Here is a 115,343-nt window from a genome sequence, read left to right on the forward strand (position 1 = left end):
AGGTATCGGAAGTGCGAATGCAGACATGAGTAGCGATAAAGAGGGTGAGATGCCCTCTCGCCGAAAGACCAAGGGTTCCTGCGCAAGGCTAATCCGCGCAGGGTGAGCCGGCCCCTAAGACGAGCCCGAAGGGGGTAGTCGATGGGAACCACGTTAATATTCGTGGGCCTGGTGGTGTGTGACGGATCTCGTGTGTTGTACGTCCTTATCGGATTGGACGTGCCTCGAAGAGGTCCCGGGAAATAGCCCCACCGTATAGACCGTACCCGAAACCGACACAGGTGGTCAGGTAGAGTATACCAAGGCGCTTGAGAGAAGTGTCCTGAAGGAACTCGGCAAATTGCCTCCGTACCTTCGGAAGAAGGAGGCCCCATGTAAGCGCAAGCTCTCATGGGGGGCACAGGCCAGGGGGTAGCGACTGTTTAGCAAAAACACAGGGCTCTGCTAAGTCGGCTTCAAGACGACGTATAGGGCCTGACGCCTGCCCGGTGCCTGAAGGTTAAGTGGAGGAGTGCAAGCTCTGAAATGAAGCCCAGGTAAACGGCGGCCGTAACTATAACGGTCCTAAGGTAGCGAAATTCCTTGTCGGGTAAGTTCCGACCTGCACGAATGGCGTAACGACTTCCCCACTGTCTCCAGGACATGCTCAGCGAAATTGAATTCTCCGTGAAGATGCGGAGTACCCGCGGTTAGACGGAAAGACCCCGTGCACCTTTACTGCAGCTTCAGAGTGGCATTGGACAAGAACTGTGTAGCATAGGTGGGAGGCTTTGAAGCATTGGCGCCAGCCGATGTGGAGCCATAGGTGAAATACCACCCTGTTGTTGTTTAATGTCTAACCTCGTACCGTGAAACCGGTACAGGGACCCTCTGTGGCGGGTAGTTTGACTGGGGCGGTCGCCTCCTAAAGAGTAACGGAGGCGCGCGAAGGTTGGCTCAGGCCGGTTGGAAACCGGCTGTTAGAGTGCAATGGCATAAGCCAGCCTGACTGCGAGACTGACAAGTCGAGCAGAGACGAAAGTCGGTCATAGTGATCCGGTGGTCCCTCGTGGAAGGGCCATCGCTCAACGGATAAAAGGTACGCCGGGGATAACAGGCTGATAACCCCCAAGAGCTCATATCGACGGGGTTGTTTGGCACCTCGATGTCGGCTCATCACATCCTGGGGCTGGAGCAGGTCCCAAGGGTTTGGCTGTTCGCCAATTAAAGTGGTACGTGAGCTGGGTTCAGAACGTCGCGAGACAGTTTGGTCCCTATCTGCCGTGGGCGTCGAAATTTGAGAGGAGTTGACCCTAGTACGAGAGGACCGGGTTGAACGTACCTCTGGTGTACCTGTCGTCGTGCCAACGGCGCAGCAGGGTAGCTATGTACGGACGGGATAACCGCTGAAAGCATCTAAGCGGGAAGCCTCCCTCAAGATAAGATTTCTCAGGACGGTCGAAGACCACGACCTTGATAGATCGGATGTGGAAGTGCGGTAACGCATGGAGCTAACCGATACTAATTGTCCTATTCGCGCTTGAGAGCTCCACACCCCCACCATCAGCCCTGGGCTAGATGGCAGGGTGCGGTCATTACCAAGCCAGGTGCATCGATTTTATACCCAATCCCCCGAAGCGAGGTCTCCTCCCCTCGGGGCCCCCATCAAGTACCACTTGATGGGGATTGTTATTCGCGGACTCTATTGCCTGGTGGCCATAGCGTCGGTGTCCCACCCGATCCCATCCCGAACTCGGCCGTGAAACCCGACTGCGCCAATGGTACTACTGCTCAAGCAGTGGAAGAGTAGGGCGTCGCCAGGCATTACAGCCCGCGAATACAAAAACCCATTCACTCGTCCTTGCCCCTATACCCAGTGTCGCGGGGTGGAGCAGCCCGGTAGCTCGTCAGGCTCATAACCTGAAGGCCGCAGGTTCAAATCCTGCCCCCGCAACCACCGCTATAGAACTCGATACGCCGCCCTCACGGGCGGCGTTGTCGTTTAGGGCATACGCCACCAATGACGCCACGCTGGCCACCACCTCCGCTGCAGGACCAGCCGGTTCATCCGGATAGATCGTCACGCTCTCGATAAGCCGCGACATGATCGATGCAGCCTGCCCGCGTACCGCAGGATCTGCCAGCGTGATGCGCAGGTCGGCGATCCGCGCCTGAAACTGGGCTTGCAGAGCGGATGGCGTTGGAAGCGTGCGATGCGAGACCACGCCTTTGTCGACGATAGCGTTTCGCGAGATGAGACGGGCCTTCTCCGTCTCCCGTTCGTCGATCATCTGACGCAGGGCAGGGCTGGCGATACCCGCCAGCAGATTTTCATACAGATTGCCAAGTTCGCGCTCGAGTTGCTGCAGCCGGATCCTGGCCGTGTCAGCCTCGTGGCTGTCGATCCGCGCAAGTCGCGTGGCTTCGCGCTCATATTCCGCAATGAACAGGCGGACATGGTCTTCGGTGAGCAGGTGGTGCTGGATAGCCGTCAGGCTTGCCTCTTCCAGGGGCCCCTTGCGGACCGATAGCCTGTTGTCACAGGTGCCACGTTCCTTCTGACTGGCGCAGCGATAATAGTCCTTGCCGCTGATCGTGTAGTTGGACCCGCAGCAACTGCATCGGATCAGGCCGGATAGCAGATGCCTGTTGCGATTACCCTGGGCCAGTGGCGGCGACGTGGTGGTGCGCTTCCGGGCGTTCAATTCCGCCTGCACCGCCTCGAAGTCACTATCATCGACGATGCGGAGGTCCGGGACCGCCACTTCGATCCACTCGCTGGGGTCTCGAAGCTGATAGCGCCGTTCGCGCTTCTCCGAGTCCGGATCGCGGCGCCAGTGTCGACGTTTCCAGACAAGCCGTCCCGTATAGAGGGGGTTGTTAAGGATGCCGACCAGCTTCTTTGGGTCGCCCCGGATGGTCGAGGCATTCCATGGGCCGCCACGGGGCCCGGGAACGCCGTCAGCGTTCAGGCGGGTGGCAATCTGGATGGACGACAGGCCGCCAGCGAACCATCGATAAATTTGGCGAACCATGTCTGCCTTTGCCTCGTCGATCGCGAGCAGCCCACGGACGAGTTCGCCTTTCGCATCGAGCTGGATGACGCGCTTGTAGCCATAAGCGCGTCCTCCGGCGAAACGCCCTGCCAGGACCGCCGCCTCCATGCCACGCAAAGTCTTGTCGACAAGGTGTTTGAGGAAGATCGCGCCCATCAGGCCCGCGACGGCGAACTTGATCTCGTCGACCCGGCCTTCGCTGATCGTATGCAGATGGACGCGGTGATAGGGCAGTTTCTTGCCCAGCCAGGCTACGTCCTCCGCGTCACGCGCCAGCCGGTCCAGTGACTCGCATACAATGAGGTCGACCTCACCCGCCTCGACGGCTGCAAGCAACCCTTTCAGCCCGGGGCGGTCGCGCCGATAGCCTGAAATCTCTGGATCGAGCCAGGTTGCCACGACCCTGCCACCGAGTGAATTGACGAGCGGCGCACACGCCGCAACCTGATCGTCGGACGACGTGGCCGTTTGCAGGGTGGTCGAATGTCTGCCGTACAGTGCGATGCGACGTTGGCCGGAAATGGTCATGGGGTTGGAGCCTTTTCTGTTGGGGGCCGTGCAGAGGACGCGGTGTGGCGGTGTTCCGCCGCCAGCTGCCGGGCGAGCAGCTGCACGAGTTCGGCCAACGCCTTCTCGCTTTCTGCATTTTTCACCCACGAGATCCGCGCAATGGCCATGGGGCGGTGATAGGAAGACAGAATTTGGGCGTGCATCAACGATACACAATCGTTAGATCCTATTTCGATGGCCCACCGAAAGCCCGCCCGGATGCGCCTTCCGCCTGGCTATGCCAGGCTCAAGGACAACCTTGGTCAGATCATCCGGGCGCACCGGCTGGCCGGCGCTGGCACCGATGAGCCCCTGCCGCCCAAGGTCTTTGCACACCGCGTCGGCATAAGCCGGGTAGCGCTGTCGCGGATTGAGCATGACCGTGCCTGGCCACGATCGGAGACGCTGGTGGCGATCATGGACATTTTCATGATTGACTGGCCTGATGTTGCCGACCCCGGTGTGACGCGCTCACCACCTAGGCAAGAACCTGACACGCTGCAGGATTTGCAGCGCGACAATCTTTGCCGAGCATTGAGGGGGGGGGGCGCATCGCATTGGGATGGCGCCTGTCGGACCTGTCGCGTTACAGCGGCATATCCGCGTCGCAGCTATCGAGGATCGAACGCGGGCAGGGAGGTAAATCTGCGGTCTTTGGCTGGCACCCGGATTATCTGGCGATAGAGATACAGGACCGGGTGATCGTCTTCACCCACCCCGTCCTGGCAAATGTCGCCGGGGGCGGGGTTCGACCAATCCATCCCAGTTATCAGAAATGAACGACGCATCGCCCTATGAGGTAGTTTGACCACCGACCTCATGATGTCGGTAGGACTGCTCAAAACTGGTGGATAGCGGAATGGCCGCTTTCGGGCATTGATCGCGGAGAAGCGGACGTTCATTCAGGCAGCAGGGCAGGGGGCTTGAACGCCTGCCGATGGTGGTTTGCGGAATGACCGTTTTCCGGCTGGGTGGTTTAAGGGGCCCTTCGTTCATCCGTCGCTGGACGGTGGCAAAGCGCTTTAAAGGTGGCTGATAGCCGGTCGCCAGCTAATACTAAGTGCGACCCGTTTCTTCGTCTCTGGCACTGATGCTGTCAGAGTACGACTAGTCAAGCTGGACTGAGCACCCCGCCTGTGGAGCAGGCAGAGCTATGGGCCACGTTGGTAGATCGCAATTGGTGGAAAATGCCCTTCTCAAACCTCTGTATCAAACCGAGCGACGCAATGCCGGAAGAAGGAGGCTAACCGGCGAACGTCCAACGGGACACTGGACGAACGCATGGCACGGTTCCACGAAATGGAGCTGAGGCGATGTGTCGCCATGCGCGTGTCCAATACGGAGACTGACCTTCTGGCTTCAGATGTCAGTTTGCCAAGCGGCATGAATGAACGCCAGATGGCTGATGCCGCCCATATGACTCGACCCGATCTGAAAGTCCTGTTCATCACCTGCTATGCGTCAAACGCTACGGTGGGCAGCGGGCAGCTCGAACCAGGTATGCCTGTCATGACCGAGCCCTTTGCCATGGAAGCCATGGCGACGCGGATCAAGGCACTGATCGAAGGGGGTTAGCTCGCCTCCCATGCCCGGCGCAGCGCGTCGATGAGGGGGCGACTGTAGATATGGTGCGTCGCCGTTTCCCGATGAACACCGGCGCCGGATGGCGCGATGCCCAGCGACGCGGCGAGCGTGAAGGTGAGTTCTCCGAAATAGATGCCGTCGCGGCCATCGTACAGGTCAACGCGGACAAACTCGAACGGCGCCAACAGCGCTCGGGCAGTGGCGGTCATCATGTCCAGCCGGTCGCGCGTCGCCATGGCGAAACCGTTTGACGCGGTCAGGCCACCGCTTTCATCCATCGCATCGAACTGCGGCACGCGGAACAAGCGGCTCCAAGGCTGTTCGAACCGCCCATGGTCGATCTGGCACAATAGCGGCTCGCCATGGATGCAATGGAACTTGTAATCGTCGGGCGGTCCCGAGCGATGCGCCGGTATCAGCATTTCGACGATGATCTTTCGCGGCAGTCGCCAATATTGCATTTCGCGCAGGATCGCGGCGTAATCGATCGAAGCCAGGTCGTATAGTTCACGCAAAGGCGCAGGATCGACGAGATCGCGCAGGAAGACGACGCCGCCACTGGCATGGGTCGGCTTCGCGACGGCATACGTACCGGCATACGGACGAAGCCGGTCGAAGAGTTGCTCGGGCGACGTCAATGTCTCGACCGGCATGACAGCCAGCGTCTTCGGGATGCGGAGGGTAAGGAAACGTCGCTGTGCCTCGGCTTTTGCCGTTTCCTTGTCGACGAAGGTCCGCTGCAAGGCCGACCAATTCGGATCGATCATCCGGTCGTGGATGACGTCGTTGATCAGCGCATTGGGATGGTGCGGCGGGAGCGGTGCACGGCCGAACTTGCGCGCAAATGGCAGGGATGCCACCCGATGACTGGTAGCCCACGTCATGGGCCGCTCCAACCGTCGGTTTTGCCCCTATTTGCTTCATTATTCGAAGGTGACGACGTGGTGCCCATGCTTATGCGTTCCCGTTGAGGGCGGACGGATCCAAGGTGGCGAGCAGGGCATGTGCCGGTCGCGATGGGCATCGATATGGCCAGGCGATGCTATTGGCGTCGCCTGGCCAATGCGCTGATCACGACAAGACCGCCGAGCGCGGCACTGACGCCCATGATGCGGGCCTTTCGTCGCCCTTCGGGGTGGCGCCGACCGCCGTCGACTCCGCTGGGTGTTGCGGTTGGCTTGAACAGCGCGCCGCTACTGTCTCCACCACTATTGGCCTTGCGGGTCCAGCTATCCATGAAGCCGTTCATGATCCCGGCCGCCAGATTGGGGATCAGCAACTGGTTCAGCTTCAGGACCATCGCGGGGGCACCGATCGCGGTCGTATTGCGGGGGTGGTCGGCAAGGCGGACGACCGCCTTCGCCACGGTTTCCGGCGCCAGCGAACCGGGTGGCAGCGACAGCTTCGCGCCGGTATAATTTCTGGCATGGTCGATGCCGGGCGTATCGACGAAGGTCGGATAGACATCGCAGATATGGATGCGCGGGTTCTTTGACAGTTCGCCGCGTAACGCCTCGCTAAACCCACGCAGCCCGAACTTGCTGGCCGAATAGGCGGCCGCATAGGGTGTCGCGACAAAGCCGCCGACCGAGATCATGTTGATGAAAATGCCATGATCCTGCGCCAGGAAGATCGGCAGTACCGCATGGACGTCGTTCATATGGCCGACCAGATTGGAGGCCACGACCTGTGCATGATCGGAGATCGGCACGTCCTCATACCGTCCGACGACTCCGACGCCGACATTGCTGAACCAGACATCGATTCCTGCAAGCGTCTCGGCGGCCTCGGCGGCGAATTCGGCCACGGCGGGCGCGTCGGTTACGTCGAGGACCCGGACATGGGCCTGTCCGCCAGCGGCACGGCACTTCGCGGCGATATCATCGAGGCCCGCTTGCCCTCGTGCTGCCAGCATCAGCTGCGCGCCGTCCTTGGCGAACGCAATGGCCGTCGCCGCGCCGATGCCACTGGACGCGCCGGTGATGACGACGCGTTTTCCTGTTCGATCTTCTGTCATCCCGGTCACCTCGACTCGAAGATAGAAAATATGACGATTTCAGATGGTTATTATTCCCGCCGAAGCTGTTTTGATGAGGGCACGTCCCCAAAATGCCGTGGCCGCAAAGCACAACGCAGAACTCGCATGCAGGACATAAGGAAGGTCGAGGCTGCGATCTGACAGGATCAGCAACGCCATGTCACCTATCGGTATAACGATCGTCCCGGCGGTAAGGATCGTCAACGCCCGCAGCGACCCTGCATACGCCAACCCGATCAGATAGGCTGACAAGGCCAGATCGCGAATGCCGACGGCACGGGCATAGAGCAGCATGCCCCGACCATCACCCGCGATGCCATATACCGTCGCACCGGCCTTAGGTATGACGACGAAGACCAGGCCAAGCAGCAGGAAAATTCCGCCCAGGGCGCTGCAAAACCATAGGAAAGGGCCTTTTCGGGTCACGAGAAGATGGGTCTCAAGTCAGGGTCTCGCCACGGAGCAGGCCGCCGGTTTACGCGCGACCTTCAGCCAGCTGGGCTGGCGCGCGTCGGAAAAGGCGGTCCTTGCGCTGGCGCATTGGACATGATGCCCCGGGGTGACCATAGGAACCGCGGCTGTGGGCCATGAGCGAGTAGATCGTAACACGATCGCCGACCTCTAACCGGCATATCAAGTCGCCCAATGCCTCGACCATGCCGACGCCTTATGGCCACGGATCATGCCGACCCGCATCCACGCAAATGTGCCACGCACCGAATGCAGATCGGTGCCGGAAATCGCCGATTTGGTCAGGCGAACTACGGCGTCGATAGGTTCCTGAACACGGGGTTCGGGCGCCGCGTCAATTCGGATATCACCAATTCCGTGCCAAGCGACTGCTTTCATCACGCGCTCCTCGCTTCGTAAAGGAATAACGGAGGCAGAAGGAGGGCGTTCCGACTTCACGTCCGCCAAACAGGTTGTTGCGCATCAACAATTTGGATTTCTAATCGTTGGCCGGTGGCGACTATAATTCTTGCGCATGATAAAAAGATATGGAGGCATAAGTCGATCATTTATCTATATTAGCAATAGAGGTGATGTATTGACATGGATCATCGAACGCTTCGCGTTTTTTGATTAAAGCTGTTCTTCTTATTGTTGGAGCGCGGTGTGGAGGAGAGGCAAAGCCAGGGTAATGATGCCAGTCTAATCCGGCACGAATCGAGCCATGTCCGCCGCTGATATGCGACGAACACCGTCCGCCATCCTCGCTATGCTGCTTTGCGGATGTAGCAACGAAGCGAGAGAGATCGGCCCGACGGTGCCGCAAACCGCCCCCGTGGGAGAGCGTGATCCGCGCATCGCTTATTATCAGGACAATTTTGGCCAGATCGCGCAGGGTGGCCGGTATTTCCTCTATTATGGTTGCACCGGATGCCATGGCGACGGCGCGCCGGGTGCGCGCAACCTGACCGATGGGCGATGGAAGCGGGGCGGGGGCTTTGCGGCGGTCTTCACGTCGATCGCGCATGGTCACGGCGACCGGGCCTATGCGACGCGGATTCCCGTCGAGCCGCTCTGGCAGTTGACCGCCTATATTCGCGACTTGGAACGCCACACGCCTGAGAAGCGACGGCGACACGCGCTCGACCAGCAGGCCGAGCCCCGGGGGGCGGCATGGTCGGGTCCGCAATGATGCGGATCATCGTGGCGGGCGCGCTGCTGTCATTGGCCAGCTGTCGGGGCATTCAGTCGCCGCTGGTACCGGGGGGTGATCAGGCGGCGGCGTTGCATAGCCTGTTCCTCCTGATGATGGCCGTATGTAGCGTCATCTATGTACTGGTTCTGGGCGGGTTGGGCTGGAGCCTGTGGCGCGTCCGTTCCGCGAGCGAGGCGGCGGTGGTGCCCGAGCGGGGCCTGTGGGCGGCGGCCATCGTCATCGTCGTCGGTCTCACCGTCCTCATCATCGGCAGCTTCGTCGCGGACCGCGCGGTGTTCGCCTCGCGGGCGCAAAGCGCGATGATCGTGCGCGTGACCGGACACCAATGGTGGTGGCGGATCGAATATCGCGATCCTGCAACCGGTCGATGGATCGAGACCGCCAATGAGCTTCACCTGCCGCGCGACCGGACGACGCGGCTTGCGCTGGGCTCGGCGGATGTGATCCACAGCTTCTGGGTGCCCAATGTCGCGGGCAAGCTCGACATGATCCCCGGGCGCCGCAATATCCTGGACCTGACGCCGCGCCGGATCGGTTGGTTTCGCGGCCAGTGCGCCGAATTCTGTGGAACCCAGCACGCACATATGGCGCTCGACGTGAAGGTGGAGAGCGCAGCCGCGTTCGACGCCTGGCTGGCGACGCAGGCGCGACCGGCCGCCGCCATCGCGTCGCGCGGGGCGGCGGTCTTCGCGGGGCCGTGTGCCGCCTGTCATACCATACGCGGAACAGGCGCGTCGGGGCGGGCGGGGCCGGACCTGACCCATGTTGCGGCGCGCCGTTCGATCGCGGCGGGCACGCTGACCATGACGCGGGGTAATCTTCAGGGTTGGATCGCGCAGCCCCAGGCCTTGAAGCCCGGCACCGCAATGCCGAGCGTGCCGTTGTCGGGGCCCGATGCCGATGCGCTCGCCACCTATCTGGAGCGCCTGCGATGAGGCCCGAACAGACGCGGCTGGACCGGCTGTCGCTGACTTGGCGCGACCCGCCGGGGTTGTGGGGGTTCCTGACCACCGTCGATCACAAGCGGATTGCGGCGCGCTATATCGTCACCGCGCTGCTCCTGATGTTCCTGGCGGGCATGTTGGCGCTCGACATGCGCTGGCAGCTGTCGACACCCGAAAATGTCCGCATGGGGCCGCAGCTCTATAATGAGAGCTTCTCGCTGCACGGGTCGACGATGCTGTTCCTCGTCTCGGTGCCAGTCATGGAGGCTATGGCCTTCTGGCTGGTTCCCTTGATGTTGGGACAGCGCAACATGGCGTTTCCCCGACTGGGGGCGTTCAGCTATTGGCTGTATCTCGGTGGTGTGCTGACGCTGTGGATCAGCCATGCTTTGGACGTCACCCCCGATCTGGGCTGGTTCGAATATCCCCCGCTGAGCGGCCCTGCCTATGCCCCCGGCCACCGCGCCGATATCTGGGCGCAGATGATCACCTTTACCGAGGTCGCGGCTCTCGCCGCCTCGGTCAATGTCGCGGCGACGATCCTGAAGATGCGACCGCCCGGTATGACCCTGGCGCGGATGCCGGTCTTTTTGTGGGCGATGCTCGTTGCGTCGATCATGACGATCCTGTCGATGCCCGCGATCATGCTGGTGACGTCGATGCTGATCGCCGACCGACTGGTCTCGACCCATTTCTTCTCGCCCGCCGGGGGCGGGGACGTGCTGCTGTTCCAGCACCTCTTCTGGTTCTTCGGCCATCCGGAGGTGTACATCATCTTCGTGCCCGCAACCGGATTCGTCTCGGCGATCGTCGAGACGTTTTCGCGCCGCGCGCTCTTTGGTCATTCGGTGATCGTGTTGGCGATCCTGTCGATCGGCGCGCTCGCTTTCGGTCTGTGGGTCCACCACATGTTCGCGGTCGGGCTCCCGCGTCTCGGCAACAATTTCTACACTGCCGCCAGCATGGCGATCGCGCTGCCCGCCGGGCTGCAGATCTTTTGCTGGATCGCCACGATGTGGAGCGGACGGCCCTGGCTGACAACGCCGATGCTATGGGTGGTCGGCTTCGTCACGACCTTCGTGATCGGTGGGCTGTCGGGGGTGATGACCGCGTCGGCGGCGCTCGACCTGCAACTGACCGACAGCTACTTCATCGTGGCGCATTTCCATTATGTGCTGGTCGGCGGCGCGATGTTCCCGCTCTTCGGGGCGTTCTGTTACTGGTATCCCAAGGCAACCGGGCGGATGATGTCGGAGCGCTGGGGGCGGATCGCCTTTGCGCTGATCGTCGGCGGGTTCAATCTGGGCTTCTTCCCGATGCACCTGCTCGGCCTGCTGGGCATGCCGCGGCGGGTCTATACCTATCCGGCGGGCATGGGGTGGGAAGGACTGAACCAAGTCGCCACCCTGGGCAGCGTGATTGCGGTGGCGGGCGGTCTGGTGTTCGTCGCCAATGCGCTGGTCTGCTACTGGCGGGGTGCGCCGTCCGGGCCGGACCCATGGGGCGGCTCGACGCTGGAATGGGCGGGCGAAGCGCCCGCACCGTCCTGGAACCTCGCCTATACCCCCATGGTCGACAGCCTGACGCCGATGTGGAACGGCGACGCCCCGTTGCGCGTCGCGGACGGAGTCGCGATCGAGCGGCGCGAGGTGCTCATCACCTCCGTCACCGATGCCGATCCGCTCTATCGCCAAAAAAGCGCATCGCCCTCGATCTGGCCGCTTCTGTCCGCGCTGGCGGTCAGCGTGATGTTCATCGCCAGCATCTTCACGCCCTGGGCGATCGTGGTCGGAGCGGTGCCGATCGGCGCGGCCCTGACCGGCTGGTTCTGGCCGCAGCGCCCGCGAAGGAACCGCGGATGACCACCTCGCCCCCACGCCCGTTCGAGGTCGTCTCCGACCTGTCGAGCCTGCCGTCCGGTGCGATCGGCGCGCGGCACCTGGTCTGGTGGGGCAATGTCGGTTTCATGGTCATCGAAGGGACGGGCTTCGCGCTGGCGGCGGCGGCCTATCTTTATCTGATGACGCAGAGCCCCGTCTGGCCACCAGTCGGAGATACGCTGCCCGGACTGTTGTGGAGCGGGGTCTTCACCGCCGCGCTGGTGCTCAGCACCGTGCCGAACCTCTGGGTGCTGCGTTGCGCCCGTGCCAAAAAGGCGGCGGCGGTGCGCTGGGGCATGGCAGGGTTGGTCCTGATCGGCCTGATCCTGATGGCCCTGCGCGGGGCGGAGTTCGCCCATCTGGGGGTGCGGTGGGACCGGGACGGCTATGGCTCGGTCCTGTGGTTACTGCTGGTGCTCCACACGACGCATATCGTGACCGAATGGGCCGAATGCGCGGTCCAGGCGGTCTGGCTGTTCATCCATGAGATCGGCGACGACCAGTTCTCCGACGTGGAGGACAATGCCAATTACTGGTCCTTCGTCGTCCTGACCTGGCTGCCGCTCTATGCGCTGATCTATTGGGCGCCGAGGGCGCTATGAGGATCCGTGCCCGCGCCTGGGCCGCGCTCGTCGTGCCGCCGATCATCTGGTTCGCGTTCGAGCAGGGGCTGTCGGCGGTGCTGCACGGCGATTGCGCACGGTCGGGCCTGGGGATCGGCTGGGGGGGCATCAGCCTTGCCCTGTGCCTTGGCGCCCTGTGGTTCGGTTGGCCGTATCGGGCGCGGCGGAGCCCGCTTTCGGACGTCTGGCTGGCACGGTCCGCCATGCTGGTGGCCGGTTTCTTCGCGCTTGCGATCCTGTTCCAGACGCTCGCCCTTCTCTGGATTCCACCATGCGTCGCGTGAAAGCCATGGCCGCGCTGGCGTTCCTAGCCGCCCCCGCCTGGGCGCACGACACCGGGCAGCCCCATGACGAGCCGCCCGGCTGGACCCTCGATCCCTGGATCGTCGTACCGCTGCTGTTCGCGATGCTGCTGTTCGCGGTCGGATGGCGGCGGCTAGCGGGGCGTTCGGGCCGGGGCAGGGCGCCACGGGGGCGGCGGAAATGGCTCTTCGCGACGGGGTGGTTGATCCTCGGCATCGCGCTCGTCTCGCCACTCCATGAAGCGGGCGAGCGATCCTTCGCCGCGCATATGTTCGAACATGAGCTGATCATGCTGGTCGCCGCGCCGTTGCTGGTGCTGGCCGAGCCTCTGCCCGCGATGCTCTGGGCTTTCCCGACGGCGGCAAGGCGTGCTATCGGTTCGCTGGTGGTGGCGCCCGTCATCGCGGTGCCGTGGCGCATGGTTTCGGCACCCGTAACGGCGACGCTAGTCCAGGCGACGGCCTTGTGGTTATGGCATGCGCCTGTCCTGTTCGACCTCGCGCTCGCCCATGAAGGCTGGCACGCGGCGCAGCACCTGTCGTTCCTCGTCAGTGCGCTGTTCTTCTGGAATGCGATGCTCGGCCGCCACGTCGCGGCCGGAACCGCCGCCCTGTGCCTGGTCGCGACCTCGATCGTCTCGGGCGCGCTGGGAGCATTGATGGCCTTTGCGACGAGCCCTTGGTATGTGGGTTATGCCCGGCTGGGCCTTGCGCCTTTCGGCCTGACACCCGCCGAGGATCAGCAACTGGCAGGCCTGCTGATGTGGGTGCCCGGCGGTGTCGTCCATGCGGCGGCCGCGTTGATCGTCATGCGGCGCCTGCTGAGGACTGCCGATGTATAGACGCCCGGTGCCTGTGACACTGATGTGGCTTGCCGCCTTGTTCGGACTCGCGATGCTCGCGGCGGTCATCGCAGGGATCACTCTCTACGCCGAGACCCGCGCAAAGACGCGAACCCATGCCGAGGCGATCACCGGCGGCCGGGTCGATAGTGGGCGTGCGGCTATCGTGCAGCGCGGCTGCGGCGGCTGTCATGATATTCCCGGAATCACAGGCGCGTCCGGCAGGGTAGGGCCATCTTTGTCCAGGATCGTCACCCGTGCGCATATTGCGGGCGCTTTCCCCAACGATCCCGACACGATCACGCGCTGGCTGATGCATCCCCAGAGGATGCGTCCCGGCACGGGTATGCCGGACCAGGGGTTGAGCGAAGCGGAAGCGCGCGCGATCGCGGCCTATCTCTATACCCTGGATTGACCGCCGATCGTCGAAAGCCTGTTCGCACCGGTCATGCGGTCGAACGATCGTCCATCCCCGGTTCCAGGATCGCGTCGCCGTCGCTAGTCACTGTCACAGGGATCGACTTGGCGGCGGGCGTCTTGCTGCCTACCGCATAATGCCACACCGGCATCAGGACGTTGCACTCGGGATAATAGCCGCCGATGCACCCGACCGGAATGTCATAGGCGACGACGATCATCCCCGACAGATGCCGGTCGACGCCGTCATCAGCGACGGTGCGCAGCGTCACCGCCTGGCCGACCTTCAGCCCCCGGCGTTCAATGTCGGACCGGTTCATCAGCACGACGTTGCGGATGCCGTCGATCCCCCGGAAGCGATCGTTATAGCCATAGACGGTGGTGTTGAACTGGTCGTTGCTGCGCAGGGTCATCAGCCGCAGCACGTCGTGTCCGACATCCGGCATGTCGAGGTCTTCGTCCAGGCCCTTGGGCGTGACGAAATTGGCACGGCCGGTATCGGTTTGCCATTCGCGCCTTTTGGCTGGCAGGTCGCGCTGGAAACCGCCGGGCTCCCACATACGCGTTTCATAGTCGTGGAAATTGTCGGGCAGGGTATGGGCGATCTCGCGCCGGATCTCGGCATAATCGGTCATGTAATCGTCCCACCGCACCTTCGGATTGGGCTCGAACAGCTGCTTGGCGAGTTCGCAGAGCAGGCGGATCTCGCTGATGAGATGTGGAGAGGCCGGCGTACGAACCCCGCGATTGCCGTGTACGCAGCCTGAGGTGTCCTCCATCGACAGTGCCTGTTGCCCGGCGGCCGTCTCGTCGATCTCCAGCCGCCCGATGACGGGCAATATATAGCTGATCTCACCGGGGAGCAGCGCGGTGCGGTTGAGCTTGGTCAGGACGTTGACGGTCAGCCGCATCCGGCGCCAAGCGGGTTCCATCCGGCCCTGGTCTGGAATGGCGCGGGCGAAATTGCCGCCCAGCATGAAGAACGCCTTCACCTGGCCTTCGAGGATCGCCTCGCACGCCTCGACCGTGTTGTATCCCGCCTCGCGCGGTGGCTCGAAGCCGAATTGCTCGCCCAGCCGGTTGAGCGGGAAAAGCTCGGGCTTCTCGGTGATCCCGACCGTCCGCTGGCCCTGGACATTGCTATGGCCGCGCACGGGACAGATGCCTGCGCCGGGCCGGCCGATATTGCCGCGCATCAGGAGCAGGTTGACCAGCATCTGCACCGTTTCGACGCCCGCACGGTGCTGCGTCAGGCCCATGCCGTAAATGCCGATGGTCGACGGCGCACGGGCATAGATGAGCGCCGTCGCTTCGAGATCGGCACGGTGCAGCCCCGAACGTCGCTCCAACTCGTCCCAGTCCTGCCCCCGTAACCAGTTGGCAAAGCGCTCGAAAGCATGGGTGTGCGCGTCGATAAAGGCGAGGTCGAGGATGGGCGGATCGCCCGCCGCCAAGGCGTCGTCGTGCAGCGTCAACACCGCCTTGCAGATGCCCGCGATCGCGGCCAGATCGCCGCCATTCTTGACCTGATGATAGTCCGAGCTGATCCGCGTATCCTTGCCGGTCAGCATCTCGGTTGGCGATTGCGGGTTCAGGAACCGCTCCAACCCCCGTTCGCGCAGCGGATTGAAGGTGATGATCGGCACCCCGCGCTGGCTCGCCTCCTGAAGCGGGTGCAACATGCGCGGCGAGTTGCTTCCCGGATTCTGACCGAAGAACATCAGGCAGTCGGCCTTGGCAAAGTCCCCCAGATCGACCGTGCCGACACCCTGGCCGATGCTGGCGGGCAAAGCGACTGAGGTCGTTTCGTGACACATGTTCGAACTGTCGGGTAGGTTGTTGTTGCCATAAAGCCGGGCGAACAATTGAAAGAGATAGCTGCCTTCGTTCGACAGCCGGCCGGAGCTGTAGAAGACGGTGCCGTGCTGCTTGTCCTCGACGGCGCGAAGTTCGCGGGCGATCTCCGCGGTGGCATGGCCCCAGGATACGGGCACATATTTGTCGGTTGCGGCGTCATAGCGCAGCGGATGGGTCAGGCGGCCGGGCTGTTCTAGATGAAAGTCGTCCCACTCGAGCAACTCGCTGACCGTGTGTTCGGCGAAGAAGGCGGGCGTGCAGCGATGCGCGGTCAACTCCCACGCCACCGCCTTCACCCCGTTCTCGCAGAATTCGAAGGGAAGCGGCGTGGCGGGTTTGACCCAAGCGCAGCTGTTGCATTGATAGCCATCGACTTTGTTATGCCGCGACAGCGCGACGCTAGCGCTGCCCAGCACACCCTCGCGGCGCAGGATATTGCCGACCGATCGGGCCGATCCCCATCCGCCTGAGGGGAGGCGATACGGCTTGTACGTGGCTTTCATCGGGTATCTCCGGCCGGGGCGGCGGGCGTTTCCTTGCGAAACATTCGCCGGGTCCTGTCGTTAACCCTGTGGCGGCGGTGGCTATCCCGAATCTGATTTAAGATACGGATTTAAAAAGGAGAAATGCCATGACAGTCGGTCGCGACTATATGCTGAAAAAGACGACGGGCCCTTCGGCCCCCAAATTCTTCATCGACACGCAGCTTGTGCCGCGACTGGTCAACGCCATCGGGCGGGGAGAGGTGCTGCTCGACCGTTCGGCGGTCCGTCTTGGCGTTCGCCCCTCGGTCCTTGCCGCCGGGGCAGCGTGTGTCATGGCGGTGCTGCTTTTGGGCATACCGCGGGGACAGCGAGGGGCGAGGGATCACGCGTAACCCATTGAATCAATTTGACGATCCATATTGAAACCGGGAGCCCCGGTTGCCCCCCTGATATTGAGGGAGAATTTATGCTCGGTTGTTTCGGGGGGCTGGCAACCGTCTGTCAGAGTCAATTCGCTCAGATGAACGAGCGGCAGAAACCGAGCAGTCACTCTAGTCACTCTATCGCATGAACGACCGGATATGGGTCCGCTCCGCCCGTTACGTGTGAGAATGATCGCAGCTGCCTCCGCAATTGACTCATCTCGATCATCAGTGTCCACCTCAGGCCCGTTCACAAAAGCAAAGCTCCCAACGCGCACTTCCCGCGGACGGTGACAATGCCCAGCGAACGGCAGGCAGGGAGCGGCGGGAGCGTTCCACGGTGAAACTGCAGTCAATCTAGCGCCAATTCCGCTCGCCAGCGGGCGCCGCCCCTGACACATTGCGGCACGTAGCAGGCGGGGCAAGGCAAAGTGATCGAGCACCTACGGGTCGGATGGGCGGCCTACTTCTTCCAGCGGCGACGTCGCATAGGGTCAGGACCCATTGATGTGAGCGTCGCGATCTGATTCAGGCTCCGCAAGGAGACCGAGATGAGTGACCTGTTTTGGCTGACGGACGAGCAGATGGAGCGGCTGCGGCCCTTCTTTCCCAAGAGCCATGGCAAGCCGAGGGTGGACGACCGGCGGGTGCTGAGCGGCATCGTATTCGTCAATCGCAACGGGCTTCGCTGGCGAGATGCGCCTAGCGAGTATGGCCCCCACAAGACGCTGTACAATCGGTGGAAGCGTTGGGGCGAGGCCGGCGTGTTCACGCGAATGATGGAAGGTCTGGCTGCAGCTGGCGCCGAGCCGCAGACGGTCATGATCGACGCAACCTATCTGAAGGCGCACCGCACGGCATCAAGCCTGCGGGTAAAAAAGGGGATCTTGGCCGCCTGATCGGCCGCACCAAAGGCGGTATGAATACCAAGCTACATGCCGTCGCCGATGCAAACGGGCGCCCCTTAAGCTTTTTCATGACCGCGGGCCAGGTCAGCGACTACACCGGCGCGGCAGCGCTGCTGGATGACATGCCGAAGGCGCAGTGGCTGCTCGGCGACCGCGGCTACGACGCCGACTGGTTCAGGGACGCCCTCCAGGCCAAAGGCATCCAGCCCTGCATCCCGGGCCGGCGATCACGCAACGAGCCGGTCAAATACGACAAGCGCCGCTACCGGCGCCGCAGCCGCATCGAGATCATGTTCGGCCGCCTCAAAGACTGGCGTCGGGTCGCTACCCGCTACGATCGCTGCCCCACTGCCTTCTTTGCCGCCGTCACCCTCGCTGCCACCGTCATCTTCTGGCTGTGATCAACGAGTCCTGACCCTAATACCCGTACAAGTCGAGTGGGGCCGGTGCCGACCGGCCCCCATCGATTACTTCTTCTTTTTGTCGGGGCGCTGAGACAATGCAGATCCAGCGGCTGTCTTCGAGTCCTTGCCGGTTCGACCGTCCTTCAGGACCTTAGAAGCTGCCTTGCCGGCTTTCTCGCTCGTATGCTCGTTCTTCGCCATCGTTTGGCTCCAAGCGGACACCATCTAGTGGTGCATAGTCCTAAACCATCTATTAGTTGATTGGTTCCTAACTTGTTCTCGCGAGGCCAAGGTCTTGCACCGCTTTATGAACGACCGTCTGCTTATGGGTAGCGTTATTGGCGCCCTGAGCGTCCGGAACTGGGTCAGGCTGATCCAGAACCGATGGGTGCGATGCTCATCGTTTCAGGTCTAACGGCCTGCCAGTCAACCGCGCCCCCAGCCGTCACGCTCAGCGAATAGCTTCTGCATTACGACCATATTGTCGGTGCCCCATTGGCATAGCGGCTCAAGCGCCCGGGCGAGGCTCTGGCCAAGTGCGGTCAGCGTGTAGTCGACCCGCGGCGGCACCTCCTTGTAGTCATTCCGGCGCAGGACGCCGTCCGCTTCTAGTTCTTTGAGTTGCTGGATCAGCACCTTGTCACTGACGTCGCGGATGGCGCGCTTCAGTTCCCCATAGCGGGTGGGTCCGCGCAGCAGAAAGTACAGGATCAGCGGCTTCCACTTTCCCGAGATGACCTTGAGCGTGACGTCAAGCCCGCAGGTGAAGGCAGGCGCGATGGGGGCAACGGCGTGATCGTCGGCCAGTGGCATTTCAGACATTATAGGTACTTACCAAAAGGTGCATACTTGTCCTTAGGTAGGTCGAAAGCCAACTGCGTGCAACCAATGAATGGAGGCACTTATGACCAGACTGAACAGGAAGATCGCTGTCATAACCGGGGGTGGTACGGGGATTGGCCTGGCCTCGGCGAAGCGGTTCATCGCCGAAGGGGCGTTCGTGTACCTGTTCGGACGCAGGGCGGAGAAGCTGGAAGCTGCTCTGGCGGCGCTCGGCGGCAATGCACGGGCGGTCCCGGGATCGGTTACCGATGCTGGAGATCTCGACCGGCTGTACGACACGGTGGAGCAGGAGCACGGCAAGCTCGACATCCTGTTCGCCAATGCCGGCACGGGGGCATTGTCGCCCTTGTCCGAGATCACGCCCGACCATGTCGACGCGACGTTCGACGTCAATGTGAAGGGCACGATCTTCACGGTTCAAAAAGGCCTAAAGCTGATGGAGGCCGGCGGTTCGGTCATCCTCACCGGCTCGACCACAGGCGTCATGGGTACCCCGGCATTCAGCGTCTACAGCGCCTCAAAGGCGGCAGTCCGCAACTTGGCGCGCAGCTGGGCGCAGGATCTGCGGGGCACGGGTATCCGGGTCAATGTCCTGTCACCGGGGCCGACTTTGACCGAGCTTGCCGCCGAGGTCGTTGGCCGTGATGCCATGATCGAGATGGGGGCAACGACGCCGATCGGACATGTCGGCGAGCCGTCAGAAGTTGCGGCCGCTGCTGCCTTCCTGGCATCATCAGACAGCAGCTTCATGACGGGCAGCGAGCTGTTTACCGACGGCGGCCTGGCGCAGATTTGACGAAGTGCTCCAGCCGGCTTGAGGTCGGCTGGCACCATCAAATAAGCCCGCGGAGTGCCACACCAATAGCAGCTGCGACCTTCCGGCCACCGCGCCACGCGATGACGGTGCTGAAAGGCCGACATGAACGAATGGCAGCAATCGGGAACGTCAAAACCGGCCGTGGATCACCGCAACTGGGTCATCGTGGCGAAGGGGAGGGCGGCAGCTCTCGCCCAACGCAGACATTCGACATCGCACCTGCAAGCCACCATTCGGACGCCCATTCATTTTCAGCGCCTTAACCTGACGCAGTGGGCTTAAGCCTCTGTACAGGTTACGAAAAGCATCCAACAGCGGGCGCGTCGTGATGCCGAAAAACAACGAACAGTGGCTTAAACGTCAGCAAGCGCTGGCTGACTTTGGCGATTTGGCGATCCGCTCTCAGGACTTGGATGAAGTCCTGATGGAAGCGTGTCGCTTGGTGAGCGAGGCACTCGGAACGGATTGCGCCAAGGTCCTTGAGATTCAGGAAAATCGTCACGAGTTGCTGGTGCGTGCAGGGGTTGGCTGGGCAGTCGGCGTTGTCGGCGCCGTGCGCCTTCAGATGAACGATCGGTCATCCGAGACATATGCGATCGAGGCTGCGGCGCCGGTCACCATGCAGGACATCGCGATAGAGACGCGGTTCGACATCCCCGAGTTTATGAAAAAGGCCGGCGTGGTAGCGCTGGTCAACGTGCCGATCTTCGTGCCCGGCAAACAGCCCTACGGCATCCTACAGGTCGATGACACAAAGCCTCGCGATTTTGGCGACGACGAGATACAGTTCCTGCGCACCTATGCAATGATCCTCGGGCCGGTCATCGACCGCCTGCACTTGCTTGAGGAACGCGCAGAGATTCAGCGGAGCCTGCGATCCAGTGAGGCGAGGCACCGGTTGCTGATCGAGCGGTGGGCGCAATCGGTCTGGGAAACAAGCGCTGAAGGTGTCGTCGTCAAAGATAGCTCGAGTTGGCGCGCCTACACCGGACAGACCAAGGAAGAATGGCTCGGCTATGGCTGGCTCGACGCGATCCATTCTGACGACCGCGCTTATGCCGAGCGGCAATGGCGCGAGGCTGTGGCGGTAGAAGGAGTGGTGGATGCGGAGTTCCGGCTCCGCGCGCCAGATGGCCGGTGGCAATGGACCAACGTTCGCGCAGTTCCTGTCCGTGATGGAACAGGCAGAGTTGAATTGTGGGCGGGAATGAACATCAACATCGACGCGCGCAAGCGCGCCGAGGCTGCGCTGCGCGAGAGCGAAGCACGGCTGCGCGCAATCTTAGAGAGCGCGCTCGACTACGCCATTTTCACCACCGACCCGGATGGGATCATCGAAACCTGGTCACCTGGCGCTGAAGCGGTGTTTGGTTGGACAGCTGAGGAAGCGGTCGGCAAGCACTCTGCTATCACGTTCATTCCGGAGGATCGTGACCGCGGTGTTCCGCAAGGAGAGTTGGCAGAGGCAGCCGAAAAAGGCTTCGCCCCGAATGTTCGCTGGCACCAGCATAAGGATGGCCACCGCGTCTTCATCGAGGGTACTACGCGCCCCATGGCCGCCGTCGCTGGCACCCCGCAAGGCTTCCTTAAGGTCGGCCGGGATTTGACCGATCGCAAACGCTGGGAGGAACGCCTTCAACAAAGCGAAGAACGCCTTCGCAGCGCAGTAGAAGTCGGGCGGCTCGGCCTATGGGACTGGAACGTCGTCACTGGTGAGATCCACTGGTCAGACGAGCATTTCCGCATGGAGGGGTATGCTGTCGGTGAGGTGACACCCAGTTACGAAACTTGGGCAAGCCGCCTTCACCCTGATGACCGGTTGGGCGCTGAGACCGCGCTTCAACACGCGATGAATGCGCATGAGGAGTTCGCCCACGAGTTCCGCGTCGTCCATTCCGACGGGTCCGTGCACTGGCTCTCCGGCCGCGGTAAGTTCTTTTATGACGATGAGGGACGACCGGTACGGATGGTCGGGGCGATGGTGGAGACCACACCCGCTCGCGAGTGGGAAGAGCGTCAGCTTGTACTAATTGGCGAACTTCAGCACCGGACACGGAACCTGATCGGTCTTGTGCGCTCAATATCGGACAAGACAGCGCGTGCGAGCGTCAGTCTGTCAGACTTCCGCGAGCGGTTTCGCGATCGGCTTGAAGCGCTAGCGCGGGTCCAGGGTTTGCTGTCGCGGCTGAACGATCATGACCGCATCTCCTTCGACGAGCTGATCGAAACAGAGTTCGCAGCGCTTGGTAGCAAGTCAGATCGAGTTAGTCTGAATGGGCCCAAAAATGTGCGCCTGCGCTCATCGACTGTTCAGACGATCGCGATGGCACTCCACGAACTTGCCACTAACGCGGTGAAATACGGGGCGCTCGGGCAAGCAGATGCCCAGCTTGCGGTAACGTGGCAGCTGCAGCCTCCGGACGAGAAAGGACGGCCTTGGCTTCACATCGACTGGCGCGAACGCAACGTGAAAATGCAGCCGTCTGGCGCGAAGCCCGGTGGGAGGGGCCAAGGACGCGATTTGATAGAGAAGGCTCTCCCATATCAGCTAAGCGCCAAGACCAGCTACGAACTCGGCCCTGACGAAGTCCATTGCACAATCTTGATGCCCGTATCGACCTCCATCAGTCGAGGAGCCATCGATGTCTGATAGAACACTTGCTGAATGCCGGGTGCTGATCGTCGAAGACGAGTATATGCTGGCAGATGACCTAAAGATGGAACTTGAGGAGGCCGGGGCTGTGATACTCGGCCCTATAGGCACGCTCGAAGATGCCATCGCCGCGATCGAGAACGAAGAGGTCATTGATGGTGCGATCCTCGACGTGAATCTACGCGGAGAGATGGTTTTTCCTGTTGCAGACTTGCTGCTGGAGCGTGATGTGCCATTCATATTCACGACGGGCTATGACGCATCCGCCATCCCACCCCGTTTCTCGCAAATCACCAGATGTGAGAAGCCGGTCAACATACGCCTCGTCACCCAAGCGCTTGGACGATTGATCCACGAGTAAGGAGACCGGAGCAGCGGCACCAACCAACGTCCAGAGTAGGTGCTGCCACAAGCGCCGTGATCTCGCTCATGCCCCGCGAGTGGCCAAGCCCTTTTCCGCGCATCCGGACGCCCGCGATTTCGGCCAGCTTGTCCCGTGCCATGTCCTCAAGGTAGGGCCCGTTTGCCAAAGCACCAACAAGTTCTTTGTATCCGATGCGTCAGCTGACGAAAAGCGCGTAGCAAGCGCCGGGACCCATTCTGAACGAGTGTCCGGTTTATAAGCGACCAATGAAGGCGGTGAACGTCCGGTTCTGGGTCTCAGCATCGGACATGCTGTTTGGAAACAGCCCGATTTGTCGATCCGACGAACTCCGCGAGATGCTGTCCCGACAGCCAGGCAGCTTCGATCCGCGGTCCGAGAAGCCAGTCGCCGCAGGCGCCTAGCCGGATATCAGCGTTCCAGATCGCGCCGTGGTTCAACGCGTCGACCCTCGCATACCGCCAGCGATGAACGCTGGTCGCGATGACGGCAGGCAATTCGGCGCCGATATGGTCCGCGAACGCCGCGAGAAGCGCGCGTTGTACCGTGTCCGGATCGTCTTCGAGATGCGCGCGCGACCAATCGGCACTGGCCTGAAGGACCCAGGCCTCCGGTCCAGTCCGAGTTGGCTTGGCCGAGTTGTGGACAGCGGATCCGATGATGCCGAGATCCGTAAGCCGATCGTGATCGATCGGTACCAGACCGTCGAATGCTGCCATGACGGTCCAGCACGGATCGGACACTGCAGAACGGGCTGCATCGGCCAATGCGACATCGTGGGCGGTGACTAAGGGCGCGACCTGTTCGGCCGGCACCGCGACGATCGCCGCGTCGAACCGCTCGTTACCGATCCGCCATTCGCCGTCATAGATCAGAGTGTTGATGGCTGCGTTCCAGCGGACGTCGCCGTCGCTCGCCATCGCGCGGATCGGCGCGTTCATCGCCGGCGCCCCGACCCACGCATCCGAGCCGGCGGGCGACCAGCGCGCGACGTGGCCGTCTTGCGCCCAGCGTTCGACCTGCGCGACGAACGCGGGGTCGCGTGCGGTCATATATTGCGCGCCGTGATCGAACGCGGCTTCACCCAGCGGTGTGTCGATGCGGCGGGTCGACATGCGGCCACCCGGCCCGCGGCCCTTGTCGAAGACGATGACATCGTGACCCCGATGACGAAGCGCCTGCGCGCAGGACAGGCCGGCCATTCCCGCCCCGATGATTCCGATCCGCATGTCTATCCCCGTGCCGTCGTTCAGCAAACGAACTTGCTGTAGACCGGACGGCTTCAAACGCGGAGTTTGTCGATTGGAGCCGACCACGCGCAAATTTCGTCTTGGGCGAGCGGCTCCAGGATGACGGTTCAACTTCGAATGTCTCCGCCGCCGAAGACGACCTGATTGCGCATGGCGGGGGCGAACAGGCCGTATAGAAACGACAGGTTGCCACCGCTCACCGCATCGAGCGCCGCACGGTGATCGGATGACAGGGTAAGGCCGAGGGCGGCGACATTGTCAGTTACCTGCTCCGCGCGGCTCACGCCCATCAGCGTCGATGTGACGCCAGGCTGTCCGACCACCCAGGATAGCGCGACCCGCGCAGGCGTCTCGTCAACCTCTGCGGCGACGCGTTTCAGTTCGTCGAGGATCTGCCAGTTGCGCTCGGTGAACAGCGTGTCGCCGAACGGATTGTCGCCATCGAGCCGCTTGTCGTTGGCGGGCCGCGCCGTATCGTCCTCACCGGCTTGGTTGGGGACGCCGCCCGCGCGCTTCGGACCTGCCTCGACGGTCGCGCGGTCGTATTTGCCGGTGAGCAGGCCATAGGCGAGCGGGCTCCAGGGCACGAGACCCATACCTGCCGATCGCGCGAGCGGTAGGTGCTCGGCTTCGACTCCGCGTTCGACCAACGAATAGAAATATTGCAGGCCGATCGGCGTCGGATCGCCCTGGACCCGCGCCAGCGTCGCGAGTTCGGCGACGTACCAGGCCGGGGTGTTGGATATGCCCCAGTAGCGGATCTTGCCCGCTGCGACGAGCGCGGTCATCGTCCGCAACAGTTCCTTGGGCGGGGTTATGCCGTCCCAGACATGTACCCAGTACAGGTCGATGAAGTCCGTCCGAAGCCGGCGGAGCGATCTGTCGACGGACGCTAGGATGTGGCGCGCGCCGTTGCCGCCTGCGTGATAGCCGCGGCCGGTCGCAAACCCCGATTTTGTCGCGATCACCAGCCGATCGCGCGACGATTGCGCGGCGACGAAACTACCGATCATCTCTTCCGATCGCCCGCCTGCATAGACGTCGGCGGTGTCGATGAAATTGCCGCCAAGATCGGTGTAGCGATCGAACACCGCGCGGCTTCCGCGCTCGTCCAGCCCCCATCGCGGCGTGCCGAAGGTCATCGTACCGAGTGCCAGCGGGCTGACGAGAAGGCCGGAGCGGCCGAGCGGGCGATAGGTGTCGAGTTTCATGGTCGCATCCTGCAGTGTGTTGTCTCCAGATGGACGCCGGACGGCGCGAGGATTAGACCATTTGCGGCGCATGGGTTGCTGAAGGATGTTCAGGAATGGATCGCGATCTCTGGTCCGGTCTGGCGGTGTTCGAGACGATCGTCGAGGCCGGCAGCTTCGCGCGAGCGGCGACGCGGCTTGGATTGTCCGCCTCGGCTTTGAGCCATGCGATGCGGTCGCTCGAAACGAAACTGGGCGTCCGGCTGCTTGACCGTACCACCCGGTCGCTGGCGCCGACGCTTGCAGGTGAGGAACTGCTGGCGCGGTTGAAGCCGGCGATCGCTTCGGTCGCGGACGCGCTGTCCGACTTGGATAACGCCCGCGAACGACCGGCGGGGCGGATCCGGGTCAGTGCGCACCGGGTCGCGGCGCTCTACGTCATCCTGCCGCGACTGGCCGACTTTGCGCGGGCCTATCCCGACATCGCGGTTGAACTGGTGGTCGACGACGGGTTCGTCGACATCGTCGCGGACCGCTTCGACTGCGGGGTCCGGCACGCGCAGACCCTGCAGGCCGACATGATATCGGTACGGATCAGCGCAACGGTGCCACTCGTCTTCGTTGCCGCCCCGGTCTACCTCGCCGACCATCCCGCACCCGCCGATCCCGACGATCTCGTCGCGCATCGGTGCCTGTGTTATCGGTACACGTCGTCTGGCGTCGTACATCGATGGGAATTCGAGCGGGACGGCCGGACGGTGGAACGGTCGGTCCGCGGCGACTTCATCACCAACGATATCGACGTGATGCGCGACGCCGCGGTGGCAGGGCTGGGCGTGACTTGCCTGCCGCTACCGCACGCCGCGCAAGCACTGGCCAACGGTACGCTGGTTGAAGTGCTCACTGGCTGGGCACCCATATTGGCGCCGAACCACCTCTATTATCCGAGCCGCCGCCAACCGACTGCCGCTTTCCAGGCCTTTGTGGCGGCGATGCGCGTCTGATCGCAAGCGTGCTTTGATAAGAATAGGGGCATTTGATGATCAGGACCACGGGGCGCTTCGTTGGGGAACGTCGCCGTCAGCTTCGAAGTCCCGAGGGCATAAATGAGTGTCTGGAGTTGGGAAACGGGAAGGCTGGCCCGAACGTCTGGAAGTGGGTCGATGGCGCTGCTCCATGCCAAGACGCTACTCGCGTAGTTAGCCCCTCTCCGAAACTCGCGCATAGCGCATGGGTGGCATGCCGACCTGCCGGGTGAAGGCCGTGCTGAACGTGCTGGCCGATCCATAGCCGACCTCCGCGGCGACCTGACGGATCGCGAGACCGCGTGTTCGCAACAGGCGCTTCGCCAATGCCATCCGCCAGGTGAGCAGATACTCGATGGGCGGCATGCCGACGGTGCTGGTGAAGCGTGCAAAGAAGGCGGAGCGCGACATGGCCGCCTCGGCCGCCAGGTCCCTGACCGTCCACGGGTGCGCGGGACGCGCGTGCATAGCCCGCAATGCGGTGACCAGTCGTTCGTCGGACAGGCCCCGCGCGAGGCTCGGCATAGCGGCGGGACTGGAGCCACAGCGCAGGGCCTCGATCAGGAGGACTTCGAGCAAACGCTCCAGCACCAATTCACGCCCGGGCCTTGCCTTACGGGTCTCGTCCCCGACCAGGTCCATCAATGTGGCCAGCCGCGGCTCATCACGTGCCACCACCATCGCCGGTAGCAGCGACACAAGCAGAGCGGCGTCTGGCGACGCGAAACTGCAAATCCCGACCTGCATGCGCAAATTGACGGGCTGACCGGCTTGTCCGATGCGGAACCGGCCCTCACCGATCTCGGTCGGGCTCATGACGGCGCCATACGGCGGTGGGTCCATGCTCTCGATGCCGTCAATGGCCCGGTCGCCGGTGGCCGGAAGCAGTACGAAGTCGCCAGCCCGTATGACGATCGAGGCTTGGCCGGCGTTCACCACCCGGCATTCGCCTTCCAGCACCGCGAAATAGACAGGCTTGCCCTCGACGTCGCGGCGGATGCGCCAGCGCCCGGCATATTCGACGAGTTTCGAGAAGCTCGCGGAGGGCCGCAGCAGGGTCACGATCTCGGCCAGCGGATCGATGGTCATATCAGGACGATCGCCAAAGAAGTCAGGATTGCCAACCATAGGCAGTCTTGGTCGTGGAAACCATCTTTGGCGCTCCCACCCTCGTCAATGGAGCAAGACATGCCCAACGTTCTCATCACCGGCTGTTCCTCGGGCTTCGGTCTCGAAACCGCAAAACTGTTCCTCGACCGCGGCTGGCGTGTCGTCGCGACGATGCGCACGCCTGATCCGGGCCTGCTGCCGTCGTCCGACCGGCTCACCATTCTGCCGCTCGACGTCACGGATCACGACAGCATCGCCAGTGCGGTCGAGCAGGCGGGGCCGGTCGACGTGCTCGTCAACAATGCCGGTTTCGGGGCCGCAGTCCCGATCGAACTCATCGAGTTCGACACGGCGCGCCAGCTGTTCGAGACCAATACGCTCGGCACGCTCGCAATGATGCAGGCGGTCTTGCCGGCTTTCCGCGCGCGGCGATCCGGCGTGATCATCAACGTGACCTCGACCGTCACGCTCAAGCCGCTGCCGCTGGTCAGCACCTATCGCGCCAGCAAGGCCGCGGTGAATGCGCTCACCGAAAGCCTGGCGGTCGAGATGCAGCCGTTCGGCGTACGCGTCCACATCGTGCTGCCCGGCCGTTCCCCGACGACGCAATTCAGCGCGAGTGCGAGGCCGCACCTGCGCGGTCTCGATAATCCCGACTATAAGCCGTTGATCGAGGGTATGATCAAACAGTTCCAGGAGGACACGGGGCCGGTCACCCATGCTGAAGACGTTGCAGCTGCCGTGTTCGAGGCCGCGACCAACCCGTCCGCACCGCTCAAGATCCCCGCTGGCGCAGATGCGATCGCCTGGATGGCGGACGCCGCCTGACGTGTGAAACCCGGCGGCCGGCGGGTACCCACCCGCTGGCCGCCGGGCCACAGCGTGAAGATCAAGCGGAAGCGAGCCGCACTGCTGTCTCGCGATAGTCGTGCAGGGGCCGGCCGAGCATGTTAGCCAGGCGCTCGCGGTCGCTGGTCTCCGGGATCATCCCGTCGCTGACGTAGCGCTCGGCCATCAGCCGCATCTCATAAGCCATCCAGCGCGGCATGAACGTCGCCATATTCTGTTCGAAGCCGCTGGGATCGTCGCCGCCATAGGCGATGGGGCGGCCGAGGACGTCGGACCATATCGCTGCCACGTCCTCGCCGGTCAGCGTCTCGGGACCGACCACGTTGATCGTCTCGATCGGCAGTTTGTCGGGTGCGCGGTCACGCCGGATCAGCTCGATTGCCGCGACCTCGGCGATGTCGCGCGCATCGACCATGGCCACGCCCTTGCCGCCGATCGGCATCGGATAGACACCGTGCTGAAGGATCACGTCCTTCACCATCGCTTCGTTGTCGATGAAGTAGGCCGGACGCAGGATGGTGGCACCGAAGTTCATCGCCTCGAGCATCCGCTCGGCACCCGATTTCACCGCAAAGTGGGGTACGTTGACGGCGCGGTCAGCCTCAAACACCGACAGATAGACGACGCGATCGACACCGGCCTCTCGCGCGACGTTGAGCGTGACGATCGCCTGGGTAAATTCGTCGCCGGTCACCGCATTGAGCAGAAACAGCGTCCTTACGCCGACAAAGGCCGCGCGCAGGGAGTCGATATCGAGCAGATCGCCCTTGGCAACATCGACGCCGGCTGGAAACGCCGCTTTGGCAGGATCACGAGTGAGGACGCGGACAGAGGCGTCGCGAGTGACGAGCTGTTCGACGACATGGCGGCCGACGCGTCCGGTGGCGCCGATTACGAGGATGGTCATGGGGCTTCTCCTTGGGTCTTGCTGACCCGAGCAAGATGCATGATCCATGGTACGGCAACTAGACGCGCAATCTGGACGCGCCGTCTCATGGGTGGAACGATATGGACCTGCTCGCGCTCGCCGATTTTACGCTGGTCGCCCGCCACGGCGGCTTTGGCAAAGCCGCGCGCGCCGCACGCAGGCCCAAGGCGACGCTGTCGCGCCGCGTGTCGGAGCTGGAGGCCGCGCTCGACCTGCGTCTGTTCGAGCGCGGCCAGCGCGACCTCAAGCTGACCGAGGAGGGCCGGGCGCTGGCCGAAAGGGCTGGCGCTCTGCTCTCCGAGCTTGAGGAGACGACGATCGAGATCGCATCTGGCAGCGCGATGGTCCGTGGAAGCCTCAGGATCAGCGCGCCGCTTCTCTTCTCTCAGACCGCGATGGGGCGGCTGGCGGCCGGGTTCGCGCAGCGCCATCCCGATGTTCGGCTAGAGGTCACGACCGACGATCGCGCGGTCGACATGATCGAGGAAGGCTATGATCTGGTCATCCGCGTGAACCCGACAACGGACGATGCGCTAGTGGGCCGGCCCTTCCTCCACGACCGACTGGTCGTCATTGCCGCACCTGACCTATCACCGCTGGCAGGCGGCATCTTTCCCGCTGTGGTGCGCGACCGCGACGTCGAAAACAGCTGGACGATCGACACCGCCGATGGGCAACGCGCGATCGCGATCGATCCGGTGCTCCGATTGTCCTCGCTAGTGATGATCCGGGATGCGGTGCGTCTTGGTGCCGGTGTGGCGCGCTTGCCCCTCTCGCTGGTCAGCGGGGACATCGCAAGAGGGCGGCTGATCGCGTGGGGTGATGTCCCGGCCTCACGCGTCGCGCTATGGGCGCTCTATCCCTCGCGACGCCTACTGAACGCCAGGGTATCGGCGTTCTTGGAGTATCTGCGGCAGTCCTTTCCGAACGGGACGGTCGAGGAACTCGCCGCCTATCTGGAGGATCGGTGCTGACCGTCAGCGGCTCGCCGATCACCACGCCTCGCCTCGGTCGCCGCGCACATGGTGATGCCGACCGCCGCGGTTTATTGCGCCGCCAAACATGCCGTGCGCGCCATGACTGAAGGGTTGCGGCAGGAGCATGATGAGGTCCGCTCGACGTTGATCTCGCCGGACGCAAGCGCGCGAGCCGTTCGCTATGCCATTGCGCAGCCGGAGGGTGTCGACATCAATGAGGTGATCGTTCGCCCGACCGCAGCGGACATGTGACTGTTTGGGCGTGCCGGTGCCGCAGCGGGCACGCCCAAACGACCTGTTCGTCCATATTGACGAGCGCTGAGATCAGCTAGCCAGGAGGGGATCGAGAACGACTGGGGTTTGATCATGATCGCATAGGAGGCCATTGCGACCGTCAACGCGCCATCAGCATCTCTTCCAGATCGGTTCAACCGACCATGAATGCGGCCGAACGCCGGACCGTAACGGCAGCTTGTCCGTTCAGCGTTCCTGATCTTGCACTGCACTGATGGATATCGCCGACCATGCCCGACCATTCCGCATCGCCCATATTGCAGCCGGTCCAGATCGGTGACCTGTCGCTACGCAACCGCATCGTCATGGCGCCGTTGACGCGCAGCCGTTCGAACGATGACGGGATTCCGCCTGCTTTCGCCGCCGACTATTACGCACAGCGCGCTGACGCTGGGATCATAATAAGCGAGGCGACCAACATCTCCCCACAGGCGGTCGGCTACGCGCTGACACCGGGGATCTGGAACGATCAGCAAATCGAGGCATGGCGCCCGATCGTGCAGGCTGTCCATGATCGCGGCGGCGTGATGTTTCTTCAATTGTGGCATACTGGCCGCATCTCACATCCGGACCTACAGGGTGGGGAGCTGCCGGTCGCGCCATCTCCGATCAAGCCGGTCGGACAGGCGTTCACCAAGGAAGGGATGAAGGACCACGTCACGCCCCGCGCGCTTGAAACCGACGAGATTCCTGGCATCGTCGATGATTATCGCCGCGCCGCCACAAACGCCAAGGCGGCAGGGTTTGATGGGGTCGAAGTCCATTCGGCGAACAACTATCTGCTTGAACAGTTCGTACGCGACAGCACCAACCGGCGGACCGACCGCTATGGCGGGTCGATCGAAAACCGTCTGCGCTTCCCCCTTGAGGTCGTCGACGCGGTCGTCGGCGTTTGGGGCGCAGGGCGTGTCGGCATCCGATTGTCGCCAGCGACGACAATGCCCGGCGAGACGCCGCTCGACAGCACAGTGATGGAAACCTTCGGCACCTATGTTGATGCGCTGTCTCAGCGCGGCCTGCTCTATGTCCACGACATCGAGGGCGTGACGCAGCAGACACGTGACGCAGATGGCGTCGACTTTGCCGCGCTGCGCAAGCGCTTCAAAGGGGCTTATATCGCGAACAACCAGTACACGCTCAAGCTGGCCGAGGAGGTTCTTGAGCGTGGCGATGCCGACCTGTTCAGCATGGGGCGGCCGTTCATTGCCAACCCCGATCTCGTTGATCGCCTGCGCACGGGTGCGCCGCTTGCAGAGGCGCCAAAGGAATATTGGTATGGCGGCGGGTCGGTCGGCTATTCCGACTGGCCGACGATGCGCGGCAACCCGGATCGCGGCTGAGCCAGCCCTCACATCAGAGCGGGCTTTAGGATCAAGCCCATAGCGCGGGTTGATCGCGACAGGCAATCCGAGATTCGGTGAGCGGGATAGCTGGTGTAGCGACGTTCGGCGCAGGGGTGGTTGGGAGACCAGCCTCCGCGCCAACGGAGTTGACGTTTGTGCTGCTTCTGTACGATGTTGGCGCGATCCCGCACACGCCCGCCCGATACCAGATCCTCGATGCGAACTTTGACCACATCACAGCCGCGTAATTTGCTATTGATAGCAAGATCGAACAGCGCTCGATCATGTAATCGCCGGTGTTGATCAAGCCAAAAGCGAATGGCCCAAACCTGCTGCTGCTTAAGCGCCTGCTTGGCACCAACCAATCGGCCCTCATCCCAAGGGCGAAGTTCGCGAAAGGCGGGGCCCATTGCCGAGTGGCCCACCGCTTTTCTCCATTGCGCCGAGTCGGTGCCAACATCATAATCGAGCGCACTAAATGCGCGGTTTGGGAACCTGGTGGAGGTTCGTTTTACGTTTTAGCGACAGGTGACAACCGGATGGCTTTATCACCCGACTATTACGCCGTTCTTGGGGTGCCATCGACGGCCAGCCGTGACACCATCCACTTCGCGTGGAAGGCGCTGCTCCGTCAATATCATCCCGATGCCAATCATGGTGTGGATGTTTCTGCTCGCGCGAAGGAGATCAATGAGGCGTATGCCGTTCTTGGAAAGAACGAAGCGCGCGCCGCCTACGATCGCTTACATATCAAGCCGTCCGCTCATCAATCTAGCGGGGATCGCCCGGTTCATCCGAGGAAAGCCGGCAGGCGCCCTATGCGACCTAACCCGTCGATGCCGCCCAGCGGTAGTTTCTCGAAGCCGCTAGACACCAACGACTGGCTGGTCGGCCTTTTTCTGTTGATCCTCACCGCCGCCCCGTTGGCTACGATCCTTGTTCTGTATTACGAGGAGCCTGGTTCGGCATCTACGGCTCGACATAACGTGGCCGTTCACCGCGTTCCTTAGCTTGCCGCCAAAGCCGTCCATACGTCATCGGGCACGCAGCGCGAACGTCGATAGCCTGCCTCTTGGAAAGCGGCCTGAGTTGGGGAGCAGAAAAAGGGTCACGAATGTTTGATCCGGAGCCTTAGTGGCATTGCCCAAAGTCATTTAACTGAGACGGCGGCCTCGGCCGCGTTATTCAGGTTAATCATCAACGTCTCCTATTGATCCATATGAACGAGCGGTGCTGGATGGCGTGCCAGCGATTGCCCGACCGGCGTTTGTTTGTCGGACGGCAGGCCAGCGGTTATGCCTACGTGGTGTTATCCCAATGCGGGTATCACGATCTTGGCCCGCGCATCCTTCGGAAGGCCGCCGTGCCGGACCATTGGTGCAACCGGCAGTAGCTATGCCAGATTCAGCATCCAAAGGTGTACTCCGCCAGTCACAAATAGGCGATCTTCGCGCATGTCGAACGCGCAATTGCTGCATGTTTCAGGGGTCGGTATGGTAGCGAGATGCTTGCCTGAGGCGTCGAACAGCTCGACTCCCTTTGCCGAACTGCTCCACAGCCAGCCGCGTCGGTCGACGGTTAAGCCGTCAGGTACCCCTTCGGCCACCGTTGCAAACTGGCGTCGGTTGGATAGCGTGACCCCGTCCCAGTCGAAGGCATAGATCGCGACGTCGCCCTCGCCATTCTCGGGCGTCTGTGAGGCGTAGAACGTATGCTGATCGGGCGAAAAGGCGAGGCCGTTGGGCTGCGCCATGTCGGCCATCCGCTGGACCGAGCCGTCATTGCCGATCCGACAGATCGCGGTGCGCCCGCTTTCCGAACGACCGGGCACGCCTTGTTTCGGATTTTCCAGCCCGAAGGTCGGGTCGGTGAACCAGATCGCCCCATCGGGGGCGACGATCAGGTCGTTGGGCGCGTTGAGGCGGCTGCCTTCTGCCGCCCATGCGATCGGCGTCGCAACGCCTCTACCGTCGGACCGGCTGATGGCGCGGCGGCCGTGTTCGCAGTGCACCAGCGCACCATCCGGCAGCACCGCATTGCCGTTGATGAACGGCGTCGCGTCGAGCAGCACGTCGACTGCACCGTTCTCGCGCCAGCCCAACACACGGCGACCGACAATGTCGCTCCATACCAGCGTCCGTTCGCGGGGCCACCAGGTCGGCCCCTCGCTCCAGCTAGCCCGGTCGTACAACGTGACAAGCCGGGCGTCACCGAGCACCACGCGCGCGTCGGCATGGTGGACCACCGGGGGTGCCACCTCGGTTGGCTCGGGCGGTCCGGGCGGACGCAACCTCGCAGGTATCAACAACGGAGCGAGCGGCGTCGTCTGTGCGTCTGTCATGCCCCGAACGGATCGCGTGTCTGCGCGGCGGGCGATGTGGCGAACTGGATCATGATCTGGAAACAGGGCTCATCGCCGATCTGGCCTGATCGGTGCCCCTTGCCATCGGTCGTGTCCTGGTCCTGGCCGAAATGGATGTCGCCCGGCCCCATTTCCACGCGATTTCCGTCCATCGTCTCGATGAACCAGCGACCACGCAATGGAACCACCCATTGCGGCTTGGGACTTTCATGCCAATCCCCGACCCAGCCCACCGGCAAAATCGCGAAGTTGATCGCGCTCACTTCGCCGGGAAACGGCCGCATCCACTGGGGGGCCGCCCCGCCGCCGACGCTTTTCTGACCAAAGCCGGTCATGTGCGACAGGTCGATCCGGCTGCCGCCATCCGCGCCGGTCCACATATGGAGGAAGGGTAACACCGGCGGCTGCTCGGCATCGGTGCCGTCGTTGTCGAGCGTCACCCCGGTCGGCATATCGGTCATCCTCGTTTCCTCCACCCTCACAACCCGGCAGGATCGCGTCGCGTTGGTCCAACGGCGTGCGGTCGCGGAGGTTTCGTGCGATCCGGAACGTCGCGGGCTTCGGAACCAGCGGCGCGGTCTCACGATTTAGCGCGATCGCCCTGAAGCAGGGCGGCCGTAGAAAGGGCTGGCATGGTTTCCGATACTCCAACGACGAATACCGGTGACCGCGCGAAGGCCAGAACACTGACTATCACCACGGAGCGGCCTCGCATCGACGAGGTCGGGGAGGTGATTTATCATCAGGTAAAGCGGATCGATGCGGTTCGCGGGCTGCGCATGACGCTGCTGGTGCCGCGTACCTCCGATCCGAAGCCTGCGATCCTCTATGTGCCGGGCGGCGTGTGTGGATGCCCCCGGTTTTGCAAGGTGATTCTCGGACGTTCTGGCGGCTCGGCGCTTATATCGCTCGTGTGTCAGGCCTGTTCGCGTGACTCATTGTTTGCCACTGGCCGGTATGCAGTTCGAAGAACGAGGTCCACATCGGTTCAAAGAGCTACGATGCTCGCGCCCCGGGACTGGTTTCCACGTCCTGAACATTGAAGTCCTTGCCGCATAATCGTCAGTCGATCTCCTTGCGAGGGCCGCGAAGCCCTCAGGCGCTTACCGGTTCTCTTCGGATGAAGACGACCGGCTTACGCCATCCGATAATTCTCCTCTCGCGTCATCATCGCCCAGATCATGCGCGCCATCTTGTTGGCCAAGGCGACCGCAGCCACCATTCGGGGCTTGCGACCGAGCACATGTCCGAGCCAGTTGTCGGGCAGGACGCCTTTGCGGACGATCCACCTGATCCGGCTCATCGCGCCGACGATCAGCAGCTTGCGGATATCGGCCTGCCCCATCTTGCTGACCGAGCCGAGCCGCGTTTTGCCGCCGGTGGATCGCTGTCGCGGGACCAGGCCCAGCCACGCGGCGAAGTTCCTGCCGCTTGCAAAGGTACGCAGATCCGGCGCGAAGGCCATGATCGCGCCGGCGGTCACGGGGCCGACCCCCGGCACCGTACACAGCCGACGCATGGCGTCGTCAACCTTGGTCGAGTGAACGAGCTTGGAGTGCAACTCCTCGATCTTGTTCGTGAGCAACGCGATCTGGTCCAGATAGAGGCGTGCGACATCGCGAACCGCGTCGGGAAGGTCGATCGCGCTGTCGTCAATCATACAGACAACGGACTTCAGGTTCGCAGGCCCTTGCGCCACCACCAAGCCGAACTCGGCCAGATGACCGCGCAATGCATTGATCAGTTGAGTGCGCTGGCCGACAAAGGACTGATGTGTCCGGAAAGCTACGGCGCGGGCCTGATGCTCGGCGCTCTTCACCGCCACATAATGCAGGTTCGGTCGAACAGCCGCTTCCGCGATCGCCGCGGCGTCCGCTGCATCGTTCTTCTGCCTTTTGACGAACGGCTTCACGTAGATCGGCGGGATCAGGCGAACATCATGCCCCAGCGCTTGCGCGAAACGCCCCCAGAAGTGGCTCGTGGCACAGGCCTCCATCGCCACAATGCATGGCGCCTGGTCGCGCAGATGCGCCTCGAGCTTGGTCCGCGATACGGTCCGGTTGAATAGAACCGCCCCTCCCGGCGCTGTCGCGCAGATCTGGAAGCTGCGCTTCGCCAGGTCGATGGCGAGGATGTGGACGTCGGTCATCTGCTCCTCCTTCGCTTGGCACCTCCCGGTGCCGGTCCGGCATCATACGACGCCGCTCGAAGGGGGCATCCACCCCATCAGTTCAGAAGGGGGCTGCTCAAACCCAAAAAGACGGCAGAGGTTACCTTTACCGGCTCCAGAGGTTAAGTCGCCTATATGGAACAACAAGCTCTCGTCTTCGCGCTGATTGGTATTCTGGGGATAGGAGCACAGTGGATTGCCTGGCGGACGGGATGGCCGGCCATTGCGCTGATGCTGGCCGCCGGCGTCATTGCCGGACCGATCACCGGTCTGATCATCCCTGAGCATATCTTCGGTAGCCTGCTGGAACCCATGATCTCGGTGGCGGTTGCGCTCATCCTGTTCGAGGGCGGATTGAGCCTCAATTTCCGCGAGTTGCGCAAAACCGAAGGTGCTGTGACGCGCCTGATGATGATCGGCATTCCGTTGGGCTGGGTACTGGGTACGCTGGCTTGCTATTATGTGGCGGGGCTCGTGTGGCCTGTTGCGATCCTGTTCGCCGGTATCCTGGTGGTGACCGGGCCGACCGTCGTCATCCCTCTGCTCCGTCAAAGCAACATCGCACAGCGCCCGCGTGCGATCCTCAAATGGGAAGCCATCGTCAACGATCCATTCGGGGCGCTCTGTGCCGTCATCACCTACGAATATCTGCGCCGTGTCGACGAGGGGGGCACGCTGCTGTCCGTGGTCACCGCATTGCTGGGCGCGGCGGTGGTGTCGGGGCTGATCGGTTATGGCATGGCGCGCGCGATCGCTTGGGCGTTTCCGCGTGGCCATGTGCCCGAATATCTCAAGGCCCCCGTATTGCTGGTCGCGGTGATCGGCACGTTCGTGCTGTCCAATCTGATCCAGCAGGAAACTGGGCTGCTTGCCGTGACCGTGATGGGGGTGGCGGTGGCCAATATGCGGCTGGACTCGTTGCGCGACATTCATCCGTTCAAGGAGAATGTGACGGTCTTGCTGATCTCCGGCGTGTTCGTCTTGCTGTCAGCCTCGCTGGATTTCGAGGTGCTGCGCCTGTTCGAATGGCGCTTTGCCGCGTTTCTGTTCGCACTGTTGTTCCTGGTGCGTCCAGCGACCGTGCTGATCGCCTTGGCCTTCAGCAAGATTCCTTGGAACGAACGACTATTGGTCGCTTGGATCGCACCGCGTGGCGTCGTAGCGGTCGCCGTATCGGGGCTGTTCGCGCTGCGGCTGGACCAGCTAGGCTATGGCAACGGCAATATCCTCGTCACCCTGTCCTTCGCCGTGGTGGTGGCGACGATCATCGCCCATGGCTTCAGCATCCGCTATGTCGCGCGCTGGCTGAAGGTCACTGGGGCGACGGAGAAAGGGCTGCTGATCGTCGGTAGCACACCTTGGAGCATCTCGCTGGCGAAGCAGATCCAGTCGCTCGGACTGCCGGTGACGATTGCGGATACCAGCTGGCAAAGACTCTCCGGCCCACGACAGGCGGGGATCGAGACCTATCATGGCGAAATCCTGGCCGAGACGACCGAAGAACGGCTCGACCTCACTCAGTTTCAGGTGCTGGCTGCGACGACCGAGAACGAGGCTTACAACGCGCTGGTCTGTAACGAATTCGCGCATGATATTGGGCGCGATTCCGTCTACCAGCTTGGTGGAAGCGGGGATGACGAGGATCATCGCAGCCTGCCGGAAGCGCTGCGCGGACGGGCGATGTTCACCGCCGGGCACGGGGTCGAGGAAATCCTGCAGCGCGAGGTGGCAGGCTGGACCTTCCGCAAGACGCGGATCAGCGAGCAGTTCAACTTCGACCATGCCCGATCGATCCTTCCGGATGAGGCCGACATGCTGTTCGTGCTGCGCAAGGACGGTCGCATCCGCTTTTTCACCCATGCCGCCAGGCCCTCGCCACAAAATGGCGACGTCGTCGTGTCCTATGGACCCTCGCGTCACGGCGATCCTGACGCTAATCAAGTCACACCAACCGGAGAGGGTGTCGCATGACGATATCGATATGGAACGGCCGGGCCGTGCGCGTCTTGGCGACGGCCATGATCGGCCTGGGCATGACCGCCTGCCAGCCACGGGGCGAACCCGCCGCGAACGACACGGCCGAGACTCCCGCCAATGCCGTGATGGCAGACAATGCGACGCTGCCCGGCAACGAAGCGGCAGCGCAGGAGGAGGCGAAGAAGTCGATCATCCGGCCGGAGATCGCGCCATCGCCCACGCCGTCCCCGCCTGCGGGGCCGGTCGAACTGACTATTCCTTTTCCGGCCAAGGGCGCACAACCCGATCAGGCGGGCATGGCCATGCTCGACACGCTGGTTGCCGATCCCGTCCTGACACTGGGCGGGCCGATCACGATTTGGGGACATAGCGACTCGGCCGGGTCCGACGCCGCGAACCTGACCGCTTCGCGTCGCCGCGCAGAGGCAGCGCGTGACTATCTGGTCAAGAAGGGCGTTGCCGCCGACCGGATCACCGTCATCGCGATGGGCGAGGCGCGGCCAATTGCGCCCAATCGCAAGCTCGACGGATCGGATGATCTGGAAGGTCGCGTCAAGAACAGACGGGTGGAGATCAAGGTGGACCTGCCCAAGTCCGCGCCCGATACAGCGGAGCCTCCGCCGTCATAAGAGGGGCGACGTTCGCGCGGAGCGGGGTGGTTCCGTGCCTGACAGGGGATCGGTACGCCAATTCCGGTACGATCACCAGCAGGGGAGCAATGGTGTGAATGTCGACCGCTTGCCTTTTCTGCTGACGTCGCTTTTTTGAGCCCGACCGTCCTGTGATCGCTACCTCGTCATTCCAGCGACCATATTCCCTCCGGTTGTGACGCGCATGGCATTGCGGATATTCCATTCGGGTGTCGCTCGTGACGACCTCGGTTGAACAGGCGCCTATTGGCCATCGTGCGGCTAGCTGCCGCAGCAGCCAGTACAAAAGCGAACTATATTGTTGATCCAAATGAGCAAAAATCGGTTTCTAGCCGTCTCGTAAACTTCCCCTTTACATTTCGTCGGTGAAGTCCTCGGCATGGTTCACCACCCCTTCTCCAGCCGATGGGTTTTGGCGAATGGCCGCTTGGTGCCCGCGATGGCCGGTTTGCTCGCCAGGCTCGCCGGGGATCGTCGCGGCAATGTGATGGCGTTGTGGGTGTTCTCGCTTATCCCGTTGGTGGCGCTAGTCGGTTCGGCGATCGACCTCGGCACGGGCTATGTGACCCGTAAGCAGATGCAGATCGCCTGCGACGCAGGCGTGCTCGCGGGGCGACGTGCCATGACGGCCGGTGCGGTTGATGACACGGTGCGGGCGGAGGCAACCAAGTTCTTCAACTTCAACTACAGGCAGGGCTTGTACGGCTCGAAGCCGTTCACCCCGTCCATCAGCAGCACGACGACATCAAAGACGACGGTCGTGATCGACGCCGCCACCACCGTTCCGACATCGATCATGCGAATATTCGGCTTCACCGAACTGCCGGTAAAGGTCAGTTGCAACGCATCGCAGGACTTTGTGAATACCGACATCGTCTTCGTGCTGGACACGACCGGGTCGATGGCGGACAAGGCGACCCCCAGCGATACATCGACCAAGATCCAGGCATTGCGTGCCGCCGTCCTGGCCCTGTACGACCAGCTGGCACCGATCCAGACCCAATTGGCCGCGTCCGGCATGCGCCTGCGATATGGCGTGGTGCCCTATTCCAGCGCCGTGAATGTCGGAAAGGCGATCCGAGCGGCCAACCCGAACTACATGCTTTCCGGTCCTTGGACTTATCAGTCCCGGGAGGTCGTGACGGACAATCGAAGCTCATATAGCTGTTCCCAGCTTAACGGTAACTACAATTTCTGGCAGGGTCGCTGCACCTATTTCAATTATGCACCCCGATCGTTCGATACCTCAAACTATGTCTCCGGCGCGACCGTCGACGTGGGGCCGCTGATCGGAACGGCAAATTCGTCGGGCGTTACGCCCACCACTACTACGTCAAAAAGGGTTAGCTGGGCTGGCTGTATAGAGGAACGGCAAACCGTTCGCATGAGTGCGACCGAAGCAGCCATTCCTGCGGGCGCGACCGATCTCAACATCAATCTGATACCGAGCACCGAGGCCACCAAGTGGAAGCCCTATTGGCCCGACATCGAGTATCTGAGTTATAAGTATCAAGAGCTTTCCAATGATCCGTACAAACCACAGGTCGCATGCCCGACGGCCGCGGCTGCTATGCAGGTTTGGACCAAAGGCGATCTCAAAAACTATCTCGACACGCTAATTCCGGACGGCGGCACCTATCACGACAACGGGATGATGTGGGGTGCGCGCTGGGCGTCCTCCGGGGGCATATTTGGCTCGGCCAATCCCGATACGTACAACACGATGCCGGTCAAGAAGTACATCATCTTCATGACCGACGGAACATTTGCTACCGGCTATTCCTATCTTTATTCATCTTATGGCATCGAGCAACTGGATGCTAGGGTGACGCCGGGTGGCGGGTGGTCCAACCAGACGGACCAGCTCGCCCGCCACCAGCAGCGCTTCAACCTATTGTGCTCGCAGGCGAAGTCCATGGGATATTCGGTGTGGGTGATCGGCTTTGACACCGCGCTCGACGCTTCGCTGACGAATTGTGCGAGCACGCCCAGCCAGGCATCGACCTCCTCGGACCAGGCGGCATTGATGGCGCGCTTCGTCGAGATCGGCAAGAACATCGGGGCGCTGAGGCTTACGCAATGACGAGGCTGCGGGTACCCCGACTCGCTTTCCTGCTATCGGACAGGCGCGGCGCCTCGGTGGTGGAGTTCGCCATCGTCGCTTTGCCCGCCATTGCGATCATGTGCGGTCTGTTCGACCTGGGTTACCGGCAATATGTCGCGACCCAGGTGCAGGATGCTCTGGACCGTGCGGCCCGGCGGGTCACCGTGGGACCGAACACCACGAGCGCGCAATTGACGGCCATGGTCAAGGACAGCGTTTCGGGGATCGCAAAGACTGCGACGGTCATCGTCGTGCCCACCAGCTACGGCAAGTTCCAGCAGGTGTCCAAGGCCGAGCCCATCACCACCGACACGGTACCGCTCGGGACCTATAATAGCGGTGACTGCTTCACCGACATAAACGGCAATGGCATATGGGATGCGGATGCCGGGAGGACAGGGACCGGGGGTTCGGACGACGTGGTGCTTTACACCGCTACCGTGACCTATCCCGAGATCGTGCCCATGAGCAAGCTGATGGGGTGGAGCGCCGTCACGAAATTGACCGCGACGACGATGCTGAAGAACCAGCCCTATGCCTCCCAAGCCGAACCCGTGACGATATGCAATTGAGGGCGTTTGGGAAGCATCTGCGGGCCCTTGCAGGCCAGCGGCGGGGCGTGGCCCTGATCGAGTTCGCGATTGCGGCACCATTGGTCCTCCTGCTCGGTTTGGGGGGCGTCGAGCTGGGAAACTATGTCGTTGCGAATTTGCGCATCTCGCAGATCGCGATGGCAGTTGCCGACAATGCGGGACGGGTGCGGACGACCATCGACGAAGCGGATATAGCCGAGATCATGATTGGCGCGATGAAGATGGGGGAGCCGCTGTCCCTGGCCACCAACGGCCGAATCATCCTTTCCGATCTGGAGCAGCGCACGTCGACTACGGGGACCAACGGCAAGGGGCCGGTATCCACCAGCAATCCTGAGGGATATCGGCAATGGATCAGGTGGCAACGCTGCGCGGGGGCGTTGACGGTGGTCTCGTCACTGGGTGGTCCGCTGGACGGCGCAGGCATGGCCGTCACCAATCTGGACGACACCACCAATGACGATCATGGGGCCGTCGAGGGGGCCTCTGCTATCGACGGAATGGGGAAAGCCGGTAATCAGATTGCCGCGTCGAAGGGCACTGCCGTGATGGTCGTCGAGATCGTGTACAATTACCGACCTCTCGCTCCCGTGGGCATGATCACCTCAATGCTCGGCACGCCGCAAATCAGGCGAGTCATGGCCTTCAATGTTCGCGAGCGGACCGCCTATTCGTTGCGGAACGATGGCAAACTGTCGGGCACCAAACGCGCGGATTGCCGCCTCTTTGCCGCAGCAGTCCCGACGGCGTGACGGCAACCGGCAGGAGCGTTACCAAGCGCTTCGCAACGGCCTGCTCGAAGATGCTCGGCTTGCGATGGAAGCGGATGGCCTGCGATGCACCATCTCTGTGCCTGTATCGGCCTTGGCGGATCAGCAGGATAAGGGATGAAATCGGTGAGTCCTGGGGCTGGAGATCGACAAGCCATGCCGCCAGACCCGGAACCCGACCTACTTCGCCAGTCAGCTATTCCAGCCCCAAAGCCACCCGATCGGCGGTAGCGGCGGCGAGTTCGGCGCGGGCAGCCGCGATCCGGGCCTGAGCGTCGATCAGGCGGACGCGCGCGTCGTTCGCCGTCTCCTCGCGCTGGTTGACCAGAAAGAAATCGCTCGACCCCAGCTCGAACCGTCGCCGCTCGGCAGCGGCGAGCCGTTCGGCAAGCTGGCGTTCCTGCTCCGCGATCGAAGCCAGCTTCTCGGCCGCGCCCACGCCGATCGTGATCCCCTCGACTTCGACCGTGATCTGATCGCGCAGAAAACGGCTGCGCGCCGACAGTGCGTCCATTTCGGCCTGCGCTTCGACGATCCGCCCTTTTGCCGCCCGGTTCTGAAGCGGCATCGAAAAGCGGAAGCCGACCGCCGCCTCCAGGGGCGTCCGCGAGGAACCGCCGAGCCCCACGGGCCCGACGTCCTTGCCCACCTCGCCACGCAGGTCGAGCCGGGGGCGGAGGTCGTTCTGCGCCAAAGCGAGGCGGGCGGCCCCCTGATCGATACGGGTCAGCAGCATCTGAAGGTCGGGGCGTCGCCGTTCGAAATCGTTTCGGGCAGCGGCGGCGACTCCAGCCAGTGCGTCGGCGTCGGGCGGCAGGCGCTCCGGCCCGACGAGCAAAGGATCACCGGCGGCATCGCGGAAATACAGGGAGAGCGCATTGGCCGCTGCTTGGAAATCACCCTCAGCCCGAACCACCAAGGCGCGGCGGCGAACGAGATTCTGGTCGTTCTCGGCGAGCAAAATGTCGGGCCGCGCGCCAAGCTGTACCTGGCGGGCAAGGCCGCCGCGACGGCTTTCCGACAGCGACAAAAGGTCGCGATAGGCACGCAGTCGCAGGCCCGCCGCGACCCAGTTCTGATAGGCGTCGATCGCGCGCCGCTGTACGCCGATCGCCACGGCCTGACGCTCGAATTGCGTGATGTCGATGTCGCCGGAGGCCAATGTACGCCGCGTCCGGCGCTCGTCGATCAAGCGATCGCGGAGCAGCGAATAGAGCGCGCCGACCTTCACCTCGCCGAGGCGGTTGGTGTAGTTCTCGTCCTCATAGACCGGGAAGCCACCCCGGCTGACGCGATAATTGCCATAGACGTAACCGCCATTGTCGGTCAGCGGACGGGTGGCGCGGGCCGAGGCGATGGTCCCGTCATAATAGCCCAAAGTACGCGAGCGGCCCTCGGCATCGAACACCGTGTCGAACGCGCCGTTGGCGGTGATGGCGCGCCCCTCGGCGGCGCGTATCTTGGCGAGCGCCTCGACGATCTGCGGGGCCGCGCGGGCAGAGGCGCGCAGCACCTCGTCCAGGGTCAGCGGACCCCTCGTGGGCACCGACGCGGGGGCGGGGTTCGCCTCAATCCGCTGCGCCGTCGCGGGGAGGGCAATGGCTGGCTGAACGATCAGCGCGGACAGGAGCAGAAGCGGCCGGATCATTTCAGCTTGCCTGCCTTGGCCGCGATCTTCTTGTCGTCGTCCTTGTCCGCGCCCTTATCGGTCGCGGTTTGGCCAAATTCCAAGGGGAAGTCGTTGAGTTGGCGCCACAGCTCATAGCCGACCGTGACGGTCTCGCCTTGCACCCAACCCTGTACCTTGCCGCCCAGCCGGACAAAGCGGCGTGCGGGCCAGGCGGGCTTGCCGGGCACCGGTTCGACGAGGATGCGGAACAGCCCTTGTGCATTGGCATTGGGATCGATCGTGCGAACCCGGCCATCAAAAAAGCCATAGGCGACCGATGGCCAGCCACTGAACTGGATCGCGGGCCAGCCTTCGAACTCCAGCCGGACCGGGCGCCCTGGCCGCAGCAGTGGCACGTCACGGCCGTCGATCAGCAACTCGACCGCCCGCTCGACCTGTTCAGGGGCGACCACCGCCAGCGCGGTGCCGGCCGCCACCAGCGCGCCGCCCGCCGCGGCGTTGAGGTTCTGGATACGACCATCGCGCGGGGCGCGAACCAACTGGGCCGACTGGCGATTGAGCTGGACCTCTATCCGGTTCAGCTTGGCGCGGGACTCCGCCAGCTTGGCCCCCGAGTCCGCGACCTTGATCTGTGCCTGCTCATAATCGCGCCGCGACGCCAATCCTTCGGAAAATAGCTGGCGCGTGCGATTGACATCGATCGAGGCGACCGATTGCGACTGGCGAACCGAGGCGATCTCCGCCTGTACCTGCGCGCGCTCGGCGGCGAGGCGGGACAGCAAATTGGGGTCGAGGTCGACAATGCGGGCGATCGGGTCACCGCGCTTCACATGCTGGCCGTCATGGACATACCAGCGCTCGACCCGCCCCGGCACCAGCGCGGTCACATCCTGTGCCCGATCCTGCGGATCGAGCGAGACGACCTGTCCTCGGCCTTGCGCGGTTTGCAGCCACGGCACGAAGAACAGGATGAAGATCGCCGCCGCGATACCCACCGCCAGCATCCAGGCGATGGCGACGGTGACCCGTGGCGGGCGCAGCGACCCAAGCGTGCGGAAATGCGCGAGATGCTCAGGCAGATGCGACATTGGCGTCCTCCTGGCTGATGGCGGACCGGAGATCGGCCAGATGCTCGAAGCGGCGCTGCTCGGTCAGGCCTAGGTAGAGATATCCATCCAACTCCAGATCCTCGGGGCGGCCGGTACAGAGCAATACCGTCGTGCCGTGCGCCTTGAGATGCCGCAGAGCCGCCGACAGCCGCTCGGGCGGCAACAGATCGAAAAGCTGGCCCAGAAGAAGCAATTTGGGCCGGACCAGAAGCGCATTGGCCAGCTTCAGGGCCATGGTCTCGCCCACGCTGAGCGGATAGCCGGTCGAACCGAGCGGCGTGTCCAATCCCTGCGGCAGGCTGGCAAGGCGGCGTTCCAGCCCCACCATCGCCAGCGCTTCCATCGCGCCTTCGCCAATGTCCCCAGACGCAAGCCGCAGATATTCGCGGATCGTGACCTCGACGATCGTCGATCGGTCGAGCACAGTAACGTCCGACCGCAGATGATACATGTCGAACGACCCCAGATCGGTGCCCCCGATCCGGACCAGGCCGCGGTCGGGCACGGCATGACGCTTCAGCAACATCGCCAGTCGGCGTTCGGCGCCGGGTTCGGCGACCGTCACAAGCTGTTCCCCGGCCGCAAGGGTCAGGGTGTAGCGTGCGTCGTTGAAGACGACGTCGGTCAGCTTGACCGATCCGTCGCGTGGGCCGCTCTCACCGCGCACCTTTGGTTCCTGGGGAATGGCGAACAGCAACGATAGCTCCTCGGAGCTGGCCGCCAGATCGTAGAAGGCGTCGAGATACAGGCCGAGTTGCGAAATGCCGTAAAAGACCCCCGAAAGGATCAACTCCGCTGCGACCAATTGGCCGAGCGACAATTGCCCCCGGAGGATCAACATGCCGCCGAGCAGCAGCAAACCGGCGCTCGCAAAGGCGTAGATCAGCAGGAAGGCCACCGTCTGTGCGAACTGATATCGAAAGTACCGGCGATGGGTATCGACATAGCTGGCGGTCATCGCCTCCGACCGGACCATGGCGAAGTCGAGATGACGAAGCGACTTGTAGAAGCCGTTCGATCCGCCGACGCTTTCCAGCCAGCGGGCCGCATTGTGCTTGGCATGGCTCAGCGCCACGGCACCGCTGATCGCACCGCGCCGCCACAACAGCCAAACCAGCAAAAGCGCTGCGACCAGCACGACGTTGAAGGCTAGAAAGACGGGGTGATAGAAGCTGGTGATCGTCAACCCGATCACGGCTTGCAGCACGATGGTGAAGCCGCCGATGACCAGGCTGGGCACCGACTTCTGAACGACGACCAGGTCGAAATAACGATTGAACAGATCGCCGCGATTGCCGTCGGCAAAGAACGGGTCCTGCGCATGGACCGCGCGAAGGGTCACCTCGGCCACGACGCGCGAAAACAGGCGCCGTTCGAACGCCGCCATGATCCAGACCCGAAGCGCACTCAGCGCGGCCACCATCAACAAGAGGAGCAGCAAGACCCCGGACAGCGCCCATAAAGGCGCGGGCATCGCGGTGTTGGCGACGCTGTTGATCAGCAACTGAACCGAAATGGGGGTAGCAAGTGCTAGGGTCAGGACCCATTGATGTGAGCGTCGCGATCTGATTCAGGCTCCGCAAGGAGACCGAGATGAGTGACCTGTTTTGGCTGACGGACGAGCAGATAGAGCGGCTGCGGCCCTTCTTTCCCAAGAGCCATGGCAAGCCGAGGGTGGACGACCGGCGGGTGCTGAGCGGCATCGTATTCGTCAATCGCAACGGGCTTCGCTGGCGAGATGCGCCTAGCGAGTATGGCCCCCACAAGACGCTGTACAATCGGTGGAAGCGTTGGGGCGAGGCCGGCGTGTTCACGCGAATGATGGAAGGTCTGGCTGCAGCTGGCGCCGAGCCGCAGACGGTCATGATCGACGCAACCTATCTGAAGGCGCACCGCACGGCATCAAGCCTGCGGGTAAAAAAGGGGATCTTGGCCGCCTGATCGGCCGCACCAAAGGCGGTATGAATACCAAGCTACATGCCGTCGCCGATGCAAACGGGCGCCCCTTAAGCTTTTTCATGACCGCGGGCCAGGTCAGCGACTACACCGGCGCGGCAGCGCTGCTGGATGACATGCCGAAGGCGCAGTGGCTGCTCGGCGACCGCGGCTACGACGCCGACTGGTTCAGGGACGCCCTCCAGGCCAAAGGCATCCAGCCCTGCATCCCGGGCCGGCGATCACGCAACGAGCCGGTCAAATACGACAAGCGCCGCTACCGGCGCCGCAGCCGCATCGAGATCATGTTCGGCCGCCTCAAAGACTGGCGTCGGGTCGCTACCCGCTACGATCGCTGCCCCACTGCCTTCTTTGCCGCCGTCACCCTCGCTGCCACCGTCATCTTCTGGCTGTGATCAACGAGTCCTGACCCTAACAGACTGATCGCAATGGTATAGACGATGCCGAGCCTGACATAGGCGGCATCTGGGCCTATGATCTGCGACAGCCAGCCCGCCGCATCGCGAAATCCCAATCGCTCCGTCGCCAAGACAATCCCCCTTCACACGATGAGCGCGCCAGTAATGGCCGTTTTTTGCCGGACTGTTGCTAGATCTTTATTAAAGGTACGTTCCGGCTTAATCCATGTGATGCCAGGATAATGACAAATGTGTCATGTGGCCAATCGGAATGTTGATGGCGGGCCCATAGAAAATGGCTATGGCAAGATATGCCCACTCTGCGTCAACTCGAATATCTGGTCACGATCGCGGATACGGGCTCGTTCGCGCTGGCGGCACGGGTCGCCCATGTGTCGCAACCGACGCTCAGCCAGCAGGTCCGCACGCTCGAGGAACGGCTCGGCGCCAAGCTGCTCGAGCGCAGCGCGACGGGGGCGATGCTGACGCCAGTCGGGCGCAGTATCGTGGCGACGGCGCGGCGGATGTTGAGCGATGCCAGTGACATCGCCGCTCTGGCGGCGGGTGCCTCCGACAAGCTGACAGGGACCTTGCGACTGGGAACGACGCCCACGCTCGGGCCGTATCTTCTATCCCCTATCATCGCCGAACTGCACCGCATGGCACCACAACTTCGGTTGCATGTGCGTGAGGGGATACCCGACGAACAGGTGCTGGAACTGTCGCGCGGCAATATCGACGTGGTGCTCGGACCGTTGCCCATGACTGGGGAGGACCTGACGATCGAGCCGCTCTTCCGCGAACCATTGCACCTGGTGGCGGCGCTCGACCATCCGATCGACCTGGGCGTACAGGCCGCGCATGAGGCGTTGGCGGGCATTCCACTGCTGACCCTCGACCCACGCCATCACCTTGCGCGACAGGCCGCCGAAGTCGCCGAGCGATATGGCATGACGATCGCGCCGGACTATTACGGCACCAGCCTGGAAAGCCTGCATCAGATGGTCGCGAGCGGCCTTGGCTTCGCGCTTTTGCCGGGCCTCTATCTTCGGTCGCAAATCGGTGGGGCTACCGGTCTGAAGCTGTTGCCGGTCGAGGGCTGGCGCGTTCATCGGTCGATCGCGATCGCCTGGCGTCGGCAATCGCCCATGGGCGCGGCTTTCGGGCTGCTCGCCGATCATGTCCAGGGCTGCGCGCGGCAATTGCTGGAGCCATAGCGCGATACGGCCCAGGCAGCAGAAATATCGCGACGATTACCCGCACGAGGCGGAACCGCCCTCCTTCAAGGAGCGAATACCGCCCGCAAGCAGCCGTCCTCCTTGTGCTTGAACATGTGATACCCCTTCGGTGCGTCCTCCAGCGAGAAGCGGTGGGTCGCCAGTGAGGCCGGCGTCAATTCGCCGCGCTGGGCATGATCGAGCAGGCGCGGGACATAGGCTTGCCCATGCTGCTGCGCGGTACGGACGGTCACGCCCTTGTTCATCAGCAAGCCCAGCGGAAATTTGTCCATCAGGCCGTACACGCCGAGAATGGACAGGATGCCCCCCTTGCGAACCGCCAGCATCGCTTGGCGAAGCGCCGTACCTCGATCGGTTTCGAGATAGAGCGCCTGCTTGACCCGGTCATAGGCGTGCTGGAGGCCGGTGCCGCCCGCTTCCATGCCGACTGCGTCGATACAGGCATCGGGACCCCTGCCACCGGTCAGCTCCTTGAGCGCCTCGATCACATCGACCTTGGTATAGTCGAGCGGGATCGCGCCGAACGCCTCGGCCTTCGCCAGACGTTCGGGATAGCGGTCGATGGCGATAACCCGTTCGGCCCCCAAAACCATTGCGCTCTGCTGCGCCATCAGGCCGACGCCGCCACAACCCCAGACGGCGATCACGTCGCCCGGCTGAATGTCGCAGAAGTCCGCACCCATGAAACCCGTGGGCGCCGCGTCCGAGATGAACAGCGCCGTCTCGTCCGACACGCCGTCGGGGACCTTGAAACAGTCGGTATTGGCAAAGGGGACGCGGACATATTCCGCATGCGCACCGGCATAACCGCCGAACGCGTGCGAATAGGCATAGATGCCGGCGGTCGGATAGCCGAGCAGCGGTTCCTGCAACTCCGGTTTGGGATGGGTCGTGTCGCAGAGCGAATAGAGGTCATGCTGACAATACCAGCATCGTCCGCAGGAGATGAAGGACGGTACGACGACGCGGTCGCCCTTCGCCACTTTGGTGACCTCCGAGCCCGTATCGACGATCTCGCCCATGAACTCATGCCCCAGCACGTCGCCTTCGCGCATCGTGGGGATCAGCCCGTCGATCAGGTGCAGATCCGAACCGCAGGTCGTGGACAGCCTGACCTTGAGGATCACGTCATTGGGGTTGAGGATCGTCGGATCGTTGACCGTTTCCACGCGAAGGTCGTTGACGCCATTCCAGCACAGTGCGCGCATGATGATTTCTCCTTAGCGGTCGGTGCCGCCGTTGCGGGCGGCGGGCTGCGGAACGGTCGTGGGAATCTCGCCGGTCAACGCCAGCGCGCGAAAGCGGTAGAGGGCCGTGCGCACGATCTCATGCGGGGCGATGTGGAACAGCTTGGCCAAGACCTGGCCGACGGCGCCGCCCGGCGGATCGAAGCGAACGTCCAGATGGAGTTCGGTGCCCCGGTCACCCGGCGCGGGACGGAAGGTCAGCACGCCGATATTGGGCACGTCCGCCCCCTCCTGCGTCGTCCAGCGCAGGCTGTCGGAGGCATCGTCCACCATGGTGGTCCGCCATCGATATTCGCCGCCGGTGACGCCAGGCACGGTCCAATCGGCTGTCCGATCGTCCAGCGGGGTGACGGTGGCGAAATGCGCCCATATGCGGGCCTGGGTCCGGGGTTGCAGCCATAGCGATCGCAGTTCGGCCGCGGGCTCGCCGACCGTGACGGAGGCGGTAACGGCCTGATCGGTTTCGGCTTCCGTAATGCTCATCTTAGACCTCGGCTTTTTGTCGATGGAGGGGCGGGGGACGTCCTATCGAGGCGGGAGGAGGATCGGGCGGGCCCCCATTGCCGCGTCGGCCTCGATCACGTCTGCGCCCCAGCCGGCGACGGCATGGAGTCGTTCCAGGTCGGGCAGCGCGATCCGCCGTCTGCCACACACCAGCAATCCGTCGCGGCGAAGGCCTTGAAGAACGCGGTTGACGTGGACCGGCGTCAGGCCGAGCAGATCAGCCAGTTGTTCCTGGGTGAGGGGGCAGGCGAAGGCGCCGTCCTTGGCAAGCCCCGCCTTGTTCGATCGATCATGTACGTCGGCCAGATGATAGGCAACACGCTCCCGCGCATTGCGTCGGCCTAGGCTGGTCAACTGCGCGCGGAGCCGCCGCATGTCATCGACCATCGTTCGTTCTCGGTAACGATGGAAGGATGGCCTGTCATCGTTGTCGGCCGTCCGGCGCAGCACCGCGACGCGCACCGGGCCGCAAGCGCGAATATCCTCGTTCGCTGCGGGCGGCACCCAGTCGCACATGTCGCCCGCCACCAGTATGTCGGTGATCTGTCGCACGCCATCGTGCAGGCCATGCGCACGATAGGCCCACCCCTCGACAATGAGGTGGAGATGACGGTCTCCGCCGAAAGCAGCGGATATGGTCGATCCGTTCCTCACTGGTACGATTGCCATCACCGCCCTGGCGAGCGCCTGACACTCTTCAGCCGTGACCCGGTCGCCCAGTACCATTCGGACCGTTGCCGTCGCGGGGTGTACCGGACGGGAGGGAATCGGGAAATCGACAAAGGGTTCGCGCTCGGGCCGGTCAGAAGGCAGCGATTGGCGATACTGTGTCGTGGAGTACGTTTGGAGCATCGGTCAACCCTCATGTCGTGATGACATTCTGGTGACGTCAGCCATGCGTCGGCACCCGTAGCATCCCTAGGTAGGCTTCCGCGTCCCGCTGCCTTCGCCGGGCCGTGCAAGGCCCGCCGCGAGTGCAATCTGGATAAGTTCGGCCAGATTTCCGGCATCAAGCCGGTTCATGACCTGGGCTCGGTGCAGCTCGACGGTACGCGGACTGATGCCGAGTTTCTTGCCGGTTTCCTTGTTCGTGTTGCCCTCGACCAGGGCTTGCAAGACTTCCCGTTCGCGCGGCGTGAGACGTGTCACGCGAGCACTTGCGGTTTCATCGCGTGAGACCGGGCGGACGGCGGCGAGACATTCCGCGATCGCGCTCGACAGGCCGGCGGGCACCGATGTTTCATCCTCCACGACGACATAGTCGCTCGCGCCCGCCTTCATCGCAGCGATGGCCGACATGAGATCGGTTCCGGGCGTGTCCAGAACCACGCTCGGTAGCGCGATGGCCCGCGCCTTCAGTTCGCGCGGAACGGACAATCCATCGGCCTTGGCCTTCCGGACATCGACCAGCACACAGCCAGGGGTGAGGAGCGCGGCGATATCGAGAAAGGTGGTCGCGCTCTCGAACGTCCTCGCGCGATACCCCATTGTCCGCACCATGCCCGCCAGCCGCCTGGCATCCAGTGCCTTGGGGCTGACGATATAGACCTGACCGATTTCTTCCTGGGTGACGTCTTCCGTGATCCCGCCGATGCGCGCGATCGCACCATTGTCGTCGAGGATGGGGAAGCTCGTATCGCGCAAGCGGCGGACGGACCCGTCTCCGGGGCGGATGATGCGGTATTCATATTGCACCGCCTCGCCGGACTTGACTGTCGCGAGCGCGTGTTCGACCTGCAATCGGTCCTCGGGATGCACATAGTGCAGCCATTGCTCGATGGAGTGGGCCGCCTGTTCCTGGAGTATTCCCCAAATCCGCTCGAACGCGGCACTGCGATACAGGATCGTCCCTGTCACGGGATCGCTGATCCACAGAAGATTGCTGCTATGCGCCGCAAAGCTGCTGAACTGTGCCTCGCTCGCCCGAATGGCCGCTTCGGCATGACGTCGATCTGTTACATCGGCAGCCGCGCCGATGAAACCAATGGGATGGCCGTTTTCGAACGTTGTCCGGCCCCATGTTACGATATGGCGCAGGACGCCGTCGTCACGGCCGATCACCCGATATTCCACAGAATAGCTGCCATCGCCTGCCGGATCGACACACGCCGCAATGGCCGCGCGGACCCGCTCCCGATCGTCGGGGTGAATGCCTTGCTCGAATATGGTTTCGTCGACCGGGGTGTCCGGCGACAGTCCCCACATGGCACGGAGTCTCTCATCCCACTCGAGTGCGCCGGTGCGCGGATCCCAGGCATAGATGCCGATCCCGACAAGTTCGGTCGCCGCGCGCAGTCGCGCCTCGCTCGTGCGGAGTGCTTCTTCGAAGGCCCGCCGCTCGCTGGTATCGCGCGAAACGCCGATGACCAGTTCGACCGACCCGTCGAGCCCCCAAACGGGTCCCCACAAGTAGGAGAAATAGGCGGCCTGGCCGGTCGGACTGCGGAAGAAGACCTCGTTCTGGATCGTTGCGCCATCGGCAAAGATCTGATCGATATGGCCGTTGAGCAATGCCGTCAGATCCGTCGGATAATTCAAGTCGTCAAACGACTTGCCGAGCATTTCTTCCACGCTCAGTCCCAAGAGCGCAAGCATCGCCGGGTTGGCATAGGCAAAGCGTCGCCGCCGGTCGAAGGCATAGACATAGTCGGGAATTGACGACAGATTCGCTTCGAGAAAACGCACCTGTCCGGCCAGCGTCTCGCCCGAGCCCAGCGGCGGATCGTCGACCCCTGTCGCGAAAACCGGTGCGCAATCATCCATAAGGCCGGCTTTCTTCGAATTTGCCGACAAAGGCGGCAAGCGCCTGCGACCGGGTATAGTTCCCTAGGGATCGCCCGGATGGGACGAGGGCTGGCCAGTGCGTATCTCCACGCCACGCAACCGAGGAGAGTGGCATGAAGGCGCTGGTCTGGCACGGCAAGGAGGACATCCGATACGACACAGTGTCCGACCCTGCGATCGAACATCCCCGCGATGCCATAATCAAGGTTACGAGTTGTGCGATCTGTGGGTCCGACCTGCATCTATTCCACAATCTCGTCCCCGCGATGCTGCCCGGCGATATCATGGGTCATGAAACGATGGGCGAAGTGGTCGAGGTCGGCAGTGCCGCCAAGGGATCGCTGAAGAAAGGCGACCGTGTCGTTATCCCCTTCACCATCCAGTGCGGCGAATGCGATCAGTGCCGACGCGGCAATTTCTCCGTCTGCGAACGGACGAACCGAAAGAAGGAACTGGGCGACAAGGCGTTCGGTCATGCGACGGCCGGGCTGTTCGGTTATACGCACCTGACCGGCGGCTATCCCGGCGGCCAAGCCGAATATCTGCGGGTTCCTTTCGCGGATACGACCCATATCAAGGTGCCAGGCGGGATTGATGACGAGAAGCTGTTGTTCCTGTCGGACATCCTGCCCACCGGTTGGCAGGCGGCGGTGCAGGCCGACATTCAGCCAGGCGACACGGTAGCAGTCTGGGGCTGCGGCCCGGTCGGACAGATGACGATCCGTTCGGCGATCCTGCTGGGCGCCGAACAGGTGATCGCGATCGACCATCTGCCCGAGCGTCTGTCCATGGCGGCCGCGGCGGGCGCGATCACGATCAACTTCGCGGAGGAAAGCGTCGTCGAAAGGCTCAACGAGCTGACCGGCGGCAAGGGGCCGCACAAGTGCATCGACGCGGTCGGCACGGAGAGCCACGTCAATTTCGGGCAGCCCGATACGGTGCTGGACCGCGCCAAGCAGATGCTGATGGCGGAGAATGACCGTCCCCATGTCCTGCGTGAGATGATCTATGTCTGCCGTCCAGGCGGGGTAATCTCGATCATCGGTGTCTATCTGGGGCTGGTCGACAAGATCCCGATGGGGCAGGCGATGAACAAGGGACTGACCTTTCGCATGGCGCAAGCGCATGTCCCACGCTGGACCGGCGATCTCCTCCGCCGGATCGAGGATGGGCAGATCGATCCCTCCTTCGTCATCACGCACAAGGTCGACCTGTCCAAGGGCCCTGAAATGTATGCGACCTTCCGCGATAAGGCGGACGGGTGCGTCAAGGTCATGCTCCAACCCTGAAGGAGGCATCCATGCCACTCACCATCTTCACCGGTATCGCCCGTTCGGAGGGCGACCCGAAGGTCGAACGCAAGGGACCGAGTTCACTCAAGGGCGCTGACCGGCTCGCCAGGGCGCTGGGCTGGTTCTCGGTCGGACTCGGCATTGCGGAACTCGTCGCGCCCGGTCGGATAGCCCGCAGTCTCGGGTTGGATGACAAGGAGGGATTGGTCCGCGCCTATGGTGCTCGCGAATTGGCCAGCGCCGTCCCGACCTTGTCGATCGACAAGCCGATCGGACTCGCCGCGCGGATCGGCGGCGACGCGCTCGACATCGCGACGCTCGCGACCGGGTTGAATCGCGACAACCCCAAATGGCGGAACGCCGCGATCGCCACCGCCCTGGTCGCGGGGATCACGCTGCTCGACATCGTCGCGTTCAAGGGTGTGAAGGCTGTGCACAAGCGCGACCCGAACGCCGATCGCGATTATTCGGACCGGTCTGGCCTGCCACGCGGCACAGCGGCATCGCGCGGACTTGCCCGCAAAGACTTCGACATTCCGCCGGACTATCGGGCCGAAGGTACGGTGGCGGATGCGGTGCCGCTGCTCGCGTCCTGAAACTGCGGCACGGCGCGGTGCCCTGAGGGACTGAAATGGTCACTCGGGGCGCCGTCGCTGCCTGCCTCGCCAGCCGATTTCGTGACTGTGACGGGATTGCATGGAGCCATGAGCGAGATCGCATGTCCGTCCGAAAGGCCTTGTTAAACCCTTTCTTCGCCGAGCGTGACGCGGGTGCAATAGCCTTTATCGACCGGTTCGATCTGCATATTGCCGCCCAATTGCTTAGCAAGGAGGCGTACGAGCTTGGAACCCAACCCCGGCTCGATGCCATCCGGGCATCCGACCCCATCATCGGCGACCGTGACGACCATGCCTGACGCAGCGCGCGTGACGACGACCTGGATGACCCCACCGCGCTCGCCCGGATAGGCGTATTTCAGGCTGTTGGTGACCAGTTCGTTGACGATCAGGCCGACATGGATCGCCACATCGCTGGGAACCTCGATCGGATCGCACGCGACCCGCACCGCGATCGGCCGGACATCGCGCAACAGATCGCCCAATCCCTGGCACAGGGTCGGAACATAGTCCGCAAGGTCGACGCGCCCACCGTCATCATCCCCGCGCAGCCGCTCCTGCGCGCGGGCGACGACCATGACACGCGCATTGGCGGCATCGAGTGCGGCACGAACCTCGGCATGGGACGATGCCCGGCTTTGCAACTGGATCGCCGAACTGATGATAGCGAGATCGTTCTTGGTACGGTGCGCCATTTCCTGCAAAAGCAATGCCTTTGCGCGTTCGCTCTCTTCCAGGCGTTCGATCGTCTGGCGCAACGCCTCCGTCGTCGCCGACATGGTGAAGCAGATCAGCATGAAAATGCCGAGCGCCATCGCATCCTCGCGGCCGATCCAAAGCGAGAAGCGCGGCTCGACGAAGAGATAGGCGGCGATCAGCACACTGAGGATCGTGGCGAAGAAGCCCGACCCGCGATCGAAGACGAGCGCACACAGGAAAACGGCGGGATAGAAGAGCAGGACGGGAAAATTGTGCAGCGTTCCTTCAAGCGAATGGCGTAGGAGCGCGGTCAACAACACGATCAGCGCGCTGGCGGCGTAGCGCAGGGCAACGCCATAGCGCTGCCGGGGAAGAAGCCTGACCAGCAGATTTTCTTCGATCATATCCCCCCAAGCCCAATTCGTACCGACGCTTTCGTGGATACAAGTACGATTATCGTTAATCTTCGGCCGAAAGATCGTCGTTGATATCGATCAGCCTTGCTGCGGGGTACGGCGATCGCACTTTTTTACGGGCTTGTCGCCCAGCGTGCAAGCAGACCAGCCGCGGCTCATTCTGCTGCGGGACAATTTGATCACCTGGAGCAGCGATCGCTTAGTGGGCGCTGGGGTGGTGCTGTGCGGTATCGCGCTCATCAGTCCCCGCGTGAGCACGATACGCCCTCGGCGGCCGCAAAATTAATCGGAGGACGGGATGGGATCTCAACGGATTTCGCAGGAGCGATACCGCAGGGCGAGTATATGGTCGTTGCACTACCGTCATAAGGGTGAACTGCGCGATCCCCTGCTTCAGATCGTTGCACATCATATATGCCGTCGATCAGCAGGTCGAGCAAAGCGTTTACGAACTCCGAAGTGTCCGTGACGGTCGCGATCGAATGACTTTGGGGCGATACCGGATCAATCGAGACGAAGTCATCCGCGACTTGGCTGGCGTTGCTCAGGCGGATTGATGCTATGTCCATTGCCTCACAGAGGCTTGCGACGGTCTCTGCCTCGTTGTCGGGGGCTTCGCCGATATGGATCATGCCCCATGGACAAGAATGCTCTAGCAGTGCCGCAATGGCGGGGAGGCCCATCGCGTCCAGTGAAGGTGCTCCGACGACATGGTGGCTGATGCCCCGCCTTGCGCAAATTCCGGTCCATATATCGGCGGCGCCCGCATCACGGCACCATATGAGCAACGGCCGGTCATGCTGGTGTTCGGACGGAAGCGGCGCTTTGATCGGATGGGGCAGGGCCGGATAGACTAGCCGCTCGGACCTCCGCCACCAGCCAGGTGCCATCGCGACCGGATGTCGCGTCGCGCCGACCGCCAAGCCGCTCCACAATCGCGCGAGAGCGGTGGGTCGTGGCGTCCTGCCCGATACGTCGAACACCCCTGGCTCATAGCGGCCGGGTCTGGTCAGCAATGTATCCCATCCATGCGAACCCAGAAGCGACCATGCCGTGACCGCGCGGATTTCGACGCCGTCGTTTCGCAGGGTCACGCAACTGTCCCAGGCCTCCGCCGCCCAGCGCAATTGTTCCTCGCGGGTGCAGCCATTGTGCACCTCGGTCACGGCCAAGGGGGCTCCGTACCGGTCCCATGCTTCCTGCAACGCACCGGCAAGTCCGGGCGGCGGTGGATCGAGAACGCGCACGGCCTCCACATCCGCATAGGCGCGCCGGGCGTTGCCGCCATGGGTATGCGTCGGATAACGTTGCAACCGGTGATCGAGAAAGCGGTCGCTGGTCAGATAATGGTTCACGCCGACGATGTCGGGCGGGCAGGGATCGTCCGCGATCCGACGCAACCGCTCGGCAAAGCCGAAGCTTGCGATCCGGGTCCACAGGGGATGATGCGGCGTGAGGCGCCCGAACAGCAAATCCCATCCCGCCCAGCGACGGAGATTATCGAACGCCGCCTGCTCGCCCAGAAGGACGGTGGCATAGGTACGGCCCAGATCGTCGGTCTGGATCAGCTTGGCTGCCGGATTGACCCGCCGGATCGCCCGCATGGCGGCCCGCGTGCCATCGATCTGGTTGAGCAGCGCGAGCCAGAAGGCCGCTTCATCCCGAGCGTGCGGATACCAATGGCCGTAAAGGCCTGAAAAGCGCGCCGTCGTCAGGGGTTCGTTGACCGGCGTCCAGCTCTCTATCCATGGATAACGCTCGACGACCTTTGCAGCATAGTCGCCCAGCCCGGTGGCAAAGCCATCGTCCAGCAGATGCGTATGCGCCGGACCGCTGCCGTGATGGACCAGCCCTGCGATGGGCCGAATGCCGAGGTCGCGCAATCGCCCAAGCCTCTCATCGGTCCACGACCAGTCGGGCGTTCGTCCGTCCGGCATCACCCGTTCCCAAAGGACGGGATAGCGGATCGCCGTCATCCCCAGCGAGGCGAACAGGTCGAGATCGGCAAGTCGGTCGTGATGTCCGCTTAGGCGAATTTGATCGCTATAGCCTGCCGCAGTGCGATTGACGGTGCATTCCACGCCGCCCCAGAATTGCAGGCCATCCATCGGCATCTCCCGTCAATCCAACGGGCCGCGATGAACGGCGTTCCCACCAACACATTGATTTGCATTGTAAGACAGTAACTTAGCAGGAACTTGGCGAAGCGGCAGGTTGTTTCCTCTTTGTAACAGCGATGAAAAGGGAGCCTCCGTGATCACCCAGCCGTCGACCGCCGCCAAGAGCTCCACCTTGTATCACCGCCGCCCGCGATCGACGCTGATCTGCTTTAGCCACCTCCGCTGGGGCTTCGTCTTTCAAAGGCCGCAGCATCTGATGACGCGCTTCGCCATGACGCAGGACGTCCTGTTCTGGGAGGAGCCGGAGTATCGCCAGGGCCCCTCCGAACTGCGCCGCCATATCTGTCCGGACAGTGGCGTCGTCGTGCTGACGCCGCTACTCGACGAGGCCTTGCGAGGATGCGAGGACGAGGTGCTGACGGCCTTGCTGGATGCCGAGATGGCAGGCGTCACGGGTCCGCTCATTCGCTGGTACTACACGCCGATGATGCTGCCCTTCTCGGACCATGTTCCGGCGGCTTGCATCGTTTATGACTGCATGGACGAACTCTCGGCGTTCAAGGGAGCGCCGCCTGAGTTGCTGGAGCGCGAGCAACGGCTGATCGAGCGGGCGGATTTGGTCTTCACGGGCGGGACAAGCCTGTACGAGGCGAAGCGGCGGCGCCATTCGAACGTCCACGCCTTTCCCTCCAGCATCGACGCAGCGCATTTCGGCCGGGCACGGGGCCGCGTGGCCGAACCCGCCGACCAGGCGGAACTGCCCCGACCCAGGTTGGGCTTTGCAGGCGTGGTAGACGAGCGGATGGACCTCGATCTGCTGGCGGCGCTGGCGGATGCGCATCCGGAATGGTCGTTGGTCGTCATCGGTCCCGTGGTGAAGATCGACGAGGCCGATCTGCCGCGCCGCGCCAATATCCATTATCTGGGCGGGCGTCCCTATGCGGCGCTGCCGGACTATATGGCGGGTTGGGATGTCGCGCTGATGCCCTTCGCCATCAATGAGGCGACGCGGTTCATCAGCCCGACCAAGACGCCGGAGTATCTCGCGGCCGGGTGCCCGGTCGTCTCGACGCCGATCACTGATGTGGTGCGTCATTATGGCGAATTGGCGGGCGTGGCGATTGCCGACACGCCCGCCGCCTTCGTCGCGGCCTGCGAGGCGGGGATGGCGCTACGCGAGGCCGGGCATGGCTGGCGCGACGAGGCGGATGCGCAACTTTCCCGAGGATCGTGGAGCAGCACGGCGCTCGAGATGACTGCCCTAATCGAGGCGGAGATGGCGGGGCGCACCCGGCACGAGCCCATCGTGTCGCCGGTCACCTGGCCCCCTCTGCGCGATCGATATGACGTGATGGTGGTCGGCGCGGGCTTTGCCGGGGCGGTCATGGCGGAGCGGCTGGCCGCCGACGGAGGCAAGCGGGTGCTGGTGGTCGACCGGCGATCGCATATCGCGGGCAATGCCTATGATCATCACGATGCGGCGGGTATATTGGTCCACCGCTACGGCCCGCATATCTTCCACACCAATTCGAGCGAGATATTCGACTATCTCTCGCACTTCACCGATTGGCGGCCCTATGAACATCGCGTCCTGGCCGATGTCGATGGCAAGCTCGTGCCGATGCCGATCAACCGCACGACGCTGAACGCACTCTATGGCCTGGAACTGTCCAGCGATGCGGAGGTCGAGGCGTTCTTGGCATCGCGTGCCGAGCCGGTCGATCCGATCCGCACCTCCGCCGATATGGTGGTGTCGAGGGTAGGGCGCGAACTCTACGAGACCTTCTTTCGCGGCTATACCCGCAAGCAATGGGGCATGGACCCGTCGGAGCTCGACAAGTCGGTGACCGCGCGCGTGCCGACCCGCAGCGGTACCGACGATCGCTATTTCAGCGACCGTTATCAGGCGATGCCCGCGCGTGGATTTACGCGGATGTTCCAGGCAATGCTGGATCACCCCAATATCGATCTGCTCCTGGGTGTCGATTATGCCGATGTTCGGGAAGCCTATCCACACGATCATCTGGTCTTTACCGGGCCGATCGATGAATATTTCGGCTATCGTTATGGCCGTTTGCCCTATCGTTCGCTTCGGTTCGAGCATCGGACGCTGGGCGAGGAACAGCATCAGCCGGTTGCCGTGGTCAACTTCCCCGACGAGGCGGTGCCCTATACCCGGATCACCGAATATAAGCATCTGACCGGACAGGTCGCGCCGCAGACCAGCCTGACCTATGAATATCCGAGTGCGACCGGCGACCCCTATTACCCAATCCCTCGCGACGAAAACCAGGCGCTTTACAAACGCTACGAGGCACTGGCCCTGGCGGAGCCGCATGTCAGCTTCGTCGGTCGGCTGGCGACCTATCGCTACTATAACATGGACCAGGTCGTCGGACAGGCTTTGGCAACCTATCGCCGCCTGAAGCCTATCTTGGCCGAGACCACGATGACGACCGCTGCGGAACTGGCGCGAGGACGCAGCGCTGCCTGAACGAGAGGGAAGCGGGGGGTGGGGCATATCCGTGATCGCCCCGCTCTCTGCCCGTCATTTCAGGCTGCTCAGGTGTCCGGTTTGATGGCCGGCCTGCCTGCCCCGAGCGCCTGCATCAGGGTATCGCTATAGATTTCATGCGTCGCGGTTGGCCGGTGCACTCCTTGCGACGAGGGCGCGATGCCAAGCGACGCGGCGGGGGTGAAGGTCAGTTCACCGAAATAGATCCCGTCGCGCCCGTCATAGAGATCGACGCGGACGAACGCGAAAGGCACCGACAATGCGCGTGCGGCAGCGGTCATGGCCTCTAGCCGTTCGCGAGAAGCCCGAACAAAACCGCTGGGGGAACGGAGCCCGTCATCCTCGTCCATCGGTTCGAAGTCGGGCACGCGGAACAGGCGGCTCCATGGCTCTCCGAACCGCCCATGATCGATCTGGCAAAGAAGGGGGCGGCCATGAATGCTGTGGAATTTGTAATCGTCGGGCGGGCCGGGGACGGTCGTCGGTATCATCGCCTCGACGATGATCTGACGCGGCAATTGCCAATATTGCATCTCCCGCAGGATCGGTGCGTAATCGACCGAGGCCAAGTCATATAGCGGGCGCAGTTCCGCCGGATCGGTCAGATCGCGCAGAAAGGTGACCCCGCCGCTGGCATGGGTCGGCTTGGCGATGGCATCGGTCCCTAGGAACGGGCGCAGCATTTCGAACAGATGTTCGGGGGAGCGCACCGCCGTGATCGGTATCACGGCCCGCGTTTCAGGGACCCGCAACTCGGGGAAAACGCGCCGCGCTTCCGCCTTGGCGGTCTGCTTGTCGACAAAGGTCCGCGCCAGACGGGGCCAGTCCGGATCGATCATCCGGTCGTAGATCACGTCGTTGATCAACGCGTCCGGATGGCCGGGGGGCAGGGGTTCGCGCCCAAATTTGCGTTCGAAGGGCGGGGCGGCGACTTCATGGTTGGCGGTGCGCGTCAGGTCCATGCGCCTTTCTCAGCTCGACCGCGATGCATCCGCCGACATCAGCGCACCCCCCCGTCAACCGAGTCTCCTGCTAAGACGGACCAGGGTCGGGTCGCCTTCCACGGGATGGAGATCGAAGCCCATTTCCCGTTCGATCAGAATGGCGGATCTGTTCTCGCGATCCTCGATGGCTTCGATCGTGCGGTATCCCCGGCGTCGGGCTCGCTCCACGAGAAGGTCGAGCAGCGTCCAGCCGATGCCCATCTGCTTCACGTCGTGCCGGATCGCGATCGCCGCCTCGGCGACGCTGCCCGTCTTGTCGCCAGCCAGCATTGCGGCGCCGAGGATCGAGCCATCCTCGGCAAAGGCGATGAGGCTCTCCGTCGTCGCATCATTGGCATGGATCATGCCGGACAGCCGCTCGTGAGTGACCTCGCGTACGCTGGTCAGGAAGCGGAAGCGCAGATCCTCTGGCGAGACCCGCGCGAAGAAGCCGGCCAGCGGGGCCTCGTCTTCTGTGCGCGCACGCCGGACGTGCAGCCGAACGTCCTTATGGGTGACCAGCAATTCGGTGTCGGCGATCATCACGATGTCCTCCTGAATGGTCCCGACCATGCGCCTGTTCGGCGCGCATGACATTGACCCGCGTCAAGACGGCTGCATCGCGCCCGTCTCCATGAAGCGCCGATGCCAGGACAGGGCCTCACCAGGCAGCGAGGGGGCATGCAGGCCATAGCTGCCGCCTTCCGCTCGCGTGGCGTAATCCTTCAGCAGAGGCCGGTAGTCGGGATGGGCGCAGCGTTCGATCACCATCCGGGCACGCTGACGCGGGCTGAGGCCGCGCAGATCGGCCAGGCCCTGTTCGGTCACGATCACCTGCACGTCCTGCATGATGTGATCGACATGCGAGGCCTGCGGCACGATGGCGGAAATCTTGCCGCCCTTGGCGGTGGACGGCGTCATGAAGATCGAGACATAGGCGTTGCGCGCGAAATCGCCCGATCCACCGATGCCGTTCTGGATGCGCGAGCCCATGACCAGCGTCGAATTGACATTGCCATAGATGTCCGCCTCGATCAGCCCGTTCATCGCGATGCATCCCAGGCGCCGGACCAGTTCGGGATGGTTGCTGATCTCCTGAGGACGCAGGATCATGCGGTCGCGGTAGCTCGCCATGTCGGCGTTGAGCCGCGCCGCCGCCTGCGGGCTGAGCGAAAAGGCGGTGGCGGAGGCCATGCGCAGTTTCCCCGCGTCGAGCAGGTCGAGCATGCCGTCCTGGATCACCTCGGTATAGGCGGTCATCGGCTCGAACGGCGTGTCGATCAGCCCGGACAGCACCGCATTGGCGATATTGCCGACGCCCGACTGGATGGGAAGCAAGCCGGCGGGCAGCCGTCCGCGCGCGACCTCATGCCGCAGAAACTCGATGATATGCCCCGCGATCGCCTGAGCCGTGGCGTCGGGCGCGGCGAAGGGCAGGTTGCGGTCGGGGGCATCGGTTTCGACGATGGCGACGATCTTGTCCGGGTCGCAGGCAAGATAAGGGGTGCCGATCCGGTCATCCGGCCGAACCAGCGGGATCGGCACACGATCGGGGGGCAGGCGAGTGCCGTAGTAGATGTCGTGCATTCCCTCCAGCGCCGAATCCTGCCAGCGATTGACCTCCAGGATCACGCGCGTGGCGCGGTCCGCCCAGGTCTTGTTGTTGCCGACCGACGAGGAAGGGATCAGCGATCCGTCCGCGCGGATACCCGTCACCTCGATAATCGCGGTGTCGAGCGGACCCAGCACCCCTTCCCATGCCATGGGTGCGACCTGGCTGAGGTGCATGTCGAGATAGTCGATCTCACCGCGATTGATCTTCTCGCGGGCGACCGGATCGCCGCTATACGGCAGACGCTGGGCGATCCCGTCGACCGCCGCCAATGCTCCGTCCAGTTCGGGCCCGGTCGAGGCCCCGGTCCACAAATTGACGCGAAAGGGCCGCCCGGCCGCATGATCCTCCGCCATGCGCCGTGCCAGCGCCTGCGGAACAGCCTTTGGGTAGCCGGAGCCGGTAAAGCCGCTTGTCGCCAGGGTTTCGCCGGGGCGGATCAGCGCGGCGGCGGTATCGGCATCGGTGATACGGGAACGCAGGGCGGCACAAGCGATACGATCGGTCATTGTCACTCCATGAGGGGGCGGGGCCGAAGCCTCCGCCCGCCATCTGTCAGGCTGCAAGGTCGAGGACGACGCGGCCTTCAATCTGTCCTTGCCGCATCCGGTCGAACACCTGATTGACCTGGGTTAGCGGCGCGGTGGAAACGGTCGCTCTCACCTTGCCGTCCGCCGCGAAATCGAGCGATTCCTGTAGATCGAGCCGGGTGCCGACAATCGACCCACGCACCGTGATACCGTTCAGCACCAGCCCGAAGATATTTAGCGGGAAGTCTCCCGGCGGCAAGCCGTTCAGCGCCACCGTGCCGCCGCGCGCCATCATGCCGACGGCCTGGGCGAAGGCGCGTTCGCTGACTGCGGTGACGAGTGCGCCCTGCGCTCCTCCGCCGGTTTCGCGCTTGATCGCCGCGGCAGGATCGCGTTCGGTACGGGCATTCACGGTCACCTTCGCGCCCAGTCGCCGCGCGAGGTCAAGCTTTGCGTCGTCGACATCGACCGCTGCGACGTTCAGGCCCATCGCAACGGCATATTGCACCGCCATATGGCCGAGGCCGCCGATGCCGGAGATGACGACCGTGTCGCCCGGCTTGGTGTCGGTCATCTTCAGCCCCTTATAGACCGTGACCCCGGCGCACAGCACGGGTGCGATCTCGGTGAAGCCGATATTTCCGGGCAAATGGCCGACGAAATTTGGATCGGCGATGACATAGTCGGCAAAGCCGCCATTGACCGAATAGCCGGTGTTGAGCTGGCTCTCGCACAATGTCTCCCATCCGCCCAGGCAATGCACGCAGTGGCCGCAGGCGGTGTATAGCCAGGGAACGCCGACCCGGTCGCCTTCCTTGATGTGCTTGACGCCCTTGCCGACCGCCGAGACATAGCCGACGCCCTCATGCCCAGGAATGAAGGGCGGGTTGGGCTTGACCGGCCAGTCGCCCTCGGCAGCGTGCAAATCGGTGTGGCAGACGCCCGAGGCCTGGATCGCGACCTGGATCATGCCGTCGCTGACTTCGGGTACCGGAACTTCGTCAATGGTCAGCGGAGCGCCGAACTGGCGGACGACGGCTGCCTTCATGGTCTTGGCCATGGATTTTCTCCTCTCGGATGATGATGAAGCGGGGATGGGCACGATCGACCGTCCCCGCTTTGACGGGGATCAAAAGAAGCCGAGCTTCTTGGCCGAATAACTGACCAGCAAATTCTTGGTCTGCTGATAATGGTCGAGCATCATGCGATGCGTCTCCCGCCCGATGCCGGAGCGCTTATAGCCACCGAACGCCGCATGAGCAGGATAGGCGTGGTAGCAGTTGGTCCACACCCGCCCTGCCTGGATGGCGCGGCCCATGCGATAGGCGCGGGTGCCGTCGCGGGTCCACACGCCCGCACCCAAGCCATAGAGCGTGTCGTTGGCGATGCGCAGCGCCTCTTCATCGTCCTTGAAGGTCGCGACCGACACGACGGGGCCGAAAATTTCCTCTTGGAACACCCGCATCCTGTTGTTGCCGCTGAGAACGGTCGGCTTGACATAATAGCCTTCCAGCCCAGCCGGCCGGTTTCGCTCCCCGCCGGTCAGCACCTTGGCGCCCTCGTCGCGGCCGATGTCGAGATAGCCGAGGATCTTGTCCATCTGCTCCTGCGAGGCCTGTGCCCCGACCATGGTGGCGGGATCGAGCGGGTCGCCCTGAATCATCGCCTCGACCCGCGCGACCGCCTTTTCCATGAAGCGGTCATAGATGGATTCGTGGACCAGCGCGCGGCTGGGGCAGGTGCAGACCTCGCCCTGGTTGAGCGCAAACATGGCGAAGCCCTCGATCGCCTTGTCGAGATAATCATCGTCGGCCGCCGCCACATCCGCAAAGAAGATGTTGGGGCTCTTGCCACCCAGTTCCAGCGTCACCGGGATCAGGTTTTCCGACGCATAGGACATGATGAGCTGCCCAGTCGTCGTCTCGCCGGTAAAGGCGATCTTGGCGATGCGCGGGTTCTGCGCGAGCGGCTTGCCCGCCTCCACGCCATAGCCGTTGACGATGTTGAGCACACCTTCGGGAAGCAGGTCGGCGATCAGCTCGGCCAGCACCATGATCGAGGCGGGGGTCTGCTCGGCGGGTTTCAGCACCACGCAATTGCCCGCCGCCAAGGCCGGCGCGAGTTTCCAGCAGGCCATCAGCAGTGGGAAGTTCCACGGGATGATCTGCCCCACCACGCCCAGCGGCTCGTGGAAATGATAGGCGACGGTGTCATGGTCGATCTCTGAAATCCCGCCCTCCTGCGCGCGGATGCAGCCTGCGAAATAGCGGAAATGATCGATGGCGAGCGGCAGGTCGGCGGCGGTCGTCTCGCGGATCGGCTTGCCATTGTCCCAGGTCTCCGCAGTGGCGAGTAGAGCGAGATTTTCTTCCATGCGGTCGGCGATGCGGTGAAGGATCAATGCGCGTTCGGCGACACTGGTGCGGCCCCATCCGTCCTTGGCCTTGTGTGCGGCGTCGAGCGCCAGTTCGATGTCGGCGGCCTGGCTGCGCGCGATCTGACAGATGAGCTGACCGTCGATCGGCGATCGGTTGTCGAACCAGCGCCCGTCGACCGGATCGACCCAGTGCCCTCCGATGAAATTCGCGTAGCGCTGCTTGAACGGCGCGGTGCGCGCCTTGATAGCTTCCTGGATCGTCATGCAACCTCTCCTTGGTCTGTTATGATCCGAAGCTCTGCCTGCGCGCCGTTCGGGGCAAGCCGATCCGCGCCGAAGCGGCGGCATGGCGGTGGACTTTCGGCGCATGAAGCGTAGCATGTGTCGCACGGCGCGACGCGAAACGCGGCGGTGTCGCAACTTGCGACAATGGAGAGGATGCGGCGATGGACGGCGCCGGGATAGAGCAAGGACGTCGAGCCTATTTCGACGAGGGGCTTCTGCCCCTGGAGAGCGTGCGCCAGCCGGTCCTGCGCTCGTGGCTGCGCTGTACGGACATGGGCCTGCGGCAGGGGCGGCGGCAGGATGACGGACCGCTGAGCGAGGGCGAACTCAATGCCCTGCGCCAGCGACGCGAGCGGCTGCGCCGATTATGCCGCCCGGAACTCGAGATGTTGGCAGGGGAGGCACGCGACACCAGTAGCGTCGTGATCCTGGCCGATGCGGATGGCATGATCCTGGATACGATCGGCGATACGGGCTTCCTTTCGCGAGCGGCCCAGGTCGCCTTGCGTCCCGGCGTGTCGTGGACCGAAGCGAGCACCGGCACCAACGCGATCGGTACGGCCATAGCCGAGCGTCGCCCGATCGCCGTGCACGGCGCGGAGCATTTCTTCGCCGAACATGCGGTGCTCAGCTGTGCGGCAACGCCGATCCTCGATCCGCGCGGCGCGATCGTCGGCGCACTCGACATTTCGGGGCCTTCCGCCAGCGGCCATGGCCATGCGCTGGGGCTGATCCGGCTGGCGGTCGACCAGATCGAGCACCGCCTGTTCCGCTCCGGCTTTGCGGATTGCCGCGTGCTTCGGATGCACGACGATGCAGCGATGCTGGGCACGGCGCGCGAGGGGATTTTGGTGTTCCGCGACAATCGCCTGGTCGCCGCCAATCGCCGGGGATTGTCGCTGGTCGGTAGAAGCTGGGAAGCGCTCGATGAGACACCGCTCAGCGATCTGGTGGATGTGCGCGGGCACGCGGGGCGCGGACCTCTGCGCCTGACCAATGGAGCGACGCTGATCGGGGGGTGGGACAGCGAAGCACGGGGTGGCGGGGCGGAGCTGACGATGACGGCGCGCCCGCTCGCCGATGAGCGCGCCGAGGCGATAGAAGCCGCGCTGGCGGCGCATAGCGGCAATGTCTCGGCGGCGGCGCGGCAATTGGGAATCCATCGCAGCACGATCCATCGCCATCTCGCTCGCCATCGCTGATCCGGCGAACGGGAAGGGGGATGACCGCCGGATCGCCCCGACGCTTCGATGGTAATCGCCATCGGGAAAGGCCTTGCGGCTGCGCCCGCCGGGGATCACTCGGCCGGCACCGGGCGCCAAGCGACGTAGGCGATCAGCGTCAGCCCTGTGACCCTCTCACTTCCGCATTCGCTTTCCGTTTCAATCGTCACTCATAGCCATGCACGTATCCCTACACAGTCTAATCATGGCGCAGCGCCCAGGCGGGGGTCGCGCGGCTGGCGCGCAACGCCTGACCGAGGACGGTGCACACTGCGATGACGAGCGCCAGCACGGAAGCTCCCACGAAATAGAGCGGGGACAGGGCGATACGGTCGTCGAAACCGGCCAGCCAGGTGCGCATCGCAAAGAAGGCCAAGGGCCATGCGATGGCATTCGCGATCAGAACCGGGCGCAGGAACTGTCCGACGAGCAGTTTGACGATGTCTGACGTGGACGCCCCCAGCGTCTTCCTGATGCCGATCTCCTTCACCCGGCGCTGCGTGTTGAAGGAGGCGAGGCCCCAAAGACCGACGCAACCGATCAGCACCGCCAACCCCGCGCCGATGCCGAAGAGCCGGGTCGCCCGGTCATCCTCTTCATAAAAAGTCTGGAGCAACTGCTCCCCGGTATCCGCGTGGAACGGCGCTTCCGGCGCAATCCTAACCCATGCGGCGCGCACCGCGTCCCTTACGCGCCGAGGATCGCCGGTGAAGCGCATCGTCGCCACGGGATAACTTACGATGCCGTGGGTGTAGGTGTAGTAGACCGGGGTTGCGGGTATGCGCGGCGAGAAGAAGCGCAGATCGTCGATCACGCCGACAATCGTCATCGGCCGAGGTTGGACGATGGTCTTGCCGATCGCCTCTTCCGGCGAATGGAAGCCGAGAGCCGAAACCGCCTTGCGCGATATGACGATGTTGACCGCCACGCCCTTTTCGGCGTTCTTTCTATCGTCCAGGCGATGGGCGTCGTCGAGAAGGCGACCAGCAATGGCCTTCGCACCGAACAGGCGGAAGAAGTCCGACCCGATGCGAATGCTGCGAGCGGCTGGCCCAGGGCCGAGCCGACCGGACAGCCGGAGATTGTCGGAATTGTTATTCCCGACATCGCCCACGCCGGTATCGGATGTCGTCACCATCGATACGCCCGGCACCGCCCGGAAAGCGTCGATCAAAGCGAGGTGCTTTGCCGAATCGACGTAGCCCAGCCATGGGGCCACCAGCAGCCCTTCGCGCCGAAACCCCAGATCGGCCTGACGGACATGGCGCGTCTGCGCGACGAGGACGGCCGTGCCGATCAGAAAAGCGATCACCAATGCGAACTGAGCCACGACCAGCGCTTCGCGTACCCTGGCCCCCGCTCGCCCACCACCCGGCGCCCGCGCAGAGGCAAGCACCGCCGCGGCCGGAAAGCGGGACAACAACACGGCCGGATAAGAGCCAGCGAGAATGCCGATACCGATCGAAAGCAGCAGCAGCACCGGCACGACGACAGCATAGGGCATCGTCAGGGACAGGCCGCCGGCCGCATTGACCAAAGGCAGTCCGACCTCCGCCAGCATCAGCCCAAGCAGCGCCGACACCGCCACGGCCAACACCGCTTCGCTCAGGACCTGGCGGACCAGCGTGGCACGGTCGGCGCCCAGAACCTTGCGCATGGCGACTTCGCGGGCCCGAAGCCCGGCCCGAGCACTTGCGAGGTTCACGTAATTGACGACCGCGATCAGCAGGGTCAGCACGCCGACCAACCCCAGCGTGACGATGGTCAGCTTGCGGCTCGCGCTTTCCTGACCGGCCGGTTGGAGATGCACCTTGGTCAAGGCAAGGAGCGGCAGGCCGATGCGTGTCGCCACGTCTTCTCCCAAGTCCCGTGCGCCATGCCGGGCGACGAAGCCGGGCATTTTCCGTTCCAATGCCTCGGCACCGGCTTCGTCAGGAAAGCGGAGATAGGTCTTGAGGGAAGTGCTGCCCCAATGATTCCACCAATCGCCCAGGTCGCTGGTGGGCAGCCGAACCAGAATGGTGAACCGGAAGTCGGTCGTCTTGGGCAAATCCCTGAACACGCCCGTGACCCGGTGCGGCGCGGTCTTGTCGAGTGCCAGCGTCATCGTCTCGCCAATGGGATTGGCATCACCGAAATATTTCCGCGCCGCGGACTGGCTGATGATCACGCTTGTCGGGTCTGCCAGCGCGCTTGCCTTGTCGCCTGCGACCCATGGCAGGTCGAACACTTGCAAGAAGCTTGCATCGACTTGCGCTATGTCATCGAATGTCGCGATGCCATTGCGAACGACGCTGCCCCCGTCCTTGCCGTCCATATTGGCGCCGCCCATGATGCGGGTGCCGACCAGGTCGGGAAAGTCCTGCCGCAATTCGTCGAGCAACCCTCCCATGGTAAACGGATAGGTTCCGGCGAACGGACCATCGGCGCGTTTCCAGTCGGTCTGGACGAGATATATCCCGTCATGGTGCGGCAGCCACTTTTCGAAGCTGGTCTCGAAGCGGACATAGAGGGCGAGGACGAAAAACACCGCGATCCCGACGGCAAGCCCCCCGATGTTGAGCGCAGCAAAGAGCTTGTGGCGTGTCAGGGACCGATAGAAGGCGGTGAAGGCGAAGCTGTTCATGCGCGGGCTCCTGACGGGACGCGCAATGGCATGCGCGAGGGGGGCGACTTCTGTCTCATTGCGACAAATGTCACCGCCCACCGGAGAAAAGGCTAACATGCTATGAGAGAAGGTTTTTCCGGCGGACCACTAGCGACCGGCGTGACGGCCTTGGACACTCCGTTCAAAACCGGACAATTTTGGGTGGCGTCAAGTCGATAAGCCAATGTCTGCGGGAATCGACCGCGGACACTCGGGTTATGACTGGGCGTGGGGATGCGCGCGTCGTCGGCGGCGGTCATGGTACCCGAGGACTACAGGGCCGGATACGGATCGTTGCCCCAGTCAAATACGCATTGAGCTTCGTGGGCGAACGCCTTTCGCGTTCATGGCGCAATCAATGGATCGATCGGGCCCCATCGCCAACGACAGGGCCCGATCGACAGGCATTGTTACATCTTCACCCGCGCACCGACGAACATGAAGCGGCCCACGGCCGTCGTCGGTTGGATGGTCTGACCATAGTCGGGCAGCTGATCAAACAGATTGCTGACACCGCCATAGAATTGGAACCGATCGGTCGCATCGACGCTGGCATAAATGTTATGCTGCCAGCGCGGCTTGATGTAGTAATACTCCGCCGCCACGAAGTCGGGGTTGCTTCCCGAGGTTTCGCGGGTGTAGCGCAGGGTCTTGTCGAACCACTGTAGCCCATAGTTGAGGGTCACTGCACCCTTGGTCCAGGAAAGGTTCGACGTTACCTGATATTTCGGCGCGACCGAGAAGATCGTTCCGCGATAATCGGTCACAGGGGCGCCCGGCACGCCAATGAACAGCAGCTTGTCGAGATAGTTGCCGTTCACCTGCAGGTTGAACAGACCCAGATTGGCAGTCGGCAGACGCCAGTTCAGGTTGAAGTCCAGGCCCGCCGTCTGGAACGATGCGACGTTCTGGGGCGCGACGCTGAAGCCGGTGACATTGCCCGCCTGTGCAACGCCGCTGCCGGGACCATTTTGTCGCGTGATCGCGCCGCAGAACTGGTTGTTCAGCGTCGGGGAGTCGACGCAGAGCTGGGCCAGCTGGATCGGCGTGACCGTATTGATCGCGTTCTTCAGGCGGATGTCATACCAGTCGGCCGACAGAGTCAGACCTGGCAGGAAGCGCGGCGACAGAACGACCCCTGCCGTCCAGGTGTTCGCCTCTTCCTCGCGAAGCAACGGGTTGCCGCCCGCCGTGCCGGAAATGTTGAACGACCGATTATCATTATAGGTCGCCGGGTCCGCGCCCAGGCCCTGCAGCAGCGTGCGGCAATTTGCGGCGCGATATTGTGTGCCGTTGCCGGTATTGGCCGGGATGCAGGGATCCTCGGTGAAGAAGGCGAAGGTTTGCGACCGGCCGCCGAACAGCTCGCTGATATTGGGCGCGCGGATGGCGACCGAGTAGGTCCCGCGGAACGTGATGTCGCGGATCGGCGCATACATGCCGTCGACCTTCCACGTCGTGGCGCGGCCGATCGTCGAGTAATCCGACACGCGGATGGCTGCGCCCAGTTCCAGGTCATGCGCGAAGCGCATGTTCTTGGCGATCGGCGCGTTCAGTTCGGCAAAGACTTCCTTGACGTCGAACGATCCGCGCGTCACGCTGAGCGCGTTGGTGAAGGTCAGGCCCTGCTGCTCGATGGGATCGGGCGTGAAGCTGCTGATCTCCTTGCGGTATTCGGCGCCGAAAGCATAGGCCAGCGGGCCGCCGGGCAAGGTGAAGAACTTTTCGAAATCGCCGCTGACCGAGGCCGAAACGACATGCTGCTCGATGCGCGAACGGTCCGTGGTCGGTGCCAGGATGAAGGCAATACCCGAAGGATCAGACAGCCCTTCGCCCAGAATGTTGATCGGACGGCACTGACCCGGCTGGAACGTCGTCCGCGGCAAAACGGTGCGCCCGCTCGAATAGGGCTGGTTCGGCGTCCAGTTCGGATCCAAGTTGGCGCGGCAGGTGATCTGTCCTGTGGCAGGATCACGCACAGCGTCGAGCGCCGCGAAGAAGCGGTCCGAATAGATGTCGTTCGTGTATTGGCTACGCACATCGGTACGCCCGAAGACATAAGACACTTCGTAATGCGTCTTGTCTTCCAGATCGCCGCGCAGGCCGATCACCGTGCGATAGGTGTCGCGCTTGATGTTCTCGCCGCGCTGGCCATTGCCGTTCATGCCCAGATCGAAATTGTCACGGCTGACCAGGACCCCGCCGATGGACGGGTCAATCGCCGACCGGATATTGGCGGGGAGGTAGGGGTTATCGCCCTCAATCAGGATGTTATAGTCGAAAGTCGGTTGCGCCAGCGAGAAGGACTTGGTCGTCGCATACTTCGCCTCACCGAAAAGGGTGACGGTGTCGCTGATGTCGTAATGGCCCAGGAAATTGGCGAGATGCCGTTCGATCCGCGGCTGCAAATCGTTCAGATAGCGCGCGACCGGCGTGCTCGATCCGCCGACCGAATAGCCGCCGGGATAGGCGACGCCATTGTCATAGACCGCGCCGGTGCCGGTGAAATCGGGCACGCCATCGCCATCCACGTCAACGGCGCCGTCAGGCGAACTGCCATAATAGCGGGCATCGGTGATCGGCACGCGCGCGGGCACCGTGCCATTGGTGTTCCGGACGAAGACGGGGAAATTAGACTGACCGAACTGGGTACGCTGCTTAGCCTGCAAGCGGTCGTCCATAGAATATTGATAAGCGAGCGCGACATTGCCGCGACCGTCCGAGAAATTCCGCCCGGCCGTGACTGCGATCAGACGCTGTCCCGCATCGCCCCGATCGGAAATCCCGGCCTGACCGCGAACGGTCAGCCCCTGGAAATTCTGCTTCAGACGGAAATTGACCACGCCCGAGACACCGTCTGCGCCGTAGATCGCCGAGGCGCCACCGGTCAGGATGTCGACGCCCTCGATCAGGTCGGTCGGAATCGTGTTGATGTCGACCGACTGTTCGCCGGGAATGCCCGAGACGTGCCGACGTCCATCGACCAGGGTCAGGGTGCGCTGACGCCCCAAATTGCGCAAGTCGAGTGTGTTCAGGCCGGTTTCACCGATGCCCGCACGATCACCCGAGTTGTTGGACGATCCGGCCGAGCCCACCAGCGCAGGGTAAGCGCGGAGGAAGTCCGTGGCGTTGGTCGTGCCTTGGGCTTCGAACGTCTTGGCGTCGAGCGTGACGATCGGACTGGGCGTCGAGAAATCCTAGCGGCGAATTCGCGAGCCGGTGACGACGACATCGCCGGTCTGCCCCGCATTGCTGCTGTCCTCTACCGCGCCAGGCTGTGCGTCCTGGCCCGGCAGGTTGCTGTCGCCCTGCGTCGTTGCAGGCGCCGTTTCCTGCGCCTGAGCCGCACCGGAAAGGCCGGAAACCGCAATAGCCAATGCGGCCGCGCCATGGGCGAATGCCATCCGCTTCATAAGAACTCCCTGTGGGTTTTGGTTTATGTTTGACCAAAACGCGCATGGAGCCGCGATGACAACCGCGTCATCGACAGGTGGGTTAAAATGGTGATGCAGAGTGTCTTTTCGGTAACGGTTTATTACGGCTATGTCACTCGAAAATAACCTACATTAGGTCCGATTTGGGGCTGTTAGACGAGTTAAAGGCAAAGGCATTTGATCGCCGATCAACGCGCCGACACCCTTTGCGGATCTCATGGCTGGGTTGGCGGTGTAGTCGATTGTGGCATTCCGGCCCGCCGCATTTCGGCAATCTCGGCGGCGGTCTTGAAATCCAACATTTCGATTTGGAAGATCAGGTCGGAGTTAGCTGGAATGGGGCCAGAGGCCTGTGCGCCATAACCCAGCGTAGAGGGAACACAGAGGCGTACCACGCCGCCGCGACCTATCAGCTGCAACCCTTCCGAAAATCCGGGGATGACGCCGCCGACCGGCATGGGGGACTGCATGGATTGGTCGAAAACCGCCCCGGTCGTGCTAAGATAGCCGATATAATTGACGAGCACCGTGTCGTCCGCCGCGGGCTTGGGGCCGTTCGTTGGCCGCAAAACGGAATAGCCCAGGCCGGAAGGGGTCCGCGATGCGCACAGCCTTTGTCCGGCGGGAACGATCGGCGTCAACGGCAGCGGAATGATCGTGTCATTCGGCGCGACCGGCTTGGGGGCTGCGGAACGCGGCCCGTTATCCGACCGTGTCGTAGCATGGGCCGGGCAAAGTGCGAGCAAAGGCACGGACATGGAAAGGACAAGGCGGCCCAGCGCGCGGGGGTATGATCTCATGATCCCCGCCGTAATCGGCCCCCGCCGAACAGATCAAGGGGCGGTCATTGGTGTTTTCGAATGATTTTCATCAAAGCGGCATCCAATGCCGACAGGAAGCGGGATCGATCCTCCTTTGCGAATGGCGGTGGTCCACCGATCCGATCACCTCCAGCCCGCAGGTCGTTCATGATCGCCCGTACCGCGACGGCATTGCCGATCGAGCTGGTCGTGAACGGCTTGCCGTTCGGCGCGATCACCGCTGCGCCTGCCTTTAGGCATCGATCGGCCAACAGGATGTCGGCCGTCACCACGACCGTTTTGCCATCCGCGCGGTCGGCAATCCAGTCATCGGCGGCATCGAAACCGTCGCCGACGACCACGCGCGCGATCAGGGGATGGTCCGGAATGCGCAGGTGCGCGTTGCTGACCACCGTCACCGGTACCGCCAGCCGGTAAGCGACACGATAAACCTCGTCCTTTACCGGGCAGGCGTCCGCATCGACCAAGATATGCGCTCTTTCCGTCACGGGGGCGACGTTGCATGAATGGCGGCACGGTGGCAACTCCGCACTGAAACAGTCGAGGACTTTCAGTGCTGCCGCTACCGCCTGCCATCAGCCGCAATGGGCGATGCAGCCGATGGAAAGCACCGTCAGGCAAAAATCTCGGTGAGCCGATCGACGTCGGGGCCGTCTTTCCAATGACGCAATTCGATGAACAGCGAGGCGCCGACCAGCGTGAACCATGTCAGCATGACGGTCGTCACGATCGATTGCAGCAGCTCGACCATCAGCGAGGGCGTCGTGGCAACCCGTACCGCGCCTCCGCCGGTCAGTGCCCCAAAGCTGCCGTAATCCGCCACGGTCGCGGCACCGATCACCACCGAAACAACCAGATAGATGGCACATGCCAGCAGGCCGATGCCGAATATCGGCCAGCGTGCACCCTGGGTCAGGCTTCGACTCCGACCAAAGGCGCCGAATACCCCCGTCCGTTCCGCGACGACGGCCGGCAGGCTGACCGACCACATCACGGCCAAGATGATGCCGGGGACCAGCAGAAAGAGCGCGCCCAGCCATATGCCGAAGAAGAACAGGGTATTGACCGCGAACAAGGGCAATGCGCGACGAGCGCCCAAGGTCAGCACTTCGCCAAGGTTCGCGGATCGGCCTTGGTCATGCGCGACCGCTGCATGAACCAGCGCTCCGCTGGCGACGAGCCATAGCAGGCCAACGACGAAGCCATAGGTCCCGAACAATAGATAAGCCCCATCCTGAAGGTCGCGCGCAAAAGATGCCCGCCCAATGAGTGCCTGGGTTCCGAATTGCGGCAAAGCGACGAGAACGAAGGTCACGCCCAGCGTAGCCACGGGATTGGCCTTGATCACATTGATACTGCGTCCGAATACCGCGCCGACCGATAATCCATGACGCGTTTGCGTGATCGCCTGGCTTGCCATGTTGCTTCCCCCCTCAGCATGCTTGCCGAAGATCGTGTCAAGTCGATGCCACTCTGTCCAGCCTGATCGACAACACGTAAGACAGGAATAGCGGATTGCGTCTGCAATCGGTCCGGCTACAGTCCGCCACGGGGCGCTGCAGCGTAAGTGGAGGGGGATCATCGCAGCCACAGCACAGGACACGGCGGTTGTGGCGGATCAACTCGCCGCCGCGCATGCTCGTCTGCGTGCCGATCCGTCGATCCAGTTCCATTTGACGGCGGCACCCACGCCACCCGAGCCACCCGGATGGCTGAAGTCGCTGGGGCGTTGGCTTGTCGACCTTTTCCGGCCGATCGGACGTTTCCTGCGCTGGCTGACGAACCTGATGCCCGATGCCCCTTATGCGCGTATCCTGCTTTGGCTTGTGATCGTCGCCTTGGCGGCTGCCCTGATCTGGATGGTCGTCGAACGGGTCAGGTCGGGCGAGTGGCGATGGCCGGTCCGGCGGCGGGGGCCCGAAGACATTGCCGACATGGAAGGCGATCCATGGACGCCTGGCGAAGAACCCGCCCGGGCCTGGCTCAGTGCGGCAGACCGGCTCGCCGCAGACGGGCGATTTGCCGAGGCGATCCATTATCTGCTGTTTCATTCCATCGACGACATCGGGCGTCGCCGCCCCGCACTGCGACGACCTTCGCTGACCAGCCGCGAATTGGCGTCGGCTTCGCTGTTGCCCGTATCGGTCCGGCCGCTCTTCGCGCGCATTGCGGGACTGGTCGAGCGCAGCCTTTTCGGAGGACGGCCCGTCGAACAGGCGGACTGGGACGCCGCGCGGGCTGCCTATGCCGAACTGGTATTGCCGCAACGGTGGCGCGCATGAGCGGGCGGATTTTGAGCCGCCATTCCCTCGGCGGTAAGAGGGCGGCCGAGCATTTGTTTGCGCCGCTGACGGTGACACTGCTGCTGGTCATCGGCATTCTGGGCTTTGCCGGGTCGATGCTGCTGGGGGCCTATGCCCCGGATTTGCGATCCGGGCAGAATGGCGGAACCCACGCCCTGTCCAACGCCGCAACCGGCTTCGCCGGGATTTTCGACCTGGCCGAGGCGACCGGCCACAAGCCGCGGATCATTCGGGCGGAAGGTGGATGGATGACGGACGACCTCGTCGTCGCCACGCCCGATCACGGTCAAGTGGACATGACCAAATTCATGATGGCCCGGCATGGCCGAGCGACCCTGATCGTCCTCCCCAAATGGGCGACGCAAGCCGATGACAAGGTCAAAGGCTGGGTCGACGCCAGCGGCCTACTGCCAAGGTCCGATCCGGCCAGTATCCTGGCACCGGCAACCGACATCACCGTGACCCGGCGTCGGAGCCGGGGGCGGGCGCTCCACGCGGTACGCTGGGCGCCGGCGTCGATGAATGTCGCTGCCCCGCGCCCGCTTCAGGTCATGTCCTCGGCGGCCTTGACGCCCCTCGTGACCGACGATGCCGGAGGGATCGTGCTGGGGAAGGTGAAGGACCAGAATGTCTATATTCTCGCCGATCCCGATCTGCTCAACAATCACGGCATTCGGACGCTCGATCGGGCGCGGGCTGCGCTCGACCTGTTCGACTTCGTCGCGGACAACGGCTCAACGGGGGTAGCGTTCGACGTGACGTTGAACGGCCTGGGCCGTGGGCGAACCCCGTTGAAACTCGCCTTCGAGCCGCCCTTCCTGGCGATGACACTGGCCCTGGTCGTCGCGCTGGCGCTCATCGGGTGGCAGGCCCTGTTCCGCTTCGGATCGGCACGGCCCGCCGATCGGGCCATCGCCTTCGGCAAGACGGCGCTGATCGACAACAGCGCAATGATCGTCCGCAAGGCGGGTCGAGAGGGCGGGCTGGGTTCGCGATACGCCGCGCTGGTCCGCGAGAGGGCAAGGGCGATCTTCGGGGTGCCGGCACGCCTGACCGACGAGGAGGCGGATCGCTATCTCGATCGCCTGCCGGGATCGACGACGTTCACGACCCTCGCCGCAGAGGCGACGCGGGCCCGGCATCGCGACGACATGCTCGCCAGCGCGCAGGCGCTGCACCAATGGCAACAGGAGAAGACACGGTGACGGTGGAAGAGGTTCAGGCGCTGGGGCAGGCGATCCGTGCCGAGATCGGCAAGGCGGTGGTCGGCCATGACGCCACCATCGACCTGCTGCTGGTCGCATTGTTCGCCGGGGGACATGTCCTGCTGGAAGGGCCGCCGGGCACCGCCAAGACGCTGCTGGCGCATAGTTTCGCGCAGACCTTGGGACTGGGGTTCGGACGCATCCAGTTCACGCCGGATCTGATGCCGGGGGACATCATCGGCGCCAATTTGTTCAACTTCCAAAGCTCGACATTCACGCTGAACCGCGGGCCGATCTTCACCGAATTGCTGTTGGCCGACGAGATCAACCGCACCTCGCCAAAGACCCAGGCCGCCTTGCTGGAAGCGATGCAGGAGCGCACCGTGACCATCGACGGCGAAAGCCTGGCACTGAGCCGCCGCTTTACCGTGGTCGCCACTCAGAACCCGATCGAGCAGCAGGGCGTCTATCCGCTGCCCGAGGCGCAGCTCGACCGTTTCCTGTTCAAGCAGATCGTGCCCTATCCTACGTCCGATGAAGAGCGCCGAATCGTCGCGGGACATGGCGCACGCCAGGCCGCCATGTCCCCCGTCGAATGGGGAGTCGAGGCCAAGTCGGACGCGGCGACGATCGACGGGGCGGTGGAAACCGTTGCCAATGTCCGGCTGGTCGATGAGGTGATCGACTACATCGTCGCGCTGATCCGCGGAACGCGCGGCGTGGCGGATCTGGAGAGCGGTGCCTCGCCGCGTGCCGGTGCGATGCTGGCGGGAGCGGCGCGGGCGCGGGCCGCACTCGACGGACGCGATTTCGTCATTCCGGACGATGTGAAGACGCTGGCGCCCGCGCTGCTCCGTCATCGGCTGATCCTGTCACCGGCGGCCGAGATTGGCGGGCGCGCGATCGAGGATGTCGTCGCGCAGATCATCGAGACGATCGAGGCGCCGCGTTGATCTATCCCACCCGCATGGCGGTACTGGCGGCGGTGATCGGGGCTCCGATCACGTTGCTGGTTGCCGTGCTGTTTCCGACGACCTGGTTTGCGGGGCTGGGCTGGCCCGGCGCGGTGCTGGTGCTGGTCCTGGCGGATGCATGGCTTGGCCGTGCGACCGTGGACGCTCGCCTGGCGTTGCCCGGTTCGGCATCGGTCGGCGTTCCACTGACGATCACGGCGGCGGTGACGATCGTCGGCCCGTCTGTGCGAAGGACGGCCCAACTGGCCCTGTCGAACGATCCTTTGATAGCCCTTGCCAACGATACTCCGGTCAGCCTCATGATCGAAGACGGCAGGGCGAATGCGGCGATCATGATCATACCCCGGCGGCGGGGCACGGCACGGTTCGATACGATATGGCTACGCTGGGCCGGACCGCTGGGACTGGTATGGCGGCAAAAGCGGATCGATGACGAACGTCTGCTGCCGATCCTTCCCGATGTTGAGGCGGTGCGCGAACGAGGCGCGCAGGTGTTTCGGCGTCATGCGGTCCAGGGGCTACTCGCTCAGAGCGATCGGGGGGACGGCACCGATTTCGACGCATTGGTCGAGTTTAGAACCGGCATGGACCGACGCGCGATCGACTGGAAGCAGTCGGCACGCCACCGCAAGCTTTACGCCAAGGAATATCGCACCGAGCGCAACAGCCAGATCGTGTTCGTGATCGATGCGGGGAGGCAAATGTCCGAACCCGTCGGCGGCATCCCGCGCATCGACCGTGCCATTTCGGCGGCGCTGCTGACCGGTTGGCTGGCCCTCAAGCTTGGCGACCGTGTCGCGCTCCACGCCTTCGACTCCCGCCCACGCGTCGCCAGCGGCTTTATTGGTGGGGCAAAAGCCTTCCCCCAGCTTCAGCATCTGGCGGCGCAGATCGACTATAGCGCGGACGAATCCAATTACACCTTCGCCCTGACAACGCTGGCCGGACGGCTGACGCGGCGATCGATGATCTTGCTGTTCACCGAATTCACCGACGCGACCTCCGCCGATTTCCTGGTTCGCGCGGTGGCCCACCTGCTCAACACGCATCTGGTACTGGTCGTCGTCCTGCATGACGACGAATTGGAAGCTTTTGTCGATGCGGCGCCGGTCACGCCCGCCGATGTGACGCGTGCCGTCACCGCGGGAGCATTGCTGCGTGATCGGCGGCTGGTGCTGCTGCGCCTTCGGCACCTGGGGGTGCATGTCATCGAAAGCCCCCATGATCAGGTGGCCGAGCGATTGGTCGAAGGCTATGTCGATCTCAAACGCAGGAGCCTGTTGTGAGTGCGTTCGTCGATGCCGCCCCGCCGCTGGTCAATGCCAGCCGCTTTCGCGCGGCGCATGAGGCCGACTGGACACGGTTGGATATGCTGCTTCAACGGATCGAAAAGCGATCCGTCCGGGTTTTGTCCGAGGATGATCTGCTCGCGTTGCCCTTGCTGTATCGTATCACCCTGTCATCGCTGTCGGTCGCGCGCGAAACGTCTCTCGACCGCGCGTTGATCGCCTATCTCGAACAGCTTTGCGCGCGCGCCTATTTCCAGCTTTACGGCGTGTCGGACTCGCCATGGCGCGATCTGGCGCGCTTTTTCACGCAGGGTTGGCGGAAAGCAGTCGCATCGCTTTGGCGCGAGACGCTGGTGATGGCCTTCCTGACCTTGGCGGGCGCGCTCGCCGCCTATGCGCTGGTTCGCGCCGATCCAAGCTGGTTCTATGGGTTCATCCCGGAAACGCTGGCCGGGGGACGCGATCCCGGCGCCTCGGCCGCGACGCTGCGCCAGAGCCTGTACGGCAGTCAGGAGAGCGGACTGGGCATTTTCGCCAGCTTCCTGTTCGGCCATAACGCACAGATCGCGATCTTCGCGTTCGCGCTGGGCTTTGCCTTTGTCGTGCCGACCGCGCTGCTGATCCTCTATAACGGGCTGACGCTGGGCGCGATGATCGCCGTGTTTGCGGACAAGGGGCTGGGCCCGAACTTTCTGGCATGGCTGGCGATCCACGGCACCACGGAGTTGTTCGCGATCATGATCTCCGGAGCGGCCGGGATGCGGATCGGCACCGCGATCGCCTTTCCGGGACGACGCACCCGCATGGACGCGCTGGTCGTGGTGGGCCGGACATCCGCCATCGCCGTCATGGGCGTCGTGCTGATGCTGGCGGTAGCAGCGATCCTGGAAGGGATCGGTCGGCAGGTGGTGACGAGCGATGGTTTGCGGGTCGGTATCGGCTTGGCCGCACTGGGGGCTTGGCTGGTCTATTATTACGGCATCGGGAGGCGGCATGCGCTTCGCTCGCCGGAATAAGGCGCCCTTCACCCTGCGACGCGGTTTCGTCACGCCGGAAGGGGTCGATCTGCAACTGGAACTCGGGAGCGCAGGGGCGCGGGCCGCCGCATTTCTGATCGACATCGTCCTGATGCTTGTCGTGCTGATCGTGGCGACGATCGCCTTGTTCGCCTTCGGTCTGGCGACCCGTGCCGATCTTGCCGCCATATTGTGGCTGATCGGTGCGTTCTGCCTGCGCAACGGCTGGTTCGTGCTGTTCGAGATGAGTGGTCGCGGCGCCACGCCGGGCAAGCGCCTGATGGGTTTGCGGGTCATCGCTCGTGATGGCGCGCGATTGACCGGAGGCGCAGTGCTCGCGCGCAATGCGATGCGCGAGATCGAGGTGTTCCTGCCGCTATCCTTTCTGGCGCAGCAGACGGCCACGGGCACGGCGGACGCGTTCCTGACCATCTTCGCATTGTCATGGACGGGTATCTTCCTGTTATTCCCCTTGTTCAATCGAGAGCGGCTGCGGATCGGCGACATGGTGGCCGGCACTTGGGTGGTTCAGACGGTCAAGCGGAACCTTGCCGCAGACCTGACCGTGAGCGCGGATCGCCCCCGGCGTGCGTTTTCGGACGCCGCGCTTGCGCTGTACGGCGTATATGAGTTGCATGCGCTGGAGGATGTGATCCGTAACGGTGATGCCCTGTCCCGCAACACGGTGGCGGCAACGATCCGACGCAAAGCGGGGCTGGCCAATGATGGCGACGATGACGGATTTCTCGCCGACTATTACGCGGCGCTGTGCGTGCGTTTGGAGGAGGGACTGCTGATCGGTCGCCGCCAACTCGACAAATCGGGTGCCATGGCAGGCTAGGGCGGGCCGCGGCCATTTGCGAACCGCCCTGGTCTATCGTATCACCGAGTCCAGATGCCGGGGAGGCTATCGATGGCATGAGCGATCGCTTTGGCGATGGCGCGGTCGTCCTTGGCGTCGGGATGCGCGTCGCATCCCTGGAAGGACAGGCCGTTCACGGGAACGAAACGGACCCGTTTTTCTCCACTGTCGCTCAGTCGCTGGACGACCTTGGAGACTTCTTGCGCAATTTCGCCATCAGCCAGATTGGTCGCCCAAAGGATAAAATAGGCGTTCGGATTCTTCTGGCGGAGCGTCTGCACGAACGCGACGTACCGCCCTTCGAAATCCCGATGGAGCGCCTCGCGATCGGGCCAGCGCTCCCCAGTCTTCAGCGGTGTTGAGAAATCGTTGGTGCCCAGGGCGATGACGATGATCTGCGGATGCCAATCCGGCCGTGCTGCCAAGGTTCGGGAGTTTAGCAGGGCAAAGGGATAGGCTTGAGGCAGCGTCGGGGCGGCGAAGCCTCCATAGTTGCGGACGACACCGCGCCCCGAGATCGCATTGACCTGATAATCGGCGTCATAATGCGCTGCGGTGACGCCAGCCGGTCCGAGCAACGTATTGGTCGTCTGCCAGATGGCATCCTGGCTGCACATTCGCGTCGACGAAGTGTTTCCATAACCGACCGTGTGCGAATCCCCGATGAACTCGATCTGCCGCATTCGTGGCTGCGGGGCGGGGAGGGGCGTCGTACCCCGTGGCGCGAATATGCCATGGAATGCGGTCGGACCGGCTTGGCTCTCGCTTACCACATCGACGCGGATGCGATGCTTGCCGGGCCCATGGGCGGCCACGCGATAAACGCCCGGAGTGGGACGGACGAGCGAAAGGGGCGCGTCGCCATCGACCCTGATCCGAAGCGAGACGGCCCCTGCTCCGATACTGAGGTCTACGGCCGGACCGCGAAAAGCCGCTTCCCAATAGGTACCGGGCCATTGCCGGACATAGCCCTTTAAATGGACCACGCGTCCGCCGACGTGGAGAGGCAACGGCCTCCCGGTCGACGCCCGCGCGCCCAAGGACCGGATCACGTGTGACGAGCCCGCTTCAGCGGGCAGCACGTAAGGCGACGCCGTGAGCAGCAACAGGGCGGCGGGAATGAAGGCGCGAAGCATCGTTTCTCCTGGTCGGGGCGGCAGATGCCCTATCGCTGAATGGGATAGCTAGCTTGCTCGCGAACCGGCGCAACGAAAAATCGTCTCGCCAATGGGCGATCATACGGGACAGGTCCGGCCTTGCGAATTCGGATAAGTGTTGTTGACAGTTTCGTCATGAAACCGGCACGGCTGGGAAAACGAACAGGAGAGATGTGACGATGGCGTTTACCCGCAGCCTGGCCATGATCGTGGCCGCAACCGCCCTGAGCAGCGGCGCGATCGCACAGCAGGATCTGGCGCCCACACCCGACGCCAGTGCCGTAGCCCATCCCGAGCTGTGGCCCCAATTGCCGCTCAAGCGGCACCGCGATCCCAGGGTCGAGGCACGCGTCGACAAGATCCTGTCGCAGATGAGTGTCGAGGACAAGGTCGGCCAATTGATCCAGGTCGACATTGCCTCGATCACGCCCAAGGATCTGGAAACCTACAAGCTCGGTTCGATCTTGAACGGCGGGAATTCCGCCCCGAACAATGACGAATTCGCACCGGCGCCCGAATGGTTGAAGCTGTTCGATGCCTTTTGGGATGCCGCGATGAAGCGGAGCGATGGCCGCCCCAAGGTGCCGCTAATCTGGGGCACCGATGCGGTTCACGGCGCGAACAATATCGTCGGTGCGACGCTGTTCCCGCACAATATCGGCTTGGGCGCGGCGCGCGACCCCGAACTCATCCGCCGGATCGGCGCGGCGACGGCGGCAGAGACGGCCGCGACCGGCATCGACTGGAGCTTCGCGCCCACCGTTGCGGTGGTGCAGGACGATCGCTGGGGCCGGACATATGAAAGCTATTCGGAGGACCCGGCCATCGTCGAGGCCTATGCCGGACAGATGGTCGAGGGGATTCAGGGCCGGGTCGGTGGCGACTTCATGAAGCCAGGCCATGTCATCTCGTCGATCAAGCATTTCTTAGGCGATGGCGGAACGGGTGGCCGCGATCAGGGGGATACGCGCGTTTCGGAAGAGGTGCTGCGCGACGTCCATGCCGCGGGCTATCGCAGCGGTCTTGTCGCGGGCGCGTTGACGGTAATGCCCAGTTTTTCAAGTTGGAACGGTACCAAGATGACCGGCAACAAAAGCCTGTTGACCGGCGTGCTCAAGGATCGGCTGGGCTTTGACGGCTTCACCATCGGCGACTGGAATGCCCATGGCCAGGTGCCGGGTTGCAGCAACGAGGATTGCGCCGCGGCGATCAATGCCGGGCTCGACATGTTCATGTATTCCGGGCCCGGTTGGAAGCAGCTTTACGCCAACACCCTGCGCGAGGCCAAGGACGGCACGATCCCTGCCGCGCGGCTGGACGATGCGGTGCGGCGTATCTTGCGGGTGAAGATGCTGGCGGGGTCCTTCGACGCCGGTCGTCCGTCGTCGCGTCCGATCAGCGGCCAGTTCAAGCTGATCGGCGCGCCCGAGCATCGCGCGATTGCACGTCAGGCGGTGAGGGAGTCGCTGGTCCTGTTGAAGAACAATGGCGGCCTTCTCCCCCTGAAAGCCGGCGCGAATATCCTGGTGGCGGGGCGCGGTGCCGACAATATCGGCCAGCAGGCCGGTGGCTGGTCGATCACCTGGCAGGGTACGGGCGTGACGAACGCGAATTTCCCCAACGGACAATCCATCTGGTCCGGCATCGACGACGCGGTACGAGCAGGCGGCGGCAAGGCGACCCTGGCGGTCGATGGCCGCTATACCGCCAGGCCGGATGCGGCGATCGTCGTGTTCGGGGAGACGCCCTATGCCGAGTTCACCGGCGATCGCCCAACCTTGGAATACAGCCCGGAGGACAAAAGCGACCTCGCCTTGCTCAAAAAGCTGAAGGGCGCCGGCATTCCGGTCGTCGCGGTGTTCCTGTCGGGTCGTCCGCTTTGGGTGAACCCGGAATTGAATGCAGCGGACGCCTTTGTCGCGGCTTTCCTGCCGGGGACGGAAGGCGGCGGTGTGGCCGATGTCCTGATCGCGGGGCGCGACGGCAAGCCGCGTAACGACTTCCACGGTAAGCTCAGCTTCTCCTGGCCCAAGCGGCTCGACCAATATGTTCTGAATAAGCGCGATCCGAATTACGACCCGCTGTTCCCGATCGGCTATGGCCTGACCTATACACAGCGTAGCGATCTGCCGGCACTCAGCGAGGCACGTCCGGCGGTGACCGCAGGCGACCAGAACGCCCTGTTCATGCGCGGTCGCGTCGTGGCCGGTGCTCGGCTCGACCTGGCCGGGGCGGTGCAGCAGACGCGTATCGACCGCGCCGCGCAGGAGGACAGTCTGCGCTTCACCTTTACGGGTAGCGGTCCGGGGAGTGCCGTGATCGAAGAGGCCAAGCCGATCGACGTGACGCGGGAGGCGAACGGGCAGCTCAGCCTGCTTCTGGACTATCGGGTGACGGTGGCGCCGACGGGTGAGGTGACCCTGGGTATGGAGGGTGGCAAGCCCGCGTCCGTCCCGATCACCGGTGCGCTCAAGGGAGCGTTAGGGGAATGGCGCCAATTGGCGGTGCCGTTGCGCTGCTTTGCGGACGGCGGGGTGGATATGGCGACCGTGTCGAAGCCGTGGGTCATCGCGACCAAGGGGAAGCTGACCCTCGACATTTCCTCGATCCGTATCGCCAGCGCCCCTCCTGGGCCGGTGAGCTGCGGCGTGCGCTGATCGGCCGGGCATAACGCCTGTGAGGTTCGGACATGATCGTTCCCTTATGGGCGACGATCATGTCTGCCGGGCGGATCAGTCCACGCTCCGGTCGGCATTTTCGAGGCGGAATTCCACGCCGTTCCAGAAGCGTTCGAGACGGTCGAGCGCATATTGTCTGATGCGCCCGACCTCATCGTCGCTCATCGCCTGAACCCCGGTCGCGCGTAAGCTGCCGAAATCGCGCATCATGCTCTGCGCCGTGGCGCGGCAGGCGCCGACCGGATCCTTGTCCCCGACAAGGAGCAAGGCATAGAGATTTTCCATGATGAAGCCATGGGCGGCCAAAGTGCCTGCGATGGCCTCTGCGAATTCATCATCCAATGTCGATCTCCTCATAGGCCGTGAAAGCGTTGGGCCGACATGGAAGTTGCAACCTGCAACGACCAGCAGCGTCTCGGCACATGTTGTGGCACAAGGGCCAGCCGGGAAAAGACAAGTTTTTTCGACGCCTAGTCCTGTCGTCGTTCACTCTCGCTGCTATAGGCTCCGGCCATCGTTTCTGAGGTTGCGGGCAAGGGGACTGGTCGGATGAGGTGGATGGTTGCGGTGGCTCTAGCCGTGTCCGCGATGCCGGTCACGGCACGTGAAACGCCTGCCGATCTGGTCAATCCCTTCGTGGGTACGCTTGCCGATTTCGGACAGTTGACGCCGGCGGCGGTTGCGCCTTTCGGAATGGTTCAGCTTGGTCCCGATACCGATCCCGCCAATCACGCGGGCTATGATTTTGCGGCCGACAGGCTTTTGGGCTTCTCGCATACGCGTGGCGTCGGGGTCGGTTGTGGAGGTGGCGGCGGGGACTTGCTGGTATCGTTGCGCAAGGCCGAAGCCAGCGGACCGGCGATCATGGACAAGCGGAGCGAGCGCGCGACGGCCGGGACCTATCGCGTGACCTATGACGGAGGCATTTCGGCCGAAGCCGTCGCCACGCGTGGCGCGGGGCTGCTCCACTTCACCGTTCCGCAGGCGGGCCCGTTCGTCCTTCGCATCGATGCAAGGCATAGCTATGCCAAGCGCATCTCGACCGCGTGGCGGACGGCCGACAGCGATGACCTGAGGGCCGAGATGGTCGCCGGGACGGTGTGCGATCAGGGGCGATACCGTCTCTTCTCTTCGAGCCGTATCACGGTGAACGGTCGTCCACTCCATCGGGCGCTTGCTGCCGCAGACGGTGTGGCGACGCTGCAGTTAAACCTGCGACGCGGCGACGTGATCGCGGTAGCCACCGGTTTGTCGAGCGTCGATAACGACGGTGCGGCGCTGGTCCGCGAGCGCGAACTCGGCACGCGTCGCTTTCAGGCGATCGCGGTGGAAACGCGGGCCGGCTGGAACACGGCCTTGGGCAGGGTCGCGCCGGAGGGTTCGCGGGCGGAGCGGGCGTTGTTCTACACCTCGCTTTTTCGGGTGCTCCAGACGCCGGTCGCGATCGACGATCCCGATCGTCGACACCGCGAGAATGACGGGTCGATCGCGCGTTCCCCCGCCGGCCAGACGCGCTACGCGAGCTGGTCGCTTTGGGACAACTACCGGACCCAGTTGCCGCTTCTGGCCCTGTTGCAGCCGGAGCGGAGCCAGGACATCGCTCGGTCGCTGGCCGACCTTTACATTCGCGGCAAGGCGCAATGGGCAACGATGAACGAGCCGTTCCTGTCCGTCCGCACCGAACATGCCGGGATCGCGTTGCTCGACATGCGTCGAAAGGGCATTGCCGGTTTCGACGCTCGCGCGGCGTTGAAGGGCATGGTGGCCGACAGCGCCACACTGCAGCGCGATACCCCCGATCAAAGGATCGAGGCGGCTTATGACGACTGGGCTACCGCGCAGTTCGGACGCGATCTGGGCGATGATGGGGTCGTGCACCGCTTCTCCACACAGGCGGAGGGCTATCGCCCGATGTGGCGATCGGTCTTCCAGACGCTGGGGGAGGATGCGGATGTGGTGAAGGCGCGGGGGCTCTATCAGGGTACCTTGTGGCAATATCGCTGGGCGCCCGTCTTCGATCTCGACTGGATGGTGGCGACGGTAGGCAAGCCGGAATTCCTGCGGGAATTGCATCACTTTTTCGATGCCGGACTGTTCAATATGACCAATGAGCCGGATATTCAGGTTCCCTGGCTGTTCGGTGCATTGGGAGAGCCGCAAGCCACCGCCGATCTCGTGCGGACGATTTTGACCCGTCCGATGGCGCATCCTTATACCAACGCTGGTAAGCTGCCTCAGCCCTTTGTCGGGCCCAGCTTTGCGCTGGCACCGCAAGGATTTGCCGATGGCATGGACGACGATGCAGGGGCGATGACGGCGTGGTATGTGTTCGCGTCGCTCGGCCTGTATCCGCTGGTTCCGGGCGAGCCCTGGTACAGCGTGACCGTCCCGGCTTTTACGCGCGCTACGATCGATATGGGCGGCGGGCACCGGGTTACGATCCGACGGGTCGGCCCGCGCGATGGATTGGTGATTGGTGCCGACTGGAACGGCACCGCGCTCGCGGATTGGCGGGTAAACCATCACGATCTAACCAAGGGTGGTATCCTGACCGTCACCACCAGTGCCCGCTGATTTTTAGTGGCGCCATACTTGATTCAACTTGATATAGATTGGTGCCATAAGTCTTTCGAGTTTCACAAAACTGTCGTCATATTCCGCCATCGGAGCGCGCAATCGATCCGAATACGGGGGAACCATGACCTTTTCCAAAGCCGCACTGCTCCGCGCCACTGTTCTGACCGCAGCCGTGGTCGCCGCACCGCAAATCGTCAGCGCACAGACCGCCGCCGAGCCGGTGACAGGGCCCGCCGAAGACGGTGCTCAGGCCGACACGTCACCTCAGGCAGGCAGCGGTGAAGAGGTCATAGTCACCGGCTCTGCGCGGCGGCAGCGGCGCTTCGACGTGTCCTATGCGGTAAACTCGCTGGGCCAGGACGATGTGAAGCGGTTGGCCCCGCTGAACTTCGCCGATCTGCTCGGCAAATTGCCCGGTATCCAGGTCGAGGCGACTGGCGGAGAGGTGCAGAACGTTACCCGTATTCGCGGTATCCCGACCGACGATGGCTATGCGGTGTTTCAGCAGGACGGACTGCCGCTGTTCCACGACATCAACGGCAATTTCTTCCGCGGTGACAGCCTGAACCGCTATGACCTGATGACCGAACGGGTCGAGGTGGTTCGCGGCGGCCCGGCTCCGATCTTCGCCAGCCAGGCGGCGGCCATCGTCAATTCGATCACCGCCACCGGCACCGACACCACGCGCGGCAAGGTGCAGGTGACCTTGGGGACGACCGATCTCTATCGGCTGGACGCGATGCAAGCGGGGCCGCTGGGCGAGCGGACCTATTATGCGATCGGCGGCTATCTGCGTCGGGACAATGGCCAGCGGAACAACGGCTTCCCGAACGACCGCGGCGGCCAGATCCGCGCCAATATCAAGCGTGATCTCGACAACGGAACGCTGAAGATCAGCGTCAACTATTTGAACGATCACAACAGTTTCTACCTGCCGATCCCGGTTGCCGATCCGCGCAATCCATCGGTGTCGCTGAACCCCTATATCGACTTCTTCCATGGCACGCTGAACTCGCCCGCATTTCGTGGCGTGACGCTGAAATATCGGGACTCGGCCGGGGTCGTACGAAGCGAGACGCGCGACCTCGCGGATGGCCGGCATATGGAATATGGCAATATCGGCCTGCAATATGACGCCGAATTCGGCGGTTGGCAGTTTGCGGCTAAGGCCGGTTATACCCAGGGCAAGCTGCGTTTCGATGCGCTCTATTCGACCTCCAATCCCGTCGATGCCAACAGCTTCGCCAATGGTTTCCTGAGCGCGGCCAATACCGCCTTCGGACCGGTGGCCCGTTTGGGCTATGCGCTGTCGGGGACCAACGGTGCTACCGCCTATGACCCGTATTCCGCCTCCGGCCTGGTGGTTCAGGGGCAGTATCGCGGCGTCGATTCCCGCTTCTATTCGGGCCAGGGCGATGTTAGCGTGACCCGGAAGTTCGAAACCGGCTTTGGTACCCATGACCTTCGTCTGGGCGGCTATGCCTCGGCCTATGGCCTGACCAACAAGGCGATCTATCAGGATTATCTGATGGAGGTGCGCGGCCAGCCCCGGACGCTCGATCTGGTCGCCTATTCCGCCAGCGGTTCCGTCTTGGGCTATGTCACCGACAAGGGCGTGCTGCGCTATGGCACGACCCTGAACCAGGGCGACGTCGATTCCACCGTTTATGCGGTCTATGCCAACGATACCTGGGAGGTCACTCCGGGGCTGCGGATCGATGGCGGCATTCGCCATGAATGGTACAATATCAGTGGATATGGCTTGACCTCGACCTCGGTCAATTTGGGCGATCCCACGACGCTGGCCGACAATAATGTTCGTAGCTTCGACGGGGGGCGTCAGACCCGCAAGGACAGCCCGGTCGCGACCAACTGGACGATCGGCGTCAATTATGACGTGAGCTCGCACTTCGGCGGCTACCTTCGCGCTTCGCATCTGGAGGTGCCGCCTCAGTCCGCCAGCTATTACAACATCAACCCGGTGCTGGTGAAAACGCAGGCGGACCAATATGAGGCTGGGCTGAAGGCATCGTTCGGCCGCAATTACCTCTATATGACCGGCTTCTATACGAAGTTCGATCCGTTCAACGCCTCGTTCGTCGCGTTCAACCCGACGACCGGCCGCAACGATCAGGCTGTTCCGTTCATCGGCCAGGCCGAGGTGAAGGGCGTCGAGGTAGACGGAACGCTCGCCCCGGCACCTTGGTTCTTCGTCTCCGGCTCGTTTACCTATCAAGAGCCGAAGTACAAGAATTTGCAGAACAGCGCGGGGGCCGATCCTTCGGCCGTCAATGGCAAGCAGATCATCCGCGAGCCCAAGGTGTTCGGCAATATCCGCCCGACCTTCGCCTTCGACGCGGGGGGTGACCAGGTCGAGATTTACGGCCGCTACGAATATGTCGGCCGCCGTTATGTCGACCTGTTTAACAATACCGGCCTTCCCGCATACAACACGTTCGGCCTGGGCGGGACGCTGACCCATGGCGGGTTCCAGTTTCAGGTCGTCGGCGACAATATCTTCAACAACAAGGGGCTGACCGAAGGCAATCCGCGTACCGATCAGCTCGACGGGCAGACCTCGCGCGATGCCATTTACGGCCGCCCGATTTTTGGCCGCAGCGTTCGCTTCGTCATCAGCAAGGCTTGGTGAGCCATATGAGCGGGTGGCGCGTCGCCGGGCTGGTCGTATCGCTGCTGATGATCGGGGCTCGGCCGGTTTCGGTGGGGCAGCCGGTGCGCGATGCCCATCTGGCGGCCATGGCGGCACGGCTTTTCCCGGCGCTTAGCGGTCAGCCGGTGGCAGGTGAGGCGCGCGACCGGCGTGTCGCCGCCTGCGCCGGTGCGCCGGCCTGCATCGTCGCAGCGGCGATCGTGCAGGACGGGGAGCGCGACGCCCTGGCCGCGCGGTCGGGCCCCCGCGGCGATGATGTGCGGCGGCAGGTCGATGGCTTGAACGAAGTCCTGCGCGTCTATGGCGTCGGGAAGCTGCCGCATTATCCTCTGATCGACGGATCGGACGAACCATTCGGCAGCGAGGGTTCTGCAGCCAAGGTCGCCGATGCGGTCGCGATGGCGTCGGCCCAGCGGACCGACCCGGCCATCAGCGGGGACATCAGCCTCTCGCTCGCGCTTGCGTTGCTCGATGCCAATGGCAAAGACGCGGCTGTGGCCTTCGAACCACTCGATCGGCTCCACAACGCCGCCGCTTTCGTCAAGGCCCGCAAGCTGAACTGGAGCCGCTATCGCTACACCGCGATCCTTGTCCTGGGCGTAGGGCCGGATGATCTGGCCACCCCGCTCAGCGCCAAGGCAAAGGTCAATGTGCGTTCAGGGGCCGAGCGCTATGCAGAAGGGCTGGCGCCGTTCCTGATCGTCAGCGGCGGTGCGGTGCATCCCCGAGGGACCTCGCATATCGAGGCGATGGAGATGCGCCGGGCCCTGATCGAGCGCTATGGCATTCCGGCGGACGCGATCGTCATCGATCCCTATGCCCGGCATACCACCACCAACTTGCGCAACGCGACGCGACGCCTGATCGCGATGGGGGCGCCGCTCGATCGCGACATATTGGTGGTCAGCAACGCGCCGCATATCGACGCGATCGCCAGCCCGGCCTTTGTTGACCGCAATCGGCGCGAATTGGGGTATCAGCCTGCGGTGGCGGGCGAACGTATGGCGTCCACCGCTATCGCGATGCGGCCATCCGGCGATTCGCTCCGCGTCGATCCGGGCGATCCGCTCGACCCTTGAGGGGCGGGCCGGTCGATCGCAATTTTCGACAAGGCGACTATGCCTCCGCCCGCGGCCATTCCAATCACCCCGCCTGCCACCAGATCGCTGAGATAATGTTTGCTTCGCGGTATCTGGATCAAGGCGATGGCCCCCGCGACGCCATAGGCGGCCAAGCGCTGACTGGGATAGGCGTCGGCAAGGGCATGGGCTACCGCGACAGCCCCGGCAGTATGACCGGATGGGAAACTGCTTCGATCGCTCTGTCTGCTGCGACCGGGCCGCATTTCATAGCCTTTTCCGTCCTGCACCGCCTTTGGGCGCGTTCGGTCGATACGGTGCTTGATCATATCCTTGGCGGCAGTGGCCAGCAGTTCGGCCGCCAGCATGTTGCCGCCCGCGACCGCCAGCCGGCGATCCTTCCTGATCAAGCCGATCGCCAGAACGCTGGCGCATAGGGTGATGAGTTGCGGCTGATCGGCGACCTCGCTCAGCCAGCCTAGCAATCTGATCGGAGTCGAGGTGCGGGCCGGTGCCGCGGTTTGCGCGATCGAACGATCGACTTGCTCTATATCAGTGTCCATCGATCGCATGAGCGCAGACGAAGCCGCTCGGTTCCGAAGGGAGCCGCCGATCCGCCCTCTCCATTGCGACGGTCATCGGCCGCAATCTTCCCCGACTTGGCGCTTTGGTGCCGGCCCAAAGCCCTGTATCGCGTGCCCCGTGTAAACGCCGCACGGGACGAAGATAGACGCCACCATATCGTTGGCTGTCGATGCGGGTCGAGGTCAGAGCTATGAACGAACACGGACATCGGACCGTCGAGGCGCATGAGATGCCACTCGCGCTTCGAAAAGGAACGGCGGATTACCGCCGCCTCACCCTCGCCATGCTCTTTGCCGGCTTTGCGACATTCTCAACGCTCTACGCGGTGCAGCCCTTGCTGCCCGAACTCGCGAGCCATTTTCGCCTCAGTGCCGAAGCCGCCTCGCTGGCCGTGTCGATGGCGACCGGGCCGCTCGCCATCGGTATTCTTGTCGCCGGGGCCATTTCCGATCGAATAGGGCGTCGATCGCTGATGACCGCCGCGATGATGGCAGCCGCGATCCTGACCCTTGCCACCGCAGTTGCGCCGGGCTGGTATGCACTGCTCGCGCTCAGGCTGCTGGCCGGTCTTGCACTCGCGGGTGTTCCCGCCGTAGCCATGGCCTATGTCGCCGAGGAAGTGGATGCGGCGTCGATCGGATCGGCCATGGGGCTGTATATCGCGGGCAGCGCGCTGGGCGGAATGGGGGGGCGGCTGGTCGCCAGCCTGGTCGCGGCGGTGGCGGATTGGCGTTGGGCGATCGGGGCGGTGGGTCTGGCTGGCCTTGCGATGGCAGAAGCTTTTCGCCGATTGGCCCCCGTCTCCCGCCGGTTCGTACCGGGCGATGCGGACTGGCTGTCTCTGCCGCACGGCGCGACGACGTTGTTTCGCGATCCTGCCCTGCGCCTGCTCTATGCGGAGAGCTTCCTGCTCATGGGCATTTTCGTGACCATCTACAATTATGCTGGTTTCCATCTGATCGCGCCGCCCTATCGACTGGGGCAGGCGACGGTCGGGGCCATATTCCTGCTTTATATTCTCGGTTCGGTAAGTTCGAGCCTGTTCGGCGGACTGGCGGGCAAGGTCGGCCGCCGTCGAATATTCTGGCTTCCCACCACGCTGTTGATCGCGGGTGTCGGTCTGACGCTGGCCAGCCCGCTCTGGGCGATCGTTGCAGGCATTGCCATCGTAACGGTCGGCTTCTTCGGCGCCCACTCCATCGCGAGCGCCTGGGTCGGGCGACGCGGTGGTGCGCGACGCGGGCAGGCGGCGGCCTGGTATCTGTTCTTCTATTATATGGGATCGAGCGTGCTCGGCTCCGCAGGGGGGATCGCCTGGACCCGCATGGGCTGGCCCGGTGTCGTCGGCTTCTGCATCGCTCTGGGCGCATTGGCGATCGCGGGCAGCCTTTTGCTGGTCTTCGTTCGCCCCCTGGCGGTCGAGCCCGGCCCGGCCGCGGTGGTTCCACCCCAGGCCTGAGGAACGGTCTACGCTCGCCGGAAACGAAAGAAGTAAATCCTATCTAATCAGTAGAGATTATTCGTTGGCTCCCTCAGGATGAGGTCTATCCCTGGCGAGCAGCCGCCCGAACGGCGCGAAAAGGGAGCAGATATGATCGGTGGAAGATTGTTAGCAGTGGCCCTCCCGGCCCTGATCGCGGCTACTCCGGTTCTGGCCAAGCCCCTGCCCATGGCCGCGCAGGAGGCCGGGCAGCAGCAAGCGCCCAAGGACGCGCCCAACTTCCTGATCATAGTCGCGGACGATCTCGGATGGTCCGATCTGGGAGCCTTTGGGGGAGAGATCGCGACGCCCAACCTGGACGCGCTGGCCTTGTCCGGGGTGCGCTTCACCGGTTTCCATACCGCGCCCACCTGTTCGCCGACCCGATCGATGTTGATGAGCGGGGTGGACAATCACGAAGCCGGGCTTGGTACGATGGCCGAGCTTCTCGGTCCCGCGACGGAAGGACGCCCCGGCTACGAAGGGTATCTGAACGACCGCGTTGCCTCGATCGCCGAACTGCTGCGCGCGGGCGGCTATGCGACGTTGATGGCGGGCAAATGGCATCTCGGCATGACGCCGGATCGCGAGCCCGCCGCGCGGGGCTTCGAGCATAGCTTTGCCCTTCTTCAGGGCCTGTCGAACCATTTCGGCGCGGACCAGAACGAGGCCTGGACCAAGGCTGGACTCGCCCCCAGCTATCGCGACGATGGCAAGCCCGCCGTCCTGCCCGACGGCGCCTATTCGGCCGACTATTTCGCCGATCGGTTGATCGGCTATCTCGACGCCGCAACCAAGGCCAGGGACGCCCGGCCGTTCTTCGCCTATCTGCCCTTCACGACACCGCACTGGCCGTTGCAGGCGCCGGAGGAGACGATCGCCAAATATAAGGGTCGCTATGACGCGGGCTATGGGGCGCTACGGGACGAGCGGCTTGCGCGGCAAAAGGCGCTCGGGCTGGTGCCTGCAGATACGGTTCCGCACAGTCTGGAACTGGCGCGCCCCTGGGCTTCGCTCAGCAAGGCGGAGCGGGCGATCGAGGCACGCAAGATGGAGGTCTATGCCGCGATGGTCGATCGCATGGACCAGAATGTCGGCCGCGTCATCGCCGCGTTGAAGGCACAAGGCCGCTACGACAATACCATCATCCTCTTTTTCGCCGACAATGGGCCGGAGGGGAACGTCATCGAGGCGCCCAGCCCGAAGTTCAAGGTCGGATCGCCCGCGACGGCGCTTCCCTCCCTCGAGACCTTGGGGATCGACAACAGCCTGGGCAATATCGGCAAGCCGACCAGCTATCTCGGCTATGGCCCTGGCTGGGCACAGGCCAATTCGACGCCGTCCTGGCTGGTCAAGGGCTACACCACCGAGGGCGGTATCCGGGTCAGCGCCTTTGCGGCGGGGCGTGGGGTCAGCGGCGGCGGGCGGATCGCCAACGCCAATCTGGACGTACGCGACGTGGCGCCGACGCTGCTCGACTATGCGGGGCTCCGCCAGCCGAGCCGATATGCGGGTCGTGCGGTACTACCATTCGAGGGGCATAGCTTGCGGCCGGTACTCACCCAAACGGCAGCCGGGGTGCGCCCGGCCGACGAGGCGCTGGGCTATGAGCTGTTCTTCCGACGGGCCCTGCGCAAGGGCGACTGGAAGGTCGTGTTCCTGCCAACTCCGACCGACCGCTATACGCGGGGCGGCGTCAGCACAGGACGGTGGCAGCTTTTCAACGTGGCGGCGGATCCCGGCGAGACGAAGGACCTGGCGGCAGCGGAACCGACCAAGCTGGCCGAACTGGTGGATGCTTATGACCAATATGCCAAGGCCAAGGGTGTCGTGCCGTTGCCCGCAAATGCTCAGGCGTCGCCGGCTCCGGCGGCACGACCATGAGGCGGGGGGCGGCGCTGCTGCTGCTATTGGCGAGTGTGCCGCTCGGCGCACCGGCGGCGGAGCCGGTTCGGCGCTGCGTGGCTCGGGATGCGGTGGTGACGATTGCCGCCGGGTCCGTCCTGTTGGGCGAGGACGGGGCGGATCGACCGGGTGAGCCGACCACGGTCGCTGCCTTCCGCATCGATGCTCATGAAGTCACTAACCGGCAATTTGCCGCTTTTGTCGCGGCGACCGGCTACCGCACACGCGCCGAGCGGGAAGGTGCTTCGGCCCTGTTTGTATCGCCCGATCAGCCGGTGTCGCTCGACGACGCCTCGCGCTGGTGGCGCTGGACCCCAGGGGCGGACTGGCGGCACCCAAAGGGTCCAGGCAGCGACCTGACCGGGCGTGGCGATCAGCCGGTGGTCCATGTCGATCGCGACGATGCGCTGGCCTATGCCCGATGGGCGGGCGGCGCGCTTCCCACGACGGCGCAATGGGAACGTGCGGCGCGTGGCAACCAGAATGCGACGCGCGATCCGATCGAATGGGCATTCGACCACGGCAAGCCGCGCGCCAATGTGTGGGAGGGGGTATTCCCCATCCGTGACACGGGCGATGACGGCTATGCCGGGATCGCCCCGGTGGGATGTTTCGAAGCCAATGACCTGGGCATGTACGACATGGTCGGCAATGTCTGGGAATGGGTGGCGGGCGAGGGCGATGTCGGGCTGGTAAAGGGTGGAAGCTATCTTTGCGCGACGAACTATTGCGCCAACTTCCGCCCGGCCGCGTTTCAGGCGCAGGAGCATGACTTGCCGACATCGCATATCGGCTTTCGTGTCGCCTATCCGATCGCGGGACCCTCAGTCGCGCGGCGGCTCTAGCGAAATCAGCAATCGTGACAGCCCCGCGAAACGCGCCGGGTCTTCCCAATTGAGAAGCGGCACATCGTCGCTGTTTATGGCATTGCTTTGCCCGGTTGTCGGATAGCAGGCGGCCAGTACCGGGTGGCAATGGCCCATGACGCGGCGGGCGTCAGCACTGCCACGGTCAAGACCCGGACCATCAAGTCGTAAGGACATTGCCGGACAGGACAATCGAGGGCAGGGGTGGGACATGTCCCCATCTGGCCCCGACCCGATCTCGTCACGTTCGTTCCTTCCCCTATGGATTTTCGCATTGGCGAATGTCGGCGGTGTGATCGCATATCTGCCGCTGTTGACGTTACTCGTGCCGCTCAAGGTGGAGGCGATCAGCCCGGAGGGACGGATCACCCTGCTATCTCTGCTTACGGTCACGGGCGCCGTGGTCGCCAGCCTGGCCAATATCCTGTTCGGCTGGTTGAGCGATCGCTCCGCGCGAACCGGTTGGGGCCGGCGGGGATGGATGGCGATTGGCCTGGGTGGGATCGTGGTCAGCTATGCTCTGATCGCCTGGGCCGCGACTCCTGTTTCCGTGGTCGCGGCGGTCCTGTGTTTCCAGTTCGCGGTGAATGCGCTGCTCGCGCCCTTGCTGGCGATCATGGCCGAAGAGATTCCCGACGCGAAGCGCGGCATGGCTGGCGGCCTGATCGCATTGGGAAATCCGGCGGCATCCGCTTTGTCGGCCTGGCTGGTTGGGGAGGCGGTGCTGGGCGAGGCGGGGCGTTTGACCGTCGTGGCTGCGATGGTGACGGTCTGCGCCCTGCCGCTGATCGCGACACGGGCGCGGCTCATCACCCCGGCAACGGTTCAGGACGTCGCGCCACGGCGCCCGCCTCGGCGCGATTTCTGGATCGCCGGTGTCTCACGCCTGCTGGTCCAAGTCGCCGTGGTCGCTACCCAATGCTATCTGCTTTACTATTTCGAGACGATCGTGCCGCCCTCGCAATGGGCGAACCTGCCACGCTCGGTCGGGCAGCTTTTGACGCTTGCATTTGTCGTACCGCTGCCGCTTGCGCTGATCTTCGGGCGTTTGGCGGACCGGACCGAGCGACGGAAATATGTGCTGCTTTCCTCCGCGCTGGTTGCCGCGATCGGCCTGTTCGCGATGGCATTGGCGCAAAGCCTGGAAGCAGGCGCTGCGGCATTCATCCTCTACGCTGCCGGATCCTCCGTCTTCGTGGCGTTGCACTGGGGCCTCAGTTTCCAGTTGCTGCCCGATCCGCGTCACCATGGGCGGGATCTTGGTCTGTTCAACCTGACCAATACGTTGCCGAGTTTCCTGGGGGCGGCGCTGACCTGGACGTTCGCGACGCCGCAGGATTTCAAGGTGATCCTGCTGGTCCTGGGGTTCCTCACCGCTTCGGGTGGGCTGGCAGTACTGGGGGTAAGGGCATGGCGATGATGATCCGGTGCCCTTAGCTCCCAGCTCCGCCATGGGCTTGGGCCCTTTGGACTAGGTTTTAGGGAGATTGGGCCGTAACGTTTAGGAATGGCGCGACTATTTCATCTCCTGCTGACGCTGACCGCGTTCCTGTCTTCGACGATGGCTTGGGCCCAATGCCGTCCCGGTTCCCTGGATGCCATTATCAAGGGTGAGGCAGCAATTCACCTTCCCACGACGCCATCTATGGGACCCCGACCATTGGTGCTGTTGCTTCATGGCAGCACGAGCAACGGTGCCGAGATGCTTCGGGACAGTGCTCTTGCCGATACGGCGGATCGACACGACTTCATCGTCCTCGCCCCCAATGGCGGTATTCCCGCAGGCCGTGGCTTCGTCTGGAATATTCCCGGAGTCCCGACCGTAACGGGGTCTCTCCCGCCAAAGAATGCCCGCGATGACGTGGCCTATCTAGTCCGGCTCATGGACCGGATGGTCGCAACAGGATGCGTCGATCGGAGGCGCGTTTACGCAACGGGTCTATCGGGGGGTGGCCGGATGACCTCCTTGCTAGGCTGTCGCATACCGGACCGGCTGGCCGCGATCGCGCCGGTCGTAGGACTGCGAGCCGGTCGTCCTCTCAAGGGCGATAGCAGCCGCGCCGACCCTTCGACCTGCCGCCCGTCCACCCCCTTGTCTCTGCTCGCCTTTTCCGGCGATGCCGATACGACCAATCCGATAGCGGGCGGCGGTGCAGCCTATTGGCAATATACGCAGGCTACGGCGCTTCAGCGCTGGGGGCAGATGAACGGATGCGCCGCGCCCTATGCCCGGAACATCGCCGCGAACATCTATGAACTGGGCTATGCCAAATGCCGGGGTGGCGTCACCGTCGCGGCGCGTGTGAAACGAGGTGGAGGGCATAGCTGGTCGGTGGTGGATAATGAGGCCATGTGGACGTTCCTGTCCCGATATACACGCCCAGCTGCACCCTAGCTTCCGGGGCGGTAAGTCCGCTCGACATGACCGGTGAGCTCGTCCGGATAAAAATAGACCGGGCGCAATCGCCCATTGGCATAGCGCTCGATCTGGTCGGCAAAATGAGGGGAGGCGGGATCGCCGCTCTGGCCGCCGGCCATCACCGCCATGGCCTTCACTCGCGGACCGAACTCCACGACCGCGACGAAGCTGTTCCCACTGGTCCCATAATAGGCTTTGGTGCCCGGCCACGCCTTCGCACCGAACGAGGCCAGGCTGCCCCACTGGGCGGAGGTGAAGGGTACGGGCGTCGAGGGTCGCGCATCGTCAAAATGCGGTTGGATGGCATCGTCCAGCCGCTGAAAGCGATTAATATCCCCCCAGCGGGTGCGCCAAATGCCGAAATCGCGCGTCAGGCGGATGACAGCCGATTCCAAGGCGGCGAGTTTGGCCGGGGCATCCACATGAGCGGCGATATAGTCCGGGACGTTCATCCGCTCGGCCTGAGCAAAGCCGCCGACCTCTCGCCAAAGCTGATCGCCCCAGAACACGGCAAGGCTGGTTGCAACCGAGTCATAGCCCCAGCGATGATCCCAGCCCGCCAGCGTCGCGACGGGCTCCGCCAGTGCCGACCGACGGGGATCGCCAAGTGGCAAGCTCTTCCATGCCGCCACGAGGCCGGGCAACAGTCGGGCAAAGGCGGGCAGATAGGGATCATAGGCGGCCTCACGCAGACTGTCGGGCGTCCAGTCGCGCTTGCCCGTCAGCAACAAGTCTGCATGGTCACCTCGCGCGTTCGCGCCCGTCTGATCCATATAGCGCGGATAGTCGGCGGCCCTCGGACTATCGGGACCGGCAGAACTCCAGGGCCAGTCATTGGTGTTGTGGACCCAACCCACCCGTGGATTGGCGACGCTGGGCAGACTGGCGAGCGGGTGAAGGCCTTGCCAGTCGGTCGCGGGATCGCTGCCATCGACGGGGCGGGTATAGTCGAAGCGGTTGTCCCGCACCGGCATGAATTGCGGCATCAGGAATGCGATCTCGCCCTTGTCGTCGGCGAATAACGTATCATTGGAGGAGTTCGCCTTTCGCTCCGCGATCTTCAGATAGTCGGCCAGATTGGTCGCCTTGGTGCGGAGCCAGCTTTGCTCCAGCGCCGGGACGGGGCGCCACATCAGCGCCGTGGCGATCCACCGACCGTCTTTCGCCGCGACGATCGGGCCATGATGGGTTCGCCACGTATCGAAACGCCGCTCGCCCATCTTGCCATCGGACCTACGGAAGCGGATCGTCACGGCGCGCTGGATGACGGGCCGTGTCTCACGGCCATAGCGATAGGTCCACCCCTTGGGCCCGCGCGTGATCTTCTCGGCGAACTGATCGACATTGTCGACCGTGGACGAGGTATGCATCCAGCCGGCATGCGTATTGAAACCCTGGTAGACGAAGAATTGCCCCCAGGTGCTGGCGCCATAGGCGTTCAGCCCCGTGTCGCTTGTCATCTGCGCTTCGGATCGGAAGTAGAAGCTGGTGTGCGGGTTGATCAGCAGGAGCGCGTGGCCCGCTCGGGTCAACTTGGGAGCAATCGCAATTCCGTTGGACCCGGACGGCTCGCGCGGAACCATTCCCAATTCCTCGGGGCTGGGCGGCGTCGGCCGGCCATAAAAGCTCTTCAGGTCGGCCAGCGAAATGCGTTCGATGTCGCCGCCGATGCTGCCCTCTGTGAAGCTCAACGCCATCCATGGCTCGAACTTGGTCAGGACCTTCGGCTTCGTTTCCGGATGGGTCGCCAGATAATAGTTCAGCCCATCGGCCCAGGCGTCCATGAGCGTTCGCAGCCAAGCGGGACTGGCGGCATATTGCGCCTGTAGCTTCGCCGGATCGACATAGAGACGCTGGCGCAAATCAGCCCAGATCGCCTCTTCGCCCTCCGCCTCGGCGGTCCGCCCTAGCGCGGTCAGATAATTGGCTTCGATCCGCGCGAAATCATCCTCTGCCTGCGCATAGATCATGCCGAATACCGCATCGGCGTCGCTGTGTCCGCGGACATGGGGGATGCCCCAATCATCTCGGGCGATCGTGACCCGGGCCGCCCGTTCCTGCCAGCGTGTCCGGTCCGGATCGGGCACGGCCGCCGCCGTCGCCAGCATCGTCATGAGGATCAGCGGATTGCGTAAGCGTCGCACGGGCTTATTCATGAACCCAGCTTAGGACGGAGGTAGGATAATGGCCATGCGTTGGCTGACGATAATGGCAACGCTGGCGCTGGGCGGTGCGAGCGCGCCGCCGCCCGACTCTTCTCCCATTCTGCTGCGTCCTGCGGCGATATTCGACGGGGTGGACGGCAAGGTTCATGCCGGGTGGCAGGTGTTGGTCGATGGCGATCGGATCGTGGCCGTCGGTCCTTCGCTTGCGGCACCGGCGGGCACTCGGATCATCGACCTCGCAGGCGATACGCTGATGCCGGGGATGATCGAGGGGCATGGCCATTTGTTCCTCCATCCCTATGACGAGGCGAGTTGGGATGACCAAGTGCTTCATGAACCTCTGGCGCTGAGGACTGCGCGTGCGGTCGCCAATGCGCGAGCGACATTGCGAGCCGGTTTCACGAGCGAGCGGGACCTCGGCACCGAGGGCGCAGGATATGCCGATGTCGGCCTGAAGGCCGCAATCGATCAGGGAATTGTCGAAGGGCCGCGCTTGAGCGTCGCGACGCGGGCGATCGTGGCTTTGGGCGCCTATGGACCAAAGGGATTCGAACCGGGTGTGGCCATTCCGCAAGGGGCCGAGGAGGTATCCGGCACCGAACAGATGGTGGCGGCGGTCCGGCGGCAGATCGCGGCAGGCGCCGACTGGGTGAAGCTCTATGCCGATTATCGTTGGCGCGCGGGCGAGGAAAGCCGCGCGACGTTGAGCATCGATGAAATCAAGGCAGCGGTAGACGCCGCGCATGACGCAGGACGCCCGGTGGCGGTCCATGCGGCGACGGCTGAGGGAATGCGACGGGCGATCGAGGCAGGAGTCGATACGATCGAACATGGCTATGGCGGCACGGCGGCCATCTTTGCGGCAATGGCGGCCGGGAAGATCGCATTATGCCCGACGCTCGCCGCCGCCGATGCGAGCGCCCGCTATCGCGGCTGGAATGGGAGCGAGCCTGCACCCGCGAGCGTGCGGATCAGCCGGGAGAGCTTTCGGCATGCGCTCGCCGCGAACGTGCCCATCTGCATGGGCGGCGACGTGGGCGTCTTCGCGCACGGGGCGAACGCGCGTGAGATGGAATTGATGGCGGCGGCCGGGATGACGCCAGCGCAAGTCTTGATCGCCGTGACTTCGGGCAATGCGCGCTGGATGCGTATGGGCGATAGGCTAGGCGCGGTGACGCCCGGATTGCTTGCCGATCTGATCGCGGTCGAGGGAGATCCGACGATCAAGATCGGCGCGATACGATCCGTCCGCATGGTCATGAAGAACGGCAGGGTAATCGCGATCTGATATCGAGGGTCAGCGACGAGCCATGGTCGCTGACCCTTTTGACCTTACCAGACGTGAACGCGCTGCTCGGGCGTCAGATACAGTTTCTGGCCGGGCTCGACCTTGAACGGGGCGTACCACGCGTCGAGGTTCCGGACGGTCAGGACACGCCACGGAGCCGGCGCGTGAACATCGGTGGCGATCCGCGCCCGCAGCGCCTTTTCGCGCATCTTGGTCCGCCAGCTTTGGGCAAAGGCCAGGAAAAAGCGTTGATCCCCGGTCAGGCCGTCGATCACGGGTGCGGGCTTGCCGCCAAGCGACGCCCGATAGGCCTCGTAGGATGCCGTCAGGCCGGCGACGTCCGCAATATTCTCGCCCAGTTCCTGTTCGCCGTTCAGATGAAGGCCGGGCAACGCCTCATAGGCGCTATATTGGGCAATCAGTGCCTGACCGGCGCCTTCGAAGCGCTTGAGGTCGGCGGCCGTCCACCAATTGTGCAGCCGTCCGGTGGAGTCGAAGTCGCTGCCGAGATTGTCGAAGCTGTGGCTGATCTCATGCCCGATCACCGATCCGATCGCGCCGTAATTGGCGGCGGCATCGAACTTGGGATCGAAGTACGGGCTTTCGAGGATCGCGGCGGGGAAGTTGAGCGCGTTCTGAAGCGGCAGGTTGACCGCGTTCACCGTCTGCGGCGTCATCCACCATTCGCTGCGATCGACCGGCTTTCCAAGCTTGGACAGGTGATAGCGATACAAGGCGAGCCTTGCCCGCTGCGCATTGCCGACCGGATCGTCGGCGCGCACCGTGAATTTGGAATAATTCCACCAATGGTCGGGATAGCCGACGCCGACCTTCAGCACCGCCAGCTTGCGCCGTGCCTCGGCCTTGGTCGCGGGGGCCATCCAGTCGAGCGCGGCAATCCGGCGATCGAAGGCGGCGACGATGTTCGTCACCATCTGTTGGATTTCGGCCTTGGACGACGCAGGGAAGTAGCGCTCGGCATAGATTTTTCCCACCGCCTCGCCGAGGGCGCTGTTGACGGCGGCGATGCCGCGCTTTTCGCGCATCTGCTGGGCGGGCGTGCCGTTCAGCGTGCGGCCATAGAAGCCGAAAGAGGCATCGTCGATCGCCTTGGGCAGCGAACCGGTAACCTGATTGATCGTGTGGAACGCCAGCCAATCCTGCCAGCTTTGCAACGGTTCGCTGGCGACGAGCGCGGACAATTTGGTGATCGCTTCGGGCTGCCAGGCGATGAACTCGCGCTGGCTCGCGGGAATGCCTGCCGCGCTCCAGAACGCGGCCCAGTCGATTCCCGGCGCGCGCGTGTCGAAATCGGTACGGGTCCAGGGATTGTCGCCCTTATGCGCATCCTGGCTGGTGATGATGTCGGTCTGCGCGGCGGCGATCTTCATTTCCAGGGCGAAGACACGATCGGCGCGAGCCTGTGGATCCGACAATCCGGCAAGCCGCATCAACTCCGTCAGATAGCCGCGATAGGCCGTCCGGATTTCTGCCATTTCGGGCTTGTCGGAAAGATAATAGTCCCGGTCGGGCAGGCCGAGCCCGCCCTGCATCAGATACGGCACGTTTCGGGTCGGACGGTTCAGGTCCTGGCTGACGAACAGGCCAAACAGGTCGTTGGTGCTGGCATAGTTGTTATTGTTGAAGGGATCGGTGTCGGAGCGCATCGCCGCACCGATGGCGCGGGACAGGCCATGCTTGTCCACGATGGCCGCAATGGCGGCAAGATCGCCCGCGATCGGCTTCAGCCCGCGCGCCTCGATGCCCGTCACGTCGGTGTAGGCGGCATAATAGTCGGCGATACGCTGCTGATCGCTGCCCGGCGCGTCCTTTGCCGAGGCAGCGCCCTTGATGATGGCGGCCGTGCGCCCCTCCGCCCGAAGCGATACGTCGAGGCCGACGCCGATGGAGGAACGGTCGGCCGGGATCTGCGCAGTCTTGGCCCAGGTGCCGTTGGCGTAATCGTTGAAGTTGTCACCGGGTTTGACGCTGTCATCCATCAGCGCCTTGTCCACGCCGGGTTGGAGGCCCGTCTGTGCAATGGCGGAGGAAGCGAGCAGGGCAAGGACAATGGCAAAGCGCTTCATGGGTATCCCGTGATCACAAATATATACCCGATGGAGCCGCCATTGCGCCGGCCAAGTCAAGACCGATAGTATGAACTTCGCTTCATGATCTTCGACGCGAACGGCCCGCAGGAGGCGTTCCTATTCGGCCTTCAACCGGGCATTTCGGATCAGGGTCAGCCGCGGGTCGCGGCAATAGGTACAGTCGGCGCCAGTAAAGTGCCGAGCGGCTTTCGCGTCGCCCTTTAATCGCCAATCCAGCCATGCCGTAACGACCTGCGCGGCGACACCGCCATGGGGCTGCATATAGGTGCCGCCATGGCCGACCGGCACATCGACCAATGCGGCGGGAATATGGGTGATGCGCTGGAAATCGTCGCTCCCATTGCCGTGCGCGATGTCGGTCTGGCCGCCCAGCACATATAGGGTCGAGCCATGGAGCCTGGCGAGCAGGGCCTTGTCCGACACGATACCGGGAATGGGATTGGCACCAGCGGGGAAGAAGCCGCTGTTCATGATGACCGATGTTCGCACGCGCGGATCGGCCGCAACGGATAATGCCTGAAGCCCGCCGCAGCTCCAGCCGGATACGGCTATAGCCTTGGTCGCGATATGCCCGCGAAACGGGCTGCCCTGGCGGCTATTCTCCGCGACCGCCCAATCGATGGCATCGGCCAGCAAATGGGTCGCCGTTTGGACCTGCAATCCACCATTGCCGCCCGGCGAAGGCTTGGCCGCCGCGCTTTTGGGGATGGTGCCCGACGCGATCACCAGATAGCCATGGGATGCGATCTCCAGCAGATGGTTGCGCGACGCAGTACCATCCGCGCCGCATCCACCGTTGCCAAAAACATAGATGCCGAGCTTGTCCCGCCCCAGCGCGCCCAGGTCGGCCGGACGATAAACAACGTGGTCGGGCAGGTCGGCTCGCTCTTCCAATATTGCGGGGAAGCGACCCGTTCCGCGCTCGGTTTCGGCTGGCGCGGCGCTCGCCATCGTCGCAGCGCTCAGGAGCGCAATCGGCGCGAACCGCCAGAGCCAACCGTTCGACATGAGTTTCCTCCCCTTGGCGCCGGCCCGTTCGACGACCGGCGCTCTATCGAACGGAAGGTGATAGAGTTTTGTCCTATTCGCAACAGGTTCGAGGCGATAGCTTAGGCGACAGCTTCCCTTTCGACGGGATGGGGGCGCAATGTCACGATCCGCCGCACGTGATCCGGGTCTGTCAGGCGTCGCGAAGGTCTGCCGATCAGATAGCCCTGGACCGCCGTACAACCTTCCCGCGCGACGATGGAAAGCTGAGCCGCTTCCTCGACGCCCTCTGCCAGCACCGGCATGTTCAGCGTCGCGCCCAACGCTGCTACCGAGCGCAGGATCGATACGGCCTGCTCGTCATGTTCGATCTCGGACACGAACGAAGCATCGAGCTTGATGCGATCGAACGGGAACGATCGCAGCACGTCGAGCGAGGAATAGCCGACGCCGAAATCGTCTAGGGCGATGGCGATGCCCATCGCCTTCAGTGCCTTGAGTTGCTCCAGCGCGAAGCGGCGATCGTGAATGATGGCGCTTTCGGTCAGTTCTAGGAGCAGGCGTTCGGGCGGCAATCCGCTATCGTTCAGTGCGGACCGCACGGTCTCGATCAGCCGCGGATCGGCCAGATGCATAGGCGACAAATTCACCGAGACCGGATGGCGGTTGGTCCATAAGGCGGCCTCGAAGCAGGCCTGCCGCAATATCCAGATGCTCAGCGGGACGATGTCGCCGCTCTTCTCTGCCAAGGGAATGAACGAGGCTGGCGGGACCATGCCGCGCACGGGATGGTGCCATCGGATCAGCGCTTCGTAACCGCAAATCTCGCCAGTGGTGACGGACGCCTGGACCTGATAATGAAGTTCGAACGCACCTTCATCCAGAGCCGTGCGCAGGTCTACGACGAGTTCACGTCCTTCCCGGACCGCATCGTCCATCTCCGAATCGTAGAAGCAGGGCTCGTTGGAGTGGATGGATTTCGCCCGGTACATCGCAAGATCGGCCTTGGCGAGCAGCGCATCGGCGTCGAAGCCATCGTGTATCGCCAGGGCCACGCCGATATTCGCCCCGATCGATGCGGTGAACCGATCGAAGAGAAAGGGTGCGCTGCAAACCGCAGTCAGCCGGGCGAGGAAGTCCTCGAGATCGACGGGCTCATTATAGGAAATCACCGCCGAAAACTCGTCGCCGCCCAACCGGGCGATACACTCGCCGGGTTTCAACATCGCCGTCATCCTCGTCGACAAGGCGACGAGCAGCTGGTCTCCCGCCTGGTGGCCATAGGTGTCGTTGACGACCTTGAACCGCGACAAGTCCATCATGATGACGGCCATGCAGGGATAGCCGTCCTTAATGAGGAAGCGTCTTTCCAATTCCTCGATGAAGCACATCCGGTTCGGAAGATCGGTCAGGCTGTCATGCATCGCCAGATAGCGAAGACGACGATAGGTCTCGGACTGGGTATGGCCGTCGATCAGTGCGCTGATCGCCGCGCAACCGACGATGATGCCGGTCGCCACGGTCGTCGTCGTCGCGAGCGTGACCATGGTGAGATCGGACAAGCCGTGACCCAGCTTCAGGACCGTGATGCTCATCGCGGTCATCCCGGTGAAGTGCAGCGCCGCCACGGCGGCGCTGAGCAGGCTTACGGCGTTGGCATTTCGCCATGCGCTCCGCCCCGTCAGCACATGAACGGAAAGGGCGGCCAGACCACTTGACAGCAACGCCGAGGCGGCGACGTAATTCCAATTCCAGGTGACGATGCCGTCGACGCGGTACGCCGACATACCGATATAGTGCATGACGGTTATGCCAAGGCCAATGACGGCACCCCCCAGGGCGCCCGCCCATCGACGTCGATGAGCCGCCAGAGCCAGGCCGGGCATGGCAATGCCGATCACCGCCAGGAGCGAGGATAGCGTCAGGATGGGGTCGAGGATGACGGGTGCTGTCGTTCGGAACGCCATCATCGCGACGAAGTGCGTTGCCCATACCATCGTTCCAGCCCCCACCGACGTCAGGGCGATCCAGCCGAAGCGACGATAGGAGGAGGACGCCCTAACCCGGTTAAACAACTGTACGGTGGCGATCGAACCGGTCAGGCAGATCAGCAGGGCCATTCCGACGAGTCGCAGATCATGCTGCTGGACGGTGCAGAGGACGACATCGATCATGCGACGCCCCCAATCCTGAGCAGGTCCGCACGCGCTTCCAGGGCGGTCGCGGCCTGCCGGCCGAGGGCGAGAAGATAAGCCTTCTGGTCAGCCGATGCGGGTTTGCGTTCCCGCGTGTCGAGCACACACAGCGCCCCGACATCGATTCCGCTGCGCACCCGCAACGCGACGCCGATATAGTAGCGGATATGGGGCGCGCCCGTCACCGCAGGCAGGGAGGCAAAACGGGAGTCGCCGCAGGGATCGCAGACTTCCAGAGTGTCGGGCCGATCGAGCGCGAAGTTGCAAAAGCTTCTGTTACGGGGATGGCATGCGACATCCACACCGTGGCACGCCTTGAACCATTGTTGATCGGCATGGATCAGCGAAAGCAGGGCCAGCGGCGCATCGAACGAACTCGCCGCCGCCGAGACGAAGCGATCGAACGACGCCTCGGGTGGGGTCCCCAAAATGCTCAAGGCATGCACGGCGTGGGAGCGGCGCCGCTCCTGGAACAGGCTTTTGAGCATCGTCTCTCGTACGCAATCGTTATATGCCCATTTTGGTCGCATCAAAGCCTTAAGAAATCGTGCCCTCCCCGAAACATGTTAAGCGAGCGACGTTTCGCAAAACGGGATGGCGTCCGTTTTCACGTCGAAGCATTTGCCCTGTGGCGGCGCTTATCGGTTCGCCGAAGCGACCACCGCTCTCGTAACGTCCCCCATCAGCCGCATCCGTGCGGGGATGGGTTGTCGTGTGCTGCCGATCATGACTGCGACGGCATAACGATGACCATCCGGCGCGACCAGCAGACCGACATCGTTATAGCCGGTCGCGAGGTTGCCCAGCTCCTGGCCCGTTCCCGTCTTGTGTGCCAACGTCCAGCCGGGGCGAAGGCCGGACTTCAGGCGGAGCGGGCCGGTCTTGCTCGACCGCATCAGCGTGAGCAGTGAATCGGTCGATCGCGGGGTCAGCAGCTTGCCCTGCGCCAGCAGAGACAGGCCGAGCGTCACGCCACTGGCCGATGCACCGTCCATCGGGGCGGCGAGATAGCGACGCAGCGCCTTGTCGCGGGCTTCAAAGCTCATCGCTGCGCGGGCCTGCAGAAAGCCCCAACCCCCGGCCCATTCCGGCCGCCATTCCAGCCCGGCGGTTCGCGCCTGCAACACGCGCTCGCCAGGACCAAACTTAACGCCGGCGATACCCTTTCTAGCGAGCATGCGGTTGATCGCGCTCGGGCCGCCAACCTTCCAGAGAAGGACATCGTTGCAGGTATTGTCACTGCGGGTCATCGCGCCGCGCAGCAGTTCGCCGATCGTCGTCCGATAACCGGTCTTGCCGATGAGCGCGCGGATCGGTTGATGGAAAACGGTCAGGTCGGACCGAGTGACTGTGACGGGATCGGACAGAGACAGGTCGCCGCGATCCACCGCGTCCATGACGGCGATGGCGACCCAAAGCTTGCTGACGCTCTGCTGGGGGCGGGGGCGATCGCCTTCCCACGCCACCACCCAGCCTTCGTCGATGTCACGAACGCTAATCCCGACCTCACCGTTGAAGCCAGCGCCAAGCGCCTGAATGACATTCAACAGGTCAGCGGACGGCTGCGGCCGAACCGGGGCGGGTCGGGTAACCGGAGCGGCCGGTCTGACGGTCTGCACCGTGATGGGAACGGGTGCTGCGGGCGGCACAGGCCGCTGTACGGTGGGAACGCAAGCGGACAACAAGGCCGCGCCGGCGATCAGCACGGCCGTGCCCAATGACGATGGAAGTGACAACGGAACGTCCCTTTTTTGCGGGTTTGTAGCGGAGCGGTCACGGGGCGGCACCCGACCGAACGGGATACTCGACGCGCCTGACGCACCGCTCATCGGGAAATTACCTGGCTGGGAACCTATGGCCTTGGGATCGCTTGCTCTCTCAAACAGCGAAAGGCGCTTCCATGTCTTCTTCTACGCCAATCTGGTTCATCACGGGCTGCTCGACCGGCTTCGGTCGCGAATTGGCGAAACTCGTTCTCGAACAGGGCAAACGCGCCGTCATCACAGCCCGGCGGCTCGGCGACGTCGTGGACATCGTCGAGGGCTATGACGATACGGCCTTGGCGCTGGAACTGGATGTCACGAACGACGCCCAGATCGCCGCTGCGGTGGCGGCGGCTTCAGATCGGTTCGGCGGCATCGATGTTTTGGTGAACAACGCCGGCTATGGTTACCAGAGCACGATCGAGGAGGGCGAGGATCGTGCGATCCGGGCGCAGTTCGACGTCAACGTCTTCGGCCTGTTCGCGGTGACGCGGGCCGTCCTGCCGATCATGCGGAGCGCGCGCCGAGGGCATATCATCAACATCACGTCGGTGGCTGGGCTCGTCGGATTTCCGGCATCGGGCTATTATGCCGCATCCAAACATGCGGTCGAAGGTTGGTCGGACTCGCTCGCCGCCGAGGTCCAGCCGCTGGGCATCCATGTCACCTGCATCGAGCCCGGACCGTTTCGCACCGATTGGGCCGGACGCTCGCTGCAGCAGACGCCGAGCCGGATCGAAGACTATGCAGAGACGGCGGGCAAGCGTCTGGCGAGCACGCGTGAGATCAGCGGCTCGCAAGCGGGTGACCCGGTTCGCGCAGGGCAGGCGATAATGGCGATCACCGATGAGAAAGAACCGCCCCGTCACCTCGTCCTTGGCAAATGGGGCTATGATGCCGTCACCGACAGGCTGAAGCACCGCACGGCGGAAATCGAGGCCAATCGAGACCGAAGCCTGAGCGCGGACTATCCGACCAACTAAAGCGTTCCGTCCAAACACAGACTGCCCGAACCAAGTCGAACGGGTGTTACGCGACGCGGCACAGCGATTGAGCGTTGCTATCTCTCCACGCCTCGGCCTTGGTCAGAGCGGGCTGGTCGTCCACGTCGATCCAGTCGACATCGGTGCAATCCAGCGTCCATGCCGCGTTGCGCGCTGCGAGGGCGCGCATTCCTTCGGTCAGCGAGGGGGCCTCGAGTCCGTGCAGGGCCTGGAAAAGGCCGCTTCCGATCGCAAAGATGCCAGTGTCGAAACAGTCATAGTCGGTCAGGCCCTTACCGATCGCGACGATCCGCGCGCCTTGGGTCCGGACGCAAGTCACGTCCTCCAGATCGACCCAATCGCTGTCGATGCGCCGATCGATGGCCAATCGGGCCCCGCCGCCCGTACCCGCAGTGGCGGTACGGCGGTAGAGTTCGGGATCGGCCAGATGATCGCACATCGCCAGCAAGGCGTCCTGGCCGCCGATCAACGGTTCGGCCGCCAGGACGGACACGCCATTCGGCTTGCGATAATCCGCGACCCGCACCGTCTCGACCGCGATCGGCCAATTCACGCTCGCGAGGTGGCGTTCGATGCTGTCGGCACCATAGCCGAGCACCACCACCGCACGCCGCAATCCCGCCTCCGCCAGACCGTGCAACGCATGATCGATCAAGGCGCGATCGCCGACGCGGCAGAGCGGCTTGTAGGGAGCAGCGGATCGAAGGCGACTGCCTTCGCCCGCGGCGAGCAGGATTGCGGTATCGATCACCTTATTGCAGCGTGATGAAGTCTTCGACCGCCTGCGCGGCGAGATCGTCGGTCATCTGCGTGCGCGGGTGCTTGCAGAAATAGGCCGAGGCCGCGTCGATCGGGCCGGACAGGCCACGGTCCTTGGCCAGCTTGGCGCAACGGATCATGTCGATGGCGACGCCCGCGCTGTTCGGGCTGTCCTCGACCGAGAGCCGCAGTTCCAGGTTCATCGGCACGCCGCCGAACATCGCGCCTTCCATGCGCAGGAAGCAGACCTTGTTGTCATTCTGCCACGGCACATAGTCGGACGGACCGATATGGACGTTCTCGTCTTCCAGACGCTCGGCGGCGACGGACTGCACCGCTTCGGTCTTCGAGATCTTCTTGGAGGCGAGGCGGCGGTGGTTCGACATGTTGAGAAAGTCGGTGTTGCCGCCGGTGTTGAGCTGATAGGTCCGCTCCAGCTTGACGCCGCGCTTGGCGAACAGATCGGTCAGCACGCGGTGAACGATGGTCGCGCCCAGCTGCGCCTTGATGTCGTCACCGATGATCGGCACGCCCGCGGCCTCGAACCGTGCCGCCCATTCGGGATTGCTGGCGATGAAGACCGGGATGTTGTTGACGAAGGCGACGCCCGCCTCCAGCGCGCATTCGGCGTAGAACTCGCTCGCCTTCTGGCTGCCGACCGGCAGATAGTTCATCAGCACGTCGGTGTTGGATTCGCGGAGCGCGGCGACGACCTCTTCCTTGGTCGGCTCGGGCGCGTCCGCCAGCAGGAAGGTGCGATCGTCCTGATATTCGGCCATATGCTCGGCCACGCCGTCCAGGACCTTGCCCATACGCACGGTCGCGCCGGTGGTCTCGATCGTTTCGCAGAAGATCGCGGTGCAGTTGGGCTTGGCGAAGATCGCCTCGGCCACATCCTTGCCCACCTTGCGCTTGTCGACGTCCCAGGCCGCGACGACCTTTATGTCGCTGGGGCGATAACCGCCCAGATCCCAGTGCATCAGCCCGATCGTCTCATTGGCGCCATCGCGATAGTGCGACAATCCTTGAACCAGTGAGCTGGCGCAATTGCCGACGCCGACCACGGCGATATTGATGCTCGTCATTGGGTGTTCATGTCCTTCGAGTGGATCATAGATGATGAAAAGGGGCGGGCGTCGGCTGGGATCAGGCGTCGCTCGACGCGCCGGTGCCACACCAAGCCGGTAAGCAGGATCAGGGTCAACGGCCCGAGCTCCACCCACCAGAACCAGCGGGGATCGCCCGCCAGACAGGCCAGAAAAATCGTATAGACGCGGACATTGGCGCTCAGCAGGCTCATCAACCGCATCGGCGGGATCGATGCACGGCCATAAGCCGACGCGAGCGGCATGGGATCGGACTCGCGCCCCAGGACGGCGTCGAAGCGGCGCGCGAAGCGTTCCAGCGTGGCGGCGACATGGTCGTAACACCGGACCAGGGGATTGCGGCTGACCGGCAAGGGCGGGGACGCGGCAATGCCCTTGCACCGACGATGGAACCGCGCCCGCTCGCTTTCGTAGAAGTTCGACTGGACGGCATGAGCTGCACCAGCCGCGACCGCCAGTGCCCAGCCGCCCACCGTCCCGATCGACCATGCGAGCGAAACATAGATCAGCGCGAACACGCCGTGGTCGCACAAGCCGTCCAGCGCCCGTCCCAGCGCACTCGCAGTGCCTGTCGCACGTGCGATCATGCCGTCCAGTCCATCGGCGATCAGCCAGCCGATGGACAGGATGAGACCGCACAGGACGAAGCGCCAATCCTGCCATTGCGCATAGCAGAGAGCGGCCAGCGCCCCCAGGATCAGGCCGCCGACCGAAACCATATTCGCCGACACACGGCGGGCAATGAACCAGGGCAGCAGCGAATAGGCTGCTGGGTGTACGATCCAGAGATTGGTCGGATCCTCGATCCGGCGATCCCGCGACCGGTCCGGTGGAGGACGTGTCATGCGGTTGTCACATACAGCGCGTCGTCAATGTCCGGCAAGCGGTTTGCCAATTCGAGGCGATAAAAAAGAGCCGATGGCGTCGCTTTTGTTCCCGAGCGTCCGCATGGTTTCACTTCGTGCGCCGGGCGGGGTGATTGGGCCGCGGTCTTCGCCCCCAATCAATGGCTTGCGCGCCGATCTCCTCGCGATAGCTTGAGGTGACATGACAGAAGGGGGAATTATGCGTGGCTTGATGCTGGGGTTGGCCGTCATGGCGTGCGCGGCGGCTCAGCCGGTCGCGGCGCGATCGGTCAAGGTCGAGGAGGTGTCGATCGACCAGTTGCAGTTGATGATGTCCAATGGTCGCGCCAGCAGCGTCGATATCACCCGCGCCTATCTCGCGCGGATCGCGGCGATGGATCGCAAGGGACCGACATTGCGCAGCGTCATCGCCATCAACCCTGAGGCGCTGGCCCAGGCCCGCGCTCTGGACGCAGAGCGTCGCGAGGGCAGGGTGCGGGGGCCGCTGCATGGCATACCCATCCTGATCAAGGACAATATCGAGACCGCTGACAGAATGGCGACCACGGCCGGAAGTCTCGCGCTGATCGACAATGTCACCGGTCGCGATGCGCCGGTCGTCGCCATGCTGCGTCGGGCCGGGGCGGTCATTCTGGGCAAGACCAACCTTTCCGAATGGGCCAATATTCGCTCGACCCATTCGATGAGCGGCTGGAGCGCGGTCGGTGGGTTGGTCCGCAATCCCTATGGTCTGGATCGCACCGCGTGCGGCTCGTCCTCGGGGTCGGGGGCGGCCATTGCGGCGAGCTTCGCGGTGATCGCGGTCGGCACGGAGACGGATGGGTCGGTGGTCTGTCCCTCCTCGGTCAATGGGCTAGTCGGTTTCAAACCCTCGATCGGCCTTGTCAGCCGCACCCATGTCGTGCCCATCAGCCACAGTCAGGATACCCCCGGCCCCATGGGCCGTAGCGTCCGCGACGTCGCGTTGATGCTGTCGGCCATGGTCGGGAGCGACCCGGCCGATCCGACAACCGTGAAAGCGGCCCCCCGCGATTACACGGCAGGGCTTTCGACCAGCGCGCTGTCCGGAATGCGCGTCGGGGTCATCCGGCCCCAGTCCATGTCGGATATGCTTTCGGCGCGATACGATCAGGCACTGGAAACGCTCAAATCGGCGGGCGCCGTCCTGGTCGAGGTCAGCGTTCCCGAGCTCAAGGGGCTGGGAGAGGCCGAACAGACCGTCTTGATGACCGAACTCAAGGCTGATCTGGACGCTTATCTTGCCACCACGCCTCCGATCGTGAAGACCCGGACGCTGGATCAGGTCATCGCGTTCAACCGTGCCCATGCGGCGGATGAGATGCCGTTCTTCGC

The 115,343-nt window shown here is 63.3% G+C and carries 93 protein-coding genes, 1 tRNA gene, 2 rRNA genes and 6 pseudogenes (2 of these 102 running past the window's edge); 54 read left to right on the forward strand and 48 right to left on the reverse strand.

Translation table 11 applies throughout. The features are described from left to right. The 4 genes from ACWPWT_RS16770 to ACWPWT_RS16785 form a co-directional block, all read left to right on the forward strand. Positions 1-1,524: ribosomal RNA gene (locus tag ACWPWT_RS16770) — 23S ribosomal RNA — on the forward strand; it begins 1,267 nt to the left of the window's first position. 163 nt (positions 1,525-1,687) lie between these two features. Continuing rightward, positions 1,688-1,802 (forward strand): 5S ribosomal RNA (rrf, locus tag ACWPWT_RS16775). Between the two features lie 57 nt (positions 1,803-1,859). Further along, positions 1,860-1,936: transfer RNA gene (locus ACWPWT_RS16780), tRNA-Met, on the forward strand. 256 nt (positions 1,937-2,192) lie between these two features. Further along, positions 2,193-2,510 (forward strand): hypothetical protein, encoded by a 318-nt coding sequence (locus tag ACWPWT_RS16785; RefSeq protein ID WP_454280637.1) that lies wholly within the window; start codon positions 2,193-2,195, stop codon positions 2,508-2,510. Between the two features lie 12 nt (positions 2,511-2,522). Here ACWPWT_RS16785 and ACWPWT_RS16790 read toward each other — a convergent pair. Continuing rightward, positions 2,523-3,563: pseudogene (locus tag ACWPWT_RS16790) on the reverse strand (recombinase family protein); the annotation flags it as partial. Positions 3,564-3,803: 240 nt separating this feature from the next. Between ACWPWT_RS16790 and ACWPWT_RS16795 the strand changes: the two are divergent. From ACWPWT_RS16795 to ACWPWT_RS16805, 3 genes and pseudogenes are all read left to right on the forward strand, one after another. Further along, positions 3,804-4,001 (forward strand): annotated as a pseudogene (locus tag ACWPWT_RS16795) (helix-turn-helix domain-containing protein); the annotation flags it as partial. Between the two features lie 140 nt (positions 4,002-4,141). Beyond that, positions 4,142-4,363, forward strand: coding sequence for a helix-turn-helix domain-containing protein (locus ACWPWT_RS16800; RefSeq protein ID WP_454280638.1), 222 nt, complete (start codon positions 4,142-4,144; stop codon positions 4,361-4,363). Between the two features lie 502 nt (positions 4,364-4,865). After that, positions 4,866-5,159 carry a response regulator gene (locus ACWPWT_RS16805; RefSeq protein WP_454280639.1) on the forward strand — a complete coding sequence of 98 codons (294 nt, stop codon included), beginning with the start codon at positions 4,866-4,868 and terminating at the stop codon, positions 5,157-5,159. Here ACWPWT_RS16805 and ACWPWT_RS16810 read toward each other — a convergent pair. From ACWPWT_RS16810 to ACWPWT_RS16820, 3 genes are all read right to left on the reverse strand, one after another. Beyond that, complete coding sequence (locus tag ACWPWT_RS16810; protein ID WP_454280640.1) at positions 5,156-6,028, reverse strand: ATP-grasp fold amidoligase family protein; 873 nt, start codon at positions 6,026-6,028, stop codon at positions 5,156-5,158. The genes ACWPWT_RS16805 and ACWPWT_RS16810 overlap by 4 nt on opposite strands. Before the next feature lie 182 nt (positions 6,029-6,210). Then, complete coding sequence (locus ACWPWT_RS16815) at positions 6,211-7,185, reverse strand: SDR family oxidoreductase (RefSeq protein WP_454280641.1); 975 nt, start codon at positions 7,183-7,185, stop codon at positions 6,211-6,213. A gap of 39 nt (positions 7,186-7,224) precedes the next feature. Continuing rightward, on the reverse strand, positions 7,225-7,632 hold the full coding sequence (locus tag ACWPWT_RS16820; RefSeq protein ID WP_454280642.1) for a DUF4267 domain-containing protein: 408 nt from the start codon (positions 7,630-7,632) through the stop codon (positions 7,225-7,227). Between the two features lie 841 nt (positions 7,633-8,473). Here ACWPWT_RS16820 and ACWPWT_RS16825 point away from each other — a divergent pair. From ACWPWT_RS16825 to ACWPWT_RS16855, 7 genes are read left to right on the forward strand one after another with little or no spacing between them, the layout of a single operon-like run. Beyond that, entirely contained in the window at positions 8,474-8,848 is a 375-nt protein-coding gene (locus tag ACWPWT_RS16825) for a hypothetical protein (protein WP_454280643.1), read from the forward strand. Continuing rightward, entirely contained in the window at positions 8,830-9,807 is a 978-nt protein-coding gene (gene coxB, locus ACWPWT_RS16830) for a cytochrome c oxidase subunit II (protein ID WP_454280644.1), read from the forward strand. The genes ACWPWT_RS16825 and coxB overlap by 19 nt, the downstream gene beginning before the upstream one ends. Then, on the forward strand, positions 9,804-11,678 hold the full coding sequence (locus tag ACWPWT_RS16835; protein WP_454280645.1) for a cbb3-type cytochrome c oxidase subunit I: 1,875 nt from the start codon (positions 9,804-9,806) through the stop codon (positions 11,676-11,678). The genes coxB and ACWPWT_RS16835 overlap by 4 nt, the downstream gene beginning before the upstream one ends. Beyond that, entirely contained in the window at positions 11,675-12,298 is a 624-nt protein-coding gene (locus ACWPWT_RS16840; protein WP_454280646.1) for a cytochrome c oxidase subunit 3, read from the forward strand. The genes ACWPWT_RS16835 and ACWPWT_RS16840 overlap by 4 nt, the downstream gene beginning before the upstream one ends. Then, positions 12,295-12,603: a hypothetical protein gene (locus tag ACWPWT_RS16845; protein ID WP_454280647.1), complete on the forward strand. Its 309-nt coding sequence runs from the start codon at positions 12,295-12,297 to the stop codon at positions 12,601-12,603. Before ACWPWT_RS16840 ends, ACWPWT_RS16845 begins: the two co-directional genes overlap by 4 nt. Then, the gene (locus ACWPWT_RS16850; protein WP_454280648.1) at positions 12,591-13,463 is read left to right on the forward strand and encodes a cytochrome c oxidase assembly protein; all 873 of its coding nucleotides are present in this window, start codon (positions 12,591-12,593) and stop codon (positions 13,461-13,463) included. The genes ACWPWT_RS16845 and ACWPWT_RS16850 overlap by 13 nt, the downstream gene beginning before the upstream one ends. Before the next feature lie 7 nt (positions 13,464-13,470). Beyond that, positions 13,471-13,878: a c-type cytochrome gene (locus tag ACWPWT_RS16855; protein ID WP_454280649.1), complete on the forward strand. Its 408-nt coding sequence runs from the start codon at positions 13,471-13,473 to the stop codon at positions 13,876-13,878. A gap of 31 nt (positions 13,879-13,909) precedes the next feature. Here the strand turns inward: ACWPWT_RS16855 and ACWPWT_RS16860 are convergent, their stop codons facing one another. Further along, complete coding sequence (locus ACWPWT_RS16860; RefSeq protein WP_454280650.1) at positions 13,910-16,240, reverse strand: FdhF/YdeP family oxidoreductase; 2,331 nt, start codon at positions 16,238-16,240, stop codon at positions 13,910-13,912. A 128-nt stretch (positions 16,241-16,368) separates the two neighbouring features. Here ACWPWT_RS16860 and ACWPWT_RS16865 point away from each other — a divergent pair, with 128 nt between their 5' ends. Together ACWPWT_RS16865 and ACWPWT_RS16870 are read left to right on the forward strand one after the other, a co-directional pair. After that, positions 16,369-16,614: a hypothetical protein gene (locus ACWPWT_RS16865; protein WP_454280651.1), complete on the forward strand. Its 246-nt coding sequence runs from the start codon at positions 16,369-16,371 to the stop codon at positions 16,612-16,614. Between the two features lie 581 nt (positions 16,615-17,195). Further along, a protein-coding gene (locus ACWPWT_RS16870) for an IS5 family transposase (RefSeq protein ID WP_454278138.1) occupies positions 17,196-17,953 on the forward strand; the annotation gives its coding sequence in 2 pieces (ribosomal slippage) (positions 17,196-17,529 and positions 17,529-17,953; 759 coding nt in all). 66 nt (positions 17,954-18,019) lie between these two features. Here ACWPWT_RS16870 and ACWPWT_RS16875 read toward each other — a convergent pair. Beyond that, positions 18,020-18,157: a hypothetical protein gene (locus tag ACWPWT_RS16875; RefSeq protein WP_165895571.1), complete on the reverse strand. Its 138-nt coding sequence runs from the start codon at positions 18,155-18,157 to the stop codon at positions 18,020-18,022. A gap of 225 nt (positions 18,158-18,382) precedes the next feature. After that, positions 18,383-18,769: a winged helix-turn-helix transcriptional regulator gene (locus ACWPWT_RS16880; protein WP_454280652.1), complete on the reverse strand. Its 387-nt coding sequence runs from the start codon at positions 18,767-18,769 to the stop codon at positions 18,383-18,385. A gap of 91 nt (positions 18,770-18,860) precedes the next feature. Between ACWPWT_RS16880 and ACWPWT_RS16885 the strand changes: the two genes are divergently transcribed. The 3 genes from ACWPWT_RS16885 to ACWPWT_RS16895 all read left to right on the forward strand — a co-directional run bounded on the left by ACWPWT_RS16885 (position 18,861) and on the right by ACWPWT_RS16895 (position 22,630). Further along, a complete protein-coding gene (locus tag ACWPWT_RS16885) occupies positions 18,861-19,595 on the forward strand; it encodes an SDR family oxidoreductase (protein WP_454280653.1) in 735 nt (244 codons plus the stop codon). Positions 19,596-19,944: 349 nt separating this feature from the next. Beyond that, the gene (locus tag ACWPWT_RS16890) at positions 19,945-22,266 is read left to right on the forward strand and encodes a PAS domain S-box protein (RefSeq protein ID WP_454280654.1); all 2,322 of its coding nucleotides are present in this window, start codon (positions 19,945-19,947) and stop codon (positions 22,264-22,266) included. Next, on the forward strand, positions 22,259-22,630 hold the full coding sequence (locus ACWPWT_RS16895; protein WP_454280655.1) for a response regulator: 372 nt from the start codon (positions 22,259-22,261) through the stop codon (positions 22,628-22,630). The genes ACWPWT_RS16890 and ACWPWT_RS16895 overlap by 8 nt, the downstream gene beginning before the upstream one ends. Before the next feature lie 299 nt (positions 22,631-22,929). Here ACWPWT_RS16895 and ACWPWT_RS16900 read toward each other — a convergent pair whose 3' ends face one another. Continuing rightward, on the reverse strand, positions 22,930-23,880 hold the full coding sequence (locus ACWPWT_RS16900) for an NAD(P)/FAD-dependent oxidoreductase (protein ID WP_454280993.1): 951 nt from the start codon (positions 23,878-23,880) through the stop codon (positions 22,930-22,932). 128 nt (positions 23,881-24,008) lie between these two features. Continuing rightward, on the reverse strand, positions 24,009-25,112 hold the full coding sequence (locus tag ACWPWT_RS16905) for an aldo/keto reductase (protein ID WP_454280656.1): 1,104 nt from the start codon (positions 25,110-25,112) through the stop codon (positions 24,009-24,011). A 95-nt stretch (positions 25,113-25,207) separates the two neighbouring features. Here ACWPWT_RS16905 and ACWPWT_RS16910 point away from each other — a divergent pair, with 95 nt between their 5' ends. After that, positions 25,208-26,095, forward strand: a complete 888-nt coding sequence (locus tag ACWPWT_RS16910; RefSeq protein WP_454280657.1) for a LysR substrate-binding domain-containing protein — start codon at positions 25,208-25,210, stop codon at positions 26,093-26,095. A 195-nt stretch (positions 26,096-26,290) separates the two neighbouring features. Here ACWPWT_RS16910 and ACWPWT_RS16915 read toward each other — a convergent pair whose 3' ends face one another. Beyond that, positions 26,291-27,205: an AraC family transcriptional regulator gene (locus tag ACWPWT_RS16915; protein WP_454280658.1), complete on the reverse strand. Its 915-nt coding sequence runs from the start codon at positions 27,203-27,205 to the stop codon at positions 26,291-26,293. A gap of 66 nt (positions 27,206-27,271) precedes the next feature. Here ACWPWT_RS16915 and ACWPWT_RS16920 point away from each other — a divergent pair, with 66 nt between their 5' ends. Beyond that, positions 27,272-28,054 carry an SDR family oxidoreductase gene (locus tag ACWPWT_RS16920; RefSeq protein WP_454280659.1) on the forward strand — a complete coding sequence of 261 codons (783 nt, stop codon included), beginning with the start codon at positions 27,272-27,274 and terminating at the stop codon, positions 28,052-28,054. Positions 28,055-28,115: 61 nt separating this feature from the next. Here the strand turns inward: ACWPWT_RS16920 and ACWPWT_RS16925 are convergent, their stop codons facing one another. Beyond that, entirely contained in the window at positions 28,116-28,982 is an 867-nt protein-coding gene (locus ACWPWT_RS16925) for an SDR family oxidoreductase (protein WP_454280660.1), read from the reverse strand. Positions 28,983-29,083: 101 nt separating this feature from the next. Between ACWPWT_RS16925 and ACWPWT_RS16930 the strand changes: the two genes are divergently transcribed. From ACWPWT_RS16930 to ACWPWT_RS16945, 4 genes and pseudogenes are all read left to right on the forward strand, one after another. Then, complete coding sequence (locus ACWPWT_RS16930; protein WP_309697590.1) at positions 29,084-29,977, forward strand: LysR family transcriptional regulator; 894 nt, start codon at positions 29,084-29,086, stop codon at positions 29,975-29,977. A 27-nt stretch (positions 29,978-30,004) separates the two neighbouring features. Continuing rightward, positions 30,005-30,232, forward strand: a pseudogene (locus ACWPWT_RS16935) (SDR family NAD(P)-dependent oxidoreductase); the annotation flags it as partial. Positions 30,233-30,504: 272 nt separating this feature from the next. Continuing rightward, positions 30,505-31,614, forward strand: coding sequence for an alkene reductase (locus ACWPWT_RS16940; protein WP_454280661.1), 1,110 nt, complete (start codon positions 30,505-30,507; stop codon positions 31,612-31,614). A 299-nt stretch (positions 31,615-31,913) separates the two neighbouring features. Next, entirely contained in the window at positions 31,914-32,627 is a 714-nt protein-coding gene (locus ACWPWT_RS16945) for a J domain-containing protein (RefSeq protein ID WP_454280662.1), read from the forward strand. Between the two features lie 383 nt (positions 32,628-33,010). Here the strand turns inward: ACWPWT_RS16945 and ACWPWT_RS16950 are convergent, their stop codons facing one another. The 3 genes from ACWPWT_RS16950 to ACWPWT_RS16960 form a co-directional block, all read right to left on the reverse strand. Continuing rightward, positions 33,011-33,874 carry an SMP-30/gluconolactonase/LRE family protein gene (locus ACWPWT_RS16950; protein ID WP_454280663.1) on the reverse strand — a complete coding sequence of 288 codons (864 nt, stop codon included), beginning with the start codon at positions 33,872-33,874 and terminating at the stop codon, positions 33,011-33,013. Positions 33,875-33,954: 80 nt separating this feature from the next. Next, on the reverse strand, positions 33,955-34,440 hold the full coding sequence (locus ACWPWT_RS16955) for a hypothetical protein (RefSeq protein WP_454280664.1): 486 nt from the start codon (positions 34,438-34,440) through the stop codon (positions 33,955-33,957). 674 nt (positions 34,441-35,114) lie between these two features. Beyond that, positions 35,115-36,128 (reverse strand): IS110 family RNA-guided transposase, encoded by a 1,014-nt coding sequence (locus ACWPWT_RS16960; protein ID WP_312491299.1) that lies wholly within the window; start codon positions 36,126-36,128, stop codon positions 35,115-35,117. 156 nt (positions 36,129-36,284) lie between these two features. Between ACWPWT_RS16960 and ACWPWT_RS16965 the strand changes: the two genes are divergently transcribed. The 5 genes from ACWPWT_RS16965 (at position 36,285) to ACWPWT_RS16985 (ending at position 42,225) form a co-directional block, all read left to right on the forward strand. Next, positions 36,285-38,120 carry a cation:proton antiporter gene (locus ACWPWT_RS16965; RefSeq protein WP_454280665.1) on the forward strand — a complete coding sequence of 612 codons (1,836 nt, stop codon included), beginning with the start codon at positions 36,285-36,287 and terminating at the stop codon, positions 38,118-38,120. After that, complete coding sequence (locus tag ACWPWT_RS16970) at positions 38,117-38,755, forward strand: OmpA family protein (RefSeq protein WP_454280666.1); 639 nt, start codon at positions 38,117-38,119, stop codon at positions 38,753-38,755. Before ACWPWT_RS16965 ends, ACWPWT_RS16970 begins: the two co-directional genes overlap by 4 nt. Positions 38,756-39,215: 460 nt before the next feature. After that, positions 39,216-40,859, forward strand: coding sequence for a pilus assembly protein (locus tag ACWPWT_RS16975; protein WP_454280667.1), 1,644 nt, complete (start codon positions 39,216-39,218; stop codon positions 40,857-40,859). Further along, positions 40,856-41,452 carry a TadE/TadG family type IV pilus assembly protein gene (locus tag ACWPWT_RS16980; RefSeq protein WP_454280668.1) on the forward strand — a complete coding sequence of 199 codons (597 nt, stop codon included), beginning with the start codon at positions 40,856-40,858 and terminating at the stop codon, positions 41,450-41,452. Before ACWPWT_RS16975 ends, ACWPWT_RS16980 begins: the two co-directional genes overlap by 4 nt. 47 nt (positions 41,453-41,499) lie before the next feature. Next, positions 41,500-42,225 carry a TadE/TadG family type IV pilus assembly protein gene (locus ACWPWT_RS16985; protein WP_454280669.1) on the forward strand — a complete coding sequence of 242 codons (726 nt, stop codon included), beginning with the start codon at positions 41,500-41,502 and terminating at the stop codon, positions 42,223-42,225. Positions 42,226-42,439: 214 nt separating this feature from the next. Here the strand turns inward: ACWPWT_RS16985 and ACWPWT_RS16990 are convergent, their stop codons facing one another. The 3 genes and pseudogenes from ACWPWT_RS16990 to ACWPWT_RS17000 all read right to left on the reverse strand — a co-directional run. Continuing rightward, a complete protein-coding gene (locus tag ACWPWT_RS16990; protein WP_454280670.1) occupies positions 42,440-43,891 on the reverse strand; it encodes a TolC family protein in 1,452 nt (483 codons plus the stop codon). Then, positions 43,888-44,961: an HlyD family secretion protein gene (locus tag ACWPWT_RS16995; protein ID WP_454280671.1), complete on the reverse strand. Its 1,074-nt coding sequence runs from the start codon at positions 44,959-44,961 to the stop codon at positions 43,888-43,890. The genes ACWPWT_RS16990 and ACWPWT_RS16995 overlap by 4 nt, the downstream gene beginning before the upstream one ends. Next, positions 44,945-46,516 (reverse strand): annotated as a pseudogene (locus ACWPWT_RS17000) (ABC transporter ATP-binding protein); the annotation flags it as partial. The gene ACWPWT_RS16995 and the pseudogene ACWPWT_RS17000, both read right to left, overlap by 17 nt. Positions 46,517-46,575: 59 nt before the next feature. Between ACWPWT_RS17000 and ACWPWT_RS17005 the strand changes: the two are divergent. Both ACWPWT_RS17005 and ACWPWT_RS17010 read left to right on the forward strand, forming a co-directional pair. After that, positions 46,576-47,333 (forward strand): IS5 family transposase gene (locus ACWPWT_RS17005; RefSeq protein WP_454280672.1). Its coding sequence is split into 2 segments (ribosomal slippage): positions 46,576-46,909 and positions 46,909-47,333, totalling 759 coding nucleotides; the frame shifts between segments, so codons are not numbered across the junction. A 314-nt stretch (positions 47,334-47,647) separates the two neighbouring features. Next, positions 47,648-48,553, forward strand: coding sequence for a LysR family transcriptional regulator (locus ACWPWT_RS17010; protein ID WP_454280673.1), 906 nt, complete (start codon positions 47,648-47,650; stop codon positions 48,551-48,553). A 65-nt stretch (positions 48,554-48,618) separates the two neighbouring features. Here ACWPWT_RS17010 and ACWPWT_RS17015 read toward each other — a convergent pair whose 3' ends face one another. The 4 genes from ACWPWT_RS17015 to ACWPWT_RS17030 form a co-directional block, all read right to left on the reverse strand. Beyond that, positions 48,619-49,782 (reverse strand): zinc-dependent alcohol dehydrogenase, encoded by a 1,164-nt coding sequence (locus ACWPWT_RS17015; protein ID WP_454280674.1) that lies wholly within the window; start codon positions 49,780-49,782, stop codon positions 48,619-48,621. A gap of 12 nt (positions 49,783-49,794) precedes the next feature. Then, complete coding sequence (locus ACWPWT_RS17020; protein WP_454280675.1) at positions 49,795-50,304, reverse strand: SRPBCC family protein; 510 nt, start codon at positions 50,302-50,304, stop codon at positions 49,795-49,797. Between the two features lie 42 nt (positions 50,305-50,346). Then, positions 50,347-51,177, reverse strand: coding sequence for a Crp/Fnr family transcriptional regulator (locus ACWPWT_RS17025; protein ID WP_454280676.1), 831 nt, complete (start codon positions 51,175-51,177; stop codon positions 50,347-50,349). Positions 51,178-51,243: 66 nt separating this feature from the next. Beyond that, the gene (locus tag ACWPWT_RS17030) at positions 51,244-53,088 is read right to left on the reverse strand and encodes a PAS domain-containing protein (RefSeq protein WP_454280677.1); all 1,845 of its coding nucleotides are present in this window, start codon (positions 53,086-53,088) and stop codon (positions 51,244-51,246) included. Positions 53,089-53,222: 134 nt separating this feature from the next. On the opposite strand from ACWPWT_RS17030, the gene ACWPWT_RS17035 reads away from it, so the two are divergent. Then, positions 53,223-54,398, forward strand: coding sequence for a zinc-dependent alcohol dehydrogenase (locus ACWPWT_RS17035; RefSeq protein WP_454280678.1), 1,176 nt, complete (start codon positions 53,223-53,225; stop codon positions 54,396-54,398). An 11-nt stretch (positions 54,399-54,409) separates the two neighbouring features. After that, entirely contained in the window at positions 54,410-54,997 is a 588-nt protein-coding gene (locus tag ACWPWT_RS17040) for a hypothetical protein (protein WP_454280679.1), read from the forward strand. Positions 54,998-55,140: 143 nt separating this feature from the next. Here the strand turns inward: ACWPWT_RS17040 and ACWPWT_RS17045 are convergent, their stop codons facing one another. After that, positions 55,141-56,121: a sensor histidine kinase gene (locus tag ACWPWT_RS17045; RefSeq protein WP_454280680.1), complete on the reverse strand. Its 981-nt coding sequence runs from the start codon at positions 56,119-56,121 to the stop codon at positions 55,141-55,143. Between the two features lie 251 nt (positions 56,122-56,372). Further along, positions 56,373-58,247 (reverse strand): family 1 glycosylhydrolase, encoded by a 1,875-nt coding sequence (locus ACWPWT_RS17050; RefSeq protein ID WP_454280681.1) that lies wholly within the window; start codon positions 58,245-58,247, stop codon positions 56,373-56,375. A gap of 139 nt (positions 58,248-58,386) precedes the next feature. Between ACWPWT_RS17050 and glf the strand changes: the two genes are divergently transcribed. Continuing rightward, on the forward strand, positions 58,387-60,747 hold the full coding sequence (glf, locus tag ACWPWT_RS17055; RefSeq protein WP_454280682.1) for a UDP-galactopyranose mutase: 2,361 nt from the start codon (positions 58,387-58,389) through the stop codon (positions 60,745-60,747). 68 nt (positions 60,748-60,815) lie between these two features. Here the strand turns inward: glf and ACWPWT_RS17060 are convergent, their stop codons facing one another. The 5 genes from ACWPWT_RS17060 to adh all read right to left on the reverse strand — a co-directional run bounded on the left by ACWPWT_RS17060 (position 60,816) and on the right by adh (position 66,534). Further along, a complete protein-coding gene (locus tag ACWPWT_RS17060; protein WP_454280683.1) occupies positions 60,816-61,730 on the reverse strand; it encodes an ATP-grasp fold amidoligase family protein in 915 nt (304 codons plus the stop codon). A 54-nt stretch (positions 61,731-61,784) separates the two neighbouring features. Then, positions 61,785-62,324 (reverse strand): N-acetyltransferase family protein, encoded by a 540-nt coding sequence (locus ACWPWT_RS17065; RefSeq protein WP_454280684.1) that lies wholly within the window; start codon positions 62,322-62,324, stop codon positions 61,785-61,787. Between the two features lie 33 nt (positions 62,325-62,357). Continuing rightward, positions 62,358-63,872, reverse strand: a complete 1,515-nt coding sequence (locus ACWPWT_RS17070) for an acetyl-CoA hydrolase/transferase family protein (protein ID WP_454280685.1) — start codon at positions 63,870-63,872, stop codon at positions 62,358-62,360. A gap of 46 nt (positions 63,873-63,918) precedes the next feature. Continuing rightward, positions 63,919-64,953: an alcohol dehydrogenase AdhP gene (gene adhP, locus ACWPWT_RS17075; RefSeq protein ID WP_454280686.1), complete on the reverse strand. Its 1,035-nt coding sequence runs from the start codon at positions 64,951-64,953 to the stop codon at positions 63,919-63,921. A 69-nt stretch (positions 64,954-65,022) separates the two neighbouring features. Beyond that, complete coding sequence (gene adh / locus ACWPWT_RS17080; protein WP_454280687.1) at positions 65,023-66,534, reverse strand: aldehyde dehydrogenase; 1,512 nt, start codon at positions 66,532-66,534, stop codon at positions 65,023-65,025. 182 nt (positions 66,535-66,716) lie between these two features. Here adh and ACWPWT_RS17085 point away from each other — a divergent pair, with 182 nt between their 5' ends. Then, on the forward strand, positions 66,717-67,757 hold the full coding sequence (locus ACWPWT_RS17085) for a GAF domain-containing protein (protein ID WP_454280688.1): 1,041 nt from the start codon (positions 66,717-66,719) through the stop codon (positions 67,755-67,757). 220 nt (positions 67,758-67,977) lie between these two features. Here ACWPWT_RS17085 and ACWPWT_RS17090 read toward each other — a convergent pair whose 3' ends face one another. From ACWPWT_RS17090 to ACWPWT_RS17120, 7 genes and pseudogenes are all read right to left on the reverse strand, one after another. Beyond that, positions 67,978-70,404 carry an ABC transporter permease gene (locus tag ACWPWT_RS17090; protein WP_454280689.1) on the reverse strand — a complete coding sequence of 809 codons (2,427 nt, stop codon included), beginning with the start codon at positions 70,402-70,404 and terminating at the stop codon, positions 67,978-67,980. Between the two features lie 431 nt (positions 70,405-70,835). Then, positions 70,836-73,106 (reverse strand): TonB-dependent receptor domain-containing protein, encoded by a 2,271-nt coding sequence (locus ACWPWT_RS17095; RefSeq protein WP_454280994.1) that lies wholly within the window; start codon positions 73,104-73,106, stop codon positions 70,836-70,838. Between the two features lie 171 nt (positions 73,107-73,277). After that, positions 73,278-73,604: pseudogene (locus ACWPWT_RS17100) on the reverse strand (TonB-dependent receptor plug domain-containing protein); the annotation flags it as partial. 18 nt (positions 73,605-73,622) lie between these two features. Next, complete coding sequence (locus ACWPWT_RS17105) at positions 73,623-73,838, reverse strand: hypothetical protein (RefSeq protein ID WP_454280690.1); 216 nt, start codon at positions 73,836-73,838, stop codon at positions 73,623-73,625. Between the two features lie 236 nt (positions 73,839-74,074). Further along, entirely contained in the window at positions 74,075-74,617 is a 543-nt protein-coding gene (locus tag ACWPWT_RS17110) for an FKBP-type peptidyl-prolyl cis-trans isomerase (protein ID WP_454280691.1), read from the reverse strand. An 86-nt stretch (positions 74,618-74,703) separates the two neighbouring features. Then, positions 74,704-75,150 carry a YaiI/YqxD family protein gene (locus tag ACWPWT_RS17115; protein WP_454280995.1) on the reverse strand — a complete coding sequence of 149 codons (447 nt, stop codon included), beginning with the start codon at positions 75,148-75,150 and terminating at the stop codon, positions 74,704-74,706. Between the two features lie 143 nt (positions 75,151-75,293). After that, a complete protein-coding gene (locus ACWPWT_RS17120; RefSeq protein ID WP_454280692.1) occupies positions 75,294-76,100 on the reverse strand; it encodes a hypothetical protein in 807 nt (268 codons plus the stop codon). Positions 76,101-76,290: 190 nt separating this feature from the next. Here ACWPWT_RS17120 and ACWPWT_RS17125 point away from each other — a divergent pair, with 190 nt between their 5' ends. Genes ACWPWT_RS17125 through ACWPWT_RS17150 form a run of 6 tightly spaced genes read left to right on the forward strand, consistent with a single transcriptional unit; the run spans position 76,291 to position 82,308 of the window. Next, positions 76,291-76,962: a DUF4129 domain-containing protein gene (locus ACWPWT_RS17125; RefSeq protein WP_454280693.1), complete on the forward strand. Its 672-nt coding sequence runs from the start codon at positions 76,291-76,293 to the stop codon at positions 76,960-76,962. Between the two features lie 11 nt (positions 76,963-76,973). Then, on the forward strand, positions 76,974-78,188 hold the full coding sequence (locus tag ACWPWT_RS17130) for a hypothetical protein (protein WP_454280694.1): 1,215 nt from the start codon (positions 76,974-76,976) through the stop codon (positions 78,186-78,188). Then, on the forward strand, positions 78,185-79,141 hold the full coding sequence (locus ACWPWT_RS17135) for an AAA family ATPase (protein ID WP_454280996.1): 957 nt from the start codon (positions 78,185-78,187) through the stop codon (positions 79,139-79,141). The genes ACWPWT_RS17130 and ACWPWT_RS17135 overlap by 4 nt, the downstream gene beginning before the upstream one ends. Continuing rightward, the gene (locus ACWPWT_RS17140; RefSeq protein WP_454280695.1) at positions 79,138-80,448 is read left to right on the forward strand and encodes a DUF58 domain-containing protein; all 1,311 of its coding nucleotides are present in this window, start codon (positions 79,138-79,140) and stop codon (positions 80,446-80,448) included. Before ACWPWT_RS17135 ends, ACWPWT_RS17140 begins: the two co-directional genes overlap by 4 nt. Further along, positions 80,445-81,467 (forward strand): stage II sporulation protein M, encoded by a 1,023-nt coding sequence (locus tag ACWPWT_RS17145; protein WP_454280696.1) that lies wholly within the window; start codon positions 80,445-80,447, stop codon positions 81,465-81,467. The genes ACWPWT_RS17140 and ACWPWT_RS17145 overlap by 4 nt, the downstream gene beginning before the upstream one ends. Then, entirely contained in the window at positions 81,445-82,308 is an 864-nt protein-coding gene (locus ACWPWT_RS17150; RefSeq protein ID WP_454280697.1) for an RDD family protein, read from the forward strand. The genes ACWPWT_RS17145 and ACWPWT_RS17150 overlap by 23 nt, the downstream gene beginning before the upstream one ends. Before the next feature lie 41 nt (positions 82,309-82,349). Here the strand turns inward: ACWPWT_RS17150 and ACWPWT_RS17155 are convergent, their stop codons facing one another. Together ACWPWT_RS17155 and ACWPWT_RS17160 are read right to left on the reverse strand one after the other, a co-directional pair. Beyond that, complete coding sequence (locus ACWPWT_RS17155) at positions 82,350-83,012, reverse strand: SGNH/GDSL hydrolase family protein (protein WP_454280997.1); 663 nt, start codon at positions 83,010-83,012, stop codon at positions 82,350-82,352. A 21-nt stretch (positions 83,013-83,033) separates the two neighbouring features. Continuing rightward, a pseudogene (locus ACWPWT_RS17160) lies at positions 83,034-83,465 on the reverse strand (hypothetical protein); the annotation flags it as partial. Positions 83,466-83,665: 200 nt separating this feature from the next. Here ACWPWT_RS17160 and ACWPWT_RS17165 point away from each other — a divergent pair. Next, positions 83,666-86,143: a glycoside hydrolase family 3 N-terminal domain-containing protein gene (locus tag ACWPWT_RS17165; protein WP_454280998.1), complete on the forward strand. Its 2,478-nt coding sequence runs from the start codon at positions 83,666-83,668 to the stop codon at positions 86,141-86,143. 75 nt (positions 86,144-86,218) lie between these two features. Here ACWPWT_RS17165 and ACWPWT_RS17170 read toward each other — a convergent pair whose 3' ends face one another. Then, a complete protein-coding gene (locus ACWPWT_RS17170; RefSeq protein ID WP_454280698.1) occupies positions 86,219-86,506 on the reverse strand; it encodes a hypothetical protein in 288 nt (95 codons plus the stop codon). Positions 86,507-86,713: 207 nt separating this feature from the next. Between ACWPWT_RS17170 and ACWPWT_RS17175 the strand changes: the two genes are divergently transcribed. The 3 genes from ACWPWT_RS17175 to ACWPWT_RS17185 all read left to right on the forward strand — a co-directional run bounded on the left by ACWPWT_RS17175 (position 86,714) and on the right by ACWPWT_RS17185 (position 92,491). Next, complete coding sequence (locus ACWPWT_RS17175; protein ID WP_454280699.1) at positions 86,714-88,738, forward strand: glycoside hydrolase domain-containing protein; 2,025 nt, start codon at positions 86,714-86,716, stop codon at positions 88,736-88,738. Positions 88,739-88,862: 124 nt separating this feature from the next. Then, positions 88,863-91,391, forward strand: a complete 2,529-nt coding sequence (locus tag ACWPWT_RS17180) for a TonB-dependent receptor (RefSeq protein ID WP_454280700.1) — start codon at positions 88,863-88,865, stop codon at positions 91,389-91,391. 5 nt (positions 91,392-91,396) lie between these two features. Continuing rightward, the gene (locus tag ACWPWT_RS17185) at positions 91,397-92,491 is read left to right on the forward strand and encodes a YdcF family protein (RefSeq protein ID WP_454280999.1); all 1,095 of its coding nucleotides are present in this window, start codon (positions 91,397-91,399) and stop codon (positions 92,489-92,491) included. On the opposite strand, the gene ACWPWT_RS17190 is transcribed toward ACWPWT_RS17185, so the two are convergent. Next, positions 92,389-93,054 carry a phosphatase PAP2 family protein gene (locus ACWPWT_RS17190; RefSeq protein ID WP_454280701.1) on the reverse strand — a complete coding sequence of 222 codons (666 nt, stop codon included), beginning with the start codon at positions 93,052-93,054 and terminating at the stop codon, positions 92,389-92,391. The genes ACWPWT_RS17185 and ACWPWT_RS17190 overlap by 103 nt on opposite strands. A gap of 212 nt (positions 93,055-93,266) precedes the next feature. Between ACWPWT_RS17190 and ACWPWT_RS17195 the strand changes: the two genes are divergently transcribed. The 5 genes from ACWPWT_RS17195 (at position 93,267) to ACWPWT_RS17215 (ending at position 99,722) form a co-directional block, all read left to right on the forward strand. After that, entirely contained in the window at positions 93,267-94,535 is a 1,269-nt protein-coding gene (locus tag ACWPWT_RS17195) for an MFS transporter (protein ID WP_454280702.1), read from the forward strand. A gap of 132 nt (positions 94,536-94,667) precedes the next feature. Continuing rightward, positions 94,668-96,440, forward strand: a complete 1,773-nt coding sequence (locus tag ACWPWT_RS17200; RefSeq protein WP_454280703.1) for an arylsulfatase — start codon at positions 94,668-94,670, stop codon at positions 96,438-96,440. Beyond that, entirely contained in the window at positions 96,437-97,306 is an 870-nt protein-coding gene (locus tag ACWPWT_RS17205; protein WP_454280704.1) for an SUMF1/EgtB/PvdO family nonheme iron enzyme, read from the forward strand. The genes ACWPWT_RS17200 and ACWPWT_RS17205 overlap by 4 nt, the downstream gene beginning before the upstream one ends. Before the next feature lie 232 nt (positions 97,307-97,538). Then, on the forward strand, positions 97,539-98,747 hold the full coding sequence (locus ACWPWT_RS17210; protein ID WP_454280705.1) for an MFS transporter: 1,209 nt from the start codon (positions 97,539-97,541) through the stop codon (positions 98,745-98,747). A gap of 141 nt (positions 98,748-98,888) precedes the next feature. Then, positions 98,889-99,722 carry an alpha/beta hydrolase family esterase gene (locus ACWPWT_RS17215; RefSeq protein WP_454281000.1) on the forward strand — a complete coding sequence of 278 codons (834 nt, stop codon included), beginning with the start codon at positions 98,889-98,891 and terminating at the stop codon, positions 99,720-99,722. Here ACWPWT_RS17215 and ACWPWT_RS17220 read toward each other — a convergent pair. Next, positions 99,719-101,902 (reverse strand): penicillin acylase family protein, encoded by a 2,184-nt coding sequence (locus ACWPWT_RS17220; RefSeq protein WP_454280706.1) that lies wholly within the window; start codon positions 101,900-101,902, stop codon positions 99,719-99,721. The two genes, ACWPWT_RS17215 and ACWPWT_RS17220, sit on opposite strands and share 4 nt — an antisense overlap. A 28-nt stretch (positions 101,903-101,930) precedes the next feature. Here ACWPWT_RS17220 and ACWPWT_RS17225 point away from each other — a divergent pair, with 28 nt between their 5' ends. Continuing rightward, positions 101,931-103,199 (forward strand): amidohydrolase family protein, encoded by a 1,269-nt coding sequence (locus ACWPWT_RS17225; RefSeq protein ID WP_454280707.1) that lies wholly within the window; start codon positions 101,931-101,933, stop codon positions 103,197-103,199. A gap of 44 nt (positions 103,200-103,243) precedes the next feature. Here the strand turns inward: ACWPWT_RS17225 and ACWPWT_RS17230 are convergent, their stop codons facing one another. The 5 genes from ACWPWT_RS17230 to ACWPWT_RS17250 form a co-directional block, all read right to left on the reverse strand. Next, positions 103,244-105,286 (reverse strand): M13 family metallopeptidase, encoded by a 2,043-nt coding sequence (locus ACWPWT_RS17230; RefSeq protein WP_454280708.1) that lies wholly within the window; start codon positions 105,284-105,286, stop codon positions 103,244-103,246. A 120-nt stretch (positions 105,287-105,406) separates the two neighbouring features. Then, a complete protein-coding gene (locus tag ACWPWT_RS17235) occupies positions 105,407-106,318 on the reverse strand; it encodes an alpha/beta hydrolase family protein (RefSeq protein WP_454280709.1) in 912 nt (303 codons plus the stop codon). Positions 106,319-106,419: 101 nt separating this feature from the next. Next, positions 106,420-108,471 carry a putative bifunctional diguanylate cyclase/phosphodiesterase gene (locus ACWPWT_RS17240; RefSeq protein ID WP_454280710.1) on the reverse strand — a complete coding sequence of 684 codons (2,052 nt, stop codon included), beginning with the start codon at positions 108,469-108,471 and terminating at the stop codon, positions 106,420-106,422. Then, positions 108,468-108,980, reverse strand: coding sequence for a GAF domain-containing protein (locus ACWPWT_RS17245; protein WP_454280711.1), 513 nt, complete (start codon positions 108,978-108,980; stop codon positions 108,468-108,470). The genes ACWPWT_RS17240 and ACWPWT_RS17245 overlap by 4 nt, the downstream gene beginning before the upstream one ends. Positions 108,981-109,130: 150 nt before the next feature. After that, positions 109,131-110,192, reverse strand: coding sequence for a serine hydrolase (locus ACWPWT_RS17250; protein ID WP_454281001.1), 1,062 nt, complete (start codon positions 110,190-110,192; stop codon positions 109,131-109,133). A gap of 200 nt (positions 110,193-110,392) precedes the next feature. On the opposite strand from ACWPWT_RS17250, the gene ACWPWT_RS17255 reads away from it, so the two are divergent. Beyond that, positions 110,393-111,238: an oxidoreductase gene (locus ACWPWT_RS17255; protein WP_454280712.1), complete on the forward strand. Its 846-nt coding sequence runs from the start codon at positions 110,393-110,395 to the stop codon at positions 111,236-111,238. A 46-nt stretch (positions 111,239-111,284) separates the two neighbouring features. Here ACWPWT_RS17255 and ACWPWT_RS17260 read toward each other — a convergent pair whose 3' ends face one another. Genes ACWPWT_RS17260 through ACWPWT_RS17270 form a run of 3 tightly spaced genes read right to left on the reverse strand, consistent with a single transcriptional unit; the run spans position 111,285 to position 113,969 of the window. Beyond that, on the reverse strand, positions 111,285-112,010 hold the full coding sequence (locus ACWPWT_RS17260; RefSeq protein ID WP_454280713.1) for an NTP transferase domain-containing protein: 726 nt from the start codon (positions 112,008-112,010) through the stop codon (positions 111,285-111,287). Between the two features lies 1 nt (position 112,011). Beyond that, positions 112,012-113,103: an inositol-3-phosphate synthase gene (locus tag ACWPWT_RS17265; RefSeq protein ID WP_261269472.1), complete on the reverse strand. Its 1,092-nt coding sequence runs from the start codon at positions 113,101-113,103 to the stop codon at positions 112,012-112,014. Continuing rightward, complete coding sequence (locus ACWPWT_RS17270) at positions 113,100-113,969, reverse strand: CDP-alcohol phosphatidyltransferase family protein (protein WP_454280714.1); 870 nt, start codon at positions 113,967-113,969, stop codon at positions 113,100-113,102. The genes ACWPWT_RS17265 and ACWPWT_RS17270 overlap by 4 nt, the downstream gene beginning before the upstream one ends. Before the next feature lie 220 nt (positions 113,970-114,189). Between ACWPWT_RS17270 and ACWPWT_RS17275 the strand changes: the two genes are divergently transcribed. Beyond that, a protein-coding gene (locus tag ACWPWT_RS17275; protein ID WP_454280715.1) for an amidase crosses the window boundary here: on the forward strand, positions 114,190-115,343 show its 5' portion. The gene runs 433 nt beyond the window's last position; only the first 1,154 of its 1,587 coding nucleotides appear in the window; it begins with the start codon at positions 114,190-114,192; its stop codon lies off the right edge, out of view.

The organism is Sphingomonas sp. Marseille-Q8236 (assembly GCF_965112005.1).

Excerpts from the sequence above, each read along its gene's own strand:
- ACWPWT_RS17165 (WP_454280998.1), top strand. The coding sequence starts at position 83,666 with ATGGCGTTTACCCGCAGCCTGGCCATGATCGTGGCCGCAACCGCCCTG.
- ACWPWT_RS17010 (WP_454280673.1), top strand. The coding sequence starts at position 47,648 with ATGCCCACTCTGCGTCAACTCGAATATCTGGTCACGATCGCGGATACG.
- ACWPWT_RS16805 (WP_454280639.1), top strand. The coding sequence starts at position 4,866 with ATGGCACGGTTCCACGAAATGGAGCTGAGGCGATGTGTCGCCATGCGC.
- ACWPWT_RS16980 (WP_454280668.1), top strand. The coding sequence starts at position 40,856 with ATGACGAGGCTGCGGGTACCCCGACTCGCTTTCCTGCTATCGGACAGG.
- ACWPWT_RS16960 (WP_312491299.1), bottom strand. The coding sequence starts at position 36,128 with ATGACCGACGTCCACATCCTCGCCATCGACCTGGCGAAGCGCAGCTTC.
- ACWPWT_RS16880 (WP_454280652.1), bottom strand. The coding sequence starts at position 18,769 with ATGCCACTGGCCGACGATCACGCCGTTGCCCCCATCGCGCCTGCCTTC.
- ACWPWT_RS17015 (WP_454280674.1), bottom strand. The coding sequence starts at position 49,782 with ATGCGCGCACTGTGCTGGAATGGCGTCAACGACCTTCGCGTGGAAACG.
- ACWPWT_RS16845 (WP_454280647.1), top strand. The coding sequence starts at position 12,295 with ATGAGGATCCGTGCCCGCGCCTGGGCCGCGCTCGTCGTGCCGCCGATC.
- ACWPWT_RS17155 (WP_454280997.1), bottom strand. The coding sequence starts at position 83,012 with ATGCGGCAGATCGAGTTCATCGGGGATTCGCACACGGTCGGTTATGGA.
- ACWPWT_RS16955 (WP_454280664.1), bottom strand. The coding sequence starts at position 34,440 with ATGACCGATATGCCGACCGGGGTGACGCTCGACAACGACGGCACCGAT.
- ACWPWT_RS16865 (WP_454280651.1), top strand. The coding sequence starts at position 16,369 with ATGACAGTCGGTCGCGACTATATGCTGAAAAAGACGACGGGCCCTTCG.
- ACWPWT_RS16965 (WP_454280665.1), top strand. The coding sequence starts at position 36,285 with ATGGAACAACAAGCTCTCGTCTTCGCGCTGATTGGTATTCTGGGGATA.
- ACWPWT_RS17110 (WP_454280691.1), bottom strand. The coding sequence starts at position 74,617 with ATGTCCGTGCCTTTGCTCGCACTTTGCCCGGCCCATGCTACGACACGG.
- ACWPWT_RS17180 (WP_454280700.1), top strand. The coding sequence starts at position 88,863 with ATGACCTTTTCCAAAGCCGCACTGCTCCGCGCCACTGTTCTGACCGCA.
- ACWPWT_RS17205 (WP_454280704.1), top strand. The coding sequence starts at position 96,437 with ATGAGGCGGGGGGCGGCGCTGCTGCTGCTATTGGCGAGTGTGCCGCTC.
- ACWPWT_RS17225 (WP_454280707.1), top strand. The coding sequence starts at position 101,931 with ATGGCCATGCGTTGGCTGACGATAATGGCAACGCTGGCGCTGGGCGGT.
- ACWPWT_RS16895 (WP_454280655.1), top strand. The coding sequence starts at position 22,259 with ATGTCTGATAGAACACTTGCTGAATGCCGGGTGCTGATCGTCGAAGAC.
- ACWPWT_RS17020 (WP_454280675.1), bottom strand. The coding sequence starts at position 50,304 with ATGAGCATTACGGAAGCCGAAACCGATCAGGCCGTTACCGCCTCCGTC.
- ACWPWT_RS16940 (WP_454280661.1), top strand. The coding sequence starts at position 30,505 with ATGCCCGACCATTCCGCATCGCCCATATTGCAGCCGGTCCAGATCGGT.
- ACWPWT_RS16875 (WP_165895571.1), bottom strand. The coding sequence starts at position 18,157 with ATGGCGAAGAACGAGCATACGAGCGAGAAAGCCGGCAAGGCAGCTTCT.
- ACWPWT_RS17105 (WP_454280690.1), bottom strand. The coding sequence starts at position 73,838 with ATGAAGCGGATGGCATTCGCCCATGGCGCGGCCGCATTGGCTATTGCG.
- ACWPWT_RS17175 (WP_454280699.1), top strand. The coding sequence starts at position 86,714 with ATGAGGTGGATGGTTGCGGTGGCTCTAGCCGTGTCCGCGATGCCGGTC.
- ACWPWT_RS17035 (WP_454280678.1), top strand. The coding sequence starts at position 53,223 with ATGAAGGCGCTGGTCTGGCACGGCAAGGAGGACATCCGATACGACACA.
- ACWPWT_RS17025 (WP_454280676.1), bottom strand. The coding sequence starts at position 51,177 with ATGCTCCAAACGTACTCCACGACACAGTATCGCCAATCGCTGCCTTCT.
- ACWPWT_RS17045 (WP_454280680.1), bottom strand. The coding sequence starts at position 56,121 with ATGATCGAAGAAAATCTGCTGGTCAGGCTTCTTCCCCGGCAGCGCTAT.
- ACWPWT_RS17245 (WP_454280711.1), bottom strand. The coding sequence starts at position 108,980 with ATGCTCAAAAGCCTGTTCCAGGAGCGGCGCCGCTCCCACGCCGTGCAT.
- ACWPWT_RS17090 (WP_454280689.1), bottom strand. The coding sequence starts at position 70,404 with ATGAACAGCTTCGCCTTCACCGCCTTCTATCGGTCCCTGACACGCCAC.
- ACWPWT_RS16850 (WP_454280648.1), top strand. The coding sequence starts at position 12,591 with ATGCGTCGCGTGAAAGCCATGGCCGCGCTGGCGTTCCTAGCCGCCCCC.
- ACWPWT_RS17150 (WP_454280697.1), top strand. The coding sequence starts at position 81,445 with ATGCGCTTCGCTCGCCGGAATAAGGCGCCCTTCACCCTGCGACGCGGT.
- ACWPWT_RS17220 (WP_454280706.1), bottom strand. The coding sequence starts at position 101,902 with ATGAATAAGCCCGTGCGACGCTTACGCAATCCGCTGATCCTCATGACG.
- ACWPWT_RS16970 (WP_454280666.1), top strand. The coding sequence starts at position 38,117 with ATGACGATATCGATATGGAACGGCCGGGCCGTGCGCGTCTTGGCGACG.
- ACWPWT_RS17070 (WP_454280685.1), bottom strand. The coding sequence starts at position 63,872 with ATGACCGATCGTATCGCTTGTGCCGCCCTGCGTTCCCGTATCACCGAT.
- ACWPWT_RS16860 (WP_454280650.1), bottom strand. The coding sequence starts at position 16,240 with ATGAAAGCCACGTACAAGCCGTATCGCCTCCCCTCAGGCGGATGGGGA.
- ACWPWT_RS17085 (WP_454280688.1), top strand. The coding sequence starts at position 66,717 with ATGGACGGCGCCGGGATAGAGCAAGGACGTCGAGCCTATTTCGACGAG.
- ACWPWT_RS16915 (WP_454280658.1), bottom strand. The coding sequence starts at position 27,205 with ATGACCATCGATCCGCTGGCCGAGATCGTGACCCTGCTGCGGCCCTCC.
- ACWPWT_RS17210 (WP_454280705.1), top strand. The coding sequence starts at position 97,539 with ATGTCCCCATCTGGCCCCGACCCGATCTCGTCACGTTCGTTCCTTCCC.
- ACWPWT_RS17095 (WP_454280994.1), bottom strand. The coding sequence starts at position 73,106 with ATGGACGACCGCTTGCAGGCTAAGCAGCGTACCCAGTTCGGTCAGTCT.
- ACWPWT_RS17030 (WP_454280677.1), bottom strand. The coding sequence starts at position 53,088 with ATGGATGATTGCGCACCGGTTTTCGCGACAGGGGTCGACGATCCGCCG.
- adhP (WP_454280686.1), bottom strand. The coding sequence starts at position 64,953 with ATGGCCAAGACCATGAAGGCAGCCGTCGTCCGCCAGTTCGGCGCTCCG.
- ACWPWT_RS16975 (WP_454280667.1), top strand. The coding sequence starts at position 39,216 with ATGGCCGGTTTGCTCGCCAGGCTCGCCGGGGATCGTCGCGGCAATGTG.
- ACWPWT_RS17120 (WP_454280692.1), bottom strand. The coding sequence starts at position 76,100 with ATGGCAAGCCAGGCGATCACGCAAACGCGTCATGGATTATCGGTCGGC.
- ACWPWT_RS17265 (WP_261269472.1), bottom strand. The coding sequence starts at position 113,103 with ATGACGAGCATCAATATCGCCGTGGTCGGCGTCGGCAATTGCGCCAGC.
- ACWPWT_RS17060 (WP_454280683.1), bottom strand. The coding sequence starts at position 61,730 with ATGGACCTGACGCGCACCGCCAACCATGAAGTCGCCGCCCCGCCCTTC.
- ACWPWT_RS17200 (WP_454280703.1), top strand. The coding sequence starts at position 94,668 with ATGATCGGTGGAAGATTGTTAGCAGTGGCCCTCCCGGCCCTGATCGCG.
- ACWPWT_RS16925 (WP_454280660.1), bottom strand. The coding sequence starts at position 28,982 with ATGACCATCCTCGTAATCGGCGCCACCGGACGCGTCGGCCGCCATGTC.
- ACWPWT_RS16840 (WP_454280646.1), top strand. The coding sequence starts at position 11,675 with ATGACCACCTCGCCCCCACGCCCGTTCGAGGTCGTCTCCGACCTGTCG.
- ACWPWT_RS16835 (WP_454280645.1), top strand. The coding sequence starts at position 9,804 with ATGAGGCCCGAACAGACGCGGCTGGACCGGCTGTCGCTGACTTGGCGC.
- ACWPWT_RS16930 (WP_309697590.1), top strand. The coding sequence starts at position 29,084 with ATGGACCTGCTCGCGCTCGCCGATTTTACGCTGGTCGCCCGCCACGGC.
- ACWPWT_RS16910 (WP_454280657.1), top strand. The coding sequence starts at position 25,208 with ATGGATCGCGATCTCTGGTCCGGTCTGGCGGTGTTCGAGACGATCGTC.
- ACWPWT_RS16905 (WP_454280656.1), bottom strand. The coding sequence starts at position 25,112 with ATGAAACTCGACACCTATCGCCCGCTCGGCCGCTCCGGCCTTCTCGTC.
- ACWPWT_RS16995 (WP_454280671.1), bottom strand. The coding sequence starts at position 44,961 with ATGTCGCATCTGCCTGAGCATCTCGCGCATTTCCGCACGCTTGGGTCG.
- coxB (WP_454280644.1), top strand. The coding sequence starts at position 8,830 with ATGGTCGGGTCCGCAATGATGCGGATCATCGTGGCGGGCGCGCTGCTG.
- ACWPWT_RS17240 (WP_454280710.1), bottom strand. The coding sequence starts at position 108,471 with ATGATCGATGTCGTCCTCTGCACCGTCCAGCAGCATGATCTGCGACTC.
- ACWPWT_RS17190 (WP_454280701.1), bottom strand. The coding sequence starts at position 93,054 with ATGGACACTGATATAGAGCAAGTCGATCGTTCGATCGCGCAAACCGCG.
- ACWPWT_RS17235 (WP_454280709.1), bottom strand. The coding sequence starts at position 106,318 with ATGTCGAACGGTTGGCTCTGGCGGTTCGCGCCGATTGCGCTCCTGAGC.
- ACWPWT_RS16885 (WP_454280653.1), top strand. The coding sequence starts at position 18,861 with ATGACCAGACTGAACAGGAAGATCGCTGTCATAACCGGGGGTGGTACG.
- ACWPWT_RS17065 (WP_454280684.1), bottom strand. The coding sequence starts at position 62,324 with ATGGTCGGGACCATTCAGGAGGACATCGTGATGATCGCCGACACCGAA.
- ACWPWT_RS16815 (WP_454280641.1), bottom strand. The coding sequence starts at position 7,185 with ATGACAGAAGATCGAACAGGAAAACGCGTCGTCATCACCGGCGCGTCC.
- ACWPWT_RS17185 (WP_454280999.1), top strand. The coding sequence starts at position 91,397 with ATGAGCGGGTGGCGCGTCGCCGGGCTGGTCGTATCGCTGCTGATGATC.
- ACWPWT_RS16890 (WP_454280654.1), top strand. The coding sequence starts at position 19,945 with ATGCCGAAAAACAACGAACAGTGGCTTAAACGTCAGCAAGCGCTGGCT.
- adh (WP_454280687.1), bottom strand. The coding sequence starts at position 66,534 with ATGACGATCCAGGAAGCTATCAAGGCGCGCACCGCGCCGTTCAAGCAG.
- ACWPWT_RS16990 (WP_454280670.1), bottom strand. The coding sequence starts at position 43,891 with ATGATCCGGCCGCTTCTGCTCCTGTCCGCGCTGATCGTTCAGCCAGCC.
- ACWPWT_RS17050 (WP_454280681.1), bottom strand. The coding sequence starts at position 58,247 with ATGCCGATGGATGGCCTGCAATTCTGGGGCGGCGTGGAATGCACCGTC.
- ACWPWT_RS17270 (WP_454280714.1), bottom strand. The coding sequence starts at position 113,969 with ATGACACGTCCTCCACCGGACCGGTCGCGGGATCGCCGGATCGAGGAT.
- ACWPWT_RS17230 (WP_454280708.1), bottom strand. The coding sequence starts at position 105,286 with ATGAAGCGCTTTGCCATTGTCCTTGCCCTGCTCGCTTCCTCCGCCATT.
- ACWPWT_RS17195 (WP_454280702.1), top strand. The coding sequence starts at position 93,267 with ATGAACGAACACGGACATCGGACCGTCGAGGCGCATGAGATGCCACTC.
- ACWPWT_RS17215 (WP_454281000.1), top strand. The coding sequence starts at position 98,889 with ATGGCTTGGGCCCAATGCCGTCCCGGTTCCCTGGATGCCATTATCAAG.
- ACWPWT_RS17040 (WP_454280679.1), top strand. The coding sequence starts at position 54,410 with ATGCCACTCACCATCTTCACCGGTATCGCCCGTTCGGAGGGCGACCCG.
- ACWPWT_RS17255 (WP_454280712.1), top strand. The coding sequence starts at position 110,393 with ATGTCTTCTTCTACGCCAATCTGGTTCATCACGGGCTGCTCGACCGGC.
- ACWPWT_RS16900 (WP_454280993.1), bottom strand. The coding sequence starts at position 23,880 with ATGCGGATCGGAATCATCGGGGCGGGAATGGCCGGCCTGTCCTGCGCG.
- ACWPWT_RS16785 (WP_454280637.1), top strand. The coding sequence starts at position 2,193 with ATGCGAGACCACGCCTTTGTCGACGATAGCGTTTCGCGAGATGAGACG.